Consider the following 115,343-nt stretch of genomic DNA (forward strand, 5'->3'; position numbering starts at 1 on the left):
GGTTCTATCCACGATTTGGGCGGGGCTATCCACGCTTTGATGGTTCTATCCACGACTTTGGCGGGGCTATCCACGACTTTGATGGTTCTATCCACGATTTGGGTGAGGCTATCCACGACTTTGATGGTTCTATCCACGATTTGGGCGGGGCTATCCACGCTTTGATGGTTCTATCCACGACTTTGGCGGGGCTATCCACGACTTTGATGGTTCTATCCACGACTTTGATGGTTCTATCCACGACTTTGATGGTTCTATCCACGACTTTGATGGTTCTATCCACGATTTGGGCGGGGCTATCCATCATTTTGACGGTTCTATCCACGATTTGGGCGGGGCTATCCATCATTTTGACGGTTCTATCCACGATTTGGGCGGGGCTATCCACGACTTTGATGGTTCTATCCACGATTTGGGCGGGGCTACCCACGACTTTGATGGTTCTATCCACGACTTTGGCGGGGCTATCCACGACTTTGGCTTCTCTATCCGTCGCTTTGACGATTCTTTCCGTCACCTTGGCTCTTCTTTCCGTCACTCTTACCTTTCTATCCGTCGCTTCAACTCTTTTTTCCGTCGCTCTGATTTCTATCCGTCACCTTGGCTCTTCTTTCCGTCACTCTTACCTTTCTTTCTGTCGCTCTTGCCTTTCTATCCGTCGCTTCAACTCTTCTTTCCGTCGCTCTGACCATACTTTCCGTCACTTCAACTCTTCTTTCCGTCACTCTGACCATACTTTCCATCGCTTCAAACGCGCTACCCTTTCCACTCCAATAAAAGCAAAAAAAACGCCCACCAAAGTGAGCGTTTCTTTTTGAAACATTTATTCATTTGTCCCTTTTTCAACATCATATTGGGTAATCCAGTCACTATAGCTACCTACATACAGTTGAATATTTTCGTAGCCTTCATCTGCTAGCACCGCATACAATGGTGATGCTGTAACACCGCTGCCGCAGTACACCACAACGTGTTCGTCGCGAGCAACCTTGCTACGTAACGCATCACTCGCTCGCAAATGACCATCTGACTTCAATTGCTCCCAGTCAAAGTTTTTCGCAGTCGGAATATGTCCAGCTACCATATCAAGAGGCTCTATTTCACCACGGTAGCGAGCTGCGGCACGTGCATCTAATAACGTTGCACCAACTTCTCCATCTACAATAGCTTTCACTGCTTCACGCGGAGCATATAGTTCATCTCGCCAAACAAATTCAATCGTAGTCGGTGGATATTTGATAATGTCTTTTGTGAAAGGTATTTTTTCCTCAAGTGCAGGTGCACCACCATTCAAAATTACTACATTTGGAAAGCCCGCATAAGTCAGCATCCACCAAGCACGTGGTGCAAATGGAGCAGCTCCTTGATCGTAAACGACAATTTGATCTTCATAGTTTAATCCCAATTCTTGAAATACTGCCGATAGCTTTTCCTTATTTGGCATAGGATGGCGACCATCGCTGGACCCCATATCTGATAAATCCTGCTCTAGATCGATATGAATCGCTCCTGGTGCATGGCCTTCTTCAAATACTTTGTTACCCACCTCTTTGTTTTGTAAATCAAAGCGAGCATCTATGAAACGGACTTCATCAAACTGAATTTCCTCAACTGATTTGAATACTTTTCCCAAATGAATCACCTCATGCGTATTGTAATTGAGCATAAATAGCTTTCCAAGAAGCTAAACGACTTTCTTCCTGAAGTGCAAGTCTTTCTGTTGCAATTTGTTCAAGTGCCTGATGGTAAATATGCAGACGTAATTTCTCCGCTTCCTCAGCAATATAGGTAATCGCCCATGCCATGAGAGATACTTTCTGTGAATCTAAATAATTTTGCGCATCTGGTTTTGTTAAGACCTCTAGCGCCTCACTTAGCTTCACTTTTTCATTCTTCTCAAAGAATGCCTTTTGATTGCGGAAATGCGATTTCACACCTGAATATTTAGTGATATCTGTAAATGGTCCTTCAAAATCAAGTAAATCTGGCTCAGAAGATTCAAACGCTAAGAATGAGAAGCTGCGATTTAATTCTTTAAGCTCACGTACTTCATCTTTAAAGCGCAGTTGCATTTTCTTACTAATAAACTGTGATAAACGGAAGTTTGTTACACGCATTTCTTGTGTAAAGTCGAATCGTAAACTTTGCATTACTTCCTTTAAAGCATGCTCTAATGCTTGCTGAACCGGCATTGCTGCAAATGTTGACGGATTGTAGCCTTCCTTAAAGAACTCTGGGTAACGATAAAACACACGCTGAAGAACATAATACAGTAATTCATCAAGCTCTTGCTTCGTTTCACTTTCTACCATACTTGTATTAAGCGAACTGAACTTCGATTTCACATGCTGTTCAAGAGTTGTTAATTCCTCTAAACGCTCATCCTTACGCTTTAAGTTCTCTTCTGTTTGCGTAATTAAGTCACCTAAACGTTGCTCCGTTTTATCGACTTCCTCTGCAAGTGCCTGGACAGCCAATGCACTTAATTCATCATTTAAGAATGTGTGGAAAGCATCTTCGAAAGGTGGCATACCAGATGTTAAATCAGCACCTTCTACTTTTTCCTTTAATGCCATTAAGCTTGACACACCGTAAAGTCGAGGGAAGCGAATGCCAAAGCGTTGTAATTCTGAACGTACATAGCCTTTTACATCTTCCTGTTCTTCTTCTGTTGTCGCTAAATCAATCGCATTGACGATAAAGAACATTTTATCAAGTTCGAAGGCATCCTTCACACGACCAAGCTGGATTAAAAACTCACGGTCAGCTTTAGCAAAAGCATGATTATAATAAGTAATAAACAAGATTGCATCAGCATTACGAATATATTCAAATGCCACACCTGTATGACGCGCATTAATAGAATCTGCTCCTGGTGTGTCAACAAGTGTCACACCCATACGTGTTAACGGGCTATCATAATAGAAATCAATATTATCGACAAAGCATGATTTATTTTCCTGCGCAACAAATTTTTCGAACTCTTCACGGTTTACACGTAATACTTTTCCAAGCTCAGACTTAAATGATGGGAATCCTTCTTTATATGCACGAATAAATGATTTATGCACATTTAAGCGTTCGTCTGATAGTTGCACCGCAAGTCCCTCATCTGCACGATTAAACGCCTCTTCTAAAGAAGAAACCGATAGACCAATCGCTGCGTATGAAGCTTGAATATCCTCTAACATTTGATCAGCTGTCTTTAACAGTACATCTGCCGTTTCATGCGGATGTTCTGGTGTCACAGGACGAATTTTATTAATAGCCGCTGTCGTCGGGTTTGGTGATACAGGTAAAACCTTGGCACCCATTAACGCATTAGAGAACGAGGATTTCCCTGCACTAAATGCACCGAAAAGTGCGATTGTGAAATCCTTTTTCTGTAATCGTTCTACTTTATTTTCTAAGTAAGTTGCTACTTCCGCAAAACCTTGCACATCTTTTACAGCCGTTGCCGTGTGAAGTGCACGCTTCACTACACCTTCAATAGGAAGACTTGTTGCACTAACTACTTGCTGTGCCTCTTCCTGTAGGTTCGCTTCCTCTTTTGGTTTTAACATCGATTCATCAAATAATCGAATATCTGCTAAATCTTGCTTAAAGGCATGATCCCAATTTGTCAGCTGTTGATTTGCTATCTTACGTATTTCATTGCTTGCCTGGTGCATAATACTTGCACTATATTGCTGATAGCCCTCGATTTCAAGCACTGCTTGAATGGCGTCAACTTTCTCTTGCATCCCAGCCATTTTTAATTTAGATGGAGCAGCTGTTTCGGTAGCCACCGCTTCTAAAGTTGTTGCCTGTGCATCCTTCCAATTATCTGTTTCATTGATGAAGTAGCGTTTTGTTGCCTCCGCCACACGGTTTGCGAAGTTTAGAACGGCATCTCCAGTTAATATAGCACCAACTTGTACTTGCTGCTCAATAAGTGAGAATGGTAATTCAAAGGCGTAGGCATCAATAGCAGTAGCACGTTCTTCATTTAATGCACCAACATCCTTTAATACCTTTTTCATTAGCCCTTTTAAATGTCCAGTAATTTGTGCGTGCACAACATTTTGATAGGCACTAAAGGCATCCTCTTTACGGCGGTTACGCTCTTCCTCTGTTTTTTTCTTAGCAGTAAATAAGCCCCCTACTTTGAAGCCCTCCTGCTGACTCTCTAAATACAGACGTAATTTATCACGTAAATCGGCTGGCATAATGGCTGCATTCGCAAGTAGCTCTTTACGTTGCTCTTCGAACGTTTCATTCCATGCCTCAACTGAGAACAATTCAACTTGACGATTTAGCTTATTGTACTGCTCTAAAATATCTTTATGGTTTGCCCAGTCATCGGCACTTAATACATCTTCATCGACATCTAAACGATCTTGTCTTTCTTCCGTTAAATAATTGTCATGCTCACTTTGTAATAAACGCAGTGTATTTGATGCAGTTTGTACAAGCTGATCCTGCCAATCATTCATACTATCCATAACGATTTTCTTTACGACCTGGAAATCGTTATAAGGGTGCTCAGGCTCTCTTAATGAAGTGAAAAATACGCCTTTTGGTACTACACCCCATGCCTCAAAGGAATTGTGAACTGTTGCTTTAAATTCCTCGAAGCTTAATTCATTTTCATTATGCTTATCAATCATGTTAACGATTAAATAAACGTTTGGATTGTACTTCATTAATTGCTTTGTAAATTGAAAATTCAATTCGGATTGCACGTGATTATAGTCCATTGTATAAAATACGATATCAGCAATATGAAGAGCTGACTCTGTTGACATGCGGTGTGCATCATCTGTCGAGTCAACACCTGGCGTATCCATAACAGTGACGCCTAGTGGTAATGTCGATGTACTATGACCAATTTCAATCTGTGACACTAGATCCCCATTTTTACTAAGCTCTTTAACTGTTTTAAAATCATAACCTGCTTCGAATTTTACAGGCTTTTCATTATGCATATAGACAATCGCAAAGTCTTCTTCTGATTGACGGACTTTTACGATATTAGCACTCGTTGGAATAGGGCTTGCCGCAAGTAAATCTTCACCAGATAAGGCGTTAATCATACTCGATTTACCAGCAGAGAAATGGCCTGCAAAGCCAATAACATATTCTTTTTGCTGTATTTTACGTGCAAAAAGTGATGTCTTATCCATACGCTCTGTATCACCATTATGCTGATAAATTATGTATTGTAACGAAGCTTGCTTTAATAGCGCCTCCAACTGTTGTTCAAAATCTTTCATAAAACCAGTAACCCCTTTATTATTAATCAATTTTGCCTTGGCGTAATTGCGTCCGGATTTTGAATTGTGTGAGCACAATTCACTCCATAAAACCCATGACATCCGCCGGAGGCTTTAGGCCAACAAATGTTTTCTGTGCGAAAGCGCAGTGCTAACGTAGCGTCAGCAACACGATGTTGGTCACTCAGTCGTTGCCACAGGACGTGGCGTTCTTAGACTGAGTTCCTCTATTTTAGTGGTGTCTGGAAAGAAACCACATAAGCATTCCTCTCACCATCTTCAGAGATGGGAGTTTTTCTGAATGAACATAAATTGTTCATAATTAGTATTCTACCTTATTCGACAAGCAAAGTATAACACTAATTTACTTAAAAAAGCATATATATAAGGGTTTCAGACGCCATATTCATCCATATCGTCCTGTTTAACCAAAAAAATAAAGCATTATTTAGGCTCATTATTAATAGGTGAGAATGATTCTATTTCAAAATGGATGTGCAACTATGCAAATAATAATTTTCTTCATATTTTAAGGTAAGGAAAATTAAGTTTTAAAAAGGTTAGGTGTGCTATTGACGTACCAATAGAGATAAATAAAAGCCACAAAGATACATGGGGGGTAACAATAATTAAATGGAGTGATAAAAATATGGTGAACTTTAGGAATCACCGAAAAATCGAGCAAGAATGTGAATGTGCGTGTGAAGATCGGTTTATGTGGCCTCGTATAAAAGCTAGTACCATTCCTTCGGTAGACCCTCCCCCAGTCGTTGAACCTAGTGGAAATATCATTCCAACAGTAAATAGATATTTCTATATTGTTACATCAGATATTGATTTGACGAATGGGGCAACTCTACCTGCTAGCCAATTTTGGGATGATAGTGGGAACCTAGTAAGTGAATTTATCATTTTTAATCCGAATGGCTACGTTAATCTTTATATTAATGCCGTAATGCAGGAAGGTGGAATTTATACCTTAACTCCAACTTCGTTAACTTTGAGCTCAAATAATTCAACAATTTATAGAGGTACTCCCATCATCATAGAATCATTAGGTTTTTCTATAAAGTAAGAATCCAACCTGAAAGGGGGTGAAAATAAGTGGCACTTTCTATTATTAATATTCATGTAAATGTTACAGGTACTTCAACTAGATTTTTCAATGTTTTAGCTGCACCATTAACGATCACAGATGGTACAACAGTTGCCGCTACTACCTTTTTAAATGATAGCGGTTCTGCAGCAACTACTTTCCCAATCGTCACAAACGGCTACTACAATTTATATATAAATGGTGTGTTACAGGAAGGTGGTTCCTATTCAGTTTCTGCATCAGATTTAACGTTTCATACTGTTACAGGTACTTTACCCGCCGGAACACCAATTATTATTGAGGCTGTAGAATTAGTAACTACACTTTAAACAGCTAAATAAATTGGAGTATGTTGTTATCCATTCAAACCTACTTTCCAATAAATTGTTTCATTGATAGATGAATCAGCTTTATATAACTAAAAATGGATGCCTAAAATGATGATTTACATTTCAGGGCATCCACTTTTAGTTATTTCATTTGACGCTTTAACTCATAAATTTTTTTGACATAATCCAGTGCATGTGGGCCATCTCCATGTATACATAGAGTTTGCGTGGAAATTTTCACATCGTTTGAGGAAAATCAATCACTTGTTGCACGAATTGTCTCCTCGATACAAAGCTTAATGGAAGTAATCAAATCTTCAATATTCCATCCCGGTATTTTTCCATGCTGAATCGCCAAATCAAATGACGCAGGAATATGAATAAATCCAGCACGGACCTCTTTATGTTGCTTCGCGTAAACTAGTCCTTCATACATAATATTATTACATAAATAGGTACCTGCCGTATTTGAAATTTCCGCTGGATACCCTTCTTTGCATAAGCGATTTACCATATTTCTGATAGGTAAATTCGTTATATAGGCATCTTCACCACCATCATAAATACTCTCATCTGCTGGTGTATAACCATTATTATCTGCTTCACCATCTTTAACATTAATCGCAATTCGCTCTGGCGTTATTTTAAAGCGTCCTCCAGCTAATCCTAATGAAATAATGATTTGTGGCTTTATCTCGGCGATATGTTGTTTCAGCTGCTGAGCGGATAGCTGAAAATCCACAGACAATATACGTCCTACAATTTCATAGCCGTCCATCATTTCCCCATTTAAATGTTCTACAATTTGCATTGTTGGATTCATTTTATACTCAAGAAATGGAACAAACCCTGTTAACAATATTTTCATCATGTTTTCTTCACCTAAATTTCTATAGGACGTTGCTTGATTGCCCATCCATTTTTATTTTTTGAACTATAGCAGCCGAAGTGATCATTTTGCAGTGAATCCATCAGTTATGACATTGTATTGAGTTATATGTCATATTTTCATCGTCTCGTAACCATACTACAAAAAATCAATTCTCATTTTCAATATATTTCAGAAAAAACAAACAATTATTCTTTCCCTTTATTACCACGAAATATGAAAGATTAATATTTTCGTATAAAAAAAAGCATGATCTCAAAATTGCTCGGACCATGCTCTTTGTATAAAAATTGTCTCTTTACTGATTATTCTCTTACTTTAAATGTGCAGTCGCCTGATTCATGACGTGTTTTCCTACTCCAATATAAATAACTACTGCTGCTCCGATAAATACGAATGTCATCACTGACCGCTCCTTTTTATATAAAAATTTGTATTTGAAAAGACTAAACCGTCAATTTATTGATTTTGAAAATCATTCTCATTAATATAATATAAATTTCCCATTAATTCGTCAAGACATACTTTCATCTTACCTATTTTACATGGTAAGATGTAGAAAAGTCGGAAAAAGGATGCGGTAATGATGAGTAATTCGAAGTACTTTCAAACTATTTTAAACGGGACAATTCACGCTTTAAAGTCGATTCTACCTATGGATATAGAAGTGAAAACGCCGAATATTATTTCTGAACCATTTCAACAACAGCAAATGGGTGTTTTAATTGGTTTAATAGGAGATTTAAAGGGCCGAGTAATCATTGATTCTTCTCCTGAAACATTTAGTGGCATCGGCAATACGATGTTTGGTATGCCTCTCGAAGGAGAAATGTTGGAATCCTTTACAGGGGAATTTGGAAATATGATTGCAGGAAATCTATGTACTACCGTCGGACAAGAAAGCTTAGAAATTGATATCACTCCTCCAACAGTGATGGTTGGTAACACAAAATTATACGGCTTTGAAAAGGCCTTTATACTCCCTGTAACAATTCCAAGCGTCGGTTCACTGACAGTTCTTTTAACAATTGAAGAAGAATAGAGTTCTAGAATATTGGACAGTTTAACTGATACATCCTATGCCCATACATAAACATTTATGATCACGCTTTGTCATTCTCTTTAATAAACGGAGGATACCCCATAAGGCTCACTCTAAAATCCAAATAGTAAAAATATAATAGATTTCAATAAAAATCACTTCATTTCCAACCCAAACGCGGCCATCTCAATGACTATTGAGGTGGCTTTTTTTTATTCCCTCCTCAATTCTTCACATTTCTTTCACATAATTCGCCAAGATGTGTGATTTTTTTCACATCAAAAAGAAATTTATTTATATATCATGGCAATATGAAAGACACAATAAAAGCGAAGGAGGAGCAAAAATGGCAAATAAAAAAAAGTCAGATGAAAATTTAAAAGGTTCACTCTATGCGGTATTTGGAGTAGGAATCATTATTATCTTGCTTTGGGCGTACTGCTTCGATTTGTTCATCAATCGTTTTTAATCTACTAAGAAAGGACAGAGACATATGCACTTACATAAATATGAAAAGTATTGGCTTGTGTTTGGAGTTACTACTTTAGTAGCATTCCTTATCATTCTCGGCATCGGTGCATTTCATCAAGGCTCACATCCGAACAATGGTAAAAAAACACTTGATTATGAGAAAGTAAATGAATTTCCCCCCTTCGATAATCCTGGTGTTCACAAAGTAGAAGGTAAGGATTGGGACTATGAAGTGGTTGTTTTAGCATCAGCATTTAATTACAATCCGCCAGAAATTGAAGTTCCTCTAGGAGCTAAAGTGAAATTTATCGCAACAAGTGCGGATGTCATGCACGGCTTTGAAGTTGCAGGTACAAATATTAATATGATGCTTGAACCTGGTTACATTTCTGAATATGTGACAGAAGTAAATAAAGTGGGAGAGTTTTTAATCGTATGTAATGAATACTGTGGTACAGGACATACGATGATGCACTCTATGCTAAAGGTGGTGGATCCAAATGAGTCTCAATAATAATTTGACAAAAGTGGATCGTCGTGATGCGAAGCTAGCAATGGCACATATTTATGTGGCATTCATCGCATTATTATTAGGGGGTCTAGCAGGTTTATTACAGGTTTTCGTTCGTTCTGGTCAATTTACTTTACCAGCAGGCATTGGTTACTATCAAGTTTTAACTGTACATGGTATTTTACTCGGTCTTATTTTAACAACGTTCTTTATTTTCGGTTTCCAAATTGCCAGTGTCAGCCGTACGTCAGGGACTTTTTCAGATGGTCAACGTCGCCTTGGCTGGATTGGCTTCTGGTTAATGACTATCGGTACAGCAGCAGCTGCAGTAATGGTTCTACTGAACGAAGCATCTGTTTTATATACGTTCTATGCTCCACTCAAAGCTCACTGGATATTCTATTTAGGCCTTACATTAGTCGTTGTTGGTTCTTGGGTTGGCGGCGCAGGTCAAATTTTGCGATATGCACAGTGGCGTAAAGAAAACAAAGGTAGCGGACAACGAAGCCCATTACTTTCATTTATGGTTGTTGTCAATAATTTAATGTGGTTCGTAGCAACTCTAGGTGTAGCTGTTTCTGTACTATTCCAGTTACTTCCATGGTCCTTAGGCTTTATCGAACGTGTTGATGTAGCACTTTCCCGTACATTATTCTGGTATTTTGGTCATGCTCTTGTGTATTTCTGGTTATTACCAGCTTACATGGTTTGGTATGTCATTATTCCGAAGGTTATTGGCGGAAAAATTTTCTCTGATTCTTTAGCAAGACTGTCATTTATGCTGTTCTTAATATTCTCTGTACCAGTTGGGATCCATCACCAATTAACTGAACCAGGTATTGATAGTACATGGAAATTCATACAAGTTGTTTTAACATTTGCTGTAATCGTACCATCCTTAATGACTGCCTTTTCAATGTTTGCAATGTTTGAATTACGCGGTCGTGAATTAGGTGGGAAAGGGCTTTTTGGCTGGCTTAAAAAATTACCATGGAAAGATGCTCGTTTCTTCGTGCCATTTATCGGTATGGTAGCATTTATTCCTGGTGGCGCAGGCGGTATCATCAATGCTTCTTACCAAATGAACCAATTAATCCATAATACTATTTGGGTTACAGGACATTTCCATTTAACAATTGCAACAACAGCCGTATTAACTTATTTTGGGGCGGCATTTTGGTTAATTCCATATTTAACAGGTCGCACACTGACAAAAGCTTTAAATAACCTTGGTAATTTTGCCGCTATTTTATGGGCTACTGGTATGACGATTATGTCTTCCGCTATGCATATCGCTGGTCTGATTGGTGCACCTCGTCGATCTGATTACTCTGAGTATGGCGGAGCTCAACAAGCTTATGATTGGATTCCTTATCAAATCGCTCAAGCTGTTGGTGGCACTATCCTATTCATCGCTATCTTAATCATTCTTTATATTGTGGCGAAATTAGCATGGTTTGCACCAAAAGGCGAAGAGGAATTCCCAGTTGGTGAAGTACATGAAAACAGTGGTACAACACCAGCTATCTTAGAGAATTTCAAAGTATGGCTAGTTATTTTAGTAGCATTAATTTTATTTGCTTATACTATTCCAATTATTGATATTATTTCTAATTCCCCTCCTGGCTCTAAAGGCTATAAGCTTTGGTAACAATGTTTTACATCTTAATAAAAAGAGGCAGGGACAAAACTAGCTTCTAATATCGAAAAAAGTGAAATTGAGTGTGCTTAATTTCACTTTTTTCGATTTTTCTCTATTTTAGCTTACACTTCTTAGTGAATGACCGTGAATTTTCTCAAATTTACAGCCATTTATGCAAGACCTATTTCGTTTTCAACTTTCCTCGGACAGAAAATCGAGTGAAACACAAATTAGCCATCAAAAATCCAAAAACTGGTTCCACTTCAATTGCGTTGACGTAAATGGCGTTCGTTTTTTCTTCTGCTTGCGTATAGGCGCATAATATCAGTTTAAGCACCATGCGTGGATTATAGGCAGGACAACCAGTACTTCGTATAAACGGTTCGAGTGCTTATTACGAAAAATATAAAGCCGGTGAAATTTTACATGTCGTAAAATTTCACCGGCTTTTTGGTATCAGAGGAGGGGTTTGTCCCTGCCTCTTAGTAAAGGTATCTGCAAAATTAGCATGATGGCTTACTTTTTGCCCACCGACCATTTTTTTGAAATATTTTTTAACGCGCTCTCTTTTTCTATTTTTGTATGCAAAAATTCTGCAATCTCAACTGCCTTTTCATACGACTACCTCAATCTTTATAGCTATTTCGAATATTAAATGTTTTAAAATACACGTTTCGTATTATAACAGTTCTAATTAAGGAGAGGGCGCATTTTGATAATTTGTGAAACACAGGCTCATATTAACGTGATGCTTCGTGATTGTACGTTTCCATTTCAGAAGCAGGGTCGAATTGCTCTCTACCCATAGCAAATGCCATAATTAGCGCAATAGCAGCCGGGATTATCGCCCAAGCAAAAGTATGAGCAACTGAAATAGTAAGTGCTTCTTGCATTTTATTGAGAACCTCTACAGGAATGACGTTTCGAGTTTCAGATGTTAGGATTACACTCGGATCACTTAAATCCATACCAGTAGGTGCTTGACCGCTAAACGCGGACGTTAACTTATTTGAGAAAATATGGTTTTGGATTATCCCAAACACTGTAATTCCTAATGTCATTCCAAGTTCTCGATTGAAGTTTAGCGTTGAGTTAGCCGAGCCACGTTGTCTCATACTAAGACCATGAATAACGGCATTGCTCAACACAGAGAAAGACGATCCAATGCCAAGACCTACAAGTATCATAAAGATTGTTACCATAAAGTGCGACGTTTCAGTTGTCAATGTTGTAAGCAAAGTAATACCAACAACGAATAGAGTTAAAGTCGGTAACATAATCGTTCGATACTTAAATTTCGTGAGGAGAGCTCCACCTCCAGATGCTGTTACAACTGAACCGACCATCATCGGAAGTAAAATAAGACCTGAGTTCGTTGCCGAGCCTCCAAGTACGCCTTGAACAAAAATTGGAATATAGATGGCAGCAGTAATGTAAGCAGCACCAGCAAATATTGAAATGATATTACTCGTTGCATAGAGACGACTTTTGAACATTTTAAAGGAAATAATAGGCTCTTCTACACGTAGTTCAATTAAGATAAAGCTAATAAAAAGCACTGCAAATAGAGCGAATAATCCAAGAATCATTGCGGAATCCCAAGCATATTCTTTGCCGCCTAGCTCAAGAGCAAACATTAAACTAACTATTGAACTAACTAAAGTAGCTGCGCCAAAGTAGTCGATTTTTTGCTTGGCATGTACAACTGATTCCTTGTAAAATTTTGCGACTAACACAAAAGCAATTAGCCCAAGTGGTAAATTAATATAGAAAATCCAAGACCAATGGACATAATCTGTTAAATAGGCTCCAATAAGCGGACCAAAGATACTCGATAGACCAAATACTGCCCCGAATAAGCCACCCATTTTACCGCGTTTATCTGGAGACACTACATCAAACATAATTGTGAATGCAATTGGCATTAATGCACCACCGCCAATACCTTGAATTGCACGGTAAATGCTAAGCTGAACGATTGAGTTTGCTGTACCGGCTAGCGCCGAACCAATTAAAAATACAACTAAACCGAAAATAAAGAATCTTTTACGACCATACATATCGGATAATTTACCGAAAATCGGCATACCTGCAACCGACGCGATCATATAAGCTGATGTCACCCAGACAAGTTTGTCATATCCACCAAGATCTCCGACAATTGTACTGATTGCCGTTGCTACAATTGTATTATCCATTGCAGCCATTAAAATCGCTAACAATAGCCCAGCGATTACTACACCTATTTTACTTGTATTCTTTGCCACTTTCATACCTCCGTTTTTGTGAATCCCTACTATTTTGAACTATCTATATGTATCTTGATAGGGGATGTCTAAATAACCATTTTGTATTATATCAGTTTTAATCAAGTTTATATACGCATATAGGATCCAGCATTTTCTTTTGGAGAGAAGCGGTTCATTTGAAATTGAAGTCGATAATGCGGATTATGAGGAAATTGATTTTCGAAAGAAAGATAAAACATAGCCCAAGGAGTCGCCCAGCCTCCACTCTAATTTATAATGATAAAACAAAATTTCAGTAAATGTTTTTTATACGCGAAAGCGTAGCGACAGCAACATATCTAAGCGGAGGGAGTGGCGCGACGCCTCCCTAAGGAACGCGAGTAGTTTAGAACCACCCTCATCGAAAACGCCACAACATTTATAATAATTTTCTTGACCATTTTGTTTTTCGGCATTATGAAAAGCGATTTCTCAACTATAGAGAAACCGCTTTGTCATTTAAAGCTGATACAGCTTCGTATATTTTTCTTGTAAATAGTTTGCTAAATATTTAGCGTTTAAGCCTTCCCCTGTCGCCTCCTGTAGCAATTCGAACGGCTTCTTCAGCGCACCATATTGATGGACTTTGTCTGTTAACCACTCTCGAATTGGAAGAAGCTCTCCCTTTTCTAACAGCTCATCAAAGTTTGGAATATCTTTATCCATTGCATGCTTCCATTGTGCAGCGTAAATCATTCCTAAAGCATAAGATGGGAAATAGCCAAACATGCCCCCGGACCAGTGCATATCTTGTAGTACCCCTTTTGCATCTGTTTCAGGACGAATGCCTAAATATTCTTCGTATTTATCATTCCATACTTGCGGAAGATCCTTCGCTTGAAGATCGCCATTGAATAGATCACGTTCAATTTCATAGCGAATCATAATATGTAGTGGATATGTTAACTCATCTGCTTCAATACGAATAAACGAAGGTTCCACCATATTAATCGCTCGCAGGAAATCAGCTAGTGCTACATCACCAAATTGTGCAGGTGAATATTTTTGCAGTCGCTCGTAGTTATGTTCCCAGAACTTTTCGTTTCTACCAACAAAATTTTCATAAAATAAAGATTGAGATTCATGTATTCCCATAGATGTCCCTGTTGCTAACGGTAAACCATCAAGCTTCGCATCGATATTTTGTTCATACATGGCATGCCCACACTCATGGATTGTTCCAAAAATTGCTGAGCGGAAATCATTTTCATCATATTTCGTTGTAATTCGATTATCTCCATGATTTAAGCCAATCATAAATGGATGCACACTTTCGTCTAAGCGACCTGCCTCAAAATCATAGCCAAGTTGTGCTAACATTTCTAATGATAATGCACGTTGAGATTCACGAGGGAAATGCTTAAATAATATACTTGTATCTGGTTTATTTGGTGAATCTGCAATTTTTTGTACAAGAGAAACAATTGTTTCACGTAATTCACCAAAAACTTGATCTAAAACATCAGTCGTCATATCCGGTTCATATAAATCTAGTAATGTATTGTACGGAGAACCGTTTTTAATACCCCAATATTGAATAAATTTCTTCTGGCAGCTTATAATTTTCTCTAAATAAGGTAGGAATAACGCAAAATTATTCGTTGCTTTTGCTTCTTCCCATGCTGTTTCTGCTTTAGATTGCAGAATGACGAATTCCTTATATTCATCAGCTGGAATTTTTTTATTTTGATCGTAATCTTTACGTACTTTCTCTACTAAACGCAGCGTAACATAATCGAGATCTGCCTTTTGCCCCTCTAACTCCGTTAGTAATTCCCCTAATTCTTCGCTAGTTTGCATGTCAAATAAGGAGGCAGATAATGTTCCAACTACCTCTGAACGTTGAGCTAACCCTTTCTTAGGTGCACCCGTCCGCATATCCCAATAAATCACACTCAGTGCTTCTCCATAGTGCTGCATTTTTTTTACATAGTCAGTAAATTGTTGTACAGTCATGCTAACATCCTCCTTTTCACGCTATTAGTTTATCATATTTTCGAAAATTTTGTATATTATGGACTTTAAGTATAATTCTACTCCTACAGCTAAATATTGCTTCTACAAAAATATAAAGCTACGTCGAAAAAGGATGTATGGGGATTTGATCCTAATATCGGATCTTCTACAATGAGTTCGGGAGATAACTTAATCAAAACGGGGATTAGTATGCTGCTATTTTGAACTTATATTTTTTTACTGCAGTGCAACGCTAATGGGTGCAGATCAATCTTATGACTTTTATTGATAATGCCTGCAAACTAGTAATCGATCACATGAATTTATTATTACAGGCACAACAATAAGCAGCATAAAATTTTAAAAATGCTGGCTTCGATTTAGGAGCCGTCTAAGCTCTTAAAAAAGATGATTGATAAAATAAACACTGACTAGTCTTTGATTTCAAAACCTTCTATATCCATATTGCTTCATTCTCCCGTAAGTTGTTTGTACCTCAAGTAGATAATATAGCGGCGAGAACAAATACTACCAAGTGGTATGAACATAAGAGCATTTGTTAACGATATCCATGCATGCTCTCTACTCCAATGACCTACCAGTATCCTTACAAGGAGTATCCCGAAAAATAAAATAATACCAGCAATAGAGCTTTTTGTAGTTACGGCTCCTCTTGTATGATTCATACGAATTTTTTCTAGTTTTCCTTTCCATACTCCTATACCCAATCCAACTATTAAACAACTGATATACATCATCATACTTAAAGGCGTTAATTTAATACTAGAAATAGTAGAAAACATTACACCCATTAACAAAACTGGTATGACCCACAATCGAGCTGGTCTAACTTGTTTCTCTCTTAACATTATAAGTACAATGACAATAAAGACGACCAAGTAACTACCCATTTCTTTCCCTCACTTTATTTTAAAAGTATATTTTAACCTCACACTGAAGATGTAGTGAGAACGACCTTCAGAAAGGGAATCTTCCAATACGTTTCTTCATAGAGAAAACTTCATCAAAAATATGCAATAGACTATTTATTATAGCCTATTGTCTAATTTGATGGGATCAAAATTTCACCCTGAGCAACGAGGTTAATATGATTGGTATAAGTATTTTGGATTACTTTGGGTTAATCACCAATGTTGGAGATGTAAAAACATTGAGGTCGAGGCTGGGAGGTATGTTGGGGATAAACTTGAAGCAAGCGTGCACCAACCTAGTTGGAATGGAATTTAACCTTAATTTTTATCCCCATTTCTTTATATATAAAATTATTGATTATTTATTACCGCTGGGATTATATACTCTTTTATTAACGGCCATCTATCTCTTGGATTCATAATGAACTCTGAACTAATAGCCACAACCATATTCAATTTCGGTATACAACAAATCATATTGCCACCATCCCCTATTGCTGAATATGTAGAAAGTCCATCTTCTTGTCTTAGCCACCATAAATAACCGTAATTGTTTTGGTTCATCTCCGTTGATTCACGAATCCATGTCTCGGAGAGAACCCTATTATTATTCCAAATGCCATTGTTTAAATAGAGGTAGCCAAATCGCGCCATATCACGAGTAGTAAATGTTAGTCCCCATCCACCTGTCGAATGACCGTTTGGATCACGAACCCATCCCTTGACGTTTTTCCCGAATAAATCATCAAACCCATAAGCGTTCATTTGGTAGTTCGGAATTTCTTTCATGCCAAGCGGTGTAAACAAATGTTCATTGGCGAACGCTCGTGCACTTTTGCCTGTACTTTGAGTAAGGATAGCTGACAATACATGTGCTCCAGCTGTGGAATATTTAAATGCCCCTATTTCCCCATCTTTACCCATCATATCAAGTGTGTATTTTATCCAATCCTGTTGTTGACATAGCTTATCTAGCGGCTCATGCCAATCCTCAAATGGATATGGTACTGTCATCGTGAGAAGATGTCGTATAGTAATCTGTTGTTTCTGCTGATCAGCGGCATCAGAAATATACTCCGAAAAAAAATCTAACACCTTCTGTTCAACGCTATTAATATATCCTTTATCAATTGCGATGCCTATAAGTGCAGAGGTACACTTTTTGTTACAGATGCTACATGGTGACAATCATCAGGACCTTTGCCATTAAAATATTTTTCATATGCTAAATGACCATCTTTAATGATAATAATGCCATTTATATTGTGATACTCACTTTTTATCGTCTGTTCTAGCTTAAAAAGTTTTTCATTGTTCATATATATGCTTTCAGGTTTTACCGCTTGCCAATTTATTGTTGTTTGCATAGGAACCTCCTAATTTTCGCTTTGTCATTTTTTCTTTACAGGAAAATATACCTCAGTAACATAATCCTCAGGGGCATTGGCTTGATTTGGATCTGTTACATATATTTCATATGGTGGCGATATCAGTTCATACCCCTCGTTTTCAATCCACTTCATCAAATTAGCATAGACAGAGGTCAATTCCGGATAAGCCCCCTTTAAAACAGATTTAGCACAGAGGCTACCAGGTAAATCTCTCGTTCTTTTGACAGACTCAGCTATTGGAATGGCGAACTCGGTATCATTGCCAGCAGGATTAAATTCAGGGCTATGGTAAATCGTCATCGGCTGACCAAGTAAACTGAGCTTCTCTTTCGCAATCTTTTCATATAGCTCGCTAAAATGATTACCATATCCCGATGCATAGTCATCACTACTCATTATCAGTCGCTTATAAAGGATATTCATTGGCTTTGTTTCTACTAGTTGTACTTCGAAATCGTCAAGATACGACATGATTGGTACCCCCTTTTCTAAGTTTGAAATATCATGACTTAGTTGTTTTACAAGATATTCAAAAGCCTTTAGTTTCTCTTGAATTTCATTTCTCTTCTGGTTTAGCGCTGAAAAAAGCATTTCTTCGGATTGATCCTCTTCTAATTCCAGCATCGTTTTAATTTCTTCAAGAGAAAAATGATAGGATTTTAGACGGTTAATATAGAGCATCCTTTTTAGTTGTTCGATGGAATAATACCTATAACCGCTTTCAGCATTAATCTCATCTGGGTTAATTACTCCAATTTCATCGTAATATCGAAGTGTTTTTGTAGAGACACCACATATTTTTGAGAATTCGCCTATTGATAGCACAAAACCACCTCACTCATTTATTTGTTACTTGCTACAATTCATTTATACACCTTCCCCTAAGGACAAAGTCAATCAAGACTTATACTTTATTTCCTAAAACCTTTATTGACCGATTAGTACAAAAAAGATATTCTATTAATGCAAATGAGAGGAGGATCCATTTGAATAAACGAGGTAGACCGCGAGAGTTTGATTATTCCTCAATTGTAGATGCCGCCATGAAAACTTTTTGGATCAGAGGATATGAGGGGTGTTCTACACAAGATTTATGTAGTGATACTGGACTTGGGAAGGGAAGCTTATACAATACTTTTGGTAGTAAACATGAACTGTATAAACAAGTATTAGAACGCTATCATGAGTTTGGAATTAAGGAACAGCAGAAATTGTTAAATGCTCCAATTACATTGAAAGAACGATTAAGTAATTTTTTCGAATGGGCATTGAAAGAAGACTTTGAGAATATTGAACAAAAAGGTTGTTTATTAATCAATGCCAGTGTGGAAAGAGCTAAGAATGACGAAATGGTTCAAGAAATTTTCTCACGGCATGTCGAGCTTCTTAAACAAGCTATTGAAAAAGTAATGGAGGAAGGATTGCAAACTGGCGAAATTTCAAAAAAGCAAACAGCTGAGGAATTAGCTAGTTTATTTTTAAGCAGTTATTACGGGTTTCGTGTTCTTAATGTTTCGATGCAAAATCGAATGTTGTCTGAGCAGATTATGAACGGAACATTAGTATCAATTTTTGGCGCTTAGTGCGCTCTTTTTTAGCACCATTTTTGTACCGAACGTTACAATAATAAATTTAGGAGTGTTTTTATGCCACGGATCATTTATTTACTAGCTTTAGCGGTTTTTTGTATGACTACATCAGAATTTATGGTTGCAGGTATGATGAACGAACTTGCTCTTGCATTTAAGGTTTCTGTATCTTCAATCGGGTATTTAATTACAGCTTATGCAGCAGCAATGGTAGTAGGAGGACCTATTTTAACTGCAACTCTTCTACGATTACGCAGTAAACAAGCTTTATTATTTTTAATGTTTGTATTCTTACTTGGCCAGTCGCTTGGAGCTATTGCTTGGAGCTATGATAGTATGATGGTTTCACGTATTATTACTGGTATTGCTTCATCTTCAGCATTTGGTATTGCCATTTCCTTTTCTGCAACATTGGTTCCTCCTAATTCAAGGGGAAAAGCTGCATCTATTGTACTTGCAGGTTTAATGATTGCAACAGTCATAGGCTTACCTATAACAACGATTATCTCGCAAAATTTTGGCTGGCGTATTAGTTTTGGGTTTGTTTCTATTCTCGTACTAGTTTCCGGGATTATGATTCAATTTTTACTACCCTCATCGCCAAACAAAATGCTATTAATCTGGAAAGACGAGCTCATGCCCTTTAAGAATATTCATCTTTGGGCAGCGTACATAACAAGTATGTTTATCATAGGTGGCACGTTTGCAGCATTTAGTTATTTCACCCCTATCTTTACAAATATCACAGGCTTTTCAAGCGCAAGTATTCCATATTTACTCGCTCTCTATGGTATTGCGACAGTAATTGGCAATATAGTGATTGGTAAGTTTGCTGATAAATATACAATGAAAACACTTTTGAGTGGATTGATTATTTTAATCGTAGCATTGTCTTTATTTGCTGTAGGAGCTGAAAATAAATACATTGCAGTTATTACTACTATTTTTATTGGCTTGACTGGTGTTGCAATGAATCCAGCTATGGTGGCGAGAGTGATGAAAACAGCTAATAATGGCACGATGGTCAATACCCTTCATAGTTCTTTTATTACACTTGGTATTGTTATTGGTTCATCACTAGGCGGTCTAGGTATTAGTAAGGGATATGGCTATATATCACCACTGTGGATTGGCGCTTGTTTAGCTATCCTAGGGTTACTATCATTATTACCATATTTAAAAGGAAGGAATTTTAATGTTTCAAAATAAATTATAAAGTTGGGGTGAGGCATATTGTGATGCTTCTCCCACAATCATAAAATCTTAAATAGGAGTATCACATTTTAACTGAGAAAACTAAAGAAGCTCCCCTCATCGTTTTCACGATCAAGAGAGCTTCTTATTCTATATAAATTCTGGGGAATTTTGACTAGCTTTCAAGATCAATTATGCCTCGGCATAATTGCGTCCGGAATCGGCTTTGTGCTTGCACAAAGGACTCCTTTCCGATTTCCGTGACATCCGCCGGAGGCTTTAACTTCTTTCAGCGGATGTTTGGAAACTCACTGGAAAGTGACTTAAAATCGCATTCATCTCACCAATTATAGAGATGGGAGAATACTGCTGAAAGAAGTTAAATGTTCGGTTTCCAATCAAACATTTTTAAGAGCGAAAGGTTATAACAACAAATATATAGTTGGGGATCCTATATATCTTATTGCTACAAAGCGTCTTTAAACATTTTGACAAATTGTTAATACTTGATTGACGGCTTCTGCTGATTGATGGAGCGCCGTTTTTTCTTCATTTGTAAGGTGTAATTCAATGACTGATTCAATGCCATTGCCACCTAATATTGTCGGTACACCTAAAAATAAATCGTGATAACCGTACTCTCCTTCTAAAAGGGCTATAGAAGGAATTATTTTACGTTGATCTTTCATGATGATCTCAACCATCTGAGCACATGCAGCAGCTGGCGCATAATAAGCACTGCCATTCCCTAACAAACCAACAATTTCTCCGCCACCTTTACGTGTACGTTCTACAATTTGCTGCAGTCTGTCCTGAGGGATCAGTTTTTCTAATGGGATCCCTCCAGCATAGGAATATCGAATTAATGGGACCATTTCGTCGCCATGTCCACCTAAGACGAATCCTGACACATCTTCTGGTGCAATTTGCAGCTCTTGTGCTACAAATGCATTAAAACGTGCTGTATCTAACACACCTGATTGGCCAATGATACGATTTTTCGGAAAACCTGTTTCCTTATGGCAAACATAGGTCATGGCATCTACTGGGTTACTTAATACAAGAACAATACTGTTTGGTGCGTAATGTTTTATTTGTCTAGAAACTTGTTGAATAATTTTTGCATTCGTCATCACTAAATCATCCCGGCTCATGCCTGGTTTACGAGGAATACCAGCTGTAATAATGACAATACTTGCTCCAGCTATATCCTCATAATTACTCGTTCCTTTAATAGAAACATTAAACTTTTCGATTGGTCCTGTCTGTAATAAATCCAGCGCCTTTCCTTTTGTCGGATTCTCCGCTTCTGGAATATCTAACAGCACAACATCTCCTAGCTCTTTTTGTGCCAAAAATAAGCTTAAAGTTGCGCCAGTATGACCAGCACCGATCACAGCAATTTTACTTTTTCGAAAAGACATTATGCCTCACCTCGATTTTCAGTAGCTGCTGTTTCTGTCGTTTTTTTAGTACGCGTTGATGGTGTTGATGCTTGCTTCTTCTTCGGTGCTTCCGGTCCTTTAATCATTTGAAAAACATCTTCATCAGGCCGCGGAATTACGTGAGCGCCTAATAGTTCTCCAACGCGCATTGCAGCGGCTTTTCCAGCTTCTACTGCTGCCTGGACAGAACCAACATCACCTTTCACGACGACAGTCACAATCCCGCCATCAACGAACTCTTGCTTGACGATGGTTACATCTGATGACTTAATCATCGCATCAGCAGCTTCGTAAGAGCCTACTAATCCTTTTGTCTCAATCATTCCAATAGCGCTACCCATTTTCTTCACCTCGCATAACTTCCGTAGAATCAATGATACCTATAACAACTGCATCGATAGGCAATGGATTTTCTTTCATAATATATCGTGATGATCCACCACTCGTAATGAGCACATCATCTCCAATTCCCGCCCCGATTCGGTCAGCTGCCACTATTTCCGTGCGAATCGGCTGCTGATTGGAGTCAATTGGTTGAATAATTAATAATTTTAAGCCATTCAACCCTTCTTCCTTACGTGTTGCCCACACACTGCCTATCACTCTTCCGATTTGCATGAACTTCACCTTCTTTATCCTGAATGGACTTTTCTAATTACTCAGAGCGAATTGTTAACCTCTTATTCAACTCTCGTATTTTGTCATAAGCCAATGCTGTCACAATTGTTTTTTTAGGAACAACAATTTCCTGTGCTTCAATTTCCAGTACTTCTACCTGTGAAAGTAGCTTCTTATCAAAATGATAGATCGATGGTTTGTCAGCTTGACTTACAACTGGTGCAAGTTCTTTGACATTCATTTGTTCATTAGCTTGTGCATAGATAATTTCTGCAAGTGCACCTTGTTGAATTAATCCTGCATTTGCTTCATCTGTATCAATATGCATCTCCAATCGATAACGCTCAGAAACACGAATGATTACATTTGATAAAATAATCGGTCTAATTCCTTCTATTTTAATTTGCACTGATTGTCCATCCGCTACTTGGAACCTCGCACTGTCAGTCGGTGACATATGGATATGTGCTTGTGCAATAATGAGTCCCTCATGTAGCACGACACTGCCCTTTGGACCAATAAGTGTAACGGGGCTAGAGCCTTTAATATCTCCTGAAACTCTTAATGGTGGCTTCATCCCTAATTTCATCGCGTCTGTCCAGCTAATTTCAACTTGAGATAATGATCGAGCTGGGCCTAAAATGCGTACCCGCTCAATGGAGCCCTTTGGACCAGCAATAACAACTGTTTCCTCAGCGGCGAACTGCCCTGGCTGTGAAAGCTCAAACTTAGGTGTTAATTGATAGTTATCACCAAAAAGTTGCTCCACTTCCGCTTGAGCAAGATGGACATGTCGTGCTGACACACCAATAGGGATTTTTCCGTCATGTTGAGAGGAAGGCTGATTTTTTAAAACTTGCTGCAATACTTCTTCGACAATTTTTTGGACTAAATTTTCCTGCATCAAACCTCCTCCTTATGTTATTGATCTAATAATTTTCCCTTGAGATTGCTGTTCAATAAAGCCTGCATTCGCCTCATCTGTATCGATATGCATTTCTAAACTAAAATCGTTTGATACACGAACTACAACACCACGAAATGTCACAGGTCGCTCACTATCAACTTCAACAGATACTAATTCATTATTTTTTACGTCCAATGCTATTGCATCTTCTTCTGTCATATGAATATGTGCCTGTGCAATAATGACTCCCTGCTTGATTATGATTTCTTGTTCTTGATTGATTAATTTGATGCCCGCTGAACTTTCGATATCTCCCGATTGCCTTAATGGAGGAGTTAATCCAAGTTTCATTGCATCTGTTCGACTAATTTCCACCTGTGTTGCAGCTCTTACAGGACCTAATACACGTACATTGTGAAGAACACCTTTTGGTCCCTCTATGGAGACACGCTCTTTAGCTGCAAACTGTCCTGGTTGCGAAAGATCAAAATCCTTCGTTAGCGTTGCATTTGGACCAAAAAGTGCCTGTAAATCTTCTTCACTGACATGTATATGACGAGCTGAAATGGCCACAGGAAATGTTTTTGTCGCTATATTCAAGTTAGCCACCTCTATATCTTTATTACTATTGAAAATGAATGAGCAGGATGAGGCACAATGTGTAGCATCCTGCCCTTCTATTTAGGTTGTTCTATCCGTCACTTCGGCGATTCTTTCCGTCGCTTTTATTTGCTGGAGTTAAAATTAAGCCTCTGCTTTTGGTAAAATTAATTCTATTTCATGGTGTGGACGTGGGATTACATGAACAGATAGAAGTTCTCCAACACGTTGTGCCGCTGCTGCACCTGCGTCAGTAGCTGCTTTTACCGCTCCTACATCACCACGAACTAATACAGTAACAATACCGCCACCAACATGTACTTTTCCTATTAAATTAACGCTAGCAGCCTTCACCATTGCATCCGCTGCTTCAATTGCTCCTACTAATCCTTTTGTTTCTACCATTCCTAATGCTGTACTCATTTGTCATTCCTCCAAATTATTTATTTTGTAATGTTATTTGTTTTAATACTTGGTCAACAATTTGTTGAACTACGGCTGTATCCAAGGATGGATCTTGTGCCTTAATATTCTCTACTACCGGTTTTGTTAAAAATTCTGGTTTTGGCACCTCTACATCTTTAATGCCATAAGCCATACGTTTAATATTCAATAAATGTCTCGCTGTAATGTTATCGGACGTAATATTGCCACCAAACGTGCCACATCCTAATGTGAAGGATGGTGCTAAGCCTGTAGTTCCACCAACAGCGCCAATAGATGACAATGTATTGATTACAATTCTGGACACTGGTAATTCAACTGAAAATTGCTCAGCTAAAGCTGCATTTTCTGTATGAATCGAGCATGTATGTCCCCGTCCACCGATGTTTAGTAAATCAATCATCACTCGTTTTGCCTCTGTACTGTCCTCTACTGTGTATAACGCAAATATCGGGGACAATTTTTCCAGTGAAAATGGAATGTTTTTGCCAATCATCGTTTCCAAACCAACAAGTACTTTTGTATCTTCCGGCACGGTAACACCGATAGAATCTGCTAAGCAAGCTGCTGACTTACCTACAATTTGAGGATTTACTTTCCCAGGGACTGGAGAAATCAACTTCTCCATCTTCACCTTCTCTTCATCACTCAAAATATAAGCATTGTTTTTCTTTAACTCTGTTAAAACTTGTTCGACAATGACTTTATCTACAATAATCGATTGCTCTGTAGCACAAATTGTGCCGTTATCAAAAGATTTACTTTGTACAAGCTGGCGAACGGATTTGGATATATTCGCTGACTTTTCAATGTAAGCTGGAACATTTCCTGGTCCTACACCATAAGCAGGTTTGCCAGAACTATAGGCTGCTTTTACTAACGCACCACCACCAGTCGCTAAAATCAAGTGAATATCGGGGTGCTTCATTAATTGCTGTGTAGCTTCCATTGAGGACATTGTTAAACAGTGTAGCAATCCTTCTGGTGCTCCCGCTTTTTCGGCAGCTACTCTACAAACCTCTAAAGCTTCCTTTGTACATTCAACCGCATATGGGTGCGGGCTTAGGACAAGACCATTTCTAGTTTTCAATGAGATAAGTGTTTTAAAAATTGCTGTTGATGTTGGATTTGTCGTTGGAACAATGCCCGCGATAACTCCAAATGGACTAGCAATCTCAGTCACTTTCTTCATTCGATCGAAACCAACGACACCAACTGTCTTTAAATCTTTAATATCTTCATAGACATCTCTAGAGGCAACCTCATTTTTCATTTTTTTATGATTAGGTATGCCCATCCCCGTTTCCTGAACGGCCATATTTGCTAAACGTTCTGCCTCTTTAAATGCGGCATCTGCAACAGCCTTGACGATCTGATCTACTTGCTGCTGTGAAAACTGCATGTAAGCAGCCTGTGCAATATTGGCATGTCTCACTGCGTCTCTCATTTCTTGAATTGCTATTAAATCTTTATCTAATGTGGCCATAAAGCCCCTCCTTTCTAAACAACTGGATTTCTCGCTAAATTTTCAATAGCTTCTCTAAAAGCATTTGCAGCAGCTTGGCAGGAAGATTGGCTACCACTTACTAAACCGCCACCGAAATTGGTTTCAGATGGTGGACCAAAGAAAACCTTTAGCTCTACATCTGCCGCCTTTAATGCAGCATCCAAACCAACGACAGCCTCAAGTGGCGGTGCTATTAAATAGGCAAGGGCTGTTCCAACCTTAACGTTTGCTAGCTCTGCCAGATACGTACCACAGCTTGCTACAGTATGTGCAAAAAGAGCGTGGTTTTCATTTTGAAGAATAGCTTCAAAATACGTATCAAACTGAATTTTCTGCTGAATCGCATCGAAACCACTGCGAATTTCATCAGGCGAGCTACCAGCAATGATGCCAATGACCTCACCAGATAATGGCCCAGATGCGTGTGCCGCTCCAGCATAAAAGCTTTTTGCATAAACAACGTCAACATCTGCTTTTTTCGTAGCTTCGTCCAACGCTACATAGCCAACATCATCTATTGTTAGCGTTACGAGTCCAATGCTATTGTGATATGGCTTTAAATCTAATTGCTCCGCTAATTCACTATTCACTCTTGGAATGATTTGCATTGCCAAAATTTCTGCCATAATTTTTTGAGGATTCATTATTTGGCCCCCTAACCTTCTTTTGCCACAAGACCTACTCCACTTGCCTTGTAATGCAAGATTTTTTGAACGACTGTTCCTAAGTAAGCACCTGCCTCTAATGGCGGGATTCCACCTTTATGAATGTTCGAAACGACCATTCGATCAGCTTCTACTGTGCCAATTCTAGGTTGATAGCATATATAGGCACTCATTGACTCAGCAGATACAAGTCCAGGACGCTCACCAATTAAATAAACAATCACTTCTGCTTGTAAAAGCTCACCAATTTCATCCATTAGAGCAACACGCCCTTTATCAATATAGAAAGTAGTTCCTATTTCAATATTTAAATTACTAAGACTTTGCTGTAATGCTAAATAAACATCTTGCACATTTTCTTCAATCGCACTTGCACTTAATCCGTTAGACATAATGATTTGTACCTTTGGATTTTTTTCACACTTCGATTGAATAAGTATCTTTGATTCATCTGATAAACGACGACCTAAATCCGGTCTAGTAATGTATTCTTCCTTATCTGTCACTCTTGTTGTTACTTGAAAGACATCAAGCTTTTGTAGTAGCCCTTCTGTCACTTCCCCATATACTGCATCTACTGCCGCTGCATGATCGAGTCTGAACTTTAGCCAAGTTTTTGTTTTTGGTCTTGTCCCAGCTCTCCCTACACCTATTCTTGCGGGTGTATGCTTTTTAGCAGCTTGAACACTTTCAGACACTTCATCCTCTTCAAATTTAAAGGCTGTGATAGGTGCTGAAGCGTAATCATTACTTGTGCTGTAAGATGATTGTTCATGATTACTTGATCCAGGTTGAAAAAGCTTAATTAATGGTTCATTTGACCGTTCTGTTGTGCTCGGACTTGCTACTTCATCAGCATAATTACCATTAGCTTCCGAACCTTGAAGCTTAATAAGTATTTCCTTTTGGTCTACTGTTGGCACAGCCGTGTCATGAGAAGGTTCGTCCACCGCATTATTACCCATCTTTTCCATAACGAGTTGTGTAATCATCGATACTAGTTGTTCATTCAATGGACTCACCTACCTTTCAAATATAGATAAATCGCCAGCTCTTGCAGATAGACGACCATTTTCATAAATGCCCATTTTTTCTAACCACGCTAGATATTCAGGAGCTGGTTTTTTACCAAATGTTTGAAGTAATGTTGCGACATCGTGGAAGCTCATCGATTGATAGTTCAACATGATATCATCGCCCATAGGTGCAGCTATAATAAAGTTGACTCCAGCAGCTGTTAGTAAAACACTTAAATCTTCAACATCATTTTGGTCTGCCTTAATATGGTTTGTGTAACAAATATCAACGCCCATTGGGATGCCGTGCATTTTGCCCATAAAGTGATCTTCTAGTCCTGCACGTATAACCTGTTTGTTATTGTATAAATACTCAGGTCCAATAAAGCCAACAACCGTGTTCACAATATACGGATTAAAATGTCTAGCAAAACCGTAATTGCGCGATTCAAGTGTTACTTGGTCAATACCCATATGTGCCTCAGCAGATAGCTCCGAACCTTGTCCAGTTTCAAAATAGAATAAGTTAGGGCCAGTTCCTGTTCCTTGCTTTTTCACAAGCTCCTCTGCTTCTCTTATTAGGTCAGCAGAAATACCAAACGAGCGATTAGCAATTTCCGTTCCAGCAATACTTTGGAAAATCATATCGGCTGGTGCCCCTTGTTTAATGGCCTTCATTTGTGTTGTAATATGTGCTAATACACAGTTTTGTGTAGGAATCGACCACTCATTGATAAATTCCTTTGTGGCTTGCAATACTTTTTTCACACTTTCAACTGAGTCATCAACTGGGTTAATCCCTATGACCGCATCGCCAATACCATAGGACAATCCTTCTTTTAATGAGGCAATAATACCGTCAATATTATCTGTTGGATGATTCGGCTGTAATCTTGAGGAAAGTGTGCCCTTTTGTCCGATCGTAATATTACAAGTTGACAGTATTTCCACTTTATTGGCTGCATGGACGAGATCTAGATTGGACATCAGCTTTGTAACGGCCGCAATAATTTCTGAATTCATGCCCTTGCTTAATCTTTTTAATTCCCGATCGCCTGTTTCATTGGATAAAATGTATTCTCTTAGTTGTTCGATACTCCAGTTTTTAATTTCTCCATAAATTTGCTCATTGATATCACCTTCAATAATGCGTGATACTTCATCATTTTCAGAGGGAACTAAAGGATTTTCTCTTATATCCTTCACTAATAGCTCACTTAGAACGGCTTTCGCCGCAATTCGTTGCTGTACAGATTCAGCCGCAATTCCAGCTAGCTGATCCCCTGATTTTTCTTCATTAGCCTTGGCCATAACATCCTTTAATGAATTAAAATTATATTTCTCTCCACCAAATATCACCGATAGATTCACATTCATCCTCCTTACTTTGAGTGGAAAGCAAGTGTTTTTACAACGACTGGGACAACACCAGACGGTAGTACTTCCCCAATGTCAATATAATCACCTGTTTCTACTTTGATTTGATCGATGCAAATGATGGGAACTGTTCGATTGATTGCCTGTATCGTTTGCCCAATAACTTTTGCATAATCTGATTGAATGACTATGATAATTGGTATTTCCTTGGAGCTTCTCGTCGCTAAGTGCTTCAAAATAGCTTCACATAATACTCGGACATCCTGAAAGCTTAAATAGGGTAACTGACTAAAATAGAGTGCAAACGGCGAGCGATTCTCCTGTATAGAAAATAGAGCATCGGCTCGTTCAATAGCTGTTTTCACCGCATAGTCGAATTCTTTGCTGTTCGTATCCATATGGCAATCGAAAACAGGCACATTTTTTAAAGGTAATACTTCCGCATCTACCTGAATCGTTGCACCACTAATCTCAGTCGTTTGCGTACCCGCTCCAGTCACTGTTGCCCGAGCTGTTTCCTCTGGTTTTAGCCATAAAAAGGATTGTAGCTGTTCATGCTGTAAAAGACTTTTTGCCAATTTTTCGCCGATATCATCATACTGACGAATTGTACATTCATTTTCATAAATACAGGCAGCTACTCCACCTGAAAAAACGACTGCTTCAACTGGTTTATCCCAATTTGGTAAATGTCCTAGCAATAATGGATGTTGTTCGTCTGTTAATTGTCCGCTTAACGTTTTCGCTACTATATCCACCATCTCTTGGATTAGTTGGGTGACACGTACATCTTCTGCTGAATCACCAACCTTTAATGGCTTTGACCATTTCTCCATAAGTTTCATAATGGGTGGTGAAATCGATTGGACAATGCCATTCTGAAATTCTATAAGTCTTCCACCGACATGTAATGTACATGTACCCATTATTTCTCCAAACTGCATTACCGCAATGTTTGCTGTACCACCACCAATATCAATGTTCGCCATAATTTTGGCAGTATTTTTAGATAGCTGTAAGGTACCTGCGCCTTTTGCTGCAATGATACCTTCCAAATCGGGTCCGGCAGTAGCAACTAAAAAGTGACCAGCTGAATCTGCAATCGCATGAACAACTTCGCTAGCATTTTCCTTCGTTGCTGATTCGCCTGTAATGATAATGGCACCTGTTGAAATATCTGCTGGTGCAATTTGGGCCAATTGATATTGCTGAAAAATAAATTGTTCGATTTTTTCCATATCGATAATTTCTTTATTAATAAACGGTGTTTTAATAATAGGACTTTGATGCAAAACCTTTTTTTCAATAATTTCTATTCTTGGCACATGCGTTACACCTGCAACGTTTTTCAACAGAAAACTACTGACAACCATCTTTGTTGTACTTGTACCAATATCAATGCCTGCACTATAAATTTTTTCTGACTTCAACTTACTCTCCCCTCTCGCCACTTAATGGCAATACATGAGATAAGGACTATCACGATCCTTCACAAATTGACGAATTTCTTCGTCAGAATTGAGCTGAATAAGTGGCGCAATGAACTCAATACCAAGCTTTTGCCACGAAGAGGTTTTCACTACAGGACCATGCATCATGACATTTTGTAATAAAGCTGTTGCTCTTTCCACATCTGCAAGGGGTGCATCAATTTTTGTAATGACACCAATTTGTATTTTGGGAATTCCTAAGCTAAATTGCGGAGGAAAAACACTCTTTGATGACGTGGCATCCTGTAAATAAATCACATGTGTCACTTCAAGCGATGTTGCCATAATGTTTCTGTAATACATCGGATTTTCTATATATTCTCCAGGTGTATCAACAATCCAGTCATCATAAACGAGCGCCTGTGTTTTATTGGCTTGTCTATCTTTCCCCAATAACGCATTCATCAGTGTCGACTTACCTGCTTGCACACCACCTATGATCATTACTCGATTTTTCATATGGCACATCCTATGACTTAGTTATTTTTGATGGCGTATAGCCTAGCATCTCTGATAGAAAACGATTAATTTCTAACATCGCCATTTCAACCTCGGAAACACTACCAACAATAACGAGACTGCCAGTAAAGCGATCTAAAAATCCTAGTTTTACATTGGCCGCCTTTGTTGCTAAATCCCCTGCAATAATAACTGTCTCACTCGGTGTACATGTCATGATGCCCAGTGCACCTGCTTCTTGAATGCCCAGCTTTTGAAACATATCTGGATCAGGATTTGCTATTAGATGACTCAATGTTAGTTGCTTACCTGGCACAAACTCCTGAATAAACCGTTTCTTTTCTTCACTCACACGTCATCACCTCTTTCAAGATTTTTATCTGTTAGATATTCACCTTCTTTAATAATGCCTGCCTTGCGATCCTCTTGTTCTAGCCTTAGAGCTGTCGGAACAGATAGCTTATAGGCTAAAATAATTGCGATAACACCCGCTAAAAACTTACCTGCAATAACTGGTAAAATAATGGTCGGTTGGAAGTTAGCTGTAAACGATAAATGATCTCCTAGAAGGAATGCTGAACAAACTCCAAAGGCAATGTTAATGACCTTATCTTTCGGTGGCATATGTCGAACAAGTGTAAACATGGCTAAAATATTAGCAATTGTCGCTAAAATACCTGCGCTTCCTACTGACGATAAGCCTAATTTGTCACCTACTGCTTCAAGAGGTTTCGATGCATATTTTCTAATTAAGTACACCATAGGGAATGCACCCGCTAGCATAATACCGATATACCCAGCAGTTTCTAATGCCCGGAATTGATCGACTTTATCTGCCATGATCGGATCAAAGCCCCATGCACCAAAGATCTTTGTAAAAATACCTGTGAAAATTTCTACAATCGAGAACACTAGCACAAGCTTGATAGCAGCATCCATCACACGTCCAAAAATCATGAAGCCTTTGATCATGCCATTTGGAATTAGCTTAAGACCTAACGCAATTAACACTACGAAAATAAATAAAGGTAATAAATTAATTAATATTTGTAAAACTGAAATGGCAAAAACATATGTTGGTTCTGCTGTTGTACTAATCACTTCCCGAACATTTGTATTAAACGTCACAATCATGATGGAAGAAATAAATGCTCCAATCGGAATTGTTAAAACACCCGCCATAATACCTAAAGCCATATATTTATGATCACGCTTATCTAACATGGCAAGACCCATAGGAATAGAGAACACAATTGTTGCGCCAGACATAAATCCGACCACTAGAGCCATGACCCATCCTTCATAAGACTCTTTTAACGCATTTGCTAATTGGTATCCTCCCATATCTGAAGCTAAAATTGTCGTTGCTGCAATAGCTGGATCAGCACCAATTAATTCAAAAATCGGACTAATAAAATGACTTATAAACCACGTTAAGTAAGGTATAGCAGCCATGATCCCTGCAGCAGGTACAAAAATATGTCCAACCGTATGAATACCATTCATAAACTCTTTCCCGATCCCATATTCAGCATCACGAATAGCTCCGATTGCCCCTAAAACTGCACAAGTCATAATAATATAAACGATAACCGTTCCTACCATTGCCATCCTACTCATCACCCCTTTATTTTTATCTATATATCTATTTCGCCTTGGCTGGATTGTGCTGTCGCTTCGCTTTCGCATAGGTAAACAATGCGTCTAGATTTTGAATTGTGCAGGCACAATTCATTCCTTTCAAAATCCATGACATCCATCAGAGGCTTTATATTTAAGCAGCAAGTGTTGGAAACCCACTGTAAAGGAACCACAACCACATTCATCTCACCACCTATAGAGGTGGGAGCTGAGTGAAAATAAAAAAAGACGCAATAAAGAGGGAATCTCTTTAAAGCGTCTTTGCTTTAACTATTTACTTGTAAGGTATTGATAATGCGCCTTGCAATAAGCACCATTTCCTGTTGAGTCTGCATACTCTCACTGCGAATTTTTTTATAAGCTTCTTCCTCACTTAGGTTCTCTGACTGCATAAGCAAACCTTTTGCTCGTTCGATTATTTTTCGCTTTTCTAATTCTGTTTGTTTATGCAGCAATTCCCCGTTTAGACGGTTGAACTTATCAATTTGGTGAAAAGCCACTTCCAACGCTGGAAGGACATTTCTCTCAGAAAACGGTTTCATAACATAGCCTAAAATATTGTCCTGCTTCATGTACAGTAGCAATTCTTTTTCACTATAAGCTGATATAAATAGCACCGGTATACCGAGCTGCTGTTCAATAATTTTACTTGCCTTTAAACCATCTAGCTTTGGCATTTTAATGTCCATTAAGATTAACTGTGGCTTATGTGTAAAAGCCAACTCAATTGCTGATTCTCCATTATTCGCTTGTGCTACCACTTCGTAGCCGTTATCCTCTAGCATAAACTTCAAATCAATTGCAATAAGCGACTCATCTTCGACAATCATAACTTTCCTAGTCATTTAGGATAAATACCTCCTCACTTACAGGGAACTGAATTTGAGTATGTGTACCTTGTTCACTAGGGATAATTGAAAATGTGCCAGCTAAATCATATTCAACAAGCCTTGTAATAATCTCCATTCCAAATGATGCCTTCACCTCTTGCATTCCAACGCCGTTGTCAGAAATATAAAGTGAAATAGTGGAAGCATCCTGTTGAAATTGAATATCGATTGTACCTTCCTCACGACCAATAAAAGCATATTTCAATGCATTTTGCAGAAGCTCACAAATGATTAACGCGAGCGAAACAGCTTTTTTAGAATGACAAAATAACTGTACATTATCGTCATGAAAGGTTAACTGAACAGATGCTGTATTGGATGTCCCAACCATTTTATGTCCAATCTTTTTAGCCAACGCGATAACGTCTACTTTCTCTTCAGCGTTATCCTCATTTTCTAAAATAAGTTCATAAACAGATGAAATACTATATATTCGATTTAATGCCTCTTGAAAAGCATCCGCACTGGAAGCCGACAAGTCATTTCGCATTTGCAAGCGCAATAAACTTGTAACTGTTTGTAAATTATTTTTCACTCTATGGTGAATCTCCCTTATAGCGAATGTTTTCATCATTAATTCATTTTCTTTTAGCTTAAGCTCTGTAAGATCATGAATTATGAGGAGTGTCACTTTATCGTTTTGATCACGAATAGGAATTTTCTTCACAATAAAGGATTTACGATCAATTGTAATTTCTAAGAAAAAGACATCATCGCCTTTATCATAGACCTCTTGTAAAAAAGGTAAAATCTTATCCAATGCAACGTTATCAAAACGTTCCAGCCCTGATAGCTCCGATATAAATCGGTAGCCTGCAGGATTGCTATAGATTACTTTATTTTCATGATTTGTGAGAATAATTGATTCCACTAGTAAATCAGAAACTACTGGAATCGGTTGAGAATTTGGCTCTACAATATGCTCAATTAACGCAAAAGGCATATGTTGCAAATCATCTTTAGGTGTTGTTTGCATATCCACCTTTTTTTCCTGGATTAATACTGCCATAATCTGTTGTTGGTCATTAAAAAGAGGGACAACGTTTTGTTCAACCGTTATACCTTCTTGTGTTATTGCTCTAGTCATTGACGATTTTTCTTTATTTTTAAAAGCAGCAAATACTGCCGGTTCGAAGCTTTCAAAGACAAATTTGCCAATTACAGATTTTTCGTATAAGCCTCTTTCTGTTTTCGGGAATGCCTCTGCCACAACAATTGCATGCGGTAAGTTTTCCATCAAACAATCTATGAACATATAACAATCTGTCAACTCAGCATAGTACGATAATGTTGCTTCTATTTCTTTTAACTTTTCTATATCTGTTGCAGATAAGCTCGTATATTTTCGACACAACGATTGAATGTTCGACAGGCTCAAACCCCCTATCACAGAATACGCAAATGTTAAATTTGATTATTCTTAAAATTTCTTTTCATCATTATAAACCTTTTGCAAAATTATTTTCAATATAAAAAATAATTTATTTTATTAATTTTCGTTGCATTACAAAGAACTATATAGCCTAAAAGAGAAATATTCAACACTTTTTTCAAACACATCATTATCCCACGATAAAAATATTATTTCAATATATAAAAAAGCGAGAATGCATCTAGTGCAAACTCGCTTTTTTTTACTTTATTTCTGGTGTTACAGCTAAAATATTTTTAAATGTTTCACGCTGCTTTGCTTCTTCTTCATTCATTAAAATATGAATATCTCCACGGTCGTTTGAAGTACGAATTAAACGTCCCATTCCTTGCTGTAAACGAAGTTGCATAAATGGTAATTCCACTTCTTCATATGGATTTTCTGCAAATGTACGTTTCGCATCAAATAATGGATCGTGTGGAGGGAAAGGTAAATCAAAAATAATAACCCGTGTTAGTGCCTCTTCCGGCAAATCTAGACCTTCCCATAAATGATAGGAGCATAATGTTTTCATAGTGCCTTCTTGGAAATCACGAACAATTCCAGATAGTTCACGGTCCCCTTCAAACGCAACATACATTCGTTCCATAAGTGGTAGTTCTGCTTTGAAATCTAACATTGCTTGTTTTGATTTAAATAAAATTAACGTTTTTTCACCGTCGCGTAATAGCTGTTGAACCCGCGCCGTTTTTTCCTTTTGAGATAGCTCATGTAAATAAATTCGCATAACTTCTTCATAATCAAATGGAGATGGAACTGAAAACGATTGATAATCACGAATTCCTAAACTATAGGCAATATATGAAAAATCTTTATTCACTGATAAAGTTGCTGAAGAAAATATGATTGGAAGTTTTTTAGAGAATAATTTTTCTGCTAAAACTTCTGTGATGAGACGCGGCATAATGACAAGCGTTTCTTCCCCATCAGTTTCCTCTAACCAGTCAACTGCATCTCCCTGTGCTGTAAAAATACGTAAAGAAGCCTCGTATTGTTCTAAATACTCCTCCGCCATATTTAATTCATACTCTGGAATCATATACATTTCAGATTCAAAAACAAATTCCTCAAGTAATGTTTCCACATCATGAATAAGTTGTTTCCCATATTTCAATAGATTTGGCGATTTATTAATACGTTTCCGCTCTTCTTCAGAAGCGACTAGATCATCTCGTAGCTGGTCAAAAAATAGCTCATGATCATCTTGTAATTTTTCCATCGCATATAATGTACGTTCTCGCACACCATCTACCATTAAACGCTCTAACAATTGAACAATTGTTGTCGCCTGTACTTTATATGTCATTGCTTTTTGTGCAGCATATTCTAATAAATGACCTTCGTCTAGCACCATCATTGATACTTCTGGCAATAAAGCTAATTGCCCTTCACGTTCACGTGACTCCTTTGTAGCTAAATGTTCCATCAAAAAATCTTGTGAACAAATAATGAGATCCGCTGATTTACGATAATGTGCACGATGTAATGTTTGCCCACATCGATTACGTAGGTCACATACTGAACATTGCATAATCGAGTTGTAATTTACTTTTTGCCAATCTTCATCACTGACTGTTGGATAATCGCTGCGCTCACCATAAGGTTGTATGGCAATCATCGAGCCCTGTGCATATACTCCATCAGGTATAGAAAACGAAATATCATCGATCCATTCATCGGTTTCCACTTTTTCAGCTTCCTCAAAACGCTTTAAGCATAAATATTGGTCTCGTGACTTTGCTAGACGGACATCAATTTCAAGTCCTAACGTTTTTTGTAGCTTATAAATATCGCCGCCCTCTTTTACTAGCTGGTCAATTAAGGTTTCATCAGCACATGCGATAAGGGCTGGTTTACCAGTATAGCGTGCATAAGATACAGCCGGTAGTAAATAGGCAATTGTTTTACCAGTCCCTACCCCTGCCTCTGCAAAAAGCACGTTTTTCTCTTTTAGGGCCTGCTCGATTTGATAAGCCATAAAAATTTGCTCATCACGGCATTCAAAGCCCTTTTCAGGTAATTCATCGTAAAGGACGTCCCCCATCCAGTCACCTAATGACTCAAAAAATGAGCGGTCCTTCGTTAATACAAACGGTAAAGATTTACGCAATTGACGTTCCCCCTCTAACTATCTGGTCCTATTATACGCGACGAAACGGAAGATAAGAAAAAATCTTATCTTCCGTTATCGTTCGTTAATCTCTTTTAGACTTTTGTCCCCAGAACTGGTAATAATTCGTTTCAATAAAGCCATTGAATAATTTACGTTTCTTCGTCGTTTGACGACCGTACAGTTCCTCAAAGTTTTTCATTGAGGATAGCATGTACACAGACCATGTCGGATGATTTTTCATGACTTTTCCTAAATCATGAATTACCTGCTCCACGACCTCAATGTCACCAATACGCTCCCCGTATGGTGGATTACCAATCATAACACCATCTGTTAGCTGTGTTGTAAAATCACGTGCTTGCATTTGCTTGAACGTAATCATATCACCAAAGCCCGCTTCTATTGCATTTTCTTGTGCAATACTCACCATGCGATGATCGATATCAGACCCAAAAATTTCTAATGGCTGATCATAATTCGCTAAGCTATCCGCTTCATCTCGCACGGCATCCCAAATTTTTGCCTTCATCCATGGCCAATTCTCTGAAATAAATTCACGATTATAGCCCGGTGCAATATTTTGTCCAAGCATTGCTGCTTCTAATGCAATTGTGCCAGAACCACAAAATGGATCGACGAACGGTCGACTCGGATTCCACTTTGAAATTTGTACGAGTGCCGCTGCTAATGTTTCTTTTAATGGTGCTTCGCCCTGCGCTTGACGATAACCACGCTTATGCAAGCCCGCACCCGATGTATCAATAGTAAGTGTAGCCACATCTTTTAAAATTGAAACTTCAATTTTATAGGTTGCACCGGATTCATCTAAAAATCCTAAACGCTTATAATGCTGTTTCATGCGCTCTACAATTGCTTTTTTAGTAATAGCCTGACAATCTGGCACACTAAATAATTTGGATTTAACAGACTTCCCCGATACTGGGAAAGCTGCATCAACGGGTAAGTATTTTTCCCAAGGTAGAGCTTTTACACTTTCAAACAACTGTTCAAAAGATTTAGCCGGAAACTGACCTACAACAATTTTTACTCGGTCTGCTACACGTAGCCATAAGTTTGTTCGGGCAATGGCCGTTTCGTCACCTTCAAAATACACTTTACCGTTTTCGACTGTTGTTTCATAGCCTAGAGCCTTTACCTCTTGTGCCACAATCGACTCTAATCCCATTGCAGCAGTTGCTACTAATTTATAATTTGCCATACACTAATTCCTTCCTTGATGTTCAATTCCCCAATACTCCAGAAACTTCAGAAGTTCATGGAGTGGTAAAGGTTTACTGTAATAATAGCCTTGGATTATATCACAGTTCATTTTACGTAGTATATCCACTTGTTGTGCTTGTTCTACACCTTCAGCAACAACTTTCATTTTTAAGCGATGCGACATTTGAATTATCGCATCCACTACTGCCTGTTTCTCTTCGAGTGAGCCAATATGCTGTATAAAGCTTCGATCGATTTTTAAATAATCAAGGGGGAAACGAACTAAATAACTAAGAGACGAATAGCCTGTCCCAAAATCGTCAATAGAAATCTTAAAGCCCATTTTCTTGAGCCGCTCAAGCTTGCTAACCGTTTCATTTGCGCTATTCATCACTGTTCGTTCTGTAACTTCGATTTCAAAATTGTTAGCAGGTGTGTTGTAACGCTCTAATATCGCTTGAACAGAGTCTAAAAAGTTTTGTTGCTTAAAGTGAATGCTGGAAATATTGATGGCAACTGGAGTCTTATAGCCAGATTGACGCATCTCTATAACTGCTTCACAAGCTTTTTCTATAATTACCTCGCTTAAAGGTATGATTAATCCTGTTTCCTCTGCATAAGGAATAAATTCTGCTGGAGAGACAAATCCTAGACTTTCACTTTTCCATCGAATAAGTGCCTCTACTCCTTGTATCTCTCCATTTTCCATAGATATTTTAGGTTGGAAGTGCAACTCAAATTCCCGGCTTTCAATGGCTCTCCGTAGTTCCGAATCTAATATTAAAACACGCTGAGAGTCCGTCTTCAATTCATCAAAATAAAATGCATAGTCGTTAAGGCCATTCTTTTTTGAATAACTCATCGCCTTGTCAGCACAATGAATCAATTGCTCTGTTGTTTCACCATCTATTGGATACATACTGATACCAATACTTGTAGAAATAAAAATATCTTGACCATTAATATCCAAAGGCTGTTCAATAATCCCTATAATTTGTTCAGCAAAATTGGCAGCTTCTTTAGCATTTTTTACGTTTGTCAACGTAATAATAAACTCATCACCGCCATATCTAGCAATGATATCTTTATTTTTCAACAATGTTTTTAAGCGCTTTGCTACTTCTACTAAAATGGTATCTCCAACAGCATGACCTAACGTATCATTAATTTGCTTAAATCGATCTAAGTCTAAAAAATAGACTGCGTGCTGTACTGAATGAGAGATAGCAGAAGTTGATTCTAATAGATTATCCATTCTGTCAATATAAGCAAATCGATTTGATACTTCCGTTAATGAGTCAGTTAACAAACGCTTTTCTAGTTCATTTTCTACGAACTTCCTTTCAGACAAATCTGAGAAAATGCCACAATAATTTGTAATCTCTCCCTCATCGTTGGCTACCTCTACAATTGATAACCATTCTGGATATACGTCTCCGGTTTTACGACGATTCCATATTTCCCCCTGCCAATTGCCTTCTTGTCGTATCTCTTGCCACATATCTAAATAAAATTGCAATTCATGTACACCTGACTGGAGAACGGCTGGCGTTTTTCCAATCACTTCATCACGCTTATAGCCAGTTACAAATTCAAATGCAGGATTGACCAATTCTATTCTTTTATCTTTATCCGTGATCATGATGCCTTCAGATACATTTTCGAAGATTTTTGTCATTAAGGCAGTAGGATACTTGGAAATCGAATTTAGCTTCTCCAGATTATCGTTCACTCGGCTCATGATTCTGCTCCATCCTATCTCTCTTTACTACCCTCAATTTTTTAGAAAAGCGCTTTTGCGCCAGTCTACTCGTATGTAGACAATATGTACATCGTTGCGATAACAGTTTAACTTCTTTCAGCAATTGTTTTCTGTGGCGAAAGCGAAGCGTCAGCTACAGTAGTCTCCCACCTCTATAGGTGGTGAGTTGAATGCTGATTTAAGCTACTTTTCAGCGTGTGTCCAAACACCCTCTGAAATAGAGGAACTCAGTCTAAGAACGCCTCGTCCTGTGGCAATAACGAAATGACCGACATCGTGTCGGCCCTCGTACAGGCATGACCAACAGAGTACAGCCTTATTCTCAAACGTATATCGCGCATGTCTAGACATGCTTTAAAAGTAACTTTTTCTTACTATAGTCAAAAGAAAAGCTCTCCACCAAATTGGAGAGCGCTTGTCATTTCATAAATAAGCATCAAAAAATTCCATAAGCCATGTTTTGTTCCCGAGTACTCAAACAGCTATCGCCTCGTACGGCCGGGTAGTAATCATCTATCTACAGAGCGAACTCTGTCCCTCTATCCGTTCAATTCCTTTTAGAGAGTGCCCCTACCATAATTTGGGTTTCTCACTCGTGGGGTTTACCTCGTTCCACCTTGCATGTTTCCAAGCAAGCTACGTCACTGTGGCACTTTCAGGAAGTTTCAACCATATCCTTAAGACTTAGGTTTTCCTTCCGCCGTCAGCTTTTACAGCTGCCTTACCTTATTTTTTCAGTAAGCACGAACACTACGGTCATCTCAGAACCGTGCGAGCATGGACTTTCCTCTACGACGTCTAGCGCCGCAGCGATTACCAGAATTTCATGATGATAAAAAGATTATACTAGAGTTTTATGATAAATACAACATAATTAACGAAAATTTATTCGTACAACTTACTACCAAAGACGTGTTTCTCTAAATTAGAAAGACGTTTTAAAATATCAAAGTTTGTCGTACCAGCTGTCGATGCGACAGGTTGTCTCTTAGGAGTATTATCAATTTCTTCTTTTAACTGTTTATTTTCTTCACGAAGTTGGGCCACCGCTTTTTCGAACGTTTCATAGTCTTGTATTATCTCATCAAGAAATGAATCGACTTCTTCTACATTGTAGCCTTTAAAGTTTTTCTTAAATTCCTTTTCAAGGATCATTTTTGACGTTAATTTAATATCCATTCACATCGCCCTTCCTCACACTACGTCGTTTCATTATATCACACTTCATCACATTATATCGTCTGAAAACATCAAATGTAAGGCTAAACTTGTCGTTTCTTGCGCTTACCTGGGAAATTATTTCTTATTTCCTAACCTGAGTAACCTCTTTTCCCAAGAAATTTCCCATTTTTGCTTTTGTTCTGCTCTCCATTGCTCATTCTTCTTAATTAATTTTATACCCTCTTGCGTATAATAAAGGGCCTGGTCATAATCTTTCATTTGATGCTCATATATCATAGCGAGCTGTTCTAATACATGCAACTTTTTTCGTTGATCTACGAAATGTAGCGAAGCTACAAATGCATCGATTGCTTCACTAAACTTTTTATTTCTTTTATGCTGTAACGCCAAATAATATTGTGCATTTCCTGCTTCTAGTGCATCAAATTGGGTCGTAACCTTTTCTAAAACCTTTACGCTCTGCGAACTCTCTTTTAAATCTGCATACCATTTGCCGATATTTGTAAATGTTTTTGCCGATTCTTCACTCGGCTCTTCAAATAGCAAATTTGTAGAATGGACATAAAGCGTAATTAGTGAAAGTAAATCCCATTCATTATGAAGAAGGACTTTCATCAGTGCATCTGGAACACCGCTTTTGACGGCATCTAAATAAATAATAGGTGCAAGATATCCAGGTATATCCCCAATACGGGAAAAGCCAAGCTTCTCTTCTTCAACAGATGTTAATTTCATTCGTTCCATATCATTTTTCCATAAACGCTTTGAACTATGCAACAAATCGATTTGTCGCTGTGTACGTAGCTTAGGTAATTCTTTTTGGTGGAGCGTCCAACGTGTTTCAAGTTGCGGCCAATCAAAGCTTTTTCCATTGTAAGTAACAACTGTCGCTGTTTTTTGCCAAAGCTTTGATTCAAAAAGTAACGCTGCCTCATGTGCTGGATCCGCTAAAATATATTGAGTTAAAATAAAACTTTCATCTTCCTCTGACAATTCTAAAAAGCCTAAAAGAAAAATTTGTGTACCTACACCTTTTAAGCCAGTCGTTTCCGTATCAAAAAACAATACTTTTTCATTCATTTCTAACGCATATGGATGTTCGAACTTTGCCTCTTGCCATTTTACTAATGCATCAAAAAATGACTGCAATTTATAATGACCATGCTGATAACTAAATGGATAACGCACCTGTCGTTTAAAAACAATACCGAATTCATTTTTTACAACTGTCAGTCCCGCCTTTTCCCACTGCTCTGTATAGCTTGGGGGCACAGGTTTTTGAAAAGCAGGTTTATCCTCTTTTTTTATAGTTGTTGTCGTTTTTTTTCCGAGCATTTTTTTCATTTGTAAAATTTTATTTTCGTAAGACATTACCTTCACTCATTTTCTCCATATTAATTATGCCTCGGCAGAATTGCGTCTGGAATCAGCTTTGTGCTTAGGCCTGCACGAGGGCCGACACGATGTCGGTCATTTCGGTAATGCCACAGGACGTGGCGTTTTTACCGATGCAGGTCAGTTAGCCGTTATCGCATGGATGCGATGATTTTAGGCTAACATCCCCTAAGAACTCCTTTCTGATTCCATGACATCCGCCGGGGGCTTTGGGCCAACAGATGTTTTTTGCGCGAAAGCGTAGTGCTAACGTAGCGGCAGCAGCACCGATGTTGGTCACTCAGTCGTCGCCACAGGACATGGCGCTCTTAGACTGAGTTCCTCTATTTCAGCAAGTGTTTTTTGTAGCGAAAGCGAAGCGTCAGCTGCAGGTGTTTGGACACCCGTTGAAAAGTAGCTTAAATCCGCATTCATCTCACCACCTATAGAGGTGGGAGACTTCTGTACCTGTCGTTGCACTTTCGGTACATAAAATATTTGCTGAAAGAAGTTAAAATTGCTAAAACTTATAGTATTTTTTTCTTCACTTACTGTAATCATAACGCATCTTTTAGCTTCTGCACAAAGAGAAGGTAAAAGTAGAAAAGCTAGTCGAGTGTTCTTGTCACTTTTCATTCGTTTCAGAGCAGCTTTCCGCGGATAAATTTAAATGGCTATATATATGAAGCCTCAGTGGATGATGATTGATTATACGGTACAGTTAGGATGTATTATAATACAATAAATAATTATAAATTGGAATATAGTGAAATTGTCTCTAATGCTGTTCACGAAATTGGACACTTCTAGATCAATTATTCCTCGGCATAATTGCATCCACATCATAGGAAAAGAAAGAATTAATGAAGAAATGGGGAAATTAAGGAGGTTTTAGTATGCTGAACACTTCTTCGAAACGTGTTATCACACTAACAGTTGTTGCACTCATAATCTTTTTATCTTTGTTATTAATAATGAATATTAAAAAACCGCTTCCAGTGGTTCAGGTAGACGCAAATGAAATTACATTTGACACTCCTGAAAAGTTGGATGCTGCTGCAGATCTCATTATTATCGCATCTCCATCTAAAGATTTTATGGACCGTGAACACAAGGTAACATTTTTTGATGACGGTACGATTGAAGACTACTATACTTTAACAGAAGTCCAAGTTGATAAAATTATTAAAGCACCTGACAACTTTAATCTTCCTAAAAATAATTCTTTCAGTATTATTGAACCCGTTGGAATTGTAGAGCGAAGTACAGGGAAGAGAAAGTTAGTCACTAATAATTATGCGGAGCTCAAGGAAAAAAGTTCTTACATTATGTTTTTACAACAAAACTCAATGGGACAGTACGGAATAATTAATAATAATTTAGGTAAATTTAACTTAGATAATAAAGATCCTTTAGATATTGGAGAAAAAAAATCATCAGATGCTAAGAAGTTTAAAGATGATGTTCTCCGAAAATATTCTATTGACTAGATAAATCCCCCAATAAAATAAAAGATTAAAGCCTAGGCTTAAAAAATTAATTGAGTACCTGAGCTTTTAAGATTAATAGATAACTATTATTTTGTTATCTATTTTCTTTTTTCAAATACGAGAACGATAACTTTGATTAAATCATTGCTTAAACGATCTATTCCACATGAAAACCAATATTTGCACTAAAATCATGTTAATATAATCCATTTAGTAGTATAATAATTCCATATTTTATTAATAGGAGGATATTCATGAAGAAATTAGTTTTATTTATTACAATGTTGTCTTTGTTTATGGCGACATCCTTAACAGCCGATGCACACCCAGGTCGTCTTGATAGTAACGGTGGTCATAACTGTTCTAAAAAGTCTCAAGACAAAGGTCTTTGCTCAGGTTATCATTATCATACTAAAAGCAACGAGGCAGCACCTTCTACCAATACAAGTCACAAAAAACCAACATATCAAAGTACACCAGAGCCAGTGCTTACAACTGTAGATGTATATATCAATAATGTTAAGCAAAATTACAACCCAAGTGCTTATATTAAAAACGGAACAACTTTAGTTCCTATGAAAGCTATTTTTGTATCACTTGGTGCAACTGTTTCTTATGACAATGCAACAAAAAAAGTGACTGCATACAAAGATAATAAAAAAATTGACATTGGCGTTGGAAATAAAAACGCTTATGTTAATTCAAACGGCACTTCAACTACAATTAAATTAAATCATGCAGCTGAAATTTATAAAGGAACAACTATGGTGCCTTTACGTTTTGTAAGCGAAGCACTAGGTGCAAATATTACGTTTGATGACGCTGTATTTATTACAACAAAGTAATTAGTTTGAATTGCATGGGGAGTACGCAATGACACTTACTGGGTTGATTCTTCATTGTAATTATATTAACTAACGAAAGAAGGTTATTTTAGTGGCAATTGAAGGTTTATTTGGTCTAATCATTGAACCAGTCTTATGGTCACTAGTGGTTTTTTTTGCCTTACAGACAATTATTGCTACCTTCAATAATGTTGATACAAAAGCAAAAAAATATGCAATCGTCACTAGTGTCTTAGTGTTTTTATTAGTTATATCAGATGATATTATGAGAATGATTGATATTATGAGAATGTAGTAGACAAACCCAAAGAAATTTAAAATTGTCTACAAACTGAACCCAGGTACTCATTTAAATACCTGGGTTTCATTTATTTAGATATTCACTAATTAATTCTTCTACATTCGTTTTTAGAGCTTGCTTTGCAAAACGTAGCACTTCATCTACTCTAGCTGTTTCTATCCAATCTACTCAGGAGATGGTGGAAGAAAGATTACTAGAAAAAATCAAGAGCACGTTATGATGCTTGTCAAAAATACCTGAATGAGCATCCGGGTACTACATTACATCGACTTTCCGAAATTACTCATTCAAATGTTTCAACTCTTGAATCAGATCAGAGACGATTCGGGAAATTTAAAAATGTAGCTCTAGCAAAAGGTAGTAATGCACTGAGAACAGAAAGACTTAAGTTACTACGTTCGACTTTGAAAAAACACCCAGACGCTTCTGGACGTCAACTAGAAGAAATTACAGGGATTAACCGAAAGATGATTTATAAATTAATCAAAGAAGAGGGCTTGATGGAATAGTACTAGACTTTTCCTCTCATGCCCTCTTTTTATCTCTAATTTAAAATCCGAAGTAACTCTATTACTTTTTTCTTCGCTTGTTCCAAGCTATCCTGTGCCCCTATACACGATGGGCAACCGGATTCACAAGCACAGCCTGCTACATGCTCCAATGTCTTAGTCAATAAATCTTCCCATAAATCATATACCTTTTCACTTAATCCAATACCACCAGGATACTTATCATAAACAAAAAATGTCGGTTGCTCATTATGAGTTGCCTTTACCTGTGGGACAACTGCTACATCGCTACTATCACATTGAATAAACAAAGGTATGAACGCATTCATCGCATAGGCAGCTCCAGTCATGGCGTCCGTAAGCTCTGCCTCCGACCATTTTTCTAACGCAGAGAATGATAGCCACGATGAATTTGTATGCATTTCATCTGGTGGTAAATGAATAGGGCCAGAACCGATATTATCGTGTGTACCGAAGCGTATTTTATTTAACATCAGTAAAACACCATGAAATTATAGTTAAGTCTCCATCGCTATTATTAGCTCGAACGACAGGTAGGGGGGCAACAAATTTGCGCTCATGTATATAGTATATGTGTATTAGGCGTATTAGGTATATATTATATACGTTATATACACCTATATTATATAAATACACTCAATAGATATTATTTGTTTACTTTGTTTACTTATATAAGAGAATCCTTTGACCACAAGGGTTAAGTATACAAAGAAACGGCAACAAAGACTGTTTACCCTCGTTGCCTCTGTTTACCTACTTTAGCACTTTAAAGCATTAACATTCGTTGCCTTTTTGGAGTTTGTTGCCCCTAATTTCTTACGTTTGTTTACCCTAACATCTGTAAAAAGTGGTATAGTTTAAGCGTGTAGATACAGATGTGAAAGGTGGATATTCGATGTACGCGATAGAACAAATAAAAGAATACTTAAAGCCTGAAGGCCGACTCGTGTTAAGTAACCTAAAGAAAGAAATTAAAATGATAGGTGAACAAGTACAAGAAGACGAAATTGTTGAAAATGCTGGAATAGCCGTTCGCGGATTAGGCGGATTAAAACAGTATTTAGCTGTACTTACATCAAATAGATTATTAACTACAGATAAGCAAAAAAACTTCTTATCCTATGATTTAGGTAAGATTAGTAATATAAATTTCAACAAAAAATTAACTACTACTGAAATGGGTTTCACTTATGATAATAAAGAACATGCACTAAGTTTTAACAATGTTGATTTAAGCTTAGCTTTCTTATCTGAAATACAAAATGCTTTAGGGATTCTTCCTCCTTCACAAGTTGAAACTGAAGAAAGGAAAATAGTTCGTGTTATGAAACCAATTAAGATGAGTATTGAAATCCTAAACGGAAAAGAGCAATTAAAAGATCAAGGCAGTGTTTTTAAATTGTCACAAACAAAACCTGGTACTATTGAGATTTCGGTTAATAATCTATCACCCGAAACATTTAAATTAGTCAAATGGGAACGTGTCGAGAACATTCAAAAGAGCGCTTTCGACATTGCAGGATGGTCTTTAATCGGTAGTACATTGGGTAATGCGGGTTCAATCGCAGGTGCTATGGGCGCTAATATCGGGAAGGATAAATCGGTCGCCACCCTTTTCCTAAAGCGTGAAAACGACGAAAAAGTACCTTTAGTTATTAAATGTGATAAGAAGGATTTAGAGAAACTCTCACTATTAATAGTTGCTGAAGAGGAAGAGTCTACACAGACATCTGTCACTCCCTCTCCTTCATCAGCAATTCCCACTGATGAGCTAATTAAGTTAAAAGAGCTTATGGATGCCGGCATTGTAACTCAAGAAGAATTCGATGCTAAGAAGAAACAGCTATTAGGAATTTAAAATGAAAAACCACTCAATTTTGAGTGGTTTCTTTTCTTATATAAAGCTGCTCATTGCTTCTTTTGTCTCAATAGAATACGTTTCTTCCTCATGTATTATAGGCTCATTTCGATCTATCCTTATTTCATTTCCTGTACTTCTTTTACTTTCCATACTCCGTTTCATATCTTCTTCAATCAGCCTCTTAACTTCCTTACTAAAATTTATTGGTTTGCCTGTTAGTGGGTTGATTCGTTCAACATGTTTCAATAGTTCCAGTTCGTGCTCATCATTGATGTTAAAGCTAACTGGCTTATTTTTCCTACCTTCATTACTCATCCAAATGCCCCCTTCGCTATTTCGTAAAATCCAACGGCATTTGCAAAGACAGGATGTAATGTTGTCACCCCATTTCCTCGCGCAATTGTTGGATTAATGATTTCTGCATTAATGTAATGTTCTGCAATGTATGATGCTATTCCTTCTGTAATACCTCCACAAATTAAGGTTTTATCGTCTTTATCCCATTTTAGTTTAGTTGTATTACGAATGATTCCTCTTGCTATCTTTTGTAGATCATCCTTATTTGCTACCGTTTCAACCCCAAAGTTAAATGTAGTGCTGGCGTTGTTAATGTGCCTTTTATCTATGATTGTGGCAGCATTAACAGTTCCACTCCCTATATCAATCACACGTACTATCCCATCACTAGGACGCACCCAAAACGCTCCACTTCCTTCAGGTGCAACGGCCACTTGTTCTATAGATACTTTTCTGCTTTTGCCATTCATCTTTATTTCATGATTCCCTTTTAACATTTCAATAATAGACTCTTTTTCCGCTTTTTTATGCCTTTTAATCGGCTGTCCTGTTACAAAACTAACCTTCTCTATGTGTGGGCAGTATCGACCTAAGTAGCGATGTATAGCTAATAAGACCCTTATTTTTGTGTCCTCATGCGCTTTACTATCTCCATACCTGGTACCATCTCCAAACTCATCCTCAAACTGAGCTATGGTTCCTGCAAATCCTTTACGATCATCCACTTCAAATTCCATGTCATCTGGTCCAAACGATTCCTCCACATCACGCTCAAACCAATCGCAAATGTTCGTTTTAAATGAATCGACTCCAAATGGCCCCACTACCTTTGCTTTGTGATTCCCTGCATCAATCCCTAAAATAATTCTATTCAATAGAATCCCCTTTCGTTTTGTATTACAAATGTATTACATTTTATAACTTAACAAGGTGGATTATTACAATTGTAATAAATATTTTTATCGTGGTTCTTTTCCGAAAACGGCTCACGTATACCTACATTAAGTCTAGGAATCGATTAAAGTTAGGATTAATTCCTAGGGATACGCTTTTAAAAGGTACGGGGAGGAGGAAATTTTTTCGATGGGGAGCAGGAGAATCACTCGCTCAGACAAAAAAGTTGATGTGAAACCCACTATCTCGGAGTCCTTGAAAACCACCTTATACAAATTTGCAGAAATATGCGATGAACCTGTAAAAGATGTTGCCGAAAAATTGTGTAACAGTGGTGCCGTATCGGAGATCATCATTGAAGAAATAAGAAAGTGGTTTAGGAGAGATTATCGATGGAATAATACAATCACAATGGGCTATCCAGAAAGACCGAAATTAAGGATAACGGTTCAGCCTAACAAAGGCAAAGTGACAATCAAATTTAAACAGCGAGATTTCGACCAATTGAGTGTGCTGGCTTTCTCTCTCGATATAACACCAACCACCACTGCAGCAGTACTTATCCGTGTGACTCTAGGTAATAAGAAGTTCATGCAATGGTACTTGTCCGAGTTTCTGCGCAATCTAGATGAAATGAAGATTCGTGAGATTTATCGATTACTAAAATTATGAAGGAGATGACTCATGGATATAATTAATTTTGTTGGCTGTATGGTAAGTGGTGGGATAATTATCTTATATGTTATGGAAAAAGCCGGAAGAGTAGTGCGTATCATAAAGTTTATGTTTGAGGAGCAGATTGACGAGGCTATAACCGTTGCACAGAAAGTCGTTCCCAAAAAGAAAAAACATGATGAAATAGAGGTTTAATAAAAATAGACCAGGGCTCACTTTTTATGAGCGCCTGGTCATTTATTTATATGAATTAAAAGCAATCCTTCAACTTGTTTTTTCAATGCTTGATTAGCATATCGTAATATTTGATCTTCGCCAGGCGTTACAACAGTCAAGTCGCTGAAATACTCGTCAACTTTTTCCCACTTCACAATTTTTATTTTATCCTTTGCTAAATCTCTTTTGATGTTGTAATGTTCGCTAGTTATAGCTTTTAATAGTTTTTCAATCATCTGCATATATACCTTACACATTTTTAGATTTTCTATAACTGAAAAATCACGCTGTAATGATTGTATTGCCAAATCCAATATAACAAATTTGTGTAAAAGGCTTCGTTATTCCGATTTAATCATCCTATTTCACGCTTTCTTTGAGAGATTGGAACAACTGCCAAAACATTATTGATAATAAAGGTACGCTTTGCTTGCCTCGTGAAACAAAATGCTTGAAAGGAATCACCCATAATTTTTATGATTTTGATACGTCTTTTTGTTACCTCACCGGACTTAGATACATACATCATATACACTAATTGATTTCGCTGCATTGCCTTTAATAATTGTTCTTTCATCATTCCACACTCCTTAAAACAAGAACGTTAGTTCGTAATTATTTTAGAACAAATGTTTGCATTTTGGCGAGTGGGAAATTAATGGTAGATATTACTTATTTTTAATTGTACAATTAGTCTTATATTTCAAATTTCCAAAATAAGTACTATGAGGTGGTATAAGTGTTACGTATAGTAAAAATGAAGTATGATAATATGTTAAAGCTTACAAATTATTTAAGAGAAAAAAACTACTTCCAACGTGAAGAAGAGGATATACAGATTACTTTTAATGACCTCGAATTCATAGAACCCGCAGGTGCTGTTTTACTGTTAACAACTATGGATAGGATTAAAAAGTTGGAATACGATTATACAATAGAACCAATTGATGGTTTAACTCAAGATGCTATATCATACGGAACCAACATGGGAATCTTCCAAAAGTTAGGCGTATCTTCTGCTCCAAGTTTTAAATCCGGAGGGACATATTTAGCACCAACTAAAATTGTTTTAGATGAACTTTATGAGAAATTAAGCATTTCTAACATTACAGTTGAAGAATATTTTGAACAAATAGCTGAAAAGATTGTAGGTAAAGCCCTAGATATTGCAGAGTCATCTATGGAAGTAAATGAACTTTTCGTTTATGTAGTTAGAGAAATAATAAGAAATATCTTTGACCATTCAGGTTCCACTCATTTTTACTATGCACTTCAATGTTATAGAAACACTAGTAAAGTTGAAGTTGTTATTGCAGATGTAGGTGTTGGTTTCAAAGCAACCGTTCCTTTTGATGTGGAAGAAAAATGGTTTGATAAAGATACTGACGAAAATGCAATTAAAAAGGCACTAATACCTGGTCTTTCAGCTCACACAAACCATGCATACGCACCGGAAGACTATAAAAATTCAGGATATGGGTTAGCTCTTGTTAGTAGAATAATTCAAAAAACAGGTGGACTATTTAGTATTGCATCTGGACTAAAATCAATCACTTTCACATCTAATTCAACGGCAACATCAGATTGCGATGTAAACGGGACGGTTATTAGGATGAGAATTAATTTAGATAAATTATCTGACATTTCTTTCGATGAGTTATTAAAAGATGCTCAAAAGGAAGCAAAAGAAAAAGGTTACTCCGATACTCCATCAACCGCTTCAAAAACATTGAAGAGTAAAGTTTTAAAATAATTTCATGGTCCAGGCTCAAAATTAATTGGGAACCTGAACCTTAATTTTTATAGAATGAATTTTGACTACAGAAATCAATAAACTCAAAACATTTCTGCTCTACCCCTAATTAATGCTGAAACAGTAAGGAATTAGTAAATTACTAAAAGATATATCCTGAAATTAATATTAATAGTAAAATAATGTTTATACAATAAAAGAAAAATTTGGAGGTTCTTTATGAGAAAAATAATTAGTCTTACATTTGGATTATTGATTGCATTTATTTTTATTACAACTACTCCTACCCTTGCCGAAGAAAACACTAAAACTATTGAGGGTGCAGTAATTATTGAAGGTAGAACGTTATTACCATTGAGAAGTATCTTTGAAAGCCTTGGAGCAACAGTTAATTGGGATACTAAGACAAAAACAGTGATAGTAAAAAAAGGAACTACTAAAATAGAATTACCTCTAAATTCGAAAAAAGTAAAAGTAAATGGCGTTACGAAAACACTAGATGTACCAGCTAAGTTAATAGACAGTAAAACAATGGTACCAGTTCGATTCGTGAGTGAATCTTTAGGTGCGGAAGTTTCTTGGAATAAAGAGAATCAGTATGCATTGATTAAATATCAAGGACAACAAATCAAAGTGTTAGCTCAAAATAATAATACAAGTTATTTGATGGATACTAACAAAATGTATACATATAAAACCGTTGAATCTGATCCTTCTGGAAATATTATCGATACCTCATATTTAACAGTTAAATTTGTTGGGAAGAAAGGTAACGCATATACTTGGTCTAACAATATAACTTGGAAAGAGGAAAGTAATGGTTTATGGGTAGATAACGGGGATGGCTGGGAAAAATACTTGTTGTATCCAGTTAAACAAGGCGCCACATGGAAAAATAACGATGATTGGTATGAAAATAATATCATCTCAGTATCAGAAACAGTTAAAACTTTGGCAGGAACGTTTAAAAATTGTGTAGTCGTTGATTATAATTATCAAACATTAACTTTTGCAAAGGGGATTGGATTAATCAAAGTAGAGGCACGGGGCGGATATGTTGTTGAACTTGCTAGTATTATATAAGCTATTATTTTAATTAATATACAAGGAGAGGCTGTCAATGACAGCCTCTTTATTTTTAAAATTTAATTACTACGCTGTGCAGCGATAAGTTTTATTCCTTCGTAATCTCCACTAGTCATTGTGCCAGCGTCAAATTTTTCAAGCCATGATTTATCAATCAGTTTTTTGTCTATTGTTTGTTTAATGTGGTCACGTACTGCATCTTTAGTTGTTTCGTTGGTGAATTTCATTGTATCATCATCCTTTTCAGTTGGTTTTAGTTGCTCATTCATCCCGTTTAGTATGTCTAACTTGAATTGTTCCTCTGATATACCCATACTCTGCAGATACGAAAATGGATCTCTATGTGTCGTGCCTTTTAAATTGTCCGTAATCCAACGGTGTGACTTAATGCCGTTACCTACTCCATCTAGCACAACAGGTATTCCAGCACATTTAGCAAGTTCGCGCAATAACCAAATATATGCTGCATAATCCTTTTTAAATTGCTCCATATCATTTGTACGAGCTAATTCTACTTGTGCACAACAATATGGATTACCTTTAGGGCCACAACCGTACTGCACTTTATTAACTGGCGCAACTTGTACAATTTTACCGCCACCACCTACCCAGTGCGAGGTGAATGCATTCGCCTTATTACGATTCATGTATGCAATTTCCTTTTCCAAAGCGTCGGGGCCACAATTGTTTGGATTACCTGATTCATGGGCAATGACGTATTTAGCAGCTGTCAAAGCATAGTTTGGTAAACCTGACATCAAGCGTTGTTCGATAACATAAGTCATTTCACTTCACCCTCTCCTGTTTTATCCTTTACGATGGATAAAATATTTTTAATAAAGTCAGGCATTGGTAAGCCCATCTTTGTACCATTTTCCGTGATAGAAATAAATTCAAGTACACAAAATGCGATGGCTGCCCCATCACCTGCGTACTCGATACCTGGAATCACTAGCGATAGTAAATACACTGAACTTACTAGCATTAAATAATAAATTTTTCGTATGATCCCATTGAAACCTACCCGACTGTTTAGGTTTTGATTAACAACTCCACTCATAATGCCCGTTGCATAATCAATAGCCATGAAACCTATTAAAACAGTTACAGCCATTCCTAATCCATCTACCGAATATGAAACGATTGTGCCAACTGCTCCACTTACTGCTGCAATCCATCTTTCCATCAACATCATTCCTTTGCTCTTTTTGGTAAAAATAAAAAGCCATGAGAAGCATCGAGAATCGGTAACATGTACCGTTGCCCATCTCGATTGCACTCATAGCGCATAATAAAAGCACCCTCATTATTGAGAGTGCTTAGACTTAGATTAACCTCTAATTTCTGCTTTGATTTCTTCAAATTGCTGACGTTCATCATCGCTCATATTTTTTTTCATAGTACTCAGCATTAACTTATCCTTTTCTCTAAGCAATATTTCTCTTTCAGAAAGGCTGAAGTGCTTTTCATATACTTTTTTCCACAGCTTTAACTCTTTTTCAGCAATTTCAATATAGTTAGGTGCTTGTAATCTGTCTAGGTTTGCAAGAGCCATTTCTTTTACTTTATTCACGTCTCTTGATGACTTTTCTACATTAGCTAGTAAATTTTCACTATGCCTAATATCATTATCTCTATTAGATATATTACGATTTAATATGGAGTAAATGTTAAATAAAATCCCATCTACAATTATTTCCTCGAATATTGCAGTTGATTTAGACAATTTAATCAAATGTTTTTCTAACTCTTGAACTGAATTTGTTCGAAATTCTTTACTATCAAAATCACTATAACCTATTTGCATACAAATAATAGAAATTAACCAATCAAAATCGGTAATTCTTTCATCACTAACTTCATGATTCCACTCTTCCAAACATTCTCTTAATTCTTTGATATATACCAAGATTTTATCTCTCCCTTCTTCAGTTTATAATTCGACAAAAGGTAATGATTTCCTTCTAATTTAGACAATAAAAAAAACGCTAAGCTTATACTTGCGTCTATTTCTTTAACTCATATTTGAATGCATTGATTTCACGTCTAATTTTGCTGATAAAGGTAGGTTTATCATTATCAAATACAACCTCAATTTTCCGTTTACCATATTCGTAAATAATTTTCGCTGCTGTAATTTGAGTGTCCATCGTGACACCCCAGCCGTTATCGCAAACGGTCACCATGTCCCCTATACTGTAATCTCTATCTAATACTAAACGTGATGTAGTAAGTATCTGTCCGCCAAAATAAATTTCTTGAGCATGTTCAGATAGCTTTTCGTTACCACGCTTGTTTAAATCAGCTACAACCTTTTCGACTGGAAGTGGTTCCCCTTCTTCATCCTCCTCTGATACATCTCTTGCATCTACAAACATTTCATAACGATCAGCACCTACAGCATCGCCAATTGAGATAATTGTGCGTTCCACACCTTCACCTTGCCCTGCAACGACCGCAAAATTTTTGAAATCCAAATCACTTTCGGTGTATTCAAGCGATTCGATTGTTCCAAACTCTGTCGAGAAAATAGCTTGTGGAAGCCCTGTTTGATTGGCTACTAAGTTTCTTCCTTCTTTCACAACGAATACAAAACGCTTATTTTTAAAATCAAGCTCAATGTTCCACCCTAAACCGTGAAGCTCTGATAACTCTTTTAGCTTTTCATTTAATGCATCGTACCTCGAATTTTCTTCAATGACTGGACCTCTATTTTTGTTGGTACCAAGGACTAATCGTGGGAAGATACGAGCCGGATCGCTCGGATTAATCGTTTGCGTGTTCACGAAATGCCTCATTACTGTTTCTACATTGCCTTTCACACTTTCGTGGGTCTTACCCGTTACAGGATAAATAAGACGTTGAGACGTAAAGGTTTTTAATGATAAGGCTTTAATAGTCCAGTTTTCTGTTTGTTTGCCGTTTTCATCGAGTTCTATTTCTCGATGCCTAATGATATATGCTTGATCTAAACGGTTGTATGGAAAGATGATATTGCCTTTAATCAGCTTGTCAGCATGTTGTAAGTATCGGTTGATTCGAAGCTCTAACACTCCAATGTCTGACCATGAGATACCTATTTGTAATGATGTGTATCGGTCAACCTCGCCAAGTAGGTTAAATTCATCGTCAATGATTCTTAAAGGGATGTTTTGCAAGTGTTTTCTCCTTTCAAAGACATAAAAAATAACGCTAGCTTATGCTGCGTTTACTTGTTTTCGATATTTAGTAATGTTTGTACAGCTTCGCGCCACAATAACGGCACCTGATCCACTGTTCGCAAATTCATTTTAATTAAATCCCAATATAATTTTGCCATTATAAAACCTCCTTGTTTGTTAAGGTCTCTACTAATTCAGCGACAGCTAGTTGATTCTCTATTTTGTCTCGTTGTTGTACTTCTGCTGATTCAGCTATTGCTAGTTGCAATTCTTTATTTTCTGCTTTTACGGTGGCTAGCTCTTCTTTCATTAATTCCATTTCAGTCTTCGGTCTTTCTTCGTATTCGTACCACTGTTCGCCAGTTTGTGGGTTGACGAAATGTACGAACAACTTATCGTTAGGTTCTGGCTTAAGCTCTGATTCGACGAATACTCCACCCATTTTTTTGATATCTTCTTTTGAGATTAGATTACCATTGTCATCCGTAATCCCGTATACTGGGTCGAATGGTTGGTAATGCGTGCCTGCAACTAATGCCTTTCCTTCTGATACTTCTCGTGTCCATAATACAATCATTTAAAATTCCTCCTTATTTTAGGGATACATACCAATCCCATTTCCTAACATTTCCGTTTGAATATGATCCATCTGAATGTGTTGAAATAACGCTATCTGTTAGTGCGTCATATGCTATCCCACCAATTGCGTCAGAATATGAGTATGTGTCCTGTGTATAGATATGACACCAAGCTAAGTTCATTGGGCCAGCGGGGGAGCCAAGTCTACCATATATAAGAGCTTTAACATTATCTAACGTAACATTACTTTGCCAACCCCAGTAGAAATTACTAAAGAGCCCAAAATATACTCCTCCATTACCGTCACTACATATCTTTGCCAAACCATTATATTGCGTGCCCAGTCGACTTCCGAGTGATATATATCCTGCTGGACGTGCCTGTCCGTTTGTCATAATCGCTTGGACCCAACATAAAGTACTATTGCCTGATTTTTTGCTATATACTACCGCAATGTCGCCATTAGTCAGTTCCGCAAGGTTACCCATATAACTGGCATTAATGTCAGTTAAATAGCTCCATGTTATTGTAACATTTGACTGAGTGTCGACCCCAGATATTTTATGAACTTTCATTCCGTTACGCTCGGTAGAAACAGCAATGTTTCCGTCCGATAACAATATTAGGTCAACAATACTCTCATCTGCTAACGATTTCGACCACATCTCATACCCAGCTTTAGCGTATTTTTTCACCTCGTAAGTATCTGTACTACCGCTATTATATCTACGAAGGGCTATATAAGCATCCCCTTTGTTGGTAACAACAGGACATGACGGACTAGCGGTCTGATAGAAATTACCTAATGCTGTTTTTTTGATTAGTTCCAGTTCTGAACTATATAGTTGAATAAACGTATCATGAATCCCACCAGTAGCGAATACTATGTAACTTCCATCTGGAGAAACATTAAGACCGCTAGGTTGATAGCTAGTGTTATCATTAATGGTTATTTGTTTTAGAAGAGTACCAGTTTTAGAATATTTAGTCACAGTAACCGTATAATTATTACGACTATCGGGTCCACTAATGATATATACATTTCCATCTTTATCTACTGCTGGATGGAAAGAACCTCCGTAATATGCATTCGACGCTGTCCATTGTGATCTCCATCCAGCAGTAACTTTAGACGCGGGTATCTTGTCGCCTACATCGAATTCACTCCCTTCACCCTGTAAGATAAAAGCCGTACCACTATAACAAACTGTATAAATACCACCAGCTTTTAAACTACCAGAACTTAATGCTGCACCACCATTCTTAACGATAGGTTTCGCACCCAAACCGTTAACGTTTAATGTAACTGCGCCAGTATTTGCCGTTGTATTTTTGAAACGTAAGGTAAAAGACTCTAATAAAGTAGTTGGCCCCTTTGGTAATGTAACGGATAATGCATTAGATCCTGTAGCAATTCCGTAATTATTATGTTTCACCACATCAGCTAAGTGGGTATCAACAGTTTTTCCTAAAGTATCAACCGTTTGCTTTAGAGGACCCACTGTTTGCTCTAACTCTGCTATTCTAGCTGCTAAATTAGCTGCTACATCACCACTTAGAATATCTTTGATGGATTCAAACCATGTTAAAAATTCTTGTTCCTGTTCAGCTTGCCATATCTCAAATTCATTTTTCTGTTGTATCTGCCACGCTACTAAATCATTCTCAAGCGTTTGCTTCTTGTTATTAAACCAATAATCCCATTGTTGTTGAAACACGCTTGTTGGAACGCTGATAAGCGAATAAACGATACCACATAAATCTTCTTTCATACGTTCATCTACAAGTTTTAATGGCTCTAAGGATGATGTATTTTTGGTAAGTCGAATTTGAGCTAACGATAATTCAAATACGTATTGATCACGTTGTAAAGTTGGTGGAACAGGATTTGTAGCTGATACCCCTTCTTTTACAAACAATCTAATGTATCGCGCATTGTTACGTTTATCCAAACGTAAAACAATACGGTCAATGCGGTCTAAATTCGGCTCAGGTAAACCGTGTGTTAAAAATAGTGGTAGTGTATTTTGATATTGATAACCCTGTATTAACGCCTCTCCTGCCTCAATATACGTTTGCATGGTGCCTGCATTTACTTTTACTTGTAAGTTAGGTGAGCCGTTCTTATGTAACAGCCCACTCGATAACACGTTAGCGAAGTAATCAGCAAAATCACTTGCGTAATGCCATCTCTCATCCCCTGGTGCACTATTAAAAAACTTAAATATTTCAGCCATGTTTGCCCTCCTATACTGCGTTGTAGCGTTTATGGTAGCTGATGTTTACGACAGCCCCTTGTACATCGTTGTCAGCCGTATAATTAATGTCGTTTTCACCTAGCTGTAATTTGAAAAAGATACTATCTAAATCAAGCCAGTTTGTTACGTCTCTACGTGCTCCGTTTACACCAACAAATTCAACCAATTTTACGTTAGGTGTCGTATCGATGACCATCTTCTCGCCTTCAGCTAATGTTTGATTGACCTTGATAAACTCTTCTTTGGTTACATTTTCTATTTTCGGATTTTTAGCAGGACCATAAAACTCGATATATAGTGGTGCTTCCGCATCACCATCGTTGTTGATAATACGTCTATCTCTCTGCATCCCCATCTGAAAAGGACCACTGAAGGGAAACTGAAATAACGGTTTGAATGCTGGTTCTTCTTCAATTTTCAAACTGCGCCAATACGGATCTGGTGCCACGAAATTTATCATGGTTTTTTGTAATGTTTTAGCTCGACCACCACCATCCGGAAAAATCGGCACACTGGATGCAACTACTAAAATTTCTCGAACTAAATATTCATTCTCATAGCGTAAAGTGCCGGGACCTAACTTCGGGTTAACAATGCGCGCAATCTCTGTTCTTCGCCTTGATACAGTTTCATAACCACCATCATCCACTGCATTTACGATAAGAAACGTAATGTCTATTTCACGTTCCTCAAGTAGAACATCAATCAATGTGCTACCGTCCTCGTATGGTACCCGTTGCATTTGTATATTGGTTGGTACATCACCAAGCCCTGTAATTTCTTGCAAATAAAAAGGAGGACCGCCAAATGTGACGACCTCTCCAAAACGATTGGTATATGTGACTGTCTCCACTAGACGACCTCTCCTTTAATTAATTGAAAGCCAATTGTTGTGCTACTTTTTTCAATTGACGCGCATTCTCTGATGGAGATAAATGCTTCGGTGAATGTAAGTGTACCTCTTGATGCACACCTTTATCATTTGTGCCTTGTCCACCCTCACCTTTTATCTCAACATCTACTTTTACTTTGTGTTCGATCTCAGTTTGGATGGCATCGATTGCACCACTAATATCGCTGATAATATCTCGTACCTCGACATGTGGTTGAATCCACTCGGCTACTCTTTCAGCAGCTTTAATGGCATCCGATTTCATGTCTGCCATACCAATGATGATACCCTTAACTAAGTTATGGCCGACCATCTTTTTACCCCAACGACTTGGTGAGTGGATATCTAACGCGCCTTCAATAGTAGCTTTGATACTTTCGGCAATTGATTGAGCTTGAGCTAGCAACGATGGTGTCATATCTGACAACCCTTGTTGCATGCCCTTGATGACGTTAGCACCGATTTGCGGCATCGTCGCAACCATCGCGTTAAATTCATTAACTGTGCCTGTACGTACTTCTTTAACTTTTTTAGCCCATTCTGCCTTATAAGTATCCAACTGCGTAGCTGTTTCTGCCGTTAATTCATCAATCTTCTTAGCTGTTTCTTCTTTCATTCCAGTTAACTCTAACTCTGCTTGCGAGCGTGCTAGGCTTGATTTCTCTTGCCATAAGGCTACGTATTCAGTTAGTTGAGACTCACTCAAAGCATTTAAAGCTGCTATCTCCGCAGATGCAGAAGGTCCTAATGCTTGAAGTTCGGATAATAACCCTTGATCAATGTTTCTAGCACCTAAAGCTTGCAGATTAGCTGCCCATTCTTGGAATGCTTGATTCTGACCTCTCAAGTTATCAATCAACTTTTGGCCGGATACAGCAGCTTTCTCTTCCATTTCATCAAATAGTCCTACAACGCTATATAAAGACTGTTGTCGCGATTTAACTGCATCTTCATATTCTTTGGTAAGCGCTTTGGATCCATCGATAAGTTTTTGATTAGCCTCTTGGATTTTGGTCGTATATTCCTCATTGAGTGCTAATAGCTTGTCATGAATTGCCTGTTTCGTCTCTGCTACTTTATCTTCGTAGTAGATTCGTTCTTCGCTTCCTTTGGCATATTGTTTTAAATACTTCTCATAAGCGGCGAGCTCTTGTGTAAGTGACATTTGATTGTACTTCTTTACACGATCAATAAAATACTTCTCCGTTTCGAACTGCTCCTTCAACAGTTCAGCCATTGCTTTATTGTAATTATTTTGTGCTATAATACGTTCTTTCGTATTTTCCTTAAACAATGTTGTAGCATATTTCCAATACCCGGCTTGTTGTTCAGTAGACCACAATTCGAGTGATTCTTTGTTAGAAACAAACTGTTCTAATGCATCCAATGTTTCTTTTTGTGATTTACTTCTCGCTTTTGCAAGTGCATCAGCTTCTTGCTTCGCAAGTTTTTCACGATTAGCTGCCGCATCAGCCAAGATGTTATTGATACGTTGTTGTTGAGATTTAGTATTTGTTTGTGTCTTTTTAGATGCAGAAGCTTTAATGACAGCAATCTGTTGTTCGGCCTTACGATCAACTTCAGCACGTTTATTAGCATAATCTTTTTGGATGGCTATTACATCTGCACCTGTATTTGATGTTGCGTTTTTAACAATATAATTGATGTTATCCATTGCTGTTTTGGTCGTTGTAATAGACTGACTAAAATCAGGGATTGTTTTTTTAACCATTAGATTTACAGCATTTTTTACGACATTTGTTGTACTTTCAATCCCTTGAGCAACACCGATAGGAATCCATTTAGCAATGGCTATCATCACACGTGATGGTGAGTGAATACCTAAAGCAGACTTTACCCAAGATGGAATTAAATCTGTTAAATTGCTTAATGCTGATGCTACAGCTCCGAATGAATCTGTAATACCTTTGATCAAGCCGTTTATGATGTCTTTACCAATCTGTAATAGGTTGATATTTTCCAGGAATGTCTTAGCTGCATTCCAACCTGTTTCAATTGCTGTTTTAACACCATTCATTGCAGTTTCAACAGTTGTTTTAATCCCATTCCATATAGAACTTACAATCGATTTAATACCATTTAGAACTGAAGATATTACTGATTTAATGGCATTCCAGATTGATGAAACAACACTCTTAATACCGTTAAGTACGCTTGAGATTACACTTTTTATTGCGTTCCAAACGGATGAAACAGTACTCTTAATATTATTTAGTACTGAGGAAATAACGCTCTTTATTCCATTCCAAACCGTAGTGACAACAGACTTGATAGCATTTAGAACCGTTGTAATAACTGATTTAATTCCGTTCCAAACACTAGATGTTGTTGACTTTATAGCATTTAATACTGATGAAATTGTTGATTTAATAGCATTAAAGATTGTTGTTACAACTGTTTTAATAGCGTTTAAGGTATTTGTAAAAATACCCTTAATAGCTGTCCAAACAGTTTGCATAAGTGTTTTAGCGGTGCCTCCAAATGCTTTTAATGGGCCAAGTAATTTACCAACAAAATAAAGATTAATTACACCCCAAATGGCTTGTACTGCTCCACTTAAAATCTGTTTAATACCTTCCCAAACACCTTGCCAGTCTCCTTGGAACAGAGAAGAGAATGTTTTGATGATCCCGAGAATAATATCAATTGCACCCTGGATAACGTTTTTAATAGCTTCCCATGTCGAAACAATTAATGCCTTTACGACTGGCCACACAAACTGCATGATAGCACCGATTGCTGACATTACTGTTGTAACAACCGTACCTATTGCATTCCAAACGGTTGATGCGGTAGCCATAATACTTGATTGGTTTTCATTCCAAAATGCTGTGATTTGCGTCCATACTGACGTAATCAATGCACCGATAGCTGTTACTACCGTTGAGATAGCTGTTTTAATAGCTTCCCATACAGTTTGAACTTGATTTCTGAAAGTTTCATTGGTTTTATATAACCCTACAAATATTGCAATAAGAGCTACTATAGCTGCGATGACTAACGCTACAGGACTTGTTATAAAACCAAAAGCTGCACCCACCATTTTTAATACAGGACCTAATTTTCCGATTGTCGCACTAAAATTAGAAAACAAAGGTACGACATTTTTGAATGACTTACCTAGAATCCCAACTAATTTCCCACTACCCTTAAATAAGGTTCCAAAAGCAATAAAGTTAGGGACGATAGCAAGTAAAGCTCCACCAAACGAAATAAATCCAGCTATCAGGACACCGATTGCACGGTTACCTTCCATCGCTGAATTTACAAATTCTAATACCTTATTTGCAATCTCGATAATCTTAGCACCTAAAGGAGCCATACCAATACCGAGGTTAACTAAAAACTGTGTTAGATTTCCGATTAACTGTATAACACTAGGTGCTGTTTGATGTACATAATCAATAAACTGTTGGAAACCTTGGTTTTGACTTAGTGTAGCCGACCACTCTTTAAATCGAGCCATCATGTCTACAAGTCCATCCATCATACCTGAAGATGATCCAGCAAATGCGCTAAAGAAGTAAACAACTCCTGCGATTGCGTCTCTGAAAATAGCACGAATCTTTGGCATGTTTGTATTAACATAGTCCATAAATGTTTGGAATTTAGCGCTACCACTTAACCCATTTGCCCACTCAGCAAAACGAGCTGTCATTTCCTCGAAGCCTTTTGCAGTACTTGCACTTAATGGTGCAAAGGCTGTAAGCATTGATAACAACCCTTTAAATACGTTTCCAAATGAGCTACCGAACGTCTCAAGCATTGGACCACCTGAGGTATTAAGATACTCCAAAAAGTTCTGAATTGGCGGTGTGCCTATAGCTGTATTTAGTTGAGCCATCAAGTTAGCAACTGCTTGTGCGCTTGATACAAATAATGGTCGCAACTTATTGAGTATGGCGTCAGTTGCTTGCATACCACTCGTAAAGGCTTGCAAGACTGGCTTTTCTGTCTCTTTTACAAGCGACTGATATGTGGTCTTTACAGCATTAAAAGAATTTTTAGCTTGCTGTTGAACCGCATTTAGCTTTGCTTCTTCATCAAATAACTTTTTGATTGTTGGAATCGCTACAGCAGCAAATGCTCCGGCTGCTGCACCAGCTGCCATGAATGCTCCACCTAATGCAAATGTAGAGCCAGCGACTACACCTATCATTGGACCTAAATTCGCAATAGCTACAGCAACATTAGCTAGTAAAGGTGCTAATGCCGGGAATACGGTCATCATTGTACCCATTACAGTGTGTTGCATTAACTCACCAAAGGCACGAATATTTACTGCAATCCGTTGAATTTTCCTTTGGAAGTCCTCGATACGCGCCTCGATTGGTATGACAACTTTGTCTCGTGATAAAGCGAGCATTTTTGCTTTTACTTCGGCTGTTTTTCGCTTAAACTGCGCTACATCCGCACCGATGTCCACTCGAACATCATTGGCCGCGCTTTTAATTGTGCTTTGTACTTCTCGCATCTTTGCCATAAATTCAGTGATACGAGCACCAATCTTTGCCGTAAAGTTTCCGTTCATCTCTCTCACCCTTTCTTACTTAAATTCTCAGCCCATTTCTGCATTGCTTTTTGTGCCTTAGCATGTCGTGTTGTATCAATCTTCTTCGACTCTTTCCAAGCGTTATCACCGTCGATGATTCGTTTACGAGCACTTTTTGCGTCAAACAAATCTTTCTCAATGTTCAGCTTTTTCTTGTTGGATGCGATTCGATTAAAAACAGCCATACGTGCCATGTTGTCGTAGTTATCAATGACCTGTAACATTGCACCTTTCTTAAACGCTTTGTACTCATTAGGAGTCCATGACATGATTAGATCCACGTCATAGATACCCATGTTTTGCGCTGCATCGGTTAAAACTTCAAGCCATTCTAGTCCGTCGACTCTGTTTCCTCGTCCAATAGCTCCGCCTTCGCCTCTAACATAATTTGAGCGCCCTTCGCGTTCTCTTCTTTCTCCTCGTCCGTTTTGCCCATTTCTTTGAACATCTCTAAGTTCTTCCAAAACGTCTTGGCATCTCTTTTGAAAAAACCCGATGAGTCGATTTCACGGAAGGCCTCTTTGAATAGCTCTTCTGTACCTTCATCTGTTTCGATACGAGCTTCTAACGCTTCCTCAATATCCTTAATTGTTGGGCGCCCTTTAGAACCTAAATGAGCTAAACCACAATCCCAAAAAGCTATTAAAGCGTCTAGATTAAACTGTAATAGTCCTGTGTAAATACCATTAAAGCCCCCGACATCATTTCCATTTTCAACTTTTGGGTTATAATTTTTATCCGCTGAATTTTTAAAAGCAAATCCAAATTTCGCATCTTGTTGTGTTCCTGCAATTGTTAATGTAGCCATGTGTAATAGCCCTCCTAATGTTTTATAAGTAAAAGAAAAAGCACCCATAAAGAGTGCTTTGATTATTAAGCTGTAACAGTTACTGCAACTGTTGTTGTTTTACCGCCACTTGCCGTTGTAATTGTTACTGTTGCTGAACCTTCTGCTACACCTGTAATAAGCCCTGTAGATGTGACAGTAGCGACAGAATCGTCACTTGATTTAAATGTAACGTTTTTATTCGATGCTTCAGCCGGAAGAACAGTAACTGTAAGTTGACGCGTACTTCCAACCACTACCGAAGTTGTTTGAGGTGACGCAGAAACACTATCCACTGCAACACCTTCCGTTTGTTCTTTACCGAACTCACCCGTTTTCTCACCAGGTGCTTCAAATCCATAAGTTGCAAATTCGATAACTTCTGGCGGTAGTGGATCTAACTCACCTTTTTTCGACTTACCGATAACTTGTAGAGTTGTCGATAGTTCTTGGAATCCATCACCAGGACTAGAATTTTCTACAGACTCTACTAACGTATAAGCGAAAATAGAATCATGCTTACCATTCGCATTAAGTTTTAAATCCACTTCCCAGACTTTTAGTTGAACTTCATTGTCAATAGCATCTGCGATAGCTTTTTGTCCTGGATCGTTTTTGTCACCAAACATGGTTGCTTCAAAGCTTTCTGACGATTGTCCATAAGCTAAAATACGTCCGAATTTTGTTTGTTCGTCAACAAGCTCATTCTCTTTTGAGCGTGAGTTTTCAGTTAGGTTACCTAATAAGTAACCATCAGTACCTAATGCTGCGGTAGCAAGTTGCACCATCAAAATTGTATCTTTACCGTTTTGCATTTGTAATTTCCCTCCTAAAATAAAAACAGCCCCATAAGGACTGTTAGATGTTTTGTACTTTGTATTGAATTGTTAAAATGCCATGCTTTACACCGGGGCTATTATCGTCTATAACGCGAGATTCACGTCTAGTGATGTCTAACACCTTCGCTCCTGACATCATGTAATTTCGAGCCATAAGAACCTGCTGACAAGCAGATAACATCTCGTATACCTTGCGCTTACCACTATAATTGTCATTATCCTTCCACCAAGCGTGCATCGTAAATGTGATCGTTTCGATATTGCTTGTTTTTGTGTCAAATGGTGATGAGTACGGCTCTGAGATTGTTACGTAAGGATAAGGAGTATTCTCGTCTACTGCATCATATACACCTAAATCCTCATCATCCTTACGTGTGATGTTTGTTAAGGCCTCACAAGCTGTTAACTTCTGATAAATAACTTTCTGTAAATCGAAGAAAGGCAAGGCATAGTATTCCGTCATAACCCTAATCGCCTCATTTCTTTCATGAAATAATCTCTTCCAGCATCAACAGCAGGACCCCAGAATGGTTGAGCTTTCATACCGTCTGTTTTTACATAACGACCAAGTTTAGTGCTGTAGTATGTCCATGGTGTTTTACGACCATTTCCTTTCTCTGCATAAATCCCGGTTCCCCATTCCACATAGACTGCGTATCCCACGCCTACCGTAACTTCGGCATTGTATTTACCTATCATCTTCATTTCGATAGAGTCACGCAAGCTACCGTCATCAACAGGTGCAAGTGCTTTTGCCTGAGTCTGAATAAGCCTAGCAGTCTCGTAAACTACGTCCGAAACATCATCAAGCAAACCTTTTTCGAATTGCTTAGCTGCTTTTAATAGTTGACGGCCACTGAATGTAATCTTAGCCATTATTCAGTCACCAACTTTAACGCAACGCGCATGATTTCGTGTTGTCCACCTTGGTCTTCAGGACGGCCAGCAAAAGCGTATATTTCACCTTCATAGCGTAGCCGCATACTAGATGTAAGGTCAGTTCGATATTCGTAGTACATGTAACGCTCTAATGGATTGTTCAATTGCTGTGCGTAATACTGATCCTTGCTCGTTGGTGTGTCTACGAAAGATTCTATGGTATCAACAGGAACCCACTTTGTTATAAAGCCTCCAGCACCGTCAGATACCTTTTTCTTCTGAACTACTTCAACTTTATGAGGAAATTCATCGTAAGGCACGGAATCTCACCTTCTTATAAGGGCGTAAATATGTCCAGATAGCTTTCGGAAACTCAGTATCATAGGAATACGAAACTGTCCCCATAGTGCGTCCCTTTAGACCTGTTGATTGTGTATTAAACTGAATTGCTTTAGCAATGAACAAACGAACTCCCTGAGGCATATCAGAAGGCTCCCACTTACCGTTACAATGGTCTTTTGCTACATCAAATAATACAGGAGCCATCGCACGATAAAACGCATCATGCTTAGCTCCAGTAACTTCATTTAACTGTTTTAACTGCTCAATTTCTTCTTGAGTGGGTTGCCACATAAGACCACCTACTTGTCTGTTTCATTGTCAGGTTCAGATTTCTTTGTAGCTGCACGTTTAGGCTTTGGCGCTTCTACTTCTTCAAAATCTTCTGTACGCAAAAGACGGGCACCGTGTTCCTCAGTGACCGCCCATGTAATATCTGTTTTTAAGTTTTTAACAAACACTTAGAACCCCTCCTTACTCTGGACGTTTAGCAGATAGTACTGCTAATGCTTCTGGACGTGTCACTTTGGCACCGTATAAATGGAGGCCTTTAACTGCATCAGCGAAACGTTTCTCCATACGGTAACCTTCTACTTGTGCTGCTTGCTCTGCGTACGTCCATGCCATGTTATGGCCAGCAATAATTTTTGAGTTTGCTACAACTCCTGAGCCTGCCTCAACAGTAGGAGCATTGTTGGATTTCATTAATAAGAAACCTGCAGCACGACCTACAACACCATTAATTAAACGATCGTCAGCTGGTAATGCACCTGAACCAACAAAGCGATCATCTTTTAATAGCAACCCTTCAAACCAAGGTGGAAGAACGGCAAAACGCCCCACTGTTGGAATGTTTGATTCATCCAGTTTAGTTGATAAATCAACAAGGTACTCATAAGCGTTAGCTTTCGTCACTTCAATCGGTGCCGCATCAGTACCAATAGTATTTTTCGCATGTACATAGTGGGATGCAATGAGTTGATCTGCTACATTTGATAATGCATAAGCAGCTTCACGCATTGCTGCATCCATAAGCTTTGGATTTTGTTGGATTTTATCTAAATCATCAATTTGGAAGTTAAAGAATTTAGATTGATTAATTACAAGATTTCGTGTGTGGTCTGAAAGTTCTTCAGGATCTACCATATCTTTGTTACGAGTGTAATCACCTACTGATACAGCACCAATACCGTTGATTTTCACAGTATCACCGTAAGACTTGATTTCACCTTCATAATCACGATTAATAACACCAGCTTGACCGAATACTAAAGACTTTTGTAAGTTGTGTAATAGTCGAGCTGACCAGATTGTTGGAATAAAGTTTGATGTTGACATATTGATATTTCCTCCTTACCGATAATCGGTTATAGTAATTTGTTTTTAACGATTTCTTCCCAGTTGGCATTGATCTCATCAGGTGTCATTTTCATAACAGCTTCTTTTGTCAATGCTGTAGGATTACCGCCTTTTGGTGGTGGTGGCGTTCCACCATCTTTGAAGCGTTTGTCCACTTCTGCTTGTACAGCTGCATTAAATTCAGCCTCAAGAATACCTAAGTTTGCAGTTGTATTTTCTGCATCCTCACCAACAAAGAACTCTACTAATTTACTTGGTAGGCTCTTTCCAGTAGCAATGGATAGTGCTTGATTGAAAAGCTTTTCATGTGCAGCTTCTTTTTGTGACTGCTCAAATTGTGTTTTCAACTCACGTAACTGTTTAGCTTCCTCCGATTCAGGTGGATAACGCTTTGAAATTTCCTCTTCTAGTTTCTTTGGAAGAGTTTTAGTTTCATACGTTTTAATTGCTTCTGTAACACGAGTATCCGCAAAGGACTGTAAATAGTTCTTACCTTCTGCATTTTCGCTCAGGAAAGCTTGAACCGATTCAAGTGTCAATGAATCCCCTTGACCGTCTCCGCCATCTCCTGGAGGAGGATTATCCCCTGGAGGGTTGCCCTCACCACCATCTGCAAGCATCTGAATATCTAAAGGTAAAAAGGTTTTAAGATTGAATGGATTGTATTTCATGATTTCCTCCTTGCCCAATTTAGTTATTCAATTGAATCCCTAAACCGTTCAAAAGTGTATTTGTTCTCGTTCTTTATAGCGTCTGCGAGAAGAAAGACAAAACGTTATTTAAAAGTACCTGGTTCTTTAAACATTGGATTTTTAAATGTTTCCGCCGTTTCACTATCCACTTGTAGGAAGTGACTAAGGTTTTCATCATTGAAGGTTGCGACCAACAAGTCTTTGTTATAGAAATCAACAAAGTTTTCAAGCCTGCAAACGTCAGTTACATTCTCTATTAAGATACCTACTTCGCTTTTAAGACTTACAATGTAATTTGCCATCTTTACATCTCACATCAATAGTTTTCTAGCTTACGGGTTAGTCACGAGATACGATATTTCTCATATGGATCACCTTTACCTTTCTGCTATAGCAGAAAGAGCCATTAAAATGAGTAACAGCCCTAAAGTAGACCAGCAAGGATGGCTATAAATGATTTCTAGTGCTTCCACCATGTTCACACCTTCTTTCGTCTTGGCCGCATAAATGTTTTTACATGCCAATGAGAATCAGCAACGGCTCGTTTAGGCACTTCTGAAACGACTGGCTCACGCACTGCGAACATTTCATGATTAAACAACTCAGTTGGTAATGAACCTTTTCGTCTTGCAACAATAAATCCATTAATCATGAGTGCTATAAAACCCAAAATACAGACGATAAATAAAAATCCCATGAATTCTAACATGCTATTCACCACCTTTTATTCAAAATAAAAAAGCCGTATCGACTACGCCTTTGTAATATCGTTATAAAGTTGTTGAACTGCTTCATGTAATGCATTTTCGAAAACTGTCTCATCTTGTGCTTCTCCTCCAAGTTCTTCTATATTTTTGATTAATTTAAATTGTATCAACGCTGCTTCACTGCCTTTTAATTTGGGCTTTATTTCAGCAGCATCCATTCCTGCTAAGACTGTCGTTAATAACATGATTTTTTGAAGTTCATTCATTATCAATTACCCCTTTCCGCTAAATTGTTTTCGCCACTCTTCGTAACTCATAAACGGCACCGTAACAGAAGGTGGCTTCACTTCTTTGTAAGCTTTATTGAATGCATGTTTATACGTCAGCCCCATGTCTTCCATGTAAGCGTCAATACGTGCAGCAAGCTTTTTCTGATACGTATCATCCATGTAATCCTTGCCTCTGCGGTACTCCGGCAACTTACCATTCACCATGTAAATCGTATGACAACGACATTGAATATCCATCGATGCAACACCCCATAACCTTGGAGCTTTAGATTTCCACGAACCGTAATGGAAATAACCATCTTTATCAGCTTTCTGACCGTCTAGCTTTCTGTGCGACTTCCTTACTCTCGTATCAAGTGAGGACATCCATACCTTAGTTAGTCGTGCTGTTTTACTACCTTGTACTTCTACAGCTAAATCAGCTTGTGACCTCACTCGGCCACCCTCAGTACGTGCAACAAGAATAGCTTTCCTCCTTGTCCATCCCATAGCATTTTCAATCCTTATAGCCATATCAGTGTAGCTTTCCCCTGCTTGTAGGCTTTGTGCTATTTCAATGTTCAAACGCCTGATAATGTCGTTCCTGTGTGCTTCAAAGACTTTTGGAAGTGATAGAAACTCAATCGGATTGTCCAAAGCTGCCTGAATAACCTCAACGGATGGTATTTTAAAGCCCATTTCCTCGCCCGTTGACTGCTGTAAGAGATAAGCCATCATTAAGTATCTCTCAATGTAAAGTCGTTCCTCTGACTCTCTTATTAGCTTGATAATGACTTTGTAATCAGCATTGAATTGCTGTGCAATCAGTTTTATTTCCTGGTTAAAAAGGTTGTATTTGTTTACATCAGTCCAAGAAGCTTCACCGTTTTTGCCAAACTTCCGATGCATATCCAACATCTGTCCGAGTATGGCTTTTAATCGCTTGTTAAAGACAACTTCAATGTCTTTCTCAGCCTTTTTCTCCATCTCATCTAAGATTTTATTAATCTCTTGTTGGTTCATCGTCTAACCTCACCCGAACCTCCGCATTTTTTACATACAATTTGTTTGCTAGTTCTTGTGCTTGTCACTTCACCAGAGCCACCACATTCCTCACATAATTTCTTACTACTGCTTCTAGCTGAGCTTTCATTCTTTTTCTTCTTTGGGGTGGTTTCCTCATCTTGTGTTCCGAAATCCCCCAATGGCTCAAGGTCATTTCCGTACAACTTAGCATCCTTCTCCATCTCTTCAAGCTCATAGTCCACATCATCAACAATAGACAACTTAGAAAGGCGAGTACGCTCTGACACTAACCCTTTTAATGCTTGAGATGCTTGAGCCTCAGATAATAAATCAATAGGAATGTTGCGTTTGTACTCATACCAAACTTTCAAGAAATCTTCATTAGAACAGATTCCCTTCTTTGCCCAGGCACTGCACAGCACTTTAAATTGATAACGTAGAGCAGTCGTAAACTTTCTCTCCATTGTTTTACATTTGTTTTCAAGCCCCATTAACTTGTACTTCATAGCTACTCCGCTTGCATTTCCGGCAAACGATTCATCGCTGAAGTTCACGCTTTTAGCTAATCGCATAATGTTTTCTTCAAGACGATTCAGGTGGTTCTCAATCATTTGATCATTAACATCTTTGGTTAGGTATTTAATGTCGTCATGCTCGCCCATCAATTCAAAGATACCTGTACGTGCTAGCTTTTCTGCATCATCTTCATCCATACCCATACCTTTAAGCACTAGATATGTTAAACGAAACTGTTCAATTTCATTTGATGCATCTGAAAGCGTTCGGTCATAAGCATCGATTAACTTATACACTTTGTCAGCATCACCCTGTAGCTCCTCATTGTTTGGGATGCCGAATAACGGGCAGTAATCGAATAAGTGTTTACGTTCATCCTTCAAAACGAAAGGTGAATCTTTTTCTACTCGTGTATAGACCTTTTCTGTTGTCGCATCGTAAAACACCAGCTGTTCAATTTCCACTTTCTCACCTTCAGCATCTAATTCAGCAACTTTAAAATATCGAAATGCATACTTTGGTTCACTGACATCTGCTGTTTCTGAAAGGATGATTGTTTCCCACGGGTCAATTACCATCGCTCTTTCATTTCCGTCTGTGTCAATATAAAGTAACCGTGCTGAGTAGCCACAAATTGCTGTTTTCTTACCTGACTCGCTATCCAAGTCATCGACAGAATTACGCAAATTAAAAAGCTCAATCGCCTCGGATAGTTTAGTTAGGCTTTGAGCTTGTTTGTCTACTACATATGAAATTGGATTACCAAACATATAGCCAACCTTTGTGTCCACAATTTCAGCATCTAGTGGGTTGTTTAATGTATTGTTCACCTTATCATCAACGCGCTGCACCTGTGCATTTCCTTGATCATAATCGGTCGGTTGCCGTGTTAAAATCGGCACCGCAGATAATTCTGCTTTATAACGGTTGTAGTTAAGTAATCGTTTGTTTCTTTCGGACTTTGTTTCATCCACTAACTTATCGAGTAATAGAGGCGTAACGCCTTTTTCATCGATGTATGTGATATATTCGTTCATGCTTACGCCTCCTTATTTTGAATTGACACCCTTTACACTTGCTACTTCATAATCATCGAGCCCGTACCACATCGCAGAGAATGTATGCGGATCGATGATAAATTCATCTTCAATAATTTCATCTGTTTTAGGGTTCTTTTTGAAGGTAAGTTCCTTCAACTCTCGAATTGTATTCACACATGCTTCAGAACAAATGATTCGCTTGAAACGTTTCATCTTTTTTGTGTTTTCTACTCGAGTCAGTTTCTTACAAGAATACATACGGAAGCCTCGTTGCTTGAAGTAAGCAATCGTTTTTGGCTCAGCATTATCAGCCTTGATAATTACTTTTTTGAGCCCTTCTTCCTCAAGTTCATCGGCTGTTTTATCATCGGTCATACCCCGTTTGTAATACTCCCAGTATATGTACAGCCACTTCTTCTCATGGTCAACTACCATTCGCAATACTGCATTGTAAGAATCAACAAAACCGAAGTCCATGCCGTTCTTTCGAATTGGCTTTCTAATCATAGCTATCTCATTCATTACCAGGTCGTGAGGCTTTGTTTCAAACTGTGGTAGCACTAATACCCCATTGACACCGAAACGTCCTTTACGTGCAATCCTGTGAAGGTCTGGATCATATGAAGCCATCTCATCCAGCTGCTCAATGTAACTCGCTGGTAAAAACAAATTATCATCAGCAGTAGAATGATGATAATACGTGTTATTCACTATGATAGTTCTTTGCTTATAAAGATCTTCATCATCCAAGACAAAGTATTCTTCCAACTCGTTCTTAAAGAAATGCTTGTACACCCAATTCCCTTTTGAAACCGGATTGGTAGAGAGGATAATAAACAGGTCTAATGTTGGATGTCGCAAACGTCCTAGCAACTCTTTAAAGCCCGCATACTTAATCTCACTACATTCCTCAAGCCAGATAAGGGATATGTTGTTGATGGACTTTAGCTTCTCTGGCTTATCCATCCCACGAAAGATTATCTTCGAGCCGTTCGGAAATTTCACTGTCATCGGTGATGAACTCGTCTTCACCTTTCCCGATAACCCTAGGTCCTCAATAATTTCTGTAAACAAAGAAAACGTACTGTCTCTATGCGTGTCGTAAACTTCACGAACTACAAGAGCTGTACGTTTTTCTTCTAACAACTTTAAAAGTATTTTCAATGCTACATGGTAGGATTTCGAAGAACCGTACCCACCGACAAGGAGTTGAGTTTTACAACGCCAGTCGAAAAGGAAATCTTCGAAATGCGGATTCACTTCCTTCTCGACTGAAAGTGTCATTTCTTGCTCAACTCCTGATTGTAGGATCTGAATAGCACATTGCAAAATATGTATATATTTGGATATAATCCTATAAATATAATTATTTCTTTTCATATATTTCAATTAAAATAGCTAAAACTGCATCTCCAGAAATCTCCTGGCTTTGTCCATTAACTTTAATAGCACCATCAATTGAAGTAAATACACCTGCATTCGCTAAAGAAATACCTTCTTCAGAATAAGGAAACCCTAAAATAATTTCCTCTAAATCATCATAGCCATTAACTTCGGCTTGAACTGTTACATAATCACCAGATTCATTCTTCCAAACTGGATTTTGAGTTGTAATATCAATCAATTCTTTAAAAGTAAAATCTTCTTCAAAAACTTTAGTATTTTGTACTTCACGAATATTTCCATCTAAAATCGATGTTACTTTATTAACTTTATTATTTAAGTTTGCTGCTACTTCCTCACCTTTTTCTAAAACTTCTTCACCTTTTTCTAATACTGATTTTCCTTCTTTTATAGTTTCATCTAACGAACAGCCTGTTAAAAATAATATAGTAAATATCAATAATAAATATCTCTTTAACACCCAACTAATCATTATGTAGAATATAACCAGGCTTAATTTGTATATTTGACCCAAACATTCCAATCACCTCCTGTGAAAGTAGTATACCAAATAATTTTCGGAAGTTGAATATTTTAGAAACATTGTTATATCAACGTTCTTACAACTACACTTTTTATTGATTATGCAAGATTTTATACATCGTTGATTTATCAGGCTTTAAGCCAACTGCTCTAATTTATTCCCCCATTTTTCTTGCATAAAATTAGTCGCGTTTTTTGCCGATAATTTTAATTTCAATCGGTCCATTCTGTTCACCTGAACCAAGCTTATCGATTTCTACTTTTGTCTTATCAATTGATAGCTGCATCTGTTCTAATTTCAAGCGACGTTCGTCAGCTTCATCAGCTAATTTAATAAAATGATTAATGGAAGTACGCAACTCACTAATAGCTCTTGATTGCGCTGTAAGTAGCTGTGCCTGTCGCTCCCAAGCAAACTGAAACTCATACTCAATTTCTTGAGATGGGTTTTTACCACCTTGCATCTTCTCTCGCTTCATTTCTTTTATCATTTCGTCTTTTGATTCTACATGCATGATTTTCTGTGCTCGTAAGATTGCAGCATATTGTATTGTAATTTGATCCCACATTAAGTCAGCAGCAGACTTTGCATTCATAGCCTCAATGATTTCCTGAGTTTCATCTGGTAGATACTTTGCGAAAAGCCCATGGTCTAGTTTAGGATTGTTCCGACTGGTGAATTGATTCTTCGGGTTCGGATTGCCACTTCGCTTTCTTGGTGCATTAGATGTAGCATCTTTTTTAGACGGTTGCATCTTTTTCGTTTTGGATGCATCTTTTCTAGTTGCAACCTTCTTCCAACCTTCTCGGCTCTTTCGACTTTTCAGTGTACCTTCTTTTACGCTGTGCTTTTCTGCTAGCTCAATTAATGTGATTCTAGTAGTTTCCCACTCATTTCGAATATCGTCCCAATTTGTCATGTCATAAACAACTCACTTCCGTTCCTGTTTAGGATTTTTTTTATGTATTTGCAATTAACGAAAAAACCACCCACGCTTAATACGTGAATGGTTTGATATTTAGGGCTCTCATCATTTTATCGATACTATACCCCTTCACTAATAAGGGTACTTTGTACGATGTTCGTACGGGTACAAATGTTACTAAATAACATTCTTAGTCATTTCGTTAATCTTCATGCGTGCAATATCAATATGCTCCTGGACAGTACGTTTCTTGATACCAAGCTCATCTGCTATCTCTTGCATGCTTCTAAGATGTGCTGTATGAAGAAGAAAACAATTCATCTGTCGTTCTGTTAAAGTCATAAGAATTTGCATGACAGCTTTTTTACGCTCATTGCTGATTTCTTTTGATGGCTCCACTTCAAGACTTGGGAACAAATCCATGTTGATTAGTGAACGTCTTGCGTATGCATTTTTCTGCTTTATGGCTCGTCCTGTAAAGTTTGGTCGTTCACCTTTTCTCATCCAGTCAATGGCATAATCCATATCTGCAATCATTTCGTTTACAATCTTTAACTCATTCGGATCAGTAATATTTGGCTTCATTCGCTCAAGTGCTTTTTTGCCACGTTTATACTCCATGATTAAATCAATCAATGCCAAGCACCTCGCTCATACGTGCCTTTACAGCTTCCATCAACGCTTCTTGCTGTTGTTCTTTACCTTGTAGAACACTCAATACACGTTCATCTATGCTGTCTTTTAACACTAGGTGATGGATTACTACAGTTTCTTTTTGTCCTTGTCTATGAAGCCTTGCATTGGCTTGCATGTATAGTTCTAAACTCCAGTTAAGCCCGTACCAAACGATTGTGTGTCCTCCGTCTTGCATGTTTAAACCGTGCCCTGCACTTGCTGGATGTGCTAGAAGGATTTCAATCTCACCATTGTTCCATTTCTCAATCGTGTTTGAATCATCAAGTTCTCTCGCTTGTTTGAATTTCTTCTTGATACGTTCCACATCATGTTTGTAGTTATAAAACACTAAGATTGGTTTTCCTTGTGAACCCTCAACAATTTCCTCCAAGGCATCTAGTTTTACACTATGAATAATCTGTACACCGTCTTTATCGTTATAGGCTGCACCACTCGATAGTTGTAAAAGCTTGTTACTTAAAACAGCAGCCGTTGTCGCTACAATATCACCATCAGCAAATTGCAATAACGAATCTTTTTCAAGTTGGTCATACAACTCTCGTTCTTTTGGAGATAGCTCTAATTCAACAACATTCATAACTGCTGCAGGTAAATCTTTCAGGTAATCTTTCGCTTTCATAGATAAACAAATGTCATCAATCTTGCTATAGATTTGTTGCTCAGAACCTTCTTGTAGCTCAATGTGGTATACACGATACGGATCCTGCTTGAAATACTTGCTTTTGTATTTCGTAAACGTTTTTTCTAGGCGCTCCCCCATATCAATCAAGTAAATCTGTGACCACAAGTCAATTAAACTATTTGGTGCTGGTGTACCTGTTAAACCCACCACTCGTTTTGTTCGAGTTCGCACTTTACGTAGTGCCTTGAATCGTTTTGAACTAGGATTCTTAAAGCTCGATAACTCATCGATGACAATCATGTCAAACGGCCAAGTCTTGCCGTTTTCGTAGTAAGAAACAAGCCATTCCACATTTTCACGATTAATCACGTAGATGTCAGCTTGTTTTTGAAGGGCTTTTCTTCTTTGTTGTTCAGTTCCAAGAACCTTGCTTATTTTTAAGTGTCTCAGGTGCTCCCATTTTGCAACTTCACGTGACCAAGTATCTTCTGCTACACGTTTGGGTGCAATCACTAACACCTTCTCGACATCAAAGTAATCGTTTTTCAATTCATCAACTGCTGTTAACGTTGACACTGTTTTACCTAAACCCATATCAAGTAATAATGCATATGCTGGGTTTTCAATAATCTTTTCGATTGCTACCTTCTGGTATGCGTGTGGTACAAACTCTGTCATAGTTCATCCCTCAATTCAACAACAAGTTTATCAACCGACGGTTTAGAATTCAAACAAAAAACTCTGCACTTTAATTGTTTTAGGGTTTCTATCGTTTTCACTTGAATCGGTGAAAGCTTACCTGTTTCATTTTTTAACTCGGCAAAAATGATTTGTCCGTTTGGTAAGATGATTATTCGATCAGGTACGCCTTTATTTCCCGGGCTCACGAATTTGAAGCATTGCCCTCCTAGTTTTTCAATTTCACGTTTCAAATAATTTTCAATTTGTGATTCTCTCATGTCTGATTTTTACCTCCAAGTTGAAAGTAAACAAGGTCAACAATCTTACGTACGCGTATAGAGTAGTATTGATTTAGGCGTATTAGGTATATACTATTTACATATATTCCCTATACTATATACCTAATATATAAAATACATCTCAATAGATATTATTTGTTTACTTTGTTTACCTTTATAAATAAATACAGTAAGCGCAAGGGTTTAGGTTAACGAGAACCGGCAACAAACACCGTTTACCCTTGTTGCCTTTGTTTACCTACTTTAACACTTTAAAGCATTAATATTTGTTGCCGTTTTCCGACTTTGTTGCCGTTAATTTTATAGTTTGTTTACCCTATATTCTGGTAAAACCGTTACTTTTCAACACGTATAAACGCTCGCTGTGTGCCGTATTCTGCACCGAATTTCAGGGTTGATTTGTGAGGTTTCCACCCTGGTAACGTAGCTAAGATTGAATTTATTTCCCGAGATTCATGCATTGGGAATGACCCTCTATCTTTTCCTAAACACTCGCACCAAATTTCTAATGCACACACTTTTTCACGCAATCGTGTATTGGATTTTTGTGTATCAAGTGCTTCATTCTTTTCTAAGAGTTCCTCCTCTTCCTCTGAAAAATCATCAGAAAATTCGTTCTCTCGCATTGCTAATTTGCGGTCGTTAATCGACTTTTTGTACCAATCTGAAGTAATAGGTTTCTCTAAAAAGCTTAGAATTTGTCCTGCATACGTCGACTCTACTGTATGGGCTATCTGCATAGTAAGCGCCTCGGCCGCCATCGTCTCATCCAAGTATAAAGGTGAACCACTTTTAAACAGATGCACTGCCTCTGCCCATAGTTGATTAATTTCTTGACGCCCCTTCTCGCTATCAAGCTCTTTCCATTTACGTATACTATCTGGTTGCACTTCAACAGGTAGAAACCTGCGGTTACCAGTACGATCACGTAAAAACTCATGTTCATTTGTAGTACCAATAAAGATGCATTGACGTGGAAACTCTTCAGGTCGTTTACCGTAAGCAACGCGGTACCTGTCCACTTGTTTGGATAAGAATTGTTTAATCGTTTCGACTTCACTTTTCTTTGTTGCAGCAAGCTCCCCCATCTCCATAATCCATACACCGTGCAAGCTCTCATAAGCTTCTTTACCGTGTATTGAAGTCAAGCTATCACTAAACCATTTTCCACCTAACATGTTAAATAACATCGATTTACCAAGCCCTTGTAGACCGACAAGTGTTAACATGTAGTCGTATTTGCAACCTGGCTTAGAGATGCGTGCAACTGCTGCAACTAATGTCATTCGTGTAACAGTCCGTACATACTCCGTATCAGCAGCACCCAAAAAGTCAATCAGCAACGTATCAACACGGTTTACCCCGTCCCACTCTAAAGTACCTAAATAATCTCGCACAGGATGGAATGTATTCGCACGTTGCACCCCACCTATTGCATCCGCAATCTTAGAGTTGCCTGTAATGGACCACACCATATCTAAATAGTTGCGTAGATCCTCATCATCACCGTTTGACCAGCCAACACCTTTTTCTTTCTTCCGCCAAGGCAAGTCTCTTAGAACTTCGGGCTGTCTACTAAACTCATTGAAAGCAAAGCATCCTTTTAAGTGTGGATCATTTTCAAGAATCAACTTGAGGTTTTTAGCTGTAACTTCAAGCTCACCAGCTTTATTAATATCGAATTTAGCCTTCCATAGCCCATCATCCTGAGACCTTTCCTCAGTGTCAGATTCTGTATCAACATCAATATTAAAGTCCTCTGACGCACTTTTAATGCGCTCATCTGCAAGCATCATTTTCACTTTATCAAGTGTACGGACTTTATCATTCATAGCCTTCGCTGAAGGTAATCGGTTAACTGGTGTGCCTTCTTTTGCATCCTCATCTAAATCATTAAAAAGATGCAGCCGTACTAAATCATAGGCATTTACAAGTTGTTCACTCACAGGATCCGTACCGTGATGTGAATAGGCAAATACATCATCATAGAGTACTAGACCGCCTGTTGTGGAACCTCCGTTAAACGTATATCGGCCATCCCCTGCGTCGGAGTATACATCTGATAGAAATACTTCAATCGCTTCAGTAATGGAGTACGTACGACAGAAGGCTCCAACCATGCCGGGCTTTTCAAGTGGGTTGCCCTGTTTGTCAGCCATCTTCTTACGGCTTTCACGCTGACGACTTGATTCTGGCCATTCTGCTGGATCACGCCAATCGTTGTACATCTTTAATATCTCAGCAGGATCCAACCATTGTGCATCCTGATAATCGAATTCATAATCTCCGTCGCTTGCTGTAGACGGCCAATACATCAAACGATGTGGCTGATAGGTTGTATCGTCGAAATAATCGATACCGAATATATCCGCAAGCTTCTTTGCAACAGCTACATACTCCTCTGCTGAAACAGGTCGTAACAATGGAATAATTAAGCGTATACGTGGCTTTTTAGATGTGTGCTTGTGTGTACTATAAATCACACAGGCGTTATCAAAGAACGTTGTCACGCCGTCCCAGAAGTCACCTTGAATGAAGTCGGCATCTAAGGTAATCAGTTGACGCCAAGCCACACTATCGGCCTTACGTCTACCACCTTTTAAGCTACCTCCCACAAAGCCTCCTACATCTTTAATGGAGCCTTGTTCGTCCTTTGAGAGTTTCATATACTCCGCAAGTGATTCTTTTGTACGTACAGTTGTAGACAGCTTTTTCAGGAAGTCACTGTACGATATATCTGTGTTCTTCCACGCTGTTGACTTACGTGATGTTGCTGTTGCAATCGTCAGCATGCCATCATGCTGTATTGCAATCTTTTTGGGTTTATCTGCTGACTGCTGCATGTGTTTCAATCCTTTCATAAATATATGAGTTATTACAAAATGTTACATATTTTGATACAATACTACTATTAGTAGATTAGGAGTTGATTTTGTTGAAAAAAGTAACCAATATTACTGAATTAATATTGAAGTCTTCACTGTATGAGTCTATAGAAATTACTAGTGAAAACTTTAATTCTAACTTTAGGTTCTTAACTAGTTTATCCGAAACTCAATTTGACTGTTATTGTATTAGCTGTGCTAAAGATACAACATTTAGATTAGTTCATAGTGATTTTAATGAACACAAATTAATGAGTTATGTGAATCTATCTTCTACGGACAAAGTCGATATAGTGGTTTCCGATGCTACGCCCAAACGATTAAATTTTGCTTGTCAAAGAAACCCAGAACATTTATTTACTATTCTTCTAAAAGCTATTGACACTGATTTGGTTAAAATAGGTCAATACCCATCATTAGCTGATATTGAGAAACATGACATAGAGAAATATAAAAAACTACTAAAAAAAGATTATGTTAATCTCAATAAAGCAATAGGGCTACGAACTCATGGAATTGGTGCGGGTTCTTACGTTTATTTACGTAGAATCTTCGAAAACCTAATTGAAGAAAAACACCTAGAAGCTCAAACAGAACATGGATGGGATGAAGATAAGTACAATCGATCAAAAATGAAAGAGAAGATCAAACTTCTAGAACATAAACTACCGAGCATTCTGCTTGAAACACCTGAATTATATGGAATTCTTAGCAAAGGAATTCATGAATTGAGCGAAGAACAATGTCTCGAATACTTCCCCGTTACAAAATTTGCTATCGAATTAATTCTAGATGAAAAACTAGTAATGCTAGAAAAAGAAGCTAAAATGAAAGATCTGAAAAGTAGTTTAGGTTCAATAGCTGCTACTATTTCAAAGTAAATTTCAGCTTATAAATTAATTTAATTACTAACGAATCTTATAAACGCGAGGGTAAACCATGTCAGATAGTAACTTTTTAAAAGATATTTCTCAATCAATAAAGGTTCCAGCAGATATTGCTAAAGCTGTAGTTGAACCTCCAGCACAACAGCTTGGACAAAGCTTAGCAGATTTGTTTTACATTGCATTTGCACCACTTACAAAAAAAAGAGCTCAAATTGAACAGAATATTGAAACCTTTAAAAATGAGATTGGTGCAGAGATTTCTAAAATTGATCCTGAAAAAATAGTAGAACCTAAACTTTATGTGGCGGGTCGAATACTAGATTCTGCCAAATATTATGTGGAAGAAGAAAAACTTCGAAATATGTTTGCAAAACTAATTGCAGCCTCGGTAAATGAGGATTTTAAAGATAGTACGTTACCAGCTTTTGTTCAAGTGATAACAGATTTATCTTCTTTAGACGCACAAAATATTGTTTATTTAAAAAGTGTTCATAGTCCAACAACTCATACAGTTGCAGGAAAAATTAGATTAGATGAAGTTACTGAAACTGGGTTTGGTAGTACAATTGTTGAAAACTTTATACCTTTCCCAGATATAAATACTAAAAATCATCGTTTCTATGCTGCATCTGTAGATAACCTTGTACGATTAGGGATAATTCAAATTCATCATGGATTTAAATTTGAAGATATGGAAGTACATGATGAATTGAAAAAACACGCTCTATTTCTTGGATTATGCGAAGAACTAAAAGAAATACAAGAAATACATCATCTACACTTAGATAAAAAAATAGATATCGAACATGGCATGTGGACATTTACTGAATTTGGTAAATTTTTTATTGATGTTTGTATATAGTAAAAGGCTTATATAAGAATTTTTAATATCACTTCCAATCTTGTAAGCTCGTACGGCTATGCATCTGTGAGTATCTCAAAGCCGTACGAGCTGATAGGGCCTCAGCTTTCCAGTATGAAGACTGTTTTGAGAAGTGTTCTTTTACAACTTCCAAAGCATCAATGTACTCCTGCTCGTACACCATTTCTCCGTTTTCATGACGATCAATTACAGCTTCAGCTTGTTTCAAGTCCATTAGCTCCGCTCTCCTCTAAAGACTTTTTCAAAGCCATCAAATACACCATGCTATCAGCGTGTTCTTCTAGCGCATGTTGGCACCATTCAACTGGTGTGAGATTTTCAGCACGAACGGTTTCTCCGTACTTGCGAATACCTTTATTCGTTTGATTCACAAAGAGCTGTTGGATATCTGCCAAAACACTGTTCGACTGTTGAGCCTCATAAGCAGCAAGTTTTGCTTCGAGCTGTACAATCAAATGAGTTTGAGATTGTGTAAGATCTCGGTAGTGGTCAGAAGCGTATTGTTCTGCTGCTGTTGTAGCTGATTTAATAACAGGACTTTTAATATCTAGTTTTTTCATCAACCACTTCTTTATTTGTTCAAACATTGTGTTTCACCATCCATTGTCATTTTCAAAATTAGCTCGTATTGATCATCACTAATAATTAATTTGGCATTATCTTTAAAGCGTTGTAAAAACAGATTGGAGCGTCTTTCATTTACTCTTTGACGTTCTTGCCTTATCAATCTTTGAAGCTCCGATATACGTACGTTCTTATGTTTTAGCTCATTACGAACCTCTGCACGTAACTTTTCGCGTCGCTTGAACTCCTCATAAGCTTCGATGCCTTCATTACCGCACCCCTTGTAAGAACGAGTACGGTAATGTTGTAATTCAGCATCCATTTGTACAAGCTTTTCTCGAAGTCGTTTTACATCAAGTAACAGTTTGTCATATTCTTTTTGGTACATGGCTTCAACCCCCTTTATCAACCCGCGGTTTACAAAATCACCACAGAAAACCTAGTAATCATTGTTTTGTCTATCGATGTTCTCTTGATGTTTCTTCATGTAAGCTTCCTCAACTTCTAGCCATGCGAAGCCCAGCATCTCTACTAATCCAGCATATAAGTTAAATAATTGGGTGTACGTTTTCTGAGTTTCTTCTTCGGTTGCAATCTTTTGCATTAATGATGTGTATTGCGTTGTTACAGATGTTGACTTATATGCTTTAATTGTTGCTACCTGCCAACCAAGAATAAGTCCACGTGCTAAGATTAAATGTAAGACATCGACCGTTTCTTCAAGTAACTTCTCACGATCAACATCCTTTTTAAGTTTCCAGTACTTAAAGCCTTGCCACTCATTAGCCGATTCTGCTAGTTCTACTAAGATGGCGAGCTGTTGTTCATTCAAGTAATCATGAATATCGATACCATGTTTGTCAGCGATAAAGTTTTCAAGCTCAGCTTGTTTGGCGTATAGCATTCGCAGTCGGCTACCCCAAACTTGCTCATTCAGTGTAGCATTTTCAGTTTTTAATGATTCAATGAAAGACAAAGCATCCTTCAGCTGTGCTTTAAAATCAATTAATTCCTTTTCAAGTACAGTAATACGATCAGTATCAACCTTTGGAGCGTTAACCTCTTTTTCTCGTAACGTTGGGGCAGCACTTTCTTTTTTAGTTGGTTTATCATAAGCACGAATCAGGCCATTCTGCTGCTTAAACTTATAGAACTTATTGTTATCAATACCCAGTTGCTTACGAATCGCGCTATCTGTTAACCCTTTTGCTTTCATTTCGTGATAGGATTCCACTGTTAAATGCTTAGTCATTTTCTCACCTTTACTTTCATGCGTTTTTAATTTTATTGGCTGTACTTTTGGCTTCGGAGTCTCAAAAGAAGAAACACGCAAAGCTCGTATAGCTATTATATTTTCTTCTAACTTTTTACCAATTACACGATAGGCATAATCATCTGCAGATTTACTATCTGTTAGCCTATTAATCTCAGCCAATAAGGATAGCCTTTGTTTAAATAACTCTTCTAGATTCATTAGCAGGATCCTCTCTTGCTTGATTTCTGTTGCACTGGTACAGTTATGGAATCCTCTAATGACCAACCTCTCTTTATTCGAGTAATAAGAGTTCCGTAAGGTATCCCGTTTCTCAATGCGATAGCGATTTGTTCATCTGTGAAATGTCGCTTTCTTGTAGAACGAGTTGCTGCATCCTTTGCACTCATTCCCGTTTTCACACGTGCACTAAAAGTCTCTCTACTAATACCGTGTTCATCTGCAACTTGTTTCCACTCAATCCAAGCAAGCAAAGCTGTTGTCATGACCCTTGGTTCTACTGGAGCTATTAAAGAATCATCAATACCTTTAATTTTGTTGACTCTCCGATACTTTCGAGTAACAGCGATGTACTTTTTTCCGATACCTGTTATTTTGTTGAAAATAGGACAACCCTCACAAGTTGTTACATCTTGTCCTTTTACAGTGCAATTTGTGCAATGCTTTTCAGTCAATCTACGTTCTTGTAAACCTAGTTCTTTACGTTTAGCTTTAGCCTCCTCGCGATCCATAAGACCACCTACTTTCTAGCTGTATTCTGCTATTGATTCAATGTCACAACGTATCTCTTTAAGGCGCTTCTTACTACGAATGATTTCAGCTGCATCGTCATCTTTAAGTGCTTGATATAAACTAGCAAGCTCATAATCTTGCTCAAGTTCTAACATGTGTCTGTACTGACGTTCAATATCAACTTTGCGGATAATTTTTATAAATGGCTTCTTAAGCTCAGCCCCTTTACTGTTAAATACTACCTTCCTACTGTATAATTGATTGATGATTATGAATTGGGGGTTACTCATTTGAACGATTATTTAATCCAAACAAAATATGCAGCAAGTAGTTTAATAGATTTAATTCGAACAGAAGAGATTGCATTAAGGGATTTTTTATCTTCATTAAGTTCTTTTAAAAGAATTCATCAGATTTTATATAATGATTTTAGACGAAAAGAATTTGACCCTGATGATCACTTTGATGATTTTCAAGTTATGCATGCTTTTGCACGCCAAGCACAAGCTAGGGAGCAAGTTGATAGTTTGGAAAATAAAATTGAAACCTTGAAAATGTCCATTTCATCTAAAGAAGAATCTATAAAAACTTTATCTGGCGCTCTTTTACAAATAGCAAAACAAGGAATAAGTACTGTTCACAATGGTCTAAGAAACTGCCCTAGTGGAAGAATGGTAAATAATGAACCACTTAAAAACGTTATTTGGCAAGGAAGAAATCAATCTATGCATTATGAAGAGCCTTTTCGTAGGTCGGAACATAGACATGTAATTGATTGTTTCTCTAGGTTAAACATACCATTAGAAAACATTAACTTGGCCAAAGAAATAATAGATCTGCTGGAGTGGAAAACATATGAACAGTATGAAAATGACCTTATATCACTACTAGGATAGTTTTTTGCTTCATCTTTTTAGGTGAAGCATTCTACAATTCGTACCAGATGTGAAAATATTTAATCGTTAGCTTTTTCACAGGCAATCTCACACATTATTCCGCATGCTTCCATCACTTCATCTTCAATTCTTCCTCTGTTAGGTTCTAATTCATCAAGAAATACTCCTTTAATACAGGACCGACCAATTTCACGTTCAAGTCTTGCCCTTTCTGCAAACACCTCTGGGAAATCCTTTCTGATTTTATTCCAATAACCCATGCCACCTTTGACACATCCGATACAATTATTATTCCTATAACCTAATTCATACATAACTGGTCTTTTTATACCTAGGCGTTTCAACATTCCATGCACTTCTTCTTTTTTTAAATCCGCATCTATTAGAGGGAAAATGTGCTGGTATTCAGGCATGGTTTGAGTTAATCTGTCGGCTCTTTTCATTTCAGAATTGTCATAGCCCCATACATAAATCATTTCACCTTCTTGCTCTTTCTCCCAGTCAAGACGCACCTTCTTCTTCAATTCGGACGTACATTTTGCTCCGTATGGCGAGTTAATGAATCGATACTTCTCGATAACTTCATTCACGCTATCGTGTTTTTCGTTACGTAAAATTTTTATTTCTTTTCCTAATGCTTTCTCACAATCTTTTAAAAATCGCATTGTATCTGGATGTTGATCTGCAATGTCGATATAAAATATTTCATCTATAGTATCCCGTCTTAGATATGCAGCGATAAAGCTACTAACTCCACCACTAAACCAGCAAACTTCTTTTGATTTCAATTCCAATTTTCACACTTCCTTTATCTTTATTTTTGCTATTAAGTCCTACAAGGCAATACAACTACTCGAACAGATTCATCTACAGAACTGAAATAGCAAACTCGATGCTTACCTGTAAACTGCATTTTACAAGACTGTAAACCTAAGTCTTTCAACAGCTTGAATGTCTTTGCTAGTAATGAAACATCAAAATGGATGTTCACTTCATTTTGGTTCAGATTCTTATCCATAAGATGATAAGTACTAGTAAACTCAATACCTCGATAGAAAATTTTGTATTGATTGCCCTCTGTCTCAAACCGAAATGCCCCTAAAGGTGACTCACCTTCAACCTTTTTCACTGCTTCAAGTGCTTGAGTTAAGAGCAACATTTCTTTCACATCTAATTCAAGTGTTTCTGTTATCTCAGAGTTGAAGAACTTCGAGTACTCATATACCGGTAATTTAGAAGGTTTATTATCAAGTGTGATTGTTCGATTTGGTTCATCTGGACATACGTTCTTAACAAGAACTGCAGAAATCGCATTTGTCATGAACGCATTTCCTTCTGGATCAATATGAACAACATGGCATACATCTTTTTCATGTTCTAAATTTGTAAAGTGTTTTGAGTGCTTCATGAGTGTATCGAACATTCTTTGACATCCCCTTTCTCGAAAAGTGAAAGTTCAACACTGTCAGAAATAACTGCCATAAGGTAGACTTTGAAACTCCCATTTGAACCTGTACGAGTATTTACGTAAGCAATTTGTAGACCATCCTGGTACTGTGTATATTCAATAGACCAATACTTGCCCGATATCTTTTTCAGCATTTCATCGATAATTTTCAAGTTAACTACTGCACCTGTTTTCAAGCGAACAGGCTTCATTTTGGTAAGGTTTTTATATTCAGTAATATCCGATTTACGAGTACTAATTTTGGATTTCAAAGCCTCAATGCTAGCCTTTATGGAAAATATGATTGAATCAGCATTGTCGTGTAATTTACTATTCATGTTATCTTTACGACCAATCTCACGTTTTTGCTGTTGAGCCTTTTTCAATTCAGCTTGAAGTTCTCCAACAGATTTCCTGAAGTCCTCAATTTCAACTTCATTGCTTTCAACCTCTTTCGCTATCCACTCATTAAATTTCATTCGCTTCACCTGCTTCTGCTAATAAATCTTTTAATTGACCAGATAGAGCTAAGAAAGCGTAGCGATCACCAGCATCAATTGCCTTGTCGATTGCAAATTCAAGGTTTGCAATTTGAGCTCCCAGTACTGCATCACTCATATCTTCTTTTGATGCGTCAAAACTGATTTGGTTATAGGCGTTTACCAAGTCACTAAGCTTATAGTTTTCACTGATTTGTACATCCATAGCCATATTCATCCTCCTAATCTTTTTTATAGAACGGTGTTTCAAAGCCGTCAGCCTCTAAAGGGAGTCCTTCAGCCCAGCTGATAGGTCGGCCCATAATTTCTTCAATGGTTACGATAGTATCTGCCTCTGATTCCATTACAGTCTCATCGTGAATATGCATTACAATTGGATAACCTTCTTTATCTAGGCGTAACATCGACATTGCTAAACAGTCTCTGGCAATTGCTTGCACCGCGTTCTCGGTAAGTTTCCCTCCGTATGTGGAAGTCTCACACCAGGCTTTTGTGGTACCGTCAACACCCCAAAATATTATTTCTTGTTTACCTTCAAACTTTTGATGATCTCGTAATCTAGCTTTGTAGTAGCAAAGTCTACGACCACTAGGTAGTTGCATCATGAGAGAGCCGTGATGCATGAAGAATTTCATGCCCTTATTAAATGAAATGACTTCACCTGGACTCTCGATAGCTCGCATGGCAGCTGCTTCGATGTCCCACCAAAGCTTTTTGATTTTAGGATTTGCTTTACGCCATGCATCAACCAACGGTTTAAGCTCGGATTGTGGGATACCCATATCAAGTGCACCCATTGAGATAAGTGCATTTTCTCCACCTTGATAACCAAGAGCTAGTTCTGCAACTTTACCTTTTTGGCGCAATGGTGATCCCTTATCAATCGTTTCAATTGGCACTTTAAACATCTGTGATGCTGATGCCTCGTAAATCTTCCCGTGAGTATTAAACACTTCTAAACGCCATTTCTCTCCTGCTAACCACGCAATCACTCGAGCTTCAATTGCACTAAAGTCACTTACTCCAAAAGTCTTTTTCACGACTGGTACAAATGCTGTTCGGATGAGCTGTGATAACACGAAAGGTACTTGGTCGTAAAGCAATTCAAGAGTTTCTAAGTCAGCCATTGCAACTATTTCCCTAGCAACTTCAATATCTGAAATCTTGTTTTGTGGTAGGTTCTGCACCTGCACCAAACGTCCGGCCCATCTTCCTGTACGGCTAGCACCGTAGAACTGTAGTAAGCCTCGTACACGACCATCTGCACATACTGCAGCTTTCATTGTGACAAACTTGGCTGTACTTGTTTTAGACAGCTCCTGCCGTATTTCAAGCATGGCACGAATGTCGCCATCTGTTTTAGCAATGAATTTTTTCACTGTATCTTTTGTTAGATTTGGTAGTTCTACGCCTTGTTCTTTGAACCACTCCGTTAATTGCTTAGGACTGTTCGGATTTTCAAGACCTGTAATTTCTTGTCCAGTTTTCATCAGAATGGCTTTATAAGATTCATCGATTTCAAGGGCTCCATCTACTACATTCATATCTAGAAGGACTCCACGGTCATTAATTTCTTGGTCTAGGTGATACAATGCCATTTCGAAACGATCTGATTTACTGCCAAGATTAAGGTATTTATCCACGGCATTCCCGACAGCTTTTTCTGTTTCTACGTCTTGACGACAATAATCAACGAATGCGTTCCACTTTTCTAAATCATCTTCAGGCATATTCCTCGTGCGCTTATCGTTTTTAGTCGGCTTACGTGGTTTTGAAAAGAAGTTTATCAAGTGTGTTCCCGCACTATCTTTTTGTTCATCGAGTTCCAGTGCTAGTGCTGCACTTTTTAATGTTGCTGGTAGTCCAGCTTTCATGGCATCGACCATTGTACAACGCCACTGTTTAGGATCTAAGAAGCCGAGGTCTGTAAAACTTTTAAACATCTCAATAGGCTCATAGTTTCTTTTAAGATAAGAACTTAATGCGACTCGTTCGAATTGAGCATTGAATGCTTTCTTCAACACCTTTGGATTATCTAAAGCTTCAATTATTTCAGGTGGAATAGTTTCACCGTTAGCAAGCTCTACAGTTTGTGTTGGTTGCCCATCAACCGAATAAGCGAAGATGAGTATGTCAAAGTCAGGCGCTTCAAAATACTTGTAGACACCAACTTTTTTAAGGTCGTAGCTTGAATAGGTTTCTATGTCGATATTAAGCGTTTTGATTGGTATCTCCTCCTTCACTTTTAACTACTAGAATTTACAAACAAACATATTTATGCTAGAATTAAAAATCATAGCCAATTTAATGGTATTTCAGTTCATCGCCTCATAATCTATGAGGTCTCCGCTCATAGCGCTAGGTTTGATATTCCTATGCGAATTATGAAATTAAGGAGGAAAAACAACATGATTATTTTTGGATCTTCATTAATAATTGCTGTTTTTACGATGAGAAAGTTTAGCATCGAGATTAAATTTAAACTTAGATCAAAATGATTTTTTTTAGATTTTAAAGAGCTACTCTTCATCGAGTGGCTTTTTTTATTTACTTTTGCCACCATACATCCCATCCTCTACAGCTTTCCAGAAGTCCTCAACACTAGCCCATAGCTTAAACTCATACTTACTGTTTTTGTGCTTGTTTATCAGTGTATTAGTGTGAAAGCGACGTTCGTCTAAGTGATTCAATGGTCGGGCAAAGATACCACCATTTTCAATACGAGTAATGATATGTTCTGTAATGTATGGCTTGGATTGCTCTACTGTGTTTCTTACTGAAACCCATACACGTTGGTTAATTTCAAACTTTGGTTTCATTCTTGGCACCTTCTTTCGCTTCAACAGCAGCAAGGTAAGCTTTCACATACGCAGATTCAGTAATTTCTTCTAAGAAATCATCTTTTGAAGAAGCAAAATTAGAATTAGTTTTAAGGTACATAGTGTCTAGGCCATTTAATTGTTCTAGTGTTTCATTTTGCGACCAACGCATTACCCCATAAGAAAAATTAATATCTCTTTCAGTTCTTAACCCTTCTAATCCCTCCTCATATATTAGCTCCTTATGGAAAGCGATAATCTGAGACCCCAACTTATTACTTTTCTTAGGAATGCCATTCTTCTTAAATGCTTTTAATTGTTCGTCATTTAGGACATCAAGATCGTGATAATAATAGTCAGGTGTGATACTCCACGACGGACTGTAAGGTAACTGAAAATGCTCTTGTACTTTAATTGCAATTTCTCTTAGAGCATCTTTTGCGTTTTTTGCTTTTAAAATTTTTTGGTAATATTCGCTTTCAGGTTTTACTCTGTAGAATTTCATTCAGTTCAACTCCTTAATAGTTTTAAAGGTACTTCCTTCCCTTCGTTACACCTAAAATCTTGTATTTCTTCCTATTAAATAGGCATTTTAGGTATAAAGAAGGGAAGGCCTAAAAATAGACCTTCCTTATGCAGTTTTAATCGAGCAATGCATCTATCTCACATTGTTCTTTTAGTTGTTGGTGACGCTTTAACCTAACTAGCTGAACAATGTACTTCAAATCTTTAACTTGAGTGTCCTCAACATATCTTTTGAATCTAGCAACGGTGTATCCTGTATGAGTCTCTACAACAACTAAATTGTTCTCGTTAAGAGTTTCTATATAGGTTTTGTAGTGGTACTCTTTTTCTCCAAAACCTGTGGCACTGAGACTACTAGGGAAATTAACAACAGCTATTTTCATAATTGTTTAGTCCAGCAGATTTTCATCTTCATTGAAGTCATCGTTATCAACTTCATCAGCGAAGTCTGATTCAGCAGATGCACCACCAGCTAGGCGTTCACCATCACGAGTTTTGAATAAGTTTTGCAATCCTGCAGCAATGCCTCGGTTTCCATTAGCGTTGAATGGATAGAAGTTCACCGACACTTTACCGTAACAACCGCTGTAGAACTCTTCTTCATCCGTGATCTCTACAATTGCCCCTGTACCTTTTTTCACGATGCCAGGTTTATTTTTAGATGTAGCATTGAAGAAGTAGTGTCCTGCATACGTTTCATCATCCGGACGTTCCTCGTCACCGTCACGAAGTGGTGTTTTAAGGTTGCCTGGAATTTTACCGTTCCATTTTGCTTTACCTTCTTGTTTAGCAGCTTCAATAGCTTCATTGATTTTCTTAATTGTTTCTGTATCCGATTTTGGGATAAGGACTGCAACAGAAAACTTCGGTTCATTTCCTTCAATTGCTTTTGGTTCCCATACATTTGCATAGCTCATACGAGCCTCGTTTGTAACTACTTTAGTACCTTCAAGTTTTGCCATTTTAAATTCCTCCAATGATTGTTGTTTTATAAAAGTTTCAATATAGAATTGTTCTTCGTAATAGTCAGCAATCTCACCCATCAGTAAAGCCTCCTATTGTTTTTCACGTAAATCTAATTTGAATTTTTCATCCAAGAATGGTTCAAGCTCTACTGCTTGTACTGAGACTATATCTACTTCAATCACAGATACTAACTCTCGGTAATCGCTATTAGTAATAGTGCTGAGCAGTACAAGTGCTTGATCCTTACTATCAGCTAAAGTAGTCGCTTCAGGCTCTATAAACTCAGTAATTTCTTTTGTGGTAATAAGATATCGTTTCATTGGTTCACCACCTCTCAAGAAGTCATGTCTAGCGCTTTTTCAGTTAATCGGATGGTACGTGGTTTTTGCTGTTCCATTTCGATGTAACCTTTTTCAACTAAGTTAATTAAATGTCTTTGTACAGTTGATACGGAAGAGAGGCTGACACCTTCTGCAATCTCTCGCACTGTAGGTGCATACGTATTTTGTTGTCTGAAATCGTAAATGAATTGAATGATTTGTTTTTTACGATCACCTAAGCCTTTTGCTGTTGTGTACATGTTTGTCACCTCTCTTTTTATCAACTGTCTGGCCCCTTCTTAAACCATCGGTTTATAAATTAATCAAGTAAATCGTCAGCAAAATCATTTGTAGCAGATTCAGTTGATTGAATAGCTGGACGTTTATCATCTTCAGTAACTAATACCGGCTTACCTGGTGGTTTTACGATTATGCCTTCTAAGATTTCAGCGAATGCTTTTTTGCCGACTTTCTTTTCTAAGTTTGTGATTGTTTGCAGTTTACGTGGAGCGTACAAGTCATCTTCTTTGACTCCACCTTTTTCTAGTAGCAGTTTTATTGCTTTAGCTTCATCCGTAATAGCTCGATTGCTACGACCTTCAACTAGTTTAAACCCTTCGTAACTTTTACCGTTGAGTGCTTGGTCCAGTGCAAAGGATTTAATGTCCTTACACCATTTTTCAATGTCATCGACAACGAATAGGATTTCAGCTAGTTCAGCATTTGTGAGCGTTGCTGGTTCAGGTGTATCAAGCTCAATGGATCCGTCTTCAGCAAACTCAGCCTTGGCTGTTTCCAGTGCTTCATCAGCTCTAGTACGACATGATGATTTGATTTTACAGAATCGACAGTGTTCTCCTGGTACATAATCACCATCACCGTTATCAGCCATTTCAGCTTTAGGCTTCACTTCTACATTGGCCCATTTACATAAATCCTCTGCGGACATTTCAAATGTAGAAATACTGTCTAGCCTTGGTTGTACAATTGTCATTTGTACTTCTTGAATGTCATACAGAACATCATGAGCTGTGATTGCCCCTAAAGCATAAAGCTTCATCTGTGGATTTTCATAGGCATCTACCGGTACGCCTTTACCGTACTTTAAGTCGATGATTTCAAGTACACCATCTCGTACGATAAGAACATCTCCGGTACCAAAGCCATCAGGTACCCACTGACTAAAGTCTAATCGCTGTTCAATTAGCACAAGTGCATCAGGTGTTTCAAGTCGTGCAGCATTGACACGTTCCATAACGAAATCTGTATAGACTTCGACCATCTCTTCCATCTCAGTACCGTAAAACTGCTTCTCTTTCTTAAACTTGTTGATACGTCTAGTTGCTTGGGCTTTTGTGATAGTACCAAGTTCACGATCTAAAATAATTTCACTATATTCATGAGCCTGAGTACCTTCTTCAGCAAAATCACTTTCTGGCTCTTTGATTCCTTGATTGGCTAGCTCTTGCATATACAGCCCCTCTGCTCTTGCAGAAGGTGTACATGTCAGCCAGCGTTTTGATCCAGAAGCACTTAATAATGCATGGGCACGTTCACTGTGTCCTGTCATTACTCTTCACCTACAGCTTCCTTAATGGCTGCTAATAATTCAGGATACTTTTCTTCTGGTACAGATGATAGTTTTTCAGCATCAAAGGAAGTTAAGATTGCTTTGAAGTCAGCTTGGCGACCTTTCGCTGTTAGTTTAGTAGCTTCAGCGCGAACCATTTCAATTGTGATGCCGTGGTCTTTGACGCCTTTATTTTCAGCATCTTCTTGAGCTTCATCAACAACCGATTTAATTTCAGTTTGTTCTTTCGCTTTATCGATACGAACTTGCTTTTCAGCTTGGATACGGTCGTATTCTGCTTTTGAGATTTCTACTAGGCCTTGCTCAAGGTGTTTGGCTAACTCCTCACCTTTATTTACTTCAAGTACTGTTCCTGATTCTTCGTGGAAAAGATACGTACGCTTAGTTGCTTTTGTAGATGTTTCTTTTTTAGTATCAGCTGTTGGCGTTGTAGTTTTCGTTAATTCAACAGCATCGGCTATTTTAATATCTTGTGAAGGAGCTCCTAGTGCTCCAAGGAATGCACTAACTAAACTAATTACTTGTGGATCTGCTTTAATAACGTGAGTAACTTCAATTTTCATTTTTGTTTTCTCTCCTTTTGTGCTACAATAGCACTGAATCATTGGTGTGATTTGTCATTGCCGTTAACTGTTCCAGCAGTTAGCGGTTTTTTACGTTCATGGACTGTTGCACTTAATACCTCTATAAAGTAATCTTCCATTGAGTCAAGGTGAACTGCTTTATCATTCACTACGAAGTAAGCATCGCCCTCTTTAATCTCTTTCTCAAACATATCTGTTGGTGGTTTTTGATTCATCTTCTCACCTACTTTCCAAAGATTAATTCAATATCGGATTTTTTAGCTTTACGAGCTTTCAACTTCACGTCTGATTCGCTGTAAGTAGCTGATCGAATCATGTCACTAGTGAGACGTTGTTCTTCTACAAGTTCAGCGATACCTTGAGTGTTCAAATCTTTTTGAGGAATCTCAAGTTCTTCAGCAAGCTCCTTTTTATTCAATACTGACTTAGTAACATTTCCTACAGTCAGTACATAAGGCAAGTTATTCTTATACGCTAGTACTTTGCCGTGCTTTTGAATGTGATCAAACAACTTACCTTCAAGCTTGTCCTGTTCATCTTTTAGATTTGCACGTTTACGCTTGATGTCTTCGATTTGCTGATACAATCCATTAGCTTCAGAATGCTGAATATGTGTGTTTATTTGTATATCATTCATAACCTTGTCCTCCTATTCAGTTTTAAGGTGCAGGTATTACTTTGGCTTGTCCTGTATAGCGATGCATTAGCTCCCACTCTTCAGAAGTACATTTTGAGATAAGCCAGTTATCGCTATTCAAGTTAAATGTCTCTAGATACTTACGCTGAGCAACAGTTAAACGTTTTCCGTTTTTCATAAGCTATTACCCTTTTAAAAGCTTGATAGCATCCTCAATTACACGTTTTTGTTCGTCTGCTGTTAGTTCTCCAAGAAGCTTTTCTAACTCAACCTGTGTACGGATTTTATTTTCGTTTGCAGGCTCGTATTTACGAAGAATAATGTTGCCACCTTCTGTGAAGATTTCTAAAAAATCTTTTTCCTCGATTCCAAAAGTACGACGCATTTCTTTTGGAATTACGATACGGCCTAACTCGTCTACTTTTCTTGTGATACCTGTTGATTGCATGTTAACTCCTCCTTATTATTAAATGTTAGCAAGGTATTTCTAGTCCATTTCCTTGCGAGCTATTGATAGCCTAGCGGATCTATTACCGCTCTGGGAACTCTAAAATAAAAAGATACATAAAGCTGTTTTATTTCTAGCAACTGATAATCGCTCTTAAAGTTACCAAAGCGAGAATAGTTTCTCGCAATCTATTTAATTGACCTTTTTAACATTAGCAGCGATCTCGATAAATGCACGGAATTTAGGTTTTGTTTGCCTAAGTATCAATGCCACAGCTTCATTTTCTCGTCCTTCATCTCTCAATGATTGAACTACTGTTGTAACTCGATTTACCTCTCTTGTTTTAAGAATTTTGGACATGAATAGTGCATATTTGGCCATGACAGCACCTTACTTTCTTTGTGTTTTAGGTATATTAAAGTATGTTATTTAAAAAAATACATAAAAACCTTGAAATTAAATCCTAAAATCTGTTAGAATGTAAACAATTAGTTTATTGTTTTTAGTCAACAAATTCTTACTTTTGTCGACTATATCTTATGCCGATTCACTTGATGTTGGCGCATCGAGTAAATCATTTGTTTCTTTCCAAAGTCTCTCAACATCTTTTTTACCATCACCCCACGATTGAATTATTTCAATTGCTGCGGACGGATTTAGTTTTGATAGCTGACTAATTTTTTTAGGTAAATTAGAGATGATAGTTACAACTTCCATATCGATTGGTAGCATGGTGGCATTCGCCTCCTTTTATTTTACAAGGATTGTAAACCGACGGTTTCAATTGTGATTGTAAAATATTTTTAACCGATGGTTTAAAAAGTGGTTAAAAATAAAAAGTACATCTAGTTATGGATTAATCGCATCCAATAGGCTGGAAACCAAAATATAGTTGGATGCTATTTAATGTAAATCCTATGTTATCAACCGACGGATTAAAAATCAAGTATAATCTATTAATTTTTTTAATAATTTTTTGCAAAGGAGTAATTTTCATGTCAAATATGGAAAAACGTAAAACTATGAGTACTATACTTGGGACACGCTTAAAACAGTTAAGGTCCTCTAAAGATTTAAAATTAGCAGAGGTGTCTAATCGTGCTGGTTTAACACCTCAAGTAATCAGTTTGTATGAACGAGCACTTCGAATTCCATCAGTAGAAGCCCTTTCAAAGCTCGCAAGAGTCTACGAGATTGAAGATAAAGAGCTAATTCAAATACGCGAATTAACTGTCGTGGATACTGTCAGATTACTAGGTGATGAAGCACCTCCTAGTATGAAAAATGAGAGAAACATGATTATGCACGCTCGAGATACATCTGCCAGTGATCAACAAGGGAATAACGAATATAATTTAGACGATTCTGACTCACACCAATGGGTAGTCGATGGTACTCCTCTCAGTGACGAAGAATTAAAAGACGCCCAAGACTACATTAGGTCAATTCGCATAATGCGTAAATTAAGAGAAGTTGATTAAAATCAGAACACCTGTTCTTGTTTTTATGTTACCATATAAATGAAATATTTGTAAAGATAATTTCGACCTTAAATTTCAAAATTATTACTTGAAAGGAAAGTTGGTTATGAGTACTAATATTCGTGCCATTCTATACTACAGGGTTTCAACTAAGTTACAGGAAAAGAAATTTAGTTTGGCCGCACAAGAAACAGAGTTAACCCGTTATGCTAATCAACAAGAATGGGAAATAGTAGCTACATTTCAAGATACTGATTCCGGTGGCAAACTTGATAAAGCTGGACTAAACGCCCTACTCGATTGTGTAGAAGAAGGTAAAGCTGATGTCGTATTAGTTATAGATCAAGACCGCCTCTCTCGTCTTGATACAATGAGCTGGGAGTACCTAAAAGGGATTTTAAGAGAAAACAAAGTGAAAATTGCTGAACCTGGTATGATTACGGATTTAGCCAATGAAGATGATGAATTTATTAGTGACATAAAAAACCTAATAGCTAAACGTGAAAAAAGAGCTATCGTTCGTAAAATGATGCGTGGAAAACGTCAGTTCACCCGTGAAGGAAACGTGTGGGGTGTTCAACCAGAAGAATATACATACGATAAGACTACTAAGATTTTGTCAATCAATGAGGACCGCGCTTGGATTATCCCTTTTATTGATCATTTGTATATTACTGAAGGTGCTAGTACAAAAGAGATTGCTCGCCGTTTAAATTTACGAACATCAACTGCCCGAGGTAAAAAGTGGACAGAAAATCAAGTGCTTAAGAAATTAAAAAACCCTTGTTACCACGGAATACTGAAAAAGACTTTCAGTACTGGTGAAACTATCACTGTTCCTGATACTTATCCAAAACTACGTTCCTTGGAAGAATTTGAAGTTATACAAGACATCATAGCAGGTAAACGAAATAGAAAAAACGCTGATCCTCATATTTTGCGTAGTGTCGATATAAGATGTGCTTCGTGCGGAAATGTTATCTCTGTTCACAAAATCAGTCAGTCTAACGACGAAGATAACTACACCCTAAAGCACACTTACGAGCTGACTAGAGAACTTTGTGAGGTTAAACCTTATGTGAATACCAGAAAGATAGAGAAATCGTTTATAAAGGCTGTAAAGGATATTTTAAAGAGTGAAGATATTGCTAAACAATATATTGATCCTTCAAACTACGATAATAGTCAAATAAGTGAACTTGAGCTTTCGATAAAACAACACAAAAAACAAGCAGCTGATATTCACCTAAAAAAGGACAGGCTGTTAGAAGTATATCTTAGTGGTCGTTGGTCTATAGAAAAGTTAGATGAAGAAGGAGCAAAATTAGACAAGGAACTTGAAGCAATTGAAAAGAGCCTTGAGCGTGACAAAAATAAAATATCACTACTCAAAGCAAATAAACTAAACTATGAGACTGTTGTTAGCTTTTTAAGCGCGGTAGCCAATTTCGATACTTGGCTTTCACTAGAAAGACAGCAGCAATCAATCGGGATGATGTTCCCTACTGCAACTCTTGATGTTGAGAATGACGTATTGATCCTTAATAGCTTATTACCTCAAGGTGTTATGTTACCAATAAACATCCCTATCCAATCTACCGAAGAGATGGTAGAAGAAAGACTATTAGAAAAATCTAAAGTACGTTATGACTCATGCCAAGAATATCTGAATGAACATCCTGCAACTACACTGTACCGACTTTCCGAAATTATGCATTCAAATGTTTCAACACTTGAATCGGATCAAAAACGTTTCGGTAAATTTAAAAATGTAGCTCTAGCAAAAGGCAGTAACGCACTTAGAACAGAAAGACTTAAGTTACTACGTTCGACGTTAAAAAAGCACCCTACCGCTTCTGGGCGTCAGCTAGAAGATCTAACAGGGATTAACCGTAAAATGATTTATAAACTAATCAAAGAAGAGGGCTTGATGGAATAGTGCTAGACTTTTTCCTCTCATGCCCTCTTTTTTCTCTAATTTAAAATTCGAAGTAACTCTACTACTCTTTTCTTTGCTTGTTGTAAGCTGTCCTGAGCTCCTATACATGATGGACATCCAGACTCACACGGACAATTTGAAACATGCTCCAATGTCTTAGTCAATAAATCTTCCCATAAATCATATACTTTTTCACTTAAACCAATACCACCAGGATACTTATCATAGACAAAGAATGTTGGCAATTCATTATGTGCCGCCTTTACTTGAGGGACAACTGTGACATCGCTGCTATCACATTGAATGAATATCGGGATAAAGGCGTTCATAGCATAAGCTGCTCCAGTCATGGCATCTGTTAATTCAGCTTCGGACCACTGAGCTACTCTACTAAACGATAGCCATGAAGAACTTGTATGCATTTCATCCGGTGGTAAATGAATTGGACCCGAACCTATATTATCATGATTTCCATTGAACTTTATTTTTTTAAATATCGTTGCCTGTGCGACTAATCCAACATCACCGAAGCCAATAATACCACCTTTATAATCTCGGCTCCGATCTTCCTCTAGTACCTTCATCTCGACCGCTAGATTAGCGTCAGTATAGTAATCGACATCTACTTCTCGTACATAAGCTTTCTTCTCTTCCCAATCAAGCTTTTCTACTTGAAATTGAATGCCCTGATGCAAATAAATAGCCTCTTCATGTAGCAACGTCATCGCACTATGACGATCCATTTCACCAATAACCTTTGTTTGTGCAGGGACAGTCATATCAATGATCACAACATTTTCTTGCGAAGCAGAACGAAGACTAATATCGTGTGCTGGAAAACGGTCACTCATCCAATGCCACTTATCACTCGTTTTAAAAACAACGCCTTCCTCCGCTAAATATTCCAGTAACTCCTGAATCTCATATTCACCATACGTATCATGCTTGGTAAATGGTAGCTCAAACGCCGCACATTTCAAATGATCCATTAAAATCAACATGTTTTCAGGATAAATACGCGCTTCCTCAGGTGCACTACCTAGTAAAAAGAGTGGATGGTTTACTACATATTGGTCAAGTGCTGCTGATTGTGCTACATAAATGATTAGCGCCTCGTCCTGACGACGGCCAGCACGACCTGCTTGCTGCCAAGCACTTGCGATATTTCCCGGATACCCTGTCATGATACATGCTTGTAATTGGCCAATATCGACGCCTAATTCTAACGCATTTGTACTCACTACTGTTTGAATAGTACCGTCACGAAGCCCTCGTTCAATAACACGTCGCTCAGAGGGTAAATAACCGCCACGATAACCTCGCACCGATTCATCTAAAAGCTTATTGCGTGTTAGCTCTTTTAAATACGTCACAATCATTTCTACTCGCACACGACTTTTGGCAAAAATAATGGTTTGAATACCTGCTGTATATAATCTTTTCGCGAGGTCACTCACCTCTAAAACAGCGCTGCGACGTACTCCAAATGTTTTATGGACGATAGGTGGGTTATAAAAAAGAAATGTCTTTTTCCCAACAGGCGCTCCAGAATCACTAATTAAGGCATGACTTTCATTCGTTAAAGCTTCCGCTAGCTCTTTTGGATTTTTAATGGTTGCTGATGTACAAATGAAAATCGGCTTACTACCATAAAACTCACAAATTCGCTTCAACCTTCGAATAACATGCGCAACATGTGAGCCAAACACACCTTTATATGTATGTAACTCATCAATGACGATATACTGCAAATTTTCAAATAGTGAAACCCATTTCGTATGGTGTGGCAAAATTCCCGAATGAAGCATATCCGGATTTGTCATCACAATATGCCCTGCCTTACGTACCTTTTGGCGAATGCCAGGCGCAGTATCCCCATCGTACGTATAGCTTAAAATTTCTTCACCGCTTTGCTCGATTAATTCATTTAAATCATTTTTTTGATCCTGCGCTAAAGCTTTCGTTGGAAATAAATAAATAGCGCGTGAATTTTTATCTTCTAATATTTTTTGAAGTACCGGTAAATGGTAGCAATATGATTTTCCAGACGCTGTTGGTGTAACGGCAGTAAATGAAACACCCTCCATTGCGTAATCAAATGCCTGACGTTGATGAGTATACAGTTGTTCTATCCCTCTTGTTCGAAGTGCCTTTACAAGTGAAGGATGTAAGTTTGCAGGGAAAGGTGCATACTTAGCCTCACGCCCTTCAAGCGTTTGCCAGTGTAAAATGCGTTCCTTCAGTTCTTCATCATATCTCCACTCGTTTAACAGTTCACTAATGGTCCTTTTTTTCGATAACATCTGTTTGTGTCTCCTTCACTACCCGTTCTAAAATTTCCAACGTATAAGAGGTTGAATGAGTCGCATCTAAAAAACGCTTTTTACTTGTTTCTTTATAAAAGGATTGCACAACAAATTGCTCCATCGATTCTGCCGCTGAAGCAATTTGTTGTGTATGCATATATTTTGGTCGGTTTTTTTGAATCCACATATTCGCCTCTTGTTGCCATTCCTTTAAAAGTTGGTGAATGATATCTGCGTGTGGCTTAACCTCCTCAAAAAAGTCGGGCGTACGATTCTCCTCACGCATTTGCCAGAAGCGTGAAACACATTTTTCACATTCATCTATTAATTTGGAAGTTTGCTGTAGTAATAACAAATTTCGCACCTCTTCTTATTAATTAAGGCTCATCACCAGAATCGGTTGATTTCCGTTCCGATTGGCACTTTCCTAGGACATCTGATAAGCCGTTTAGGTATTAATCACACTTTGTTCCTCTATCGGCGCTCCAATCCCTATAACACGGCATACGTTTTAAAAAATGTCTCCCCTAAACCTTTGGTGATGAGCGTTAAAATATTCTTATAATTAGGTTGGTACTACATAAAATACAGATTGATCTACATTAATGTAAACGCATAATCTCATTATAAGCTAGTTCCGAACCTGCTATTTAAAAATTCGTCTACAAAATTATTTATGCTATATGGGTAATTTCTCCCCAATGATGGATAGGAGCCCTTATCTATGGCTCATCACTTCGTTCCGACAGTGCGAATACGTAATGCTAGATCCAAAGTCTTTATCACAAAACGTGATGCTTTAGCCTTCGTCCCACTACTAGCTCGCATCTTTGACCAAAGAGTCCCTATTTCTGTAAATGACATATCCTTCAATGTAATAATATCTCTAACTTTTAGTGCTAATGCTTAAAGTACATCAATCATGGTGGCAAATAATGTATGAAAAATGCTCATATTGAGTTATTTAACTTGCATATGAGATAAGTGTACCAAAGTCTATCATTTTTCACTACTAATAGGCGAACAAGCATTCTTTACTTGCCAGTTCTTTTCTGCTAAGCTTACTTTCTGGCTAACAGATTTGAGCTGCTCAAAAAAATGCATACTCTGTGCATTGTTTTCCAAAGACACTCTTGTTAACAGTAATTGATTAACCAGATCCAACTGCGCAACTAATTGTTTTAACTTGTTCATAAAAACGCCTCCTTTGCTTTAATTTATGTATTCCTCGCATGTATAAAATTACCTTCATGCGTGACAAAATAAGCGTAAGTTAGCTGAAAGAAGAAGTATTTCGATAAAATCAAATCGAACTAGTCTATTAAATTTTCTTCTTGAAACGCGGAATCATGTAGAGAAGTTAACGTGGAGTACCGTTTTTTAAAAAAACCACTTGAAAATTTCATCAGTTATTTTGACGATTCGCGTGAAAGAGCTAGCTATATTACATGCTATTTTTCGACTTTAAGAGGCGAAAGTTGCCCAAAGATCGGTCATCCGCGGGTAAATTTAACTATAAAAAATCTAGCGTCAATCATACTATTAATGGAAGTAGAGAACTGCTACTTAATCATGGTAAACTATTGTATAATAGCAGTATTATAGAGGGTGAACTAAATGACAATTCGTTATCCGAATGGGAAATTGTATTCCCCTAATCCTGCTGTTCAAAAAACGGTGAAAAAGGGGAATGAAAAAGATTTTTCTTTTAGTAATCGAGGGAAAACACTAGAAGATGAAATTGATGAAGCAAACGATTATTATGTAAAAAGACGACTTGCTATCATTCATAAGAAACCTGTTCCCGTGCAAATCGTCAAAGTAGAGTACCCCTCACGAAGTGCTGCAGTTATTCGTGAGGCTTATTTTCGAACGCCATCAACAACAGATTACAACGGTGTTTGGAACGGGCGTTATATTGATTTTGATGCAAAGGAAACAGCTTCAAAGACTAGTTTTCCCTTAAAGAATATTCACTTACATCAAATGACACATATGCAGCAAGTGACGGAACAAAATGGTGTGGCTTTTATTATCGTTCGTTTCTCGGCTTTTGAACGATATTTTATCGTGCCATACGATGTTTTACAAAAGGCCTGGCTAGCGATGGACAACGGTGAACGTAAATCGATCCCCTTTTCAACTATAGAAAAGGAAGCTTTAGAAATTCCTATAAGCTATTATCCACGTATCGATTATTTACCGATTATCCAACAGCTCATTGAAGCACAAAGTCATGGTTCTGAAAGTGAGGAGATAGTAGAATGACTGAACGTCGTCCAACACGCGGTGAGCATCAAAAAGCTCTCGCTCAAAAAAATAAAAAAGGCGCTCCGGAACCATCGAAGAAAAAATGGTTTAAGCGCATTACGCTAACACTAGTAGCAATTATGGCTGCATGTTTTATTGGTGGTGCTGGGTTATTCGCCTATTACGCAAGTACCGCACCTGAATTAGATGAAAGCTTACTGAAGGACCCCGTTTCTTCTGAGTTCTATGATAAAAACGGTGAATTATTTGCCACAATTGGTGCAGAAAACCGTAAATATGTAAAATATGAAGATATACCTAAGGATATGGTTAACGCAATCCTTGCAACGGAAGATGTACGCTTTTTCGAGCACGGTGGTATGGATTTTTATCGCCTTGGTGGGGCAATACTCGCTAACTTCCGTGATGGCTTTGGGGCACAAGGGGCCTCTACATTAACACAGCAAGTTGTTAAAAACTCATTTTTACAAAATGAGAAAAAATTAAAACGTAAAGCACAGGAAGCTTGGCTTGCCTTCCAATTAGAACGTAAATATTCAAAAGAAGAAATTTTTGAAATGTACTTTAACAAAATGCTGATGTCAGGTCGTGTTTATGGCTTCGGAACAGCAGCCCAATATTTCTACGGGAAAGAACTAAAAGATTTAGATTTAGCTGAAGAAGCATTACTTGCAGGTTTAGTCCAACGCCCAAATGCTTACAATCCATTAAAAAATCCTGAACTTGCAGAAAAACGCCGCAATACCGTTCTAGGATTAATGTATCAACATAAAAAAATTACAAAAGCCGAGATGGAGGAAGCAAAGAAAGTAAACATCCAAGCTGGTTTAGCTGACGATGCGACACGTCAAAAATTTGCTGGCTCTAAGTATGATGCCTTCCTTGATGTCGTTATTAATGAACTAGAGGATAACGGTGATGGTAGTGCAATGGCGGAAGGAATTAAAGTTTACACAACACTTGATCCGAATGCTCAGCAAATTGTTGAAAATATTATGAATGATGACAGTAACTTCCCAACAGAAAAAATCCAATCGGGTGTGTCTGTCATTGATACGAAAACTGGTCAAATTCAAGCAATCGGCGGCGGACGTAATTACGGGGCTGAACGCGGTTGGAACTATGCATATGACTTACATCATCAACCAGGTTCAACATTGAAACCATTAATAGATTATGGACCAGCAATCGAAAATTTAAAATGGTCAACAGGTCAAACACTTGTGGACGAACCAATGAACTACACTAATTCGAAACAAACCATTACGAACTGGGATAATAAATATATGGGTGCCATAACAGCACGTAAAGCTTTATATGCTTCACGTAACGTTCCAGCTGTTAAAGCATTACAAGAAGTTGGTATTGATAAAGCTAAAGAATTTATTGGTCGTTTAGGTATTAAATCTAAAAATGTGTATGAATCTGATGCGATCGGTGGTGGGGATATTACGATGTCTCCTACGCAAATGGCTGCTTCCTTTGCAGCATTTGGGAATAATGGTGTTTACACTGATCCTTATGCAATTACAAAAATCGTTTATCGTGACGGTAAAACAACAAAAGACTACACACCAGAGACTAATGTAGCAATGAGCGATTATACAGCTTATATGGTGACAGATATGTTACGTGATGTTGTCGGCAATAAGCCAGATGCATCAGGTACTGCAGCAAATGTACCTGGCTTAGATATCGCAGGTAAAACAGGTACAACAAACTACGCAGCTGCTGATTTCAACAAACATAATTTACCGGATACAAGTGTACCGGATTCATGGTTTGCTGGGTACACTTCAAACTATTCAATCGCTATTTGGAGTGGTTATGAAGAACACTTTGATCCAATTACAACTTGGGATGAGCGTCGTTTACCACAACATTTATTTAAACAAATTATGCAAGATATTTCGCAGAACGTTGAAACACCACGTTTCAAAAAGCCAAACTCAGTTGTGGAAGCTACAATTGAAGTAGGATCAAAACCACTTAAATTAGCAAGTAGTTTTACTCCGAATGAGAAACGTCGAACAGAGCTTTTTGTACGTGGTTCAGAGCCTAATGAAGTTTCAAATGAATACGCTGCACCAGAGCTTACTACACCTTACAATGTAAGTGCAAGCCTAGATTTAGAAGGTCAATCTATCAATATTTCTTGGGAGCATGATGCAATGCTTAATCCGGATTCAAATGAACCGCTACCAACAACCTTCGAAGTATCCGCTAAAAAAGAAGGTGGAGAGACTATTTCTCTTGGTACTACGGAAAGCAAAGGTTTAACAGTTAGCAACAAATTGGAAGATGGCAACTACACGATTTCTGTCGTAGCAGTTGTAGATGGTACACGCAGTAAACCAGGTACAACTACTTTCCAAGTAACAGGTACGGCTGAAGAAGATAAAGAGCCAGATACTCCTGAGGAACCTGATGTTGAGGAACCAACGAAACCGGACGAAAATGGCAATACCGAGGACAACGGTAACCACAATGGTAACGGAAATGATAACGATGGCAATACCGGCAACAATGGCAACGGTAATGCTAATGGAAATGGAAATGGGAATGGGAATGGCAGTGGGAATGGTAACAGCGGCAATGCAGGAAATGGCGGTACCCCCCCAGGAAACAATGGCAACAATAATGGTAGCCAGCCACCAACAACACCAACTGAACCTACCGTACCGGATGATGGTACCGGTAGTACTGAATAAAAAAAGCAGAGTAGCTTAACTGAACTGCCCCGTAAAAGTTAGACATCAATCTAACTTTTACGGGGGTTTTTTTATGACAAAAGTATATGCTGAACAACGAATTCAAGCAGTCTTGCGATACTTAAATGGAAATGAATCTATGATTGAAATCGCGAAAGACATCGGAGTGACAGATCCGATTGTTAGTGATTGGGTTCGCCGTTATCAAAAAGTGGTGTAGAGGCTTTCTTAAAATCCAATACAATATATTCAGCTGACTATAAAATGAATGTACTTAATTATATGAACGAGACAGGTACACCTTCGATTGACACAGCAGCACTATTACGCAAAGTATGTCTCCTAAGGGCAATTGTTTGGACAACGTAGTCATCGAAAATTTCTTTGGCTTATTAAAATCTGAACTCCTGTATCTACAAGAATTTGAATCCATGACACATTTTGAACAGGAACTCCAAGACTATATTCACTATTACAATCACAAACGAATGAAGGCAAAATTAAAAGACCTAAGCCCGGTGGAATACCGAACTCAGGTCTTATAAGTCGCTTAACTAAATATGACTAACTTTTTTTGGTCAGATCATAACGCTACTCTGCTTTTTTATCTCTTTCAATTTGCTGAGTCTATCCGTCTGTTTACCTTTTGGCAGCTTGCAAGCGTAGTCGTGCTGCTCGTTTTTTTGTTTCCTTAAATAATTCATCAAGCTGACGATAACAAGCATATTGGCCAGGCTTTGCTTTTATAAAGATTAGTCGTTCGACACCATTGATGGGCAATACTTCATCGCCTGCTTCTTGCACTAAACGCTCAAACAATAAAATGGCCTCTTCCATCAATCCTTTTGCTTCACCGTTCCTTGCATCATGAGCTGCATGAATTTTGGCTTCTAGTTCCGACCATTCTGCAAACCAAGCATCCATTTTTTCCTTTGCGATTGCCTCTACATTCACGATTCCTTCACCAGCCCTTTTTTCAAACGCTTTTGCCCTTCTCTACAATCATCAAGTAAAGGGCATGTGCGACAGTTAGGGTTTTGAGCTTTACAATGATAACGACCGAAGAAAATTAGCTGATGATGTGTTTTCGACCACTTGTCCATCGGTGTCTTTTTCATAATTGTTTCCTCGACTTCTAATACTGAATCCTTCCAGCGACAAAGCCCTAATCGTTTAGACACGCGCTCTACATGTGTATCCACTGCAAGTGCAGGAATATCAAATGCTACAGACAATACGACATTAGCCGTCTTACGACCAACACCGGGCAACGTAACTAGCGCTTCTCGACTTGCTGGTATTTCGCCCCCGTATTCCTCTAATAGTCGTTGACATAATGCTTGAATGTTCTTCGCCTTATTTCGATACAAGCCGATGGAGCGAATATCCTGTTGCAGCTCCTCTAAGGATACAGCTAAATAATCTTCAGGCTTTTTATATTTTTGAAACAATGTTTTCGTTACTTTGTTTACAAGTACATCCGTACACTGTGCAGATAATAGCGTGGCAATAGTTAGTTCAAACGGATTGTCATGCACTAGCTCACAATGTGCATCAGGGAACATACGATCCATTTCCGCTAGACAATGCTCCCATTGTTTTTTTGTTAACATGTCGGAAGCCCCCTATTCTCTTTCTTCTAACCAATTATAAAATGGTACTTTATTTGTTGACTGCGATTCTTGCTGCATTGTACGAACTGACGGTCTGTTAAATGTTTGCTTTTCACGGAACTGCTCGCTTTGCTTCTGTGCAGCCTGTGGTGTCGTAATATTTTTCTTTTTCCACTCCAGTAATATTCGATCAATATAACGAATACTTAGCTTACCAGCAAACACAGCCTCCTTCAGCGCCTCCTTAATAAGCGCCGGACTGTGCTTATCCTCATCTAACCAAAATCCGATTTTTTCTAGCTCTAAAGGAGATAAAAGACGCCCCATTTCCTCTTCAAATAATCGGAAAATCTCTCCCTCTTCTTGTCGGAGTGATACTGCTGATTTTTGCTGTTCCTTCATTTCAATAATCTGCATAATACGCTCCCAAAGTGGGTAAACCGAGTATTTTTCATATAGTTTGCCATTTGCGTCGACGTCGCTTGTTATTTCAAGGAAACCTTTTTGCATTAATCGCTGTAGATGTGAAGTAATGTCATTGCTAGGCATTGTTAGACGATTCATTAGATCATTAGGCGTTGGAAAATCATTATTCTCCAAATTGAATGCAAGTAGATGCATAACAATAAGTGCCTCATCATCCTCAATATTTAACTCCTTATAAAACTGAAAAAAAAGCTGAGGAATTTGAATCATTCTCTGCTCAGTCCATGTACGGAGTCGATTATTATTTGCGCTCATATTATACTTGACTCCTTTTCCATCGTAAGTAGAAAAGCCGCGTAGACATATCACTACGCGACTTTTTTAATTTTACACTTTCAAAACCAAACTAGCTTATGGATATAAGCGGTTTAGTAAACGTGGGAATGGGATTGTTTCACGAATGTGCTCCGTGCCAGAAATCCATGCCACTGTACGTTCTAATCCTAGACCAAAGCCTGAATGTGGTACAGAGCCTTGTTTACGTAACTCTAAATACCATGCATAAGCATCTAAAGATAAATGATGTTCTTCAAGACGAGATTTTAATAAATCAAAGTCATGAATACGCTCAGAACCACCAATTATTTCACCATAACCTTCTGGTGCAATTAAATCTGCACATAATACTACATCATCGCGGTCAGGATGTGGTTGCATGTAGAATGGTTTAATGCCTACTGGGTAGCAAGTGATGAATACAGGTTTATCAAATGAATTAGCAATCGCTGTTTCATGTGGTGCACCGAAATCATCGCCCCATTTAATATCGTCAAATCCTTGTTCATGCAATAATTTTATAGCATCGTCATAAGAAATACGAGGGAATGGTGCTTTAATATTTTCAAGCTTAGATGTATCACGACCAAGTCGCTCTAAATCTAATTTGCAATTTGCCAGAACTGATTGCACGATATGCTCCACGTATTGTTCTTGTACTTCTAAGTTTTCTTCAAATTCAGCAAATGCCATTTCCAGCTCAATCATCCAAAACTCGATTAAGTGACGGCGTGTTTTTGATTTTTCAGCGCGGAATGTTGGACCGAATGAGAATACTTTACCTAAAGCCATCGCAGCCGCTTCCAAGTAAAGCTGACCAGATTGAGAAAGGAATGCATCTTCATCAAAATATTTTGTATGGAATAGCTCAGAAGTACCTTCAGGAGCTGAACCAGTTAAAATTGGTGGATCCATTTTTGTAAAGCCATTGTTGTTAAGGAACTCATAAGTTGCACGAATAATTTCGTTACGGATTTTCATGATCGCATGTTGCTTACGAGAACGTAGCCATAAGTGACGGTTATCCATTAAAAACTCAGGACCGTGCTCTTTTGGCGTAATCGGAAAATCAGTTGCAGCATGAAGCACTTCAATACCCGTTACAACAAGCTCACAACCAAAGCTTGAACGCTCATCTGCTTTAACTTCTCCTGTAATATACATAGAAGTTTCTTGGGACATACCTTTTGCAATTGCAAAAATTTCTTCGCCTACTTCTTCTTTTACTACAACGCCCTGTACAAAGCCAGAACCATCACGTAGTTGTAAAAAAGCAATTTTACCACTTGAACGTTTGTTAGATAACCAAGCACCTAGCTTGATTGTTTCGCCGATATGCTTTGGCATATCTTGAATCATAATTTTTTTCATATAAATCCTCCAAAGTTGGTTAAAAGGATTAGTCTTGCCATTTTGATTTTACAAATGTATCAATTCGACGGACTGCCTCTTCTAATAAGTCTAAAGATGTAGCATAAGATAATCGCATTGTAGTTGGTGCACCAAAGCCAGAGCCTGGGATCACTGCTACGTTTGCTTCTGTTAAAATATCCGCAGCGAATGCATCTACAGAATCATAGCCAGTATGAGCCATAGCTTCTGCTACATCTGGTAATAAGTAGAATGCACCCTGTGGTTTTAATACGTTGAAGCCAGGAATTGCACTTACCTGTGGATAAATTTTTTCAAGACGAGATTCGAATGCTTGACGCATTTCTTCTACCGCGTCTTGTGGTCCATTATAAGCTTCCACTGTTGCATATTGTGCAGTTGTTGTTGCGTTCGATGTAGAGTGTGATGCAAGGTCAGTCATAGGTCTAATAATGTCCGCATCCCCTGCAGCATACCCGATACGCCAGCCTGTCATAGAGTGAGATTTTGCAACACCATTGACAACGATTGTACGTGCTTTCACTGCATCAGATAGCTGTGCAATTGAAAAATGCTCAATACCATTGTATACAAGCTTCTCATAAATTTCATCTGACACGATTAAAATATCTTTTTCTTCTGCAACAGCAGCAATTTCAGCTAGCTCTTCGCGGGAATAAATCATACCTGATGGGTTGCTAGGAGAGTTAATGATAACTGCTTTTGTTTTATCTGTCACAGCAGCTCTTAATTGATCTGCAGTAATTTTATAGCCTTGCTCACGTGTGCCTTCCACATAAACAGGTACACCTCCCGCTAATTTTACTTGCTCCGGATAAGATACCCAATAAGGAATTGGAATAATAACTTCATCGCCCTCGTTTAAAATAACTTGGAATAAAGTGTATAGAATATGTTTTGCTCCAACACCTACAATTACTTCATTCGGCTTGTATGTAAGATTGTTGTCGCGTTGAAGTTTATCGATAATAGCTTTCTTAAGTACCGGAAGACCGCCAGCAGGTGTATATTTTGTTAAGCCTTTTTCCATCGAATCAATGGCAGCATTTAAAATATTTTGTGGCGTGTTGAAGTCTGGTTCACCAGCGCCTAGGCCAATAACATCAATACCTTGCTCTTTTAACTCCTTCGCTTTCGCAGTAATGGCTAACGTTGAAGATGGTGTTAAAGTTTTTACACGGTTTGCTAATAAATTTTTCATACGGGATCTACTCCTCTTATAAATTCGTAATGCGCTTCCACCAGTCGCCGTCCTTAAACATAATATAGACATAGTTGAGCTTATCGTGATCGTTTAGATATGATATTTCCCAAACAGCACCTGGCTCCTCATAGCCTAATTTCACATTGAGGACTTTTTGTACATTTCCTTCCTTTTTTAAAACCGATAATGCTTCCTTTTCCGTAATACCATCTTTTAAAAATACATCCTTTATTGAATCAGCTTTTAGATTCGTCGGAACAAAGACAGCTTTTTTATCACCATATTCATCTACCCCGAACACAGTGACATACGGATTTTTGCCATTATATGTGTAGGACTCCGAGACAATTGCGAGGGCTTTGGCATCAAGTGCCAACTGTTCAGCCTTCTCTTCAATTGAATGGAATGGAGCCTCGGCTTTCCAGAGTACTAAAATACTAATGACAAGTGACAACGAAACCATAAAGACAGAAATGAAAATCAACCAGTTTTTCATATATTCACCTTATGTTTCACATCTAGCTTATTCATAAACACGAATGCTTGATGCTTTTGCATGTTTATAACTGCGTATACATTCATTTTGCTTTCCATTTTTGTCAACCTGCTTTCTTTCCTCATACCACAACATTATACAACAATTTAGTGCTGTCGTGTTTCTTAATTTCATATATTGTACGTTGATAATATAACGTTTTCAAATGATTCGGGTAGTAATTTTTCTCTTTTTCGTTCAGCCCTAAAAAATGATAACCCTTACAATATAAAAATTCCTATTCACCATTGCAAATAGAAAGTAAAATTTTCGCTAAAAACCAACGCTAATTCACATATAACACAGTTCGCACGGCCGTCCTACTTGCTCAACTGGATTTTTTATTGAGATGTATTGTTGTCGCTCAAACACCCTTGCTTTGCTTGGAATATCAAACTCCTGCAGCGGATTAAATATCCGTATTTTATTATTCGCACAATTATCTCCATTATTGTCCTTGTTGCCCATGATTTTTACCCATATGATGAGGTAATGAGCAATTTTAAGAATTGAAAAAGGGACGTGATGTTTTGACTAAAGAAGTTAATCCTACAGATCCAGCAACAATACCAAAATTTGTGGATGAGCTGCCAAAACCGGTTACCGTTAAACCAAAATACTATAAGGGGCAACAGAGAAAAGATTATTATGAGCTTAAAATGATGCAAGCAGAGCATTGTTTCCATAAAGATTTCCCAAGATCTATTATATGGGGCTATAACGGGCTTTATCCCGGTCCAACTATTGAAGCTAAAAAAGACAAAAGCATTTATGTTCGCTATCAAAACCAATTGCCCTCAGAACACTTTTTACCAATTGATTTTACACTTCATACAGCAAACGATTCACCGGAAGTAAGAACTGTTACACATTTACATGGCGCAAATGTAGATTGGGAGAGTGACGGTCATCCCGAGGCATGGTATACACGAGATTATGCACAAACAGGTCCAAAATTCAGTAAAGAAATACATGAATATACCAATCATCAACCTGGTACAACACTGTGGTATCATGATCATGCAATGGCGCTAACTCGTTTAAATGTGTATGCGGGATTAGCGGGTTTTTATTTACTTCGGGATACACTTGAAGAGCGTTCTAACCTACCTTGTGGTGACTATGAGTACCCCATTTTAATTCAAGATAAATCGTTTAATGAAGACGGCTCTCTTTTCTATCCTGATGAACCACCTTTCCCCGTTCCCGTACATCCATCTATTACACCTGGCTTTGTCGGCAATACAATCGTCGTAAACGGTAAGGTCTGGCCTTATTTAAATGTCGAACCTCGAAAATATAGATTTCGTTTTCTCAATGGTTCCAATAGAAGAGGCTATATCATTAGCCTTTCAAATGATGAGCCAATGATACAAATCGGAACAGACGGAGGCTTTTTAACAGCTCCTCAAGAAATTCAATCTGTTGAGTTATTGCCGGCAGAACGAGCAGATGTCATTGTAGATTTTTCAAAATTTGAGGGTCAGGATATAACATTAATCAATTCTGATGAAGATTTCCTCGATGAACACACAAGAATCATCATGCAATTTAAAGTGTGTCTTCCTCTAAAGTGTGAGGATACTAGTGAAATACCCGAAAGACTCGCAGTATCAATGGATCTACATCCCCACGATGCACATATCGAGAGACACTTATCATTATCTGCTACGACAGATGATTTTGGTCGTCCAATGTTATTATTAAATAATCGAATGTATCATGACCCTGCTACTGAAAAGCCTGCACTTGATAGTATAGAGATATGGAATTTCATTAATGCGTCACCGTTTGATCACCCTATCCATCTTCATTTAATTCAATTTAAAATATTAGAACGACGCCCTTTTGATATGGAGCTATATCAAAACGAAGGTAGACTGGAATTTACAGGCCCCCCTGAAAAACCACATGTCTATGAGCAAGGTTGGAAGGATACTGTTAGAGCGGAAGCTGGGAAGGTTACGAAAATTATTATGCATTGGAAAGATCATGTCGGTCATTATATTTGGCATTGCCATTTCCTAGAACACGAAGATCATGACATGATGCGACCAATACTCGTCATGAAGGACGTTCACCCTGTGCAAGAGCAACATGCTGAAATACAGCACCATGAAAAAGAACATTCGCCAGAACAGAATCATGGCGACTCTACTATTGTAAAAAGCAATAATGAATACACTGTTCCGCTCCTTAATACTGTTCAATACATCACTCCGACAGAAGAAATAGTAGAAAACTCACATGCCTCTGTGCAAACAACTTATGTAGAAGAGGAAATAGAATATAATCCGCAAACTATTCCTCTCTTAACTAGTACCCAAAACATTGCTCGCCCTATTGAAACAGCCTATTTAGAAAATAATGTGGAATATAATCAGTTATCCAAACCACTCTTGAACAATACTCAAAATATCCCCCTTTCAAAAGTAGAACTCTCAGAACAACATATAGTTACTGATATTGAAAATATTCCTCAGCCAATCTTCTCGTCTACTGAGTTTCAACCTCGACAAAGGATATCATCTAGACGTCGGAGAAGATGGTACTAATGTTGCAATTATAAGGCTGGGACATTCGTCGAAAACTAATTGTTTTTTAATACGAATTGTAGAAAATAAAACCGCATGAAATCAACGTTTATAAATTTGATTTCATGCGGTTTATTAATTTTTATAGAGTTTTGTCTAAAGTTCTATGATTGTTTAATTCTTTTTAAATCAATTTCGCCTTAGCGTAATTGCGTCCGGATTTTGAATTGTGCTCAGGCCTGCACGAGGGCCGACACGATGTCGGTCATTTCGGTAATGCCACAGGACGTGGCGTTTTTTCCGATGCAGGTCAGTTAGCCGTTTTCGCAGGATGCAAAGGTTTTAGGCTAACATCCTTTATTCATTCCTTTCAAAATCCGTGACATCCGCCGGAGGCTTTGGGCCAACGTGATGTTGGTCACTCAGTCGTGTGTTGTTGCTGTCGCTTCGCTTTCGCACAGTTAAAACCGTGTTGCTGTCGCTTCGCTTTCGCACAGTTAAAACCGTGTTGCTGTCGCTTCGCTTTCGCACAGATAAATTGCCACAGGACGTGGCGTTCTTAGACTGAGTTCCTCTATTTCAGCGGTTGTTTGTACTCTCGCTGAAAAGCAACTTAAACCGCATTCATCTCACCATTTATAGAGGTGGGATTCTTCTACTGAATGAAGATAAACTATAAAGAATAGGTACGATAAATAATGTTAAAAAAGTAGAAGTAGATAGTCCACCTATAACTACAACAGAAAGAGACTTTGATATCATCCCAGTTTCATTCGAAATAGCCATTGGGATTAATGCACCCATTGTTGCAATAGCAGTCATCAAAATTGGGCGAATACGTATGACCCCTGCTTCAA

Annotated in this window: 127 protein-coding genes, 1 other RNA gene and 3 pseudogenes (1 of these 131 running past the window's edge); 26 read left to right on the forward strand and 105 right to left on the reverse strand. The window is 37.9% G+C overall.

Annotation, left to right across the window (positions count from 1 at the left end; all coding sequences use genetic code 11):
• Positions 1–25 precede the first annotated feature (25 nt).
• The 4 genes from ACQKN2_RS06015 to ACQKN2_RS06030 form a co-directional block, all read right to left on the reverse strand.
• On the reverse strand, positions 26–538 hold the full coding sequence (locus tag ACQKN2_RS06015; RefSeq protein WP_427414165.1) for a hypothetical protein: 513 nt from the start codon (positions 536–538) through the stop codon (positions 26–28).
• Between the two features lie 22 nt (positions 539–560).
• Complete coding sequence (locus ACQKN2_RS06020) at positions 561–725, reverse strand: hypothetical protein (RefSeq protein WP_427414166.1); 165 nt, start codon at positions 723–725, stop codon at positions 561–563.
• A 98-nt stretch (positions 726–823) separates the two neighbouring features.
• Complete coding sequence (locus ACQKN2_RS06025) at positions 824–1,633, reverse strand: sulfurtransferase (protein WP_427414167.1); 810 nt, start codon at positions 1,631–1,633, stop codon at positions 824–826.
• A gap of 10 nt (positions 1,634–1,643) precedes the next feature.
• Entirely contained in the window at positions 1,644–5,255 is a 3,612-nt protein-coding gene (locus ACQKN2_RS06030; protein WP_427414168.1) for a dynamin family protein, read from the reverse strand.
• Between the two features lie 649 nt (positions 5,256–5,904).
• On the opposite strand from ACQKN2_RS06030, the gene ACQKN2_RS06035 reads away from it, so the two are divergent.
• Positions 5,905–6,330: a DUF4183 domain-containing protein gene (locus ACQKN2_RS06035; RefSeq protein WP_427414169.1), complete on the forward strand. Its 426-nt coding sequence runs from the start codon at positions 5,905–5,907 to the stop codon at positions 6,328–6,330.
• 29 nt (positions 6,331–6,359) lie between these two features.
• Complete coding sequence (locus ACQKN2_RS06040; protein ID WP_427414170.1) at positions 6,360–6,680, forward strand: DUF4183 domain-containing protein; 321 nt, start codon at positions 6,360–6,362, stop codon at positions 6,678–6,680.
• A 142-nt stretch (positions 6,681–6,822) separates the two neighbouring features.
• On the opposite strand, the gene ACQKN2_RS06045 is transcribed toward ACQKN2_RS06040, so the two are convergent.
• Entirely contained in the window at positions 6,823–6,921 is a 99-nt protein-coding gene (locus tag ACQKN2_RS06045) for a LamB/YcsF family protein (RefSeq protein WP_427414171.1), read from the reverse strand.
• A 15-nt stretch (positions 6,922–6,936) separates the two neighbouring features.
• Positions 6,937–7,551, reverse strand: coding sequence for a pyroglutamyl-peptidase I (locus ACQKN2_RS06050; RefSeq protein ID WP_427414172.1), 615 nt, complete (start codon positions 7,549–7,551; stop codon positions 6,937–6,939).
• 604 nt (positions 7,552–8,155) lie between these two features.
• Here ACQKN2_RS06050 and ACQKN2_RS06055 point away from each other — a divergent pair.
• From ACQKN2_RS06055 to ACQKN2_RS06070, 4 genes are all read left to right on the forward strand, one after another.
• Positions 8,156–8,611 carry a chemotaxis protein CheX gene (locus ACQKN2_RS06055; RefSeq protein WP_323646566.1) on the forward strand — a complete coding sequence of 152 codons (456 nt, stop codon included), beginning with the start codon at positions 8,156–8,158 and terminating at the stop codon, positions 8,609–8,611.
• 346 nt (positions 8,612–8,957) lie between these two features.
• Complete coding sequence (locus ACQKN2_RS06060) at positions 8,958–9,080, forward strand: hypothetical protein (protein WP_255349996.1); 123 nt, start codon at positions 8,958–8,960, stop codon at positions 9,078–9,080.
• 24 nt (positions 9,081–9,104) lie between these two features.
• Complete coding sequence (locus ACQKN2_RS06065; RefSeq protein ID WP_197141285.1) at positions 9,105–9,596, forward strand: cytochrome B5; 492 nt, start codon at positions 9,105–9,107, stop codon at positions 9,594–9,596.
• Positions 9,583–11,244 carry a b(o/a)3-type cytochrome-c oxidase subunit 1 gene (locus ACQKN2_RS06070; RefSeq protein ID WP_427414173.1) on the forward strand — a complete coding sequence of 554 codons (1,662 nt, stop codon included), beginning with the start codon at positions 9,583–9,585 and terminating at the stop codon, positions 11,242–11,244. Before ACQKN2_RS06065 ends, ACQKN2_RS06070 begins: the two co-directional genes overlap by 14 nt.
• A 731-nt stretch (positions 11,245–11,975) precedes the next feature.
• Here ACQKN2_RS06070 and ACQKN2_RS06075 read toward each other — a convergent pair.
• The 5 genes and pseudogenes from ACQKN2_RS06075 to ACQKN2_RS06095 form a co-directional block, all read right to left on the reverse strand.
• A complete protein-coding gene (locus ACQKN2_RS06075) occupies positions 11,976–13,508 on the reverse strand; it encodes an MDR family MFS transporter (protein WP_427414174.1) in 1,533 nt (510 codons plus the stop codon).
• A gap of 474 nt (positions 13,509–13,982) precedes the next feature.
• Complete coding sequence (locus ACQKN2_RS06080; protein ID WP_427414175.1) at positions 13,983–15,479, reverse strand: carboxypeptidase M32; 1,497 nt, start codon at positions 15,477–15,479, stop codon at positions 13,983–13,985.
• 470 nt (positions 15,480–15,949) lie between these two features.
• Complete coding sequence (locus tag ACQKN2_RS06085; protein ID WP_427414176.1) at positions 15,950–16,390, reverse strand: hypothetical protein; 441 nt, start codon at positions 16,388–16,390, stop codon at positions 15,950–15,952.
• A gap of 372 nt (positions 16,391–16,762) precedes the next feature.
• A pseudogene (locus ACQKN2_RS06090) lies at positions 16,763–17,778 on the reverse strand (serine hydrolase domain-containing protein).
• A 24-nt stretch (positions 17,779–17,802) separates the two neighbouring features.
• Positions 17,803–18,627, reverse strand: a complete 825-nt coding sequence (locus tag ACQKN2_RS06095) for a MerR family transcriptional regulator (RefSeq protein WP_427414177.1) — start codon at positions 18,625–18,627, stop codon at positions 17,803–17,805.
• A 161-nt stretch (positions 18,628–18,788) separates the two neighbouring features.
• Here ACQKN2_RS06095 and ACQKN2_RS06100 point away from each other — a divergent pair, with 161 nt between their 5' ends.
• Both ACQKN2_RS06100 and ACQKN2_RS06105 read left to right on the forward strand, forming a co-directional pair.
• On the forward strand, positions 18,789–19,385 hold the full coding sequence (locus ACQKN2_RS06100) for a TetR/AcrR family transcriptional regulator (RefSeq protein WP_427414178.1): 597 nt from the start codon (positions 18,789–18,791) through the stop codon (positions 19,383–19,385).
• A gap of 63 nt (positions 19,386–19,448) precedes the next feature.
• Positions 19,449–20,600, forward strand: a complete 1,152-nt coding sequence (locus tag ACQKN2_RS06105; RefSeq protein ID WP_427414179.1) for an MFS transporter — start codon at positions 19,449–19,451, stop codon at positions 20,598–20,600.
• Between the two features lie 464 nt (positions 20,601–21,064).
• On the opposite strand, the gene mdh is transcribed toward ACQKN2_RS06105, so the two are convergent.
• The 23 genes from mdh to ACQKN2_RS06220 all read right to left on the reverse strand — a co-directional run bounded on the left by mdh (position 21,065) and on the right by ACQKN2_RS06220 (position 43,289).
• Entirely contained in the window at positions 21,065–22,009 is a 945-nt protein-coding gene (gene mdh, locus ACQKN2_RS06110; protein WP_427414180.1) for a malate dehydrogenase, read from the reverse strand.
• Positions 22,009–22,371 (reverse strand): BMC domain-containing protein, encoded by a 363-nt coding sequence (locus tag ACQKN2_RS06115; protein WP_427414181.1) that lies wholly within the window; start codon positions 22,369–22,371, stop codon positions 22,009–22,011. Before ACQKN2_RS06115 ends, mdh begins: the two co-directional genes overlap by 1 nt.
• On the reverse strand, positions 22,364–22,648 hold the full coding sequence (locus tag ACQKN2_RS06120; protein WP_323646577.1) for a EutN/CcmL family microcompartment protein: 285 nt from the start codon (positions 22,646–22,648) through the stop codon (positions 22,364–22,366). The genes ACQKN2_RS06115 and ACQKN2_RS06120 overlap by 8 nt, the downstream gene beginning before the upstream one ends.
• A 37-nt stretch (positions 22,649–22,685) precedes the next feature.
• Positions 22,686–23,552, reverse strand: coding sequence for a phosphate propanoyltransferase (locus tag ACQKN2_RS06125; RefSeq protein WP_427414182.1), 867 nt, complete (start codon positions 23,550–23,552; stop codon positions 22,686–22,688).
• Positions 23,553–23,564: 12 nt separating this feature from the next.
• Positions 23,565–24,164, reverse strand: a complete 600-nt coding sequence (gene pduL, locus ACQKN2_RS06130; RefSeq protein WP_427414183.1) for a phosphate propanoyltransferase — start codon at positions 24,162–24,164, stop codon at positions 23,565–23,567.
• A gap of 135 nt (positions 24,165–24,299) precedes the next feature.
• Positions 24,300–24,578, reverse strand: a complete 279-nt coding sequence (locus ACQKN2_RS06135; RefSeq protein WP_323646581.1) for a BMC domain-containing protein — start codon at positions 24,576–24,578, stop codon at positions 24,300–24,302.
• Positions 24,579–24,594: 16 nt separating this feature from the next.
• Positions 24,595–26,085: an aldehyde dehydrogenase family protein gene (locus ACQKN2_RS06140; protein WP_427414184.1), complete on the reverse strand. Its 1,491-nt coding sequence runs from the start codon at positions 26,083–26,085 to the stop codon at positions 24,595–24,597.
• Between the two features lie 14 nt (positions 26,086–26,099).
• Positions 26,100–26,750: an ethanolamine utilization microcompartment protein EutL gene (gene eutL, locus ACQKN2_RS06145; protein WP_268637816.1), complete on the reverse strand. Its 651-nt coding sequence runs from the start codon at positions 26,748–26,750 to the stop codon at positions 26,100–26,102.
• Between the two features lie 11 nt (positions 26,751–26,761).
• The gene (eutC, locus tag ACQKN2_RS06150) at positions 26,762–27,784 is read right to left on the reverse strand and encodes an ethanolamine ammonia-lyase subunit EutC (protein ID WP_427414185.1); all 1,023 of its coding nucleotides are present in this window, start codon (positions 27,782–27,784) and stop codon (positions 26,762–26,764) included.
• Positions 27,785–27,793: 9 nt separating this feature from the next.
• Positions 27,794–29,164 carry an ethanolamine ammonia-lyase subunit EutB gene (locus tag ACQKN2_RS06155; RefSeq protein ID WP_427414186.1) on the reverse strand — a complete coding sequence of 457 codons (1,371 nt, stop codon included), beginning with the start codon at positions 29,162–29,164 and terminating at the stop codon, positions 27,794–27,796.
• Positions 29,165–29,169: 5 nt separating this feature from the next.
• Entirely contained in the window at positions 29,170–30,594 is a 1,425-nt protein-coding gene (locus tag ACQKN2_RS06160) for an ethanolamine ammonia-lyase reactivating factor EutA (RefSeq protein WP_427414187.1), read from the reverse strand.
• Between the two features lie 21 nt (positions 30,595–30,615).
• Positions 30,616–31,113 (reverse strand): EutP/PduV family microcompartment system protein, encoded by a 498-nt coding sequence (locus tag ACQKN2_RS06165; protein ID WP_427414188.1) that lies wholly within the window; start codon positions 31,111–31,113, stop codon positions 30,616–30,618.
• A 10-nt stretch (positions 31,114–31,123) separates the two neighbouring features.
• Positions 31,124–31,465: an ethanolamine utilization microcompartment protein EutS gene (gene eutS, locus ACQKN2_RS06170; protein WP_024363381.1), complete on the reverse strand. Its 342-nt coding sequence runs from the start codon at positions 31,463–31,465 to the stop codon at positions 31,124–31,126.
• Positions 31,462–32,724, reverse strand: a complete 1,263-nt coding sequence (eutH, locus tag ACQKN2_RS06175) for an ethanolamine utilization protein EutH (RefSeq protein ID WP_427414189.1) — start codon at positions 32,722–32,724, stop codon at positions 31,462–31,464. Before eutH ends, eutS begins: the two co-directional genes overlap by 4 nt.
• 296 nt (positions 32,725–33,020) lie before the next feature.
• Complete coding sequence (locus tag ACQKN2_RS06180) at positions 33,021–33,599, reverse strand: ANTAR domain-containing response regulator (RefSeq protein WP_427414190.1); 579 nt, start codon at positions 33,597–33,599, stop codon at positions 33,021–33,023.
• Positions 33,592–35,022: a sensor histidine kinase gene (locus tag ACQKN2_RS06185; RefSeq protein WP_427414191.1), complete on the reverse strand. Its 1,431-nt coding sequence runs from the start codon at positions 35,020–35,022 to the stop codon at positions 33,592–33,594. Before ACQKN2_RS06185 ends, ACQKN2_RS06180 begins: the two co-directional genes overlap by 8 nt.
• Positions 35,023–35,278: 256 nt before the next feature.
• Positions 35,279–37,186, reverse strand: coding sequence for an ATP-dependent DNA helicase (locus ACQKN2_RS06190; RefSeq protein ID WP_427414192.1), 1,908 nt, complete (start codon positions 37,184–37,186; stop codon positions 35,279–35,281).
• An 85-nt stretch (positions 37,187–37,271) separates the two neighbouring features.
• Positions 37,272–38,408 carry a THUMP domain-containing class I SAM-dependent RNA methyltransferase gene (locus ACQKN2_RS06195; RefSeq protein WP_427414193.1) on the reverse strand — a complete coding sequence of 379 codons (1,137 nt, stop codon included), beginning with the start codon at positions 38,406–38,408 and terminating at the stop codon, positions 37,272–37,274.
• 3 nt (positions 38,409–38,411) lie between these two features.
• Positions 38,412–40,151: an EAL domain-containing protein gene (locus ACQKN2_RS06200; RefSeq protein ID WP_427414194.1), complete on the reverse strand. Its 1,740-nt coding sequence runs from the start codon at positions 40,149–40,151 to the stop codon at positions 38,412–38,414.
• A 465-nt stretch (positions 40,152–40,616) separates the two neighbouring features.
• An RNA gene (gene rnpB / locus ACQKN2_RS06205) (RNase P RNA component class B) lies at positions 40,617–40,997 on the reverse strand.
• Positions 40,998–41,057: 60 nt separating this feature from the next.
• The gene (gene gpsB / locus ACQKN2_RS06210; RefSeq protein WP_386827947.1) at positions 41,058–41,351 is read right to left on the reverse strand and encodes a cell division regulator GpsB; all 294 of its coding nucleotides are present in this window, start codon (positions 41,349–41,351) and stop codon (positions 41,058–41,060) included.
• Positions 41,352–41,468: 117 nt separating this feature from the next.
• Complete coding sequence (locus ACQKN2_RS06215; protein WP_427414195.1) at positions 41,469–42,725, reverse strand: ribonuclease H-like domain-containing protein; 1,257 nt, start codon at positions 42,723–42,725, stop codon at positions 41,469–41,471.
• Between the two features lie 300 nt (positions 42,726–43,025).
• Positions 43,026–43,289, reverse strand: a complete 264-nt coding sequence (locus ACQKN2_RS06220) for a hypothetical protein (protein ID WP_427414196.1) — start codon at positions 43,287–43,289, stop codon at positions 43,026–43,028.
• Between the two features lie 335 nt (positions 43,290–43,624).
• Between ACQKN2_RS06220 and ACQKN2_RS06225 the strand changes: the two genes are divergently transcribed.
• The 3 genes from ACQKN2_RS06225 (at position 43,625) to ACQKN2_RS06235 (ending at position 45,358) form a co-directional block, all read left to right on the forward strand.
• Entirely contained in the window at positions 43,625–44,218 is a 594-nt protein-coding gene (locus ACQKN2_RS06225; protein WP_427414197.1) for a hypothetical protein, read from the forward strand.
• 254 nt (positions 44,219–44,472) lie between these two features.
• Positions 44,473–45,063 carry a copper amine oxidase N-terminal domain-containing protein gene (locus ACQKN2_RS06230; RefSeq protein ID WP_427414198.1) on the forward strand — a complete coding sequence of 197 codons (591 nt, stop codon included), beginning with the start codon at positions 44,473–44,475 and terminating at the stop codon, positions 45,061–45,063.
• Between the two features lie 91 nt (positions 45,064–45,154).
• Complete coding sequence (locus ACQKN2_RS06235; RefSeq protein WP_427414199.1) at positions 45,155–45,358, forward strand: hypothetical protein; 204 nt, start codon at positions 45,155–45,157, stop codon at positions 45,356–45,358.
• A gap of 550 nt (positions 45,359–45,908) precedes the next feature.
• Here the strand turns inward: ACQKN2_RS06235 and ACQKN2_RS06240 are convergent.
• Positions 45,909–46,367, reverse strand: a pseudogene (locus ACQKN2_RS06240) (Zn-binding domain-containing protein); the annotation flags it as partial.
• 422 nt (positions 46,368–46,789) lie between these two features.
• Between ACQKN2_RS06240 and ACQKN2_RS06245 the strand changes: the two are divergent.
• On the forward strand, positions 46,790–47,752 hold the full coding sequence (locus tag ACQKN2_RS06245; RefSeq protein WP_427414200.1) for an SHOCT domain-containing protein: 963 nt from the start codon (positions 46,790–46,792) through the stop codon (positions 47,750–47,752).
• Between the two features lie 36 nt (positions 47,753–47,788).
• Here ACQKN2_RS06245 and ACQKN2_RS06250 read toward each other — a convergent pair whose 3' ends face one another.
• On the reverse strand, positions 47,789–48,070 hold the full coding sequence (locus ACQKN2_RS06250) for a hypothetical protein (protein ID WP_427414201.1): 282 nt from the start codon (positions 48,068–48,070) through the stop codon (positions 47,789–47,791).
• Positions 48,067–48,927 (reverse strand): ParM/StbA family protein, encoded by an 861-nt coding sequence (locus ACQKN2_RS06255; RefSeq protein WP_427414202.1) that lies wholly within the window; start codon positions 48,925–48,927, stop codon positions 48,067–48,069. Before ACQKN2_RS06255 ends, ACQKN2_RS06250 begins: the two co-directional genes overlap by 4 nt.
• A 208-nt stretch (positions 48,928–49,135) precedes the next feature.
• Here ACQKN2_RS06255 and ACQKN2_RS06260 point away from each other — a divergent pair, with 208 nt between their 5' ends.
• Together ACQKN2_RS06260 and ACQKN2_RS06265 are read left to right on the forward strand one after the other, a co-directional pair.
• Entirely contained in the window at positions 49,136–49,618 is a 483-nt protein-coding gene (locus ACQKN2_RS06260) for a hypothetical protein (protein ID WP_427414203.1), read from the forward strand.
• 12 nt (positions 49,619–49,630) lie between these two features.
• Positions 49,631–49,816: a hypothetical protein gene (locus ACQKN2_RS06265; protein ID WP_427414204.1), complete on the forward strand. Its 186-nt coding sequence runs from the start codon at positions 49,631–49,633 to the stop codon at positions 49,814–49,816.
• 38 nt (positions 49,817–49,854) lie between these two features.
• Here ACQKN2_RS06265 and ACQKN2_RS06270 read toward each other — a convergent pair whose 3' ends face one another.
• Together ACQKN2_RS06270 and ACQKN2_RS06275 are read right to left on the reverse strand one after the other, a co-directional pair.
• Positions 49,855–50,073 (reverse strand): aconitate hydratase, encoded by a 219-nt coding sequence (locus ACQKN2_RS06270; protein WP_427414205.1) that lies wholly within the window; start codon positions 50,071–50,073, stop codon positions 49,855–49,857.
• Positions 50,074–50,192: 119 nt separating this feature from the next.
• Positions 50,193–50,414: a transcriptional regulator gene (locus ACQKN2_RS06275; protein WP_427414327.1), complete on the reverse strand. Its 222-nt coding sequence runs from the start codon at positions 50,412–50,414 to the stop codon at positions 50,193–50,195.
• Positions 50,415–50,576: 162 nt separating this feature from the next.
• Between ACQKN2_RS06275 and ACQKN2_RS06280 the strand changes: the two genes are divergently transcribed.
• Both ACQKN2_RS06280 and ACQKN2_RS06285 read left to right on the forward strand, forming a co-directional pair.
• Complete coding sequence (locus ACQKN2_RS06280; RefSeq protein ID WP_427414206.1) at positions 50,577–51,590, forward strand: hypothetical protein; 1,014 nt, start codon at positions 50,577–50,579, stop codon at positions 51,588–51,590.
• Positions 51,591–51,809: 219 nt separating this feature from the next.
• Positions 51,810–52,673, forward strand: a complete 864-nt coding sequence (locus tag ACQKN2_RS06285) for a copper amine oxidase N-terminal domain-containing protein (RefSeq protein WP_427414207.1) — start codon at positions 51,810–51,812, stop codon at positions 52,671–52,673.
• Between the two features lie 62 nt (positions 52,674–52,735).
• Here the strand turns inward: ACQKN2_RS06285 and ACQKN2_RS06290 are convergent, their stop codons facing one another.
• From ACQKN2_RS06290 to ACQKN2_RS06440, 31 genes are all read right to left on the reverse strand, one after another.
• Entirely contained in the window at positions 52,736–53,461 is a 726-nt protein-coding gene (locus ACQKN2_RS06290) for a peptidoglycan recognition protein family protein (RefSeq protein ID WP_427414208.1), read from the reverse strand.
• Complete coding sequence (locus ACQKN2_RS06295; RefSeq protein ID WP_427414209.1) at positions 53,458–53,862, reverse strand: phage holin family protein; 405 nt, start codon at positions 53,860–53,862, stop codon at positions 53,458–53,460. The genes ACQKN2_RS06290 and ACQKN2_RS06295 overlap by 4 nt, the downstream gene beginning before the upstream one ends.
• Before the next feature lie 144 nt (positions 53,863–54,006).
• Entirely contained in the window at positions 54,007–54,585 is a 579-nt protein-coding gene (locus tag ACQKN2_RS06300) for a hypothetical protein (protein WP_427414210.1), read from the reverse strand.
• Positions 54,586–54,682: 97 nt separating this feature from the next.
• Positions 54,683–55,834 carry a siphovirus ReqiPepy6 Gp37-like family protein gene (locus ACQKN2_RS06305; RefSeq protein ID WP_427414211.1) on the reverse strand — a complete coding sequence of 384 codons (1,152 nt, stop codon included), beginning with the start codon at positions 55,832–55,834 and terminating at the stop codon, positions 54,683–54,685.
• Between the two features lie 50 nt (positions 55,835–55,884).
• Positions 55,885–55,995: a CD1375 family protein gene (locus ACQKN2_RS06310; protein WP_427414212.1), complete on the reverse strand. Its 111-nt coding sequence runs from the start codon at positions 55,993–55,995 to the stop codon at positions 55,885–55,887.
• Positions 55,995–56,414, reverse strand: a complete 420-nt coding sequence (locus tag ACQKN2_RS06315; protein ID WP_427414213.1) for a hypothetical protein — start codon at positions 56,412–56,414, stop codon at positions 55,995–55,997. The genes ACQKN2_RS06310 and ACQKN2_RS06315 overlap by 1 nt, the downstream gene beginning before the upstream one ends.
• A gap of 13 nt (positions 56,415–56,427) precedes the next feature.
• Complete coding sequence (locus ACQKN2_RS06320) at positions 56,428–58,653, reverse strand: hypothetical protein (protein WP_427414214.1); 2,226 nt, start codon at positions 58,651–58,653, stop codon at positions 56,428–56,430.
• A 10-nt stretch (positions 58,654–58,663) separates the two neighbouring features.
• Complete coding sequence (locus tag ACQKN2_RS06325; RefSeq protein ID WP_427414215.1) at positions 58,664–59,527, reverse strand: phage tail family protein; 864 nt, start codon at positions 59,525–59,527, stop codon at positions 58,664–58,666.
• A 19-nt stretch (positions 59,528–59,546) separates the two neighbouring features.
• Positions 59,547–64,118, reverse strand: coding sequence for a hypothetical protein (locus ACQKN2_RS06330; protein ID WP_427414216.1), 4,572 nt, complete (start codon positions 64,116–64,118; stop codon positions 59,547–59,549).
• Positions 64,119–64,123: 5 nt separating this feature from the next.
• Positions 64,124–64,435 (reverse strand): hypothetical protein, encoded by a 312-nt coding sequence (locus ACQKN2_RS06335; protein WP_427414217.1) that lies wholly within the window; start codon positions 64,433–64,435, stop codon positions 64,124–64,126.
• A gap of 35 nt (positions 64,436–64,470) precedes the next feature.
• The gene (locus ACQKN2_RS06340) at positions 64,471–64,947 is read right to left on the reverse strand and encodes a tail assembly chaperone (protein ID WP_427414218.1); all 477 of its coding nucleotides are present in this window, start codon (positions 64,945–64,947) and stop codon (positions 64,471–64,473) included.
• 65 nt (positions 64,948–65,012) lie between these two features.
• Complete coding sequence (locus ACQKN2_RS06345; protein WP_427414219.1) at positions 65,013–65,780, reverse strand: phage major tail protein, TP901-1 family; 768 nt, start codon at positions 65,778–65,780, stop codon at positions 65,013–65,015.
• A 43-nt stretch (positions 65,781–65,823) separates the two neighbouring features.
• Positions 65,824–66,267, reverse strand: a complete 444-nt coding sequence (locus tag ACQKN2_RS06350) for a DUF3168 domain-containing protein (RefSeq protein WP_427414220.1) — start codon at positions 66,265–66,267, stop codon at positions 65,824–65,826.
• On the reverse strand, positions 66,264–66,680 hold the full coding sequence (locus ACQKN2_RS06355; protein ID WP_427414221.1) for an HK97-gp10 family putative phage morphogenesis protein: 417 nt from the start codon (positions 66,678–66,680) through the stop codon (positions 66,264–66,266). Before ACQKN2_RS06355 ends, ACQKN2_RS06350 begins: the two co-directional genes overlap by 4 nt.
• Positions 66,680–67,003: a phage head closure protein gene (locus ACQKN2_RS06360; protein WP_427414222.1), complete on the reverse strand. Its 324-nt coding sequence runs from the start codon at positions 67,001–67,003 to the stop codon at positions 66,680–66,682. Before ACQKN2_RS06360 ends, ACQKN2_RS06355 begins: the two co-directional genes overlap by 1 nt.
• Complete coding sequence (locus ACQKN2_RS06365; RefSeq protein WP_427414223.1) at positions 66,990–67,316, reverse strand: phage head-tail connector protein; 327 nt, start codon at positions 67,314–67,316, stop codon at positions 66,990–66,992. Before ACQKN2_RS06365 ends, ACQKN2_RS06360 begins: the two co-directional genes overlap by 14 nt.
• 8 nt (positions 67,317–67,324) lie before the next feature.
• Positions 67,325–67,483, reverse strand: coding sequence for a DUF7302 family protein (locus ACQKN2_RS06370; RefSeq protein ID WP_427414224.1), 159 nt, complete (start codon positions 67,481–67,483; stop codon positions 67,325–67,327).
• A gap of 13 nt (positions 67,484–67,496) precedes the next feature.
• Positions 67,497–68,360: a P22 coat protein - protein 5 domain protein gene (locus tag ACQKN2_RS06375; RefSeq protein WP_427414225.1), complete on the reverse strand. Its 864-nt coding sequence runs from the start codon at positions 68,358–68,360 to the stop codon at positions 67,497–67,499.
• A gap of 29 nt (positions 68,361–68,389) precedes the next feature.
• On the reverse strand, positions 68,390–69,052 hold the full coding sequence (locus tag ACQKN2_RS06380; protein ID WP_427414226.1) for a DUF4355 domain-containing protein: 663 nt from the start codon (positions 69,050–69,052) through the stop codon (positions 68,390–68,392).
• A 104-nt stretch (positions 69,053–69,156) separates the two neighbouring features.
• A complete protein-coding gene (locus tag ACQKN2_RS06385; RefSeq protein ID WP_427414227.1) occupies positions 69,157–69,375 on the reverse strand; it encodes a hypothetical protein in 219 nt (72 codons plus the stop codon).
• 176 nt (positions 69,376–69,551) lie between these two features.
• A complete protein-coding gene (locus ACQKN2_RS06390) occupies positions 69,552–69,782 on the reverse strand; it encodes a hypothetical protein (RefSeq protein WP_427414228.1) in 231 nt (76 codons plus the stop codon).
• Between the two features lie 42 nt (positions 69,783–69,824).
• On the reverse strand, positions 69,825–70,046 hold the full coding sequence (locus tag ACQKN2_RS06395) for a hypothetical protein (protein WP_427414229.1): 222 nt from the start codon (positions 70,044–70,046) through the stop codon (positions 69,825–69,827).
• 6 nt (positions 70,047–70,052) lie between these two features.
• The gene (locus tag ACQKN2_RS06400) at positions 70,053–71,072 is read right to left on the reverse strand and encodes a phage minor head protein (RefSeq protein ID WP_427414230.1); all 1,020 of its coding nucleotides are present in this window, start codon (positions 71,070–71,072) and stop codon (positions 70,053–70,055) included.
• Entirely contained in the window at positions 71,069–72,628 is a 1,560-nt protein-coding gene (locus ACQKN2_RS06405) for a phage portal protein (RefSeq protein ID WP_427414231.1), read from the reverse strand. The genes ACQKN2_RS06400 and ACQKN2_RS06405 overlap by 4 nt, the downstream gene beginning before the upstream one ends.
• Positions 72,629–72,640: 12 nt before the next feature.
• Complete coding sequence (locus ACQKN2_RS06410) at positions 72,641–73,915, reverse strand: PBSX family phage terminase large subunit (protein WP_427414232.1); 1,275 nt, start codon at positions 73,913–73,915, stop codon at positions 72,641–72,643.
• Positions 73,916–73,997: 82 nt separating this feature from the next.
• Positions 73,998–74,549 carry a hypothetical protein gene (locus ACQKN2_RS06415; protein WP_427414233.1) on the reverse strand — a complete coding sequence of 184 codons (552 nt, stop codon included), beginning with the start codon at positions 74,547–74,549 and terminating at the stop codon, positions 73,998–74,000.
• A gap of 190 nt (positions 74,550–74,739) precedes the next feature.
• Positions 74,740–75,477: a phage terminase small subunit gene (gene terS, locus ACQKN2_RS06420; RefSeq protein WP_427414234.1), complete on the reverse strand. Its 738-nt coding sequence runs from the start codon at positions 75,475–75,477 to the stop codon at positions 74,740–74,742.
• A gap of 183 nt (positions 75,478–75,660) precedes the next feature.
• On the reverse strand, positions 75,661–76,119 hold the full coding sequence (locus tag ACQKN2_RS06425; protein WP_400959996.1) for a sigma factor-like helix-turn-helix DNA-binding protein: 459 nt from the start codon (positions 76,117–76,119) through the stop codon (positions 75,661–75,663).
• Positions 76,112–77,479: a DEAD/DEAH box helicase gene (locus tag ACQKN2_RS06430; RefSeq protein WP_427414235.1), complete on the reverse strand. Its 1,368-nt coding sequence runs from the start codon at positions 77,477–77,479 to the stop codon at positions 76,112–76,114. The genes ACQKN2_RS06425 and ACQKN2_RS06430 overlap by 8 nt, the downstream gene beginning before the upstream one ends.
• Positions 77,476–77,760, reverse strand: coding sequence for a VRR-NUC domain-containing protein (locus tag ACQKN2_RS06435; protein WP_427414236.1), 285 nt, complete (start codon positions 77,758–77,760; stop codon positions 77,476–77,478). Before ACQKN2_RS06435 ends, ACQKN2_RS06430 begins: the two co-directional genes overlap by 4 nt.
• 356 nt (positions 77,761–78,116) lie before the next feature.
• Positions 78,117–80,624: a VapE domain-containing protein gene (locus tag ACQKN2_RS06440; protein ID WP_427414237.1), complete on the reverse strand. Its 2,508-nt coding sequence runs from the start codon at positions 80,622–80,624 to the stop codon at positions 78,117–78,119.
• Between the two features lie 92 nt (positions 80,625–80,716).
• Between ACQKN2_RS06440 and ACQKN2_RS06445 the strand changes: the two genes are divergently transcribed.
• Together ACQKN2_RS06445 and ACQKN2_RS06450 are read left to right on the forward strand one after the other, a co-directional pair.
• Positions 80,717–81,547, forward strand: coding sequence for a hypothetical protein (locus tag ACQKN2_RS06445; protein ID WP_427414238.1), 831 nt, complete (start codon positions 80,717–80,719; stop codon positions 81,545–81,547).
• A gap of 58 nt (positions 81,548–81,605) precedes the next feature.
• The gene (locus ACQKN2_RS06450; protein ID WP_427414239.1) at positions 81,606–82,415 is read left to right on the forward strand and encodes a DUF4393 domain-containing protein; all 810 of its coding nucleotides are present in this window, start codon (positions 81,606–81,608) and stop codon (positions 82,413–82,415) included.
• 28 nt (positions 82,416–82,443) lie between these two features.
• Here ACQKN2_RS06450 and ACQKN2_RS06455 read toward each other — a convergent pair whose 3' ends face one another.
• From ACQKN2_RS06455 to ACQKN2_RS06480, 6 genes are read right to left on the reverse strand one after another with little or no spacing between them, the layout of a single operon-like run.
• Complete coding sequence (locus ACQKN2_RS06455) at positions 82,444–82,650, reverse strand: hypothetical protein (RefSeq protein ID WP_427414240.1); 207 nt, start codon at positions 82,648–82,650, stop codon at positions 82,444–82,446.
• Entirely contained in the window at positions 82,631–83,023 is a 393-nt protein-coding gene (locus ACQKN2_RS06460; protein ID WP_427414241.1) for a hypothetical protein, read from the reverse strand. The genes ACQKN2_RS06455 and ACQKN2_RS06460 overlap by 20 nt, the downstream gene beginning before the upstream one ends.
• A complete protein-coding gene (locus ACQKN2_RS06465) occupies positions 83,008–83,388 on the reverse strand; it encodes a hypothetical protein (protein WP_427414242.1) in 381 nt (126 codons plus the stop codon). Before ACQKN2_RS06465 ends, ACQKN2_RS06460 begins: the two co-directional genes overlap by 16 nt.
• 51 nt (positions 83,389–83,439) lie before the next feature.
• Positions 83,440–84,474 carry a dUTP diphosphatase gene (locus tag ACQKN2_RS06470; protein ID WP_427414243.1) on the reverse strand — a complete coding sequence of 345 codons (1,035 nt, stop codon included), beginning with the start codon at positions 84,472–84,474 and terminating at the stop codon, positions 83,440–83,442.
• On the reverse strand, positions 84,474–85,004 hold the full coding sequence (locus tag ACQKN2_RS06475) for a hypothetical protein (RefSeq protein WP_427414244.1): 531 nt from the start codon (positions 85,002–85,004) through the stop codon (positions 84,474–84,476). Before ACQKN2_RS06475 ends, ACQKN2_RS06470 begins: the two co-directional genes overlap by 1 nt.
• 15 nt (positions 85,005–85,019) lie before the next feature.
• Positions 85,020–85,295, reverse strand: coding sequence for a hypothetical protein (locus ACQKN2_RS06480; RefSeq protein WP_427414245.1), 276 nt, complete (start codon positions 85,293–85,295; stop codon positions 85,020–85,022).
• On the opposite strand from ACQKN2_RS06480, the gene ACQKN2_RS06485 reads away from it, so the two are divergent.
• Positions 85,296–85,901 (forward strand): hypothetical protein, encoded by a 606-nt coding sequence (locus ACQKN2_RS06485; protein ID WP_427414246.1) that lies wholly within the window; start codon positions 85,296–85,298, stop codon positions 85,899–85,901.
• 59 nt (positions 85,902–85,960) lie between these two features.
• On the opposite strand, the gene ACQKN2_RS06490 is transcribed toward ACQKN2_RS06485, so the two are convergent.
• From ACQKN2_RS06490 to ACQKN2_RS06580, 19 genes are all read right to left on the reverse strand, one after another.
• Entirely contained in the window at positions 85,961–86,695 is a 735-nt protein-coding gene (locus ACQKN2_RS06490) for a phosphoadenosine phosphosulfate reductase family protein (protein ID WP_427414247.1), read from the reverse strand.
• 32 nt (positions 86,696–86,727) lie between these two features.
• Positions 86,728–87,324, reverse strand: coding sequence for a hypothetical protein (locus ACQKN2_RS06495; protein ID WP_427414248.1), 597 nt, complete (start codon positions 87,322–87,324; stop codon positions 86,728–86,730).
• A complete protein-coding gene (locus ACQKN2_RS06500; protein WP_427414249.1) occupies positions 87,306–87,827 on the reverse strand; it encodes a hypothetical protein in 522 nt (173 codons plus the stop codon). Before ACQKN2_RS06500 ends, ACQKN2_RS06495 begins: the two co-directional genes overlap by 19 nt.
• Entirely contained in the window at positions 87,817–88,059 is a 243-nt protein-coding gene (locus tag ACQKN2_RS06505; protein ID WP_427414250.1) for an IDEAL domain-containing protein, read from the reverse strand. Before ACQKN2_RS06505 ends, ACQKN2_RS06500 begins: the two co-directional genes overlap by 11 nt.
• Positions 88,060–88,069: 10 nt before the next feature.
• Entirely contained in the window at positions 88,070–90,091 is a 2,022-nt protein-coding gene (locus tag ACQKN2_RS06510; protein WP_427414251.1) for a DNA polymerase, read from the reverse strand.
• Positions 90,092–90,391: 300 nt separating this feature from the next.
• Positions 90,392–90,667, reverse strand: coding sequence for a hypothetical protein (locus ACQKN2_RS06515; protein ID WP_427414252.1), 276 nt, complete (start codon positions 90,665–90,667; stop codon positions 90,392–90,394).
• The gene (locus ACQKN2_RS06520) at positions 90,651–91,172 is read right to left on the reverse strand and encodes a hypothetical protein (protein WP_427414253.1); all 522 of its coding nucleotides are present in this window, start codon (positions 91,170–91,172) and stop codon (positions 90,651–90,653) included. Before ACQKN2_RS06520 ends, ACQKN2_RS06515 begins: the two co-directional genes overlap by 17 nt.
• Positions 91,173–91,308: 136 nt before the next feature.
• Complete coding sequence (locus ACQKN2_RS06525; protein WP_427414254.1) at positions 91,309–91,575, reverse strand: hypothetical protein; 267 nt, start codon at positions 91,573–91,575, stop codon at positions 91,309–91,311.
• A gap of 6 nt (positions 91,576–91,581) precedes the next feature.
• Positions 91,582–92,154, reverse strand: coding sequence for a DUF2815 family protein (locus ACQKN2_RS06530; RefSeq protein WP_427414328.1), 573 nt, complete (start codon positions 92,152–92,154; stop codon positions 91,582–91,584).
• A 93-nt stretch (positions 92,155–92,247) separates the two neighbouring features.
• Positions 92,248–92,478, reverse strand: coding sequence for a hypothetical protein (locus ACQKN2_RS06535; RefSeq protein WP_427414255.1), 231 nt, complete (start codon positions 92,476–92,478; stop codon positions 92,248–92,250).
• Positions 92,479–92,492: 14 nt separating this feature from the next.
• Positions 92,493–92,738 (reverse strand): LexA family protein, encoded by a 246-nt coding sequence (locus tag ACQKN2_RS06540; protein WP_427414256.1) that lies wholly within the window; start codon positions 92,736–92,738, stop codon positions 92,493–92,495.
• Positions 92,739–92,797: 59 nt separating this feature from the next.
• Positions 92,798–94,048 (reverse strand): DUF2800 domain-containing protein, encoded by a 1,251-nt coding sequence (locus ACQKN2_RS06545; RefSeq protein ID WP_427414257.1) that lies wholly within the window; start codon positions 94,046–94,048, stop codon positions 92,798–92,800.
• A complete protein-coding gene (locus ACQKN2_RS06550; RefSeq protein ID WP_427414258.1) occupies positions 94,048–94,632 on the reverse strand; it encodes a hypothetical protein in 585 nt (194 codons plus the stop codon). Before ACQKN2_RS06550 ends, ACQKN2_RS06545 begins: the two co-directional genes overlap by 1 nt.
• Positions 94,633–94,670: 38 nt before the next feature.
• The gene (locus tag ACQKN2_RS06555) at positions 94,671–94,868 is read right to left on the reverse strand and encodes a hypothetical protein (RefSeq protein ID WP_427414259.1); all 198 of its coding nucleotides are present in this window, start codon (positions 94,866–94,868) and stop codon (positions 94,671–94,673) included.
• Positions 94,869–94,876: 8 nt separating this feature from the next.
• The gene (locus ACQKN2_RS06560) at positions 94,877–95,290 is read right to left on the reverse strand and encodes a hypothetical protein (RefSeq protein ID WP_427414260.1); all 414 of its coding nucleotides are present in this window, start codon (positions 95,288–95,290) and stop codon (positions 94,877–94,879) included.
• Positions 95,291–95,312: 22 nt separating this feature from the next.
• The gene (locus ACQKN2_RS06565; protein ID WP_427414261.1) at positions 95,313–95,468 is read right to left on the reverse strand and encodes a DUF6906 family protein; all 156 of its coding nucleotides are present in this window, start codon (positions 95,466–95,468) and stop codon (positions 95,313–95,315) included.
• A 6-nt stretch (positions 95,469–95,474) separates the two neighbouring features.
• Positions 95,475–95,738: an AbrB/MazE/SpoVT family DNA-binding domain-containing protein gene (locus tag ACQKN2_RS06570; protein ID WP_427414262.1), complete on the reverse strand. Its 264-nt coding sequence runs from the start codon at positions 95,736–95,738 to the stop codon at positions 95,475–95,477.
• A 192-nt stretch (positions 95,739–95,930) separates the two neighbouring features.
• On the reverse strand, positions 95,931–96,119 hold the full coding sequence (locus ACQKN2_RS06575; RefSeq protein ID WP_427414263.1) for a hypothetical protein: 189 nt from the start codon (positions 96,117–96,119) through the stop codon (positions 95,931–95,933).
• A gap of 156 nt (positions 96,120–96,275) precedes the next feature.
• The gene (locus ACQKN2_RS06580; RefSeq protein WP_427414264.1) at positions 96,276–96,470 is read right to left on the reverse strand and encodes a hypothetical protein; all 195 of its coding nucleotides are present in this window, start codon (positions 96,468–96,470) and stop codon (positions 96,276–96,278) included.
• A gap of 263 nt (positions 96,471–96,733) precedes the next feature.
• On the opposite strand from ACQKN2_RS06580, the gene ACQKN2_RS06585 reads away from it, so the two are divergent.
• Positions 96,734–97,219, forward strand: coding sequence for a helix-turn-helix domain-containing protein (locus ACQKN2_RS06585; RefSeq protein ID WP_427414265.1), 486 nt, complete (start codon positions 96,734–96,736; stop codon positions 97,217–97,219).
• Positions 97,220–97,325: 106 nt separating this feature from the next.
• Positions 97,326–99,158: a recombinase family protein gene (locus tag ACQKN2_RS06590; protein ID WP_427414266.1), complete on the forward strand. Its 1,833-nt coding sequence runs from the start codon at positions 97,326–97,328 to the stop codon at positions 99,156–99,158.
• A gap of 35 nt (positions 99,159–99,193) precedes the next feature.
• On the opposite strand, the gene ACQKN2_RS06595 is transcribed toward ACQKN2_RS06590, so the two are convergent.
• From ACQKN2_RS06595 to ACQKN2_RS06605, 3 genes are all read right to left on the reverse strand, one after another.
• Positions 99,194–101,461, reverse strand: a complete 2,268-nt coding sequence (locus ACQKN2_RS06595) for a DEAD/DEAH box helicase (protein WP_427414267.1) — start codon at positions 101,459–101,461, stop codon at positions 99,194–99,196.
• Entirely contained in the window at positions 101,436–101,819 is a 384-nt protein-coding gene (locus tag ACQKN2_RS06600; RefSeq protein WP_427414268.1) for a YppE family protein, read from the reverse strand. The genes ACQKN2_RS06595 and ACQKN2_RS06600 overlap by 26 nt, the downstream gene beginning before the upstream one ends.
• A 644-nt stretch (positions 101,820–102,463) precedes the next feature.
• Complete coding sequence (locus tag ACQKN2_RS06605) at positions 102,464–102,658, reverse strand: endonuclease (RefSeq protein WP_079560000.1); 195 nt, start codon at positions 102,656–102,658, stop codon at positions 102,464–102,466.
• A 423-nt stretch (positions 102,659–103,081) separates the two neighbouring features.
• On the opposite strand from ACQKN2_RS06605, the gene recU reads away from it, so the two are divergent.
• The 4 genes and pseudogenes from recU to ACQKN2_RS06625 form a co-directional block, all read left to right on the forward strand.
• Positions 103,082–103,732, forward strand: coding sequence for a Holliday junction resolvase RecU (gene recU, locus ACQKN2_RS06610; RefSeq protein WP_427414269.1), 651 nt, complete (start codon positions 103,082–103,084; stop codon positions 103,730–103,732).
• On the forward strand, positions 103,729–106,446 hold the full coding sequence (locus tag ACQKN2_RS06615; protein ID WP_427414270.1) for a PBP1A family penicillin-binding protein: 2,718 nt from the start codon (positions 103,729–103,731) through the stop codon (positions 106,444–106,446). Before recU ends, ACQKN2_RS06615 begins: the two co-directional genes overlap by 4 nt.
• A gap of 73 nt (positions 106,447–106,519) precedes the next feature.
• Positions 106,520–106,666 (forward strand): helix-turn-helix domain-containing protein, encoded by a 147-nt coding sequence (locus ACQKN2_RS06620; RefSeq protein WP_427414271.1) that lies wholly within the window; start codon positions 106,520–106,522, stop codon positions 106,664–106,666.
• 103 nt (positions 106,667–106,769) lie between these two features.
• A pseudogene (locus tag ACQKN2_RS06625) lies at positions 106,770–106,991 on the forward strand (transposase); the annotation flags it as partial.
• Positions 106,992–107,085: 94 nt separating this feature from the next.
• Here ACQKN2_RS06625 and ACQKN2_RS06630 read toward each other — a convergent pair.
• From ACQKN2_RS06630 to ACQKN2_RS06655, 6 genes are all read right to left on the reverse strand, one after another.
• Positions 107,086–107,400, reverse strand: coding sequence for a YpoC family protein (locus ACQKN2_RS06630; protein WP_427414272.1), 315 nt, complete (start codon positions 107,398–107,400; stop codon positions 107,086–107,088).
• Positions 107,397–108,059, reverse strand: a complete 663-nt coding sequence (nth, locus tag ACQKN2_RS06635) for an endonuclease III (protein WP_427414273.1) — start codon at positions 108,057–108,059, stop codon at positions 107,397–107,399. The genes ACQKN2_RS06630 and nth overlap by 4 nt, the downstream gene beginning before the upstream one ends.
• A 12-nt stretch (positions 108,060–108,071) precedes the next feature.
• Positions 108,072–108,800, reverse strand: a complete 729-nt coding sequence (locus tag ACQKN2_RS06640; RefSeq protein ID WP_427414274.1) for a DnaD domain-containing protein — start codon at positions 108,798–108,800, stop codon at positions 108,072–108,074.
• Positions 108,801–108,896: 96 nt separating this feature from the next.
• Positions 108,897–110,192 carry an asparagine--tRNA ligase gene (gene asnS, locus ACQKN2_RS06645; protein WP_323646607.1) on the reverse strand — a complete coding sequence of 432 codons (1,296 nt, stop codon included), beginning with the start codon at positions 110,190–110,192 and terminating at the stop codon, positions 108,897–108,899.
• A gap of 28 nt (positions 110,193–110,220) precedes the next feature.
• The gene (locus tag ACQKN2_RS06650) at positions 110,221–111,414 is read right to left on the reverse strand and encodes a pyridoxal phosphate-dependent aminotransferase (RefSeq protein WP_427414275.1); all 1,194 of its coding nucleotides are present in this window, start codon (positions 111,412–111,414) and stop codon (positions 110,221–110,223) included.
• A gap of 16 nt (positions 111,415–111,430) precedes the next feature.
• The gene (locus ACQKN2_RS06655) at positions 111,431–111,913 is read right to left on the reverse strand and encodes a DUF5590 domain-containing protein (protein WP_427414276.1); all 483 of its coding nucleotides are present in this window, start codon (positions 111,911–111,913) and stop codon (positions 111,431–111,433) included.
• A gap of 569 nt (positions 111,914–112,482) precedes the next feature.
• Between ACQKN2_RS06655 and ACQKN2_RS06660 the strand changes: the two genes are divergently transcribed.
• On the forward strand, positions 112,483–114,507 hold the full coding sequence (locus ACQKN2_RS06660; RefSeq protein WP_427414277.1) for a multicopper oxidase family protein: 2,025 nt from the start codon (positions 112,483–112,485) through the stop codon (positions 114,505–114,507).
• A 615-nt stretch (positions 114,508–115,122) separates the two neighbouring features.
• Here the strand turns inward: ACQKN2_RS06660 and ACQKN2_RS06665 are convergent.
• Positions 115,123–115,343 carry the 3' portion of an efflux RND transporter permease subunit gene (locus tag ACQKN2_RS06665; RefSeq protein ID WP_427414278.1) on the reverse strand. Its footprint extends 2,791 nt past the window's final position, so only the last 221 of its 3,012 coding nucleotides appear in the window; the start codon falls outside the window, past its right edge — the gene reads right to left on this strand; the stop codon is at positions 115,123–115,125.

This window comes from Lysinibacillus sp. NPDC093688 (genome assembly GCF_050280145.1).
GTDB classification, from domain to species: domain Bacteria; phylum Bacillota; class Bacilli; order Bacillales_A; family Planococcaceae; genus Lysinibacillus; species Lysinibacillus xylanilyticus_B.

Coding starts and splice junctions, on each gene's coding strand:
- ACQKN2_RS06030 (WP_427414168.1), bottom strand. CDS start 5,255: ATGAAAGATTTTGAACAACAGTTGGAGGCGCTATTAAAGCAAGCTTCG.
- ACQKN2_RS06035 (WP_427414169.1), top strand. CDS start 5,905: ATGGTGAACTTTAGGAATCACCGAAAAATCGAGCAAGAATGTGAATGT.
- ACQKN2_RS06050 (WP_427414172.1), bottom strand. CDS start 7,551: ATGATGAAAATATTGTTAACAGGGTTTGTTCCATTTCTTGAGTATAAA.
- ACQKN2_RS06055 (WP_323646566.1), top strand. CDS start 8,156: ATGAGTAATTCGAAGTACTTTCAAACTATTTTAAACGGGACAATTCAC.
- ACQKN2_RS06060 (WP_255349996.1), top strand. CDS start 8,958: ATGGCAAATAAAAAAAAGTCAGATGAAAATTTAAAAGGTTCACTCTAT.
- ACQKN2_RS06065 (WP_197141285.1), top strand. CDS start 9,105: ATGCACTTACATAAATATGAAAAGTATTGGCTTGTGTTTGGAGTTACT.
- ACQKN2_RS06070 (WP_427414173.1), top strand. CDS start 9,583: ATGAGTCTCAATAATAATTTGACAAAAGTGGATCGTCGTGATGCGAAG.
- ACQKN2_RS06075 (WP_427414174.1), bottom strand. CDS start 13,508: ATGAAAGTGGCAAAGAATACAAGTAAAATAGGTGTAGTAATCGCTGGG.
- ACQKN2_RS06080 (WP_427414175.1), bottom strand. CDS start 15,479: ATGACTGTACAACAATTTACTGACTATGTAAAAAAAATGCAGCACTAT.
- ACQKN2_RS06085 (WP_427414176.1), bottom strand. CDS start 16,390: ATGGGTAGTTACTTGGTCGTCTTTATTGTCATTGTACTTATAATGTTA.
- ACQKN2_RS06105 (WP_427414179.1), top strand. CDS start 19,449: ATGCCACGGATCATTTATTTACTAGCTTTAGCGGTTTTTTGTATGACT.
- mdh (WP_427414180.1), bottom strand. CDS start 22,009: ATGTCTTTTCGAAAAAGTAAAATTGCTGTGATCGGTGCTGGTCATACT.
- ACQKN2_RS06115 (WP_427414181.1), bottom strand. CDS start 22,371: ATGGGTAGCGCTATTGGAATGATTGAGACAAAAGGATTAGTAGGCTCT.
- ACQKN2_RS06120 (WP_323646577.1), bottom strand. CDS start 22,648: ATGCAAATCGGAAGAGTGATAGGCAGTGTGTGGGCAACACGTAAGGAA.
- ACQKN2_RS06125 (WP_427414182.1), bottom strand. CDS start 23,552: ATGCAGGAAAATTTAGTCCAAAAAATTGTCGAAGAAGTATTGCAGCAA.
- ACQKN2_RS06135 (WP_323646581.1), bottom strand. CDS start 24,578: ATGAGTACAGCATTAGGAATGGTAGAAACAAAAGGATTAGTAGGAGCA.
- ACQKN2_RS06140 (WP_427414184.1), bottom strand. CDS start 26,085: ATGGCCACATTAGATAAAGATTTAATAGCAATTCAAGAAATGAGAGAC.
- eutL (WP_268637816.1), bottom strand. CDS start 26,750: ATGAATCCTCAAAAAATTATGGCAGAAATTTTGGCAATGCAAATCATT.
- ACQKN2_RS06155 (WP_427414186.1), bottom strand. CDS start 29,164: ATGAATGTGAATCTATCGGTGATATTTGGTGGAGAGAAATATAATTTT.
- ACQKN2_RS06165 (WP_427414188.1), bottom strand. CDS start 31,113: ATGAAAAATCGAGTAATGATCATAGGTGGTGTGCAAGCAGGTAAGTCG.
- eutH (WP_427414189.1), bottom strand. CDS start 32,724: ATGGCAATGGTAGGAACGGTTATCGTTTATATTATTATGACTTGTGCA.
- ACQKN2_RS06180 (WP_427414190.1), bottom strand. CDS start 33,599: ATGACTAGGAAAGTTATGATTGTCGAAGATGAGTCGCTTATTGCAATT.
- ACQKN2_RS06195 (WP_427414193.1), bottom strand. CDS start 38,408: ATGGCAAATTATAAATTAGTAGCAACTGCTGCAATGGGATTAGAGTCG.
- ACQKN2_RS06200 (WP_427414194.1), bottom strand. CDS start 40,151: ATGAGCCGAGTGAACGATAATCTGGAGAAGCTAAATTCGATTTCCAAG.
- gpsB (WP_386827947.1), bottom strand. CDS start 41,351: ATGGATATTAAATTAACGTCAAAAATGATCCTTGAAAAGGAATTTAAG.
- ACQKN2_RS06215 (WP_427414195.1), bottom strand. CDS start 42,725: ATGTCTTACGAAAATAAAATTTTACAAATGAAAAAAATGCTCGGAAAA.
- ACQKN2_RS06220 (WP_427414196.1), bottom strand. CDS start 43,289: ATGATTACAGTAAGTGAAGAAAAAAATACTATAAGTTTTAGCAATTTT.
- ACQKN2_RS06225 (WP_427414197.1), top strand. CDS start 43,625: ATGCTGAACACTTCTTCGAAACGTGTTATCACACTAACAGTTGTTGCA.
- ACQKN2_RS06230 (WP_427414198.1), top strand. CDS start 44,473: ATGAAGAAATTAGTTTTATTTATTACAATGTTGTCTTTGTTTATGGCG.
- ACQKN2_RS06245 (WP_427414200.1), top strand. CDS start 46,790: ATGTACGCGATAGAACAAATAAAAGAATACTTAAAGCCTGAAGGCCGA.
- ACQKN2_RS06250 (WP_427414201.1), bottom strand. CDS start 48,070: ATGAGTAATGAAGGTAGGAAAAATAAGCCAGTTAGCTTTAACATCAAT.
- ACQKN2_RS06260 (WP_427414203.1), top strand. CDS start 49,136: ATGGGGAGCAGGAGAATCACTCGCTCAGACAAAAAAGTTGATGTGAAA.
- ACQKN2_RS06265 (WP_427414204.1), top strand. CDS start 49,631: ATGGATATAATTAATTTTGTTGGCTGTATGGTAAGTGGTGGGATAATT.
- ACQKN2_RS06270 (WP_427414205.1), bottom strand. CDS start 50,073: ATGATTGAAAAACTATTAAAAGCTATAACTAGCGAACATTACAACATC.
- ACQKN2_RS06275 (WP_427414327.1), bottom strand. CDS start 50,414: ATGAAAGAACAATTATTAAAGGCAATGCAGCGAAATCAATTAGTGTAT.
- ACQKN2_RS06285 (WP_427414207.1), top strand. CDS start 51,810: ATGAGAAAAATAATTAGTCTTACATTTGGATTATTGATTGCATTTATT.
- ACQKN2_RS06290 (WP_427414208.1), bottom strand. CDS start 53,461: ATGACTTATGTTATCGAACAACGCTTGATGTCAGGTTTACCAAACTAT.
- ACQKN2_RS06295 (WP_427414209.1), bottom strand. CDS start 53,862: ATGGAAAGATGGATTGCAGCAGTAAGTGGAGCAGTTGGCACAATCGTT.
- ACQKN2_RS06310 (WP_427414212.1), bottom strand. CDS start 55,995: ATGGCAAAATTATATTGGGATTTAATTAAAATGAATTTGCGAACAGTG.
- ACQKN2_RS06315 (WP_427414213.1), bottom strand. CDS start 56,414: ATGATTGTATTATGGACACGAGAAGTATCAGAAGGAAAGGCATTAGTT.
- ACQKN2_RS06320 (WP_427414214.1), bottom strand. CDS start 58,653: ATGGCTGAAATATTTAAGTTTTTTAATAGTGCACCAGGGGATGAGAGA.
- ACQKN2_RS06330 (WP_427414216.1), bottom strand. CDS start 64,118: ATGAACGGAAACTTTACGGCAAAGATTGGTGCTCGTATCACTGAATTT.
- ACQKN2_RS06335 (WP_427414217.1), bottom strand. CDS start 64,435: ATGGGTATCTATGACGTGGATCTAATCATGTCATGGACTCCTAATGAG.
- ACQKN2_RS06340 (WP_427414218.1), bottom strand. CDS start 64,947: ATGGCTACATTAACAATTGCAGGAACACAACAAGATGCGAAATTTGGA.
- ACQKN2_RS06345 (WP_427414219.1), bottom strand. CDS start 65,780: ATGCAAAACGGTAAAGATACAATTTTGATGGTGCAACTTGCTACCGCA.
- ACQKN2_RS06350 (WP_427414220.1), bottom strand. CDS start 66,267: ATGACGGAATACTATGCCTTGCCTTTCTTCGATTTACAGAAAGTTATT.
- ACQKN2_RS06355 (WP_427414221.1), bottom strand. CDS start 66,680: ATGGCTAAGATTACATTCAGTGGCCGTCAACTATTAAAAGCAGCTAAG.
- ACQKN2_RS06365 (WP_427414223.1), bottom strand. CDS start 67,316: ATGTGGCAACCCACTCAAGAAGAAATTGAGCAGTTAAAACAGTTAAAT.
- ACQKN2_RS06375 (WP_427414225.1), bottom strand. CDS start 68,360: ATGTCAACATCAAACTTTATTCCAACAATCTGGTCAGCTCGACTATTA.
- ACQKN2_RS06380 (WP_427414226.1), bottom strand. CDS start 69,052: ATGAAATACAATCCATTCAATCTTAAAACCTTTTTACCTTTAGATATT.
- ACQKN2_RS06385 (WP_427414227.1), bottom strand. CDS start 69,375: ATGGCAAATTACATTGTAAGTCTTAAAAGCGAAGTAGGTATCTTAATA.
- ACQKN2_RS06390 (WP_427414228.1), bottom strand. CDS start 69,782: ATGTTAGAATTCATGGGATTTTTATTTATCGTCTGTATTTTGGGTTTT.
- ACQKN2_RS06395 (WP_427414229.1), bottom strand. CDS start 70,046: ATGAATGAACTTCAAAAAATCATGTTATTAACGACAGTCTTAGCAGGA.
- ACQKN2_RS06400 (WP_427414230.1), bottom strand. CDS start 71,072: ATGAACCAACAAGAGATTAATAAAATCTTAGATGAGATGGAGAAAAAG.
- ACQKN2_RS06405 (WP_427414231.1), bottom strand. CDS start 72,628: ATGAACGAATATATCACATACATCGATGAAAAAGGCGTTACGCCTCTA.
- ACQKN2_RS06410 (WP_427414232.1), bottom strand. CDS start 73,915: ATGACACTTTCAGTCGAGAAGGAAGTGAATCCGCATTTCGAAGATTTC.
- terS (WP_427414234.1), bottom strand. CDS start 75,477: ATGACAAATTGGGACGATATTCGAAATGAGTGGGAAACTACTAGAATC.
- ACQKN2_RS06430 (WP_427414235.1), bottom strand. CDS start 77,479: ATGACAGAGTTTGTACCACACGCATACCAGAAGGTAGCAATCGAAAAG.
- ACQKN2_RS06435 (WP_427414236.1), bottom strand. CDS start 77,760: ATGAGAGAATCACAAATTGAAAATTATTTGAAACGTGAAATTGAAAAA.
- ACQKN2_RS06440 (WP_427414237.1), bottom strand. CDS start 80,624: ATGCAGCAGTCAGCAGATAAACCCAAAAAGATTGCAATACAGCATGAT.
- ACQKN2_RS06450 (WP_427414239.1), top strand. CDS start 81,606: ATGTCAGATAGTAACTTTTTAAAAGATATTTCTCAATCAATAAAGGTT.
- ACQKN2_RS06455 (WP_427414240.1), bottom strand. CDS start 82,650: ATGGACTTGAAACAAGCTGAAGCTGTAATTGATCGTCATGAAAACGGA.
- ACQKN2_RS06460 (WP_427414241.1), bottom strand. CDS start 83,023: ATGTTTGAACAAATAAAGAAGTGGTTGATGAAAAAACTAGATATTAAA.
- ACQKN2_RS06465 (WP_427414242.1), bottom strand. CDS start 83,388: ATGTACCAAAAAGAATATGACAAACTGTTACTTGATGTAAAACGACTT.
- ACQKN2_RS06470 (WP_427414243.1), bottom strand. CDS start 84,474: ATGAATCTAGAAGAGTTATTTAAACAAAGGCTATCCTTATTGGCTGAG.
- ACQKN2_RS06475 (WP_427414244.1), bottom strand. CDS start 85,004: ATGGATCGCGAGGAGGCTAAAGCTAAACGTAAAGAACTAGGTTTACAA.
- ACQKN2_RS06480 (WP_427414245.1), bottom strand. CDS start 85,295: ATGAGTAACCCCCAATTCATAATCATCAATCAATTATACAGTAGGAAG.
- ACQKN2_RS06495 (WP_427414248.1), bottom strand. CDS start 87,324: ATGTTCGATACACTCATGAAGCACTCAAAACACTTTACAAATTTAGAA.
- ACQKN2_RS06500 (WP_427414249.1), bottom strand. CDS start 87,827: ATGAAATTTAATGAGTGGATAGCGAAAGAGGTTGAAAGCAATGAAGTT.
- ACQKN2_RS06505 (WP_427414250.1), bottom strand. CDS start 88,059: ATGGCTATGGATGTACAAATCAGTGAAAACTATAAGCTTAGTGACTTG.
- ACQKN2_RS06515 (WP_427414252.1), bottom strand. CDS start 90,667: ATGAAACCAAAGTTTGAAATTAACCAACGTGTATGGGTTTCAGTAAGA.
- ACQKN2_RS06520 (WP_427414253.1), bottom strand. CDS start 91,172: ATGAAATTCTACAGAGTAAAACCTGAAAGCGAATATTACCAAAAAATT.
- ACQKN2_RS06525 (WP_427414254.1), bottom strand. CDS start 91,575: ATGAAAATAGCTGTTGTTAATTTCCCTAGTAGTCTCAGTGCCACAGGT.
- ACQKN2_RS06530 (WP_427414328.1), bottom strand. CDS start 92,154: ATGGCAAAACTTGAAGGTACTAAAGTAGTTACAAACGAGGCTCGTATG.
- ACQKN2_RS06535 (WP_427414255.1), bottom strand. CDS start 92,478: ATGAAACGATATCTTATTACCACAAAAGAAATTACTGAGTTTATAGAG.
- ACQKN2_RS06540 (WP_427414256.1), bottom strand. CDS start 92,738: ATGTACACAACAGCAAAAGGCTTAGGTGATCGTAAAAAACAAATCATT.
- ACQKN2_RS06545 (WP_427414257.1), bottom strand. CDS start 94,048: ATGACAGGACACAGTGAACGTGCCCATGCATTATTAAGTGCTTCTGGA.
- ACQKN2_RS06550 (WP_427414258.1), bottom strand. CDS start 94,632: ATGAAAATTGAAGTTACTCACGTTATTAAAGCAGATCCACAAGTAATT.
- ACQKN2_RS06555 (WP_427414259.1), bottom strand. CDS start 94,868: ATGAATCAAAAACCACCAACAGATATGTTTGAGAAAGAGATTAAAGAG.
- ACQKN2_RS06560 (WP_427414260.1), bottom strand. CDS start 95,290: ATGAATGATATACAAATAAACACACATATTCAGCATTCTGAAGCTAAT.
- ACQKN2_RS06565 (WP_427414261.1), bottom strand. CDS start 95,468: ATGAAAAACGGAAAACGTTTAACTGTTGCTCAGCGTAAGTATCTAGAG.
- ACQKN2_RS06570 (WP_427414262.1), bottom strand. CDS start 95,738: ATGCAATCAACAGGTATCACAAGAAAAGTAGACGAGTTAGGCCGTATC.
- ACQKN2_RS06575 (WP_427414263.1), bottom strand. CDS start 96,119: ATGGCCAAATATGCACTATTCATGTCCAAAATTCTTAAAACAAGAGAG.
- ACQKN2_RS06580 (WP_427414264.1), bottom strand. CDS start 96,470: ATGCTACCAATCGATATGGAAGTTGTAACTATCATCTCTAATTTACCT.
- ACQKN2_RS06585 (WP_427414265.1), top strand. CDS start 96,734: ATGTCAAATATGGAAAAACGTAAAACTATGAGTACTATACTTGGGACA.
- ACQKN2_RS06590 (WP_427414266.1), top strand. CDS start 97,326: ATGAGTACTAATATTCGTGCCATTCTATACTACAGGGTTTCAACTAAG.
- ACQKN2_RS06595 (WP_427414267.1), bottom strand. CDS start 101,461: ATGTTATCGAAAAAAAGGACCATTAGTGAACTGTTAAACGAGTGGAGA.
- ACQKN2_RS06605 (WP_079560000.1), bottom strand. CDS start 102,658: ATGAACAAGTTAAAACAATTAGTTGCGCAGTTGGATCTGGTTAATCAA.
- recU (WP_427414269.1), top strand. CDS start 103,082: ATGACAATTCGTTATCCGAATGGGAAATTGTATTCCCCTAATCCTGCT.
- ACQKN2_RS06615 (WP_427414270.1), top strand. CDS start 103,729: ATGACTGAACGTCGTCCAACACGCGGTGAGCATCAAAAAGCTCTCGCT.
- ACQKN2_RS06620 (WP_427414271.1), top strand. CDS start 106,520: ATGACAAAAGTATATGCTGAACAACGAATTCAAGCAGTCTTGCGATAC.
- nth (WP_427414273.1), bottom strand. CDS start 108,059: ATGTTAACAAAAAAACAATGGGAGCATTGTCTAGCGGAAATGGATCGT.
- ACQKN2_RS06640 (WP_427414274.1), bottom strand. CDS start 108,800: ATGAGCGCAAATAATAATCGACTCCGTACATGGACTGAGCAGAGAATG.
- asnS (WP_323646607.1), bottom strand. CDS start 110,192: ATGAAAAAAATTATGATTCAAGATATGCCAAAGCATATCGGCGAAACA.
- ACQKN2_RS06650 (WP_427414275.1), bottom strand. CDS start 111,414: ATGAAAAATTTATTAGCAAACCGTGTAAAAACTTTAACACCATCTTCA.
- ACQKN2_RS06655 (WP_427414276.1), bottom strand. CDS start 111,913: ATGAAAAACTGGTTGATTTTCATTTCTGTCTTTATGGTTTCGTTGTCA.